Raw genomic sequence first — 115,343 nt, 5'->3', positions numbered from 1 at the left:
GGCGAGGGAGAGGGTGGCGAAGGATGAGGTGCGTCCGGAGCTCCTGGTCGGCGACGTGACGCACCTGGACATGCTGACCGGACCGTTCGACGTGTCCTACGACGTGGGCTGCTTTCACTGCCTCGACGGCGCCGGGCAGCGCGCCTACGTGGCGGAGGTGGCGCGGCTCCTCCGGCCGGGCGGTACGCACCTGATCTGGGCGCTGGACCGCTCGCCGAGCGGCCTCGCGCTGTCGCCCGCGGCGGTGGAGCGCGTGTTCGCGCCTCAGCTCCGGCTGAAAGACGCGCGGACGAGCCGGCGGCGCCTGCTCTCCTCTCACTGGTACTGGCTCGTTCGCTCGGAAGGCTGAGCTCGCGCGCACCGGCGCGCTGAAATGGAGCTGCAGAGCGCTGGCGCGGGGCGCCGTCAGGGCGATGCCCGGCGCTGCGCGCGCGCAGCGCGGCGGGCCGGACGCGGGGCGAGGGCGTGGGCGATGCCGCTCTGCAGGGTGCTGTGGGTGGTGATGCTCTCGAGGTCGACGTCGAGATCCACGAGCGTCTGGGCCGTGTCCGGGCCGATGCCGGTGAGCACGAGCTTGGCGCCGAGCAGGCGCGCGGCGCGCGCGATGCGCAGCAGGGCGTCGGCGGACTCCGCGTCGACGTCCTTGACGCCGGTGACGTCGAGGATGGCCGTGTGGAACTGGTGCTGGACGATGCCGTCCAGGAGCTTCTCCATGGCCTGCTGGGCGCGGGCGCTGTCGAGGGCGCCGATGAGGGGCATGGCGACGACGCCCTCGGCCAGCGGGACGAGGGGCGTGGACAGCTCGCGCAGCGTGGCCTGCTGCGCCTGGATGACCTGCTCCTGGAGGGCGAGCCGCTCGAGCTCGGCCTCGCGCAGCGGGGTCAGGTCGCGCGCGATGGTGGCGAGCGCCGGGGGCCGCCCGGCCTCGCCGGCGAGCGCGACCATGGAGACCTGGCACGGGAGGGTGCCTCCGTCGCGCTGGGCGAGGCCGAGGGTGCCTTGCCACGACCCGCGCTCGAAGCACCGCTGCACGATGCCCACGATGCCGGAGAGCGGGTCCTGCTCCTCCACGTACAGGTCGGAGAGGCGCATGCCGAGCGTGCCGTCGCCGTGGCCCGTCATGGCCCCGAAGGCCTGGTTGGCATAGAAGATCGCGCCCTCCTCCGAGGCCATGCACACGCCGTCCGGCGCGCTGTCGACGAGCGCCTGGAAGTCGCGCAGCTCCGCCTGGGCGGACGCGAGGTGTCGTTGCGCCGTGACGTCGCGCCCGACCCAGAGGACGCTGTCCTCGGTGAACGGCTTGCAGGCGGCCTGGATCCACAGCTGGCGATCGCGAAGCGTGATGGGATATTCGATGCTCAGGACCGTTTGCTTCGCGAGCGACTCCCGGATGACCTCGGCGCAGCGCTCGATGTAGTCGTCTCGCACCACGCTGGTGAGGTGTCTACCTCGCGCGTGCCTGGCCATCTCGGCAGGGATGACGAGCGTCGGAAACATCTCCAGAACCACGCCGTTCCGATCGAAGAAGGCGATGAACGCCGTGCTCACCGAGCAGAGCGCTTCCAGCTTCGCCTGAGCTCCCTCCAGCTCGGCCACACGCCGGCGCAGCGCCGCGTTCTCGCGTTCGATCTCCGTGAGGTTCTGATTGTTATCTATCATACAAAAGTCCCGCCCCCATCGTATTCGCGCAGCTCGGGACGGGCGAGCGAAATCCAGCGAGGGATCGTGCTCGTTCATGCATTGCGCGAGCCGTGCGCGGCGCGAGAGCGATCTCGCGCCAGGCGAGGCTGTCCCGGCGCTGCTCGCGCGCCCGGGAGCGCGCGCATGTCGCGGACTGCGGTGAGATGAGATTTGTTTGATGTCGCGGTAGGAAGGAGGCGGCGCAGCCCGGCGGACGGTCCGGTGTCGAGTCGCGCGCGTCAGAAATCCCGTCTCGGTTTCCGGGATGATGAGGCAGGGCCGGGAGAAACCTGGATCGCCTCTACTTCACAGCGGCTCTCTCGCACCCTCGCTGAACGAGGGCTCAGCGCGGGCGGCGCTTCGCGCGACCGAGCAGCAATCCCAGCGCGGCGAGGAGGAGCCCCGCCTGGGTGCCAGAGCCTCGCGCGTCGTCGCCCACGGCGCAGCTGCAGCCGGAGCTCGAGCTCTCTTCTCCCGTCGAGTCGCCCGATCCAGCGCTGGCGTCTTGTCCGCCTGCTCCCCCGGACCCGGTGCCGATCGCGCCGCCGCTGCCCACGCTGCCGCCAGCGCCAGTTTCCATGGCCCCGCCCGCGCCTCCGGTGCCGGCCGCGCCTCCAGCGCCGGCCGCGCCCCCGGCGCCGGCCGCGCCGCCAGCGCCTCCGGTGCCGCCCGCGCCACCCGCGCCTCCGGTGTCGTCGCCACCGGGAACAGCACCGGGGCAAGCCGCCGTCTCTGGATCCTGACCACCGGCCCTGTCGAGGCCGAAATAGGCGGCGACGGCGGGTCCGTCGAACGGCACGGAGTGCCCGACGCCGGCCATCGAAAAGGCCTCGTAGACCGTGTAGCCGCAATCGCTCTTCCAGAACTGGCGCGTGGTTCCAGTCCTCGGCGTGTCGGTCCCATCCGGGGTCTCGCTCAGACCCAAGACGTTCGTCCACTCTTTGACGTCTTCAGCCATGTTCTTGTAGCTGAGGATCGTGTCGTCGGTGCCATGCCAGTGCTGCAGGCGCGGGCGATGGCCGGTGTAGCCGGGATAGTACGAACGAACGAGGTCTCCCCACGCCTGCCCGGTCTTCGTGACGCTGCCGCTCCCGCAGGGCCCGCTCCACTGGGCAGTGCTCCCCGTTCCGGTGACGTCGTTGTAGCCCTCGGCCCAGCAGCCGCACGGGACGCCCATGAGCGACACGCCGGCCATGAACACGTCGGGGTACACGCCGAGCAGCGCCTCGGTCATGATGCCGCCCGACGACCCGCCGACCGCGTACACGCGGCCCGGATCGGCGCTGTACTTCGCGAGGGTGTATTTCACCATCTGGACGATGGCGCCCGTGTCGCCGCCGCCGTCGTGCTTGAGCGATCTCGTCGAGCCCGCGTCCCAGCAGTTCTGCCCCGTGGCCTCCGGGAAGATCATGATGAAGCCGCTGGTGTTCGCGATGGAAACCAGGCTCGACATCTCGCTGAACGTCCCCCGGCCATTTCCCTGGCAATGATGGGGAGCGACGACGATGGGAGGCTTGGTCGCCAGCTCGTCAGGTACGTAAATGTACATGTTGACGTAGCTGGGGAGGCCGTCCACCCCCCATTCGCCCTGGTCGACCTTTTGTAGCGATGCCCCGCGCGCAGGCGGCGCGGCGAGCAGCGCCAACGAGAGCGATGCGAGCCCGAGGACATGAATCTTGAATCGGTTCATCGGGCGGAAATGCTACACAACGCCAACCTGGTACGCAAGCCGATACCGCCATGCCTCGGGCGTGGACTCGGCCCGTACCAGATTCGGTTGAAGACCGCTTTAGAACTGACTCAAGAAGTTCCAGACTTCCTGGGGCATCCACGACGTGTTCTGCCCGGCGTCGTTCGGCGACGGAGTATGACCGCCGTCGTAATCGCACCAGCGGGTGGGATGGCCCGCGGAGCAGCCCTCGTAGTCAGAGCAGGCGTGCCCGCCTCTCGGCGCCTTGGCCAAGCTCTCCACCGTGCATCCATTCTGCTTGGCGAAGAAATCGCTGTTGGAGGTTTGTCCGGCGCCGCCGCTCTCCTGCTGACCGAGCGAAGACATGAAGGCGATCGGCTGACAGCTAGCGGGACGGGCGAGGCCGCCGCCGGAGTGGACAACGGCGGCGCGGAAGACGTTCGGGCGCGCGCAGGCCAGCGTCCACGCCATGGCGCCGCCCTGGCTGAAGCCCTCGAGCTCGATGCGCGAGGTGTCGATGCAGAGATCGTCGGTGACCTGCTTGAGGATGTCGTCGACGAAGGTCACATCGTCGTCGGCTGACCAGAACCCGCCGACAGCGTCGGGCGCGATGAAGATGGTGCTCCCTTCGGAGAGCGACCAGAGCCCGAAGTACGAGGGCGCAACCTGGCCGCTGTTGCCCGTGGCCCCGTGGAAGGAGAGAATCAGCCGGTAGGGGTGGTCGCTGTCGTAATCGTCGGGGGCGTGCAGGGTGTACTTGCGGCTCTTCCCGCCGCTCTGCACGGTGCCAGCGCCGTTCTGGAGCGTGCGCGTCTTGCCGCACCCTGCGGACCTCATCACGTCGCCCCCATCCGTACCTCCGGCGCCGCCGGCCCCGGCAGCGCCGGCGCCGCCCGCGCCGCCCGTTCCAACCGAGCTCGCTCCACCCGTGCCCCCGGTCGCCCCGCCGCTGCCAGCGGCATCGCCGCTGCTCGTGCTACCGGAAGCCGCGCCGCCGCCGGAGCCGCTCGAGGAGGTTTCTCCGGCGGCCGGTCCGTCAGCGTGGCCGTTGTCGCTACAGCCGAGGCTGAGAGCGGCGCAGAGGCCCAGGCCGCCCCAGACCGGTGGCCGCCAACGCGAGCGATGGTGAACGCGATCGGAGCTCACAGAGCCAACGCTGGACGACATGGGCGCTCTCCTCGTTGATATCCAAGCCACGGGATACGAACCAGGCGTGGCGCGGACGGGGGACTTCATGACGCCCTATCCACGGCAAGGCGAAAGAAGCTCCGAAGCGGCGAATGTGAACGCTAACATGGCCGGCGTCAATCCTAAATTTGGCGCGCGGCGACCGCCGCCGAGCGCGAGGTCCGCGTTCGGCGGGGGTTCGCACACGGTCGCCGCGACGCTCGACACGAGCGCCGCGAACGCCGGCGCGCGCGGCGGGGAGCGCCGCGCGCGCCGGCGGGGCGCTCAGCAGATGTGGTAGAGCTCGGAGAAGTACGCCTGCGAGAACCGCGCGTCCACGAGGAGCCCGCTCGCGTTGAAGCACCGGACGCCGACGCGGATCGCGTCCGGATCCGCGGAGGGGTGCTCCCAGCCGACCACGTTGCAGTAGTCCGAGCCCGCCCCGACCGCGGTGGCGAGGGCCGCGCCGCGGGCGACCCCCGCGAGGCCACCCATCTCCGGATACGTGATCTGGTAGCGCCCGGGCGAGATCCGGTGCACGGCGACGGTCTCGCTCCTGTCGTTGCACTCGGACGTGATGAGGTGGTACTGGTTCGCGGGCGCGTAGTCCGCCGTCGTCGGCTCGTTCGCCACCACGTAGCCGCCGCTCTCGTACGGGGCCTCGCGCGGCTCGCGGAGGTACCGGAGCGAGAAGCTCGTGTCCGCCGGCGCGCCGCCCTGGCCGAAGCAGAGCACATCGATGTTCGTGCTCCCGAACGGGCTCACCCAGGTGAGCGGCTTGCAGTACTCGGGGCCGCTGCCGACCGCCGTCACGAGCACGGAGCTCTTGGCCGCTCCGTTGCCGGCGAGCGTGATGGTGTAGCGGCCCGCGCTCGTCCGCGTGACGGACGCCGGCGCGCCCCACTGGTGCTCGCTGGAGAGCGCGCCGCCCGTCGGCCGGTTCATCAAGAGATAAGCGCCCGCGCTCGAGACCGCGGTGCCGCCCGCGAGGCGGGCATAGGAGACGACGAACGGAGAGCTCGTCGGCGCGCCGGCCGCCGTGTGGCAGCGGATGTGGACCTTGAGCGCCGTGTCGACGGTCTGCCACGAGGCCACCTTGCACCGCTGACCCTCTCCGCCCGTCGAGTTCACCTGGACGTTGCCGCCGCTGCCGCCCAGGTCGTCGAACGTGACCGTATACACCCCGACCGCCGAGAGCGCGACGTGGTTCGCGCCGCCCGCCGAGTTGAACGACCTCGCCGAGAGCAGCCGAGTCCCGTCGAAGAAGGCCCAGCCGGAGGCGTCGCCCGACCGCAGCGCATCGTCGCTCGCATCGATGCTCTCGGCCATGGGCTCCTCCACGGGCGCCGCGGCGCACGCGGGCGCCGCCGCCGCGAGGAGCAACGCCAGAAGAGAACGGAACCCACGACGGAGCGACCCATTGTTCAGATTCGTGATCATCTCTCTCTCCCATCCTGCCATTGCGGCCGTCCGCGGTCGCACGACCTGACGACGGAGCTGCCCTGTCACCCAGGAGCACCCCCGTCCGCCTTGCACGGGGGGTCGCAAGAGCAACGGGCATACCAGCGCGATGCAGCCGGCTTTTCGCGGCGCCGCGCCGCCCCGAGCGGCGCCGTTGCGCGAGGCGCCGCTCAACTGCGCGGGGGCTCGCTCAAGCGAGGTGCAAATCGCTGCCGCGGAGCAAGCGCAGCCGCGCGCGGCAAGGCAAGGAGCGGAGCGCCGGCCCGTCATCGCACGTGAGGCGGTGCGGGCCATTACCACGCCTTCCTACGGTGTGGGCCATCACCACGTCGTGACGCAGTGCGGGAATCCCCGACTCGGCAACGTGACGTCCCGACAGCGTGACGCTGCGATGTAGAAAGGTTCACCGCTGTTGCATATCGGCCCCTCCGGAAATTGATCTTTCAAGGTGCGACGGGAATGTGCTAATAGACTGCTCATGCTTCGTTTCCCGCGCCCGGGGGTCGTCTCCGGGGCAGCGGGCGTTATCAACGTTACTTAGCCAGGAACCGATCGCGCGTCGGCGTCTCACGCTCCGACCCCGCGACGCTCGTCACCTCTCTTCGCGCTGCGCCGGCTCGCGCCTGGACCCAGGCTGTCGGCCCCCTTGCGCCGCGGCGAGATCGGGAGAGCGGCTCGCGAGGTGATCTCTTGCTCCGGCGCGCCGCGTGCCCCTGGCTCTCCGGGAGGACGGGATGATGAAGAGCGCGCTTTGGGGGATGCTGACGGGCTCGGGCCTCCGGCTCGGGCTGTGCTTCGCGGCGGTGCAAGCGGCCGCGCTCGCGGGCTGCGTGGCGCCGTCGGACACGGGCGAAGGAGAGGCGATCGAGGGCGAGCTCACGGACGAGCAGTCGTATGCGGCCTCCACGAGGCCGGTGGACGTGCACGGCAGGCTCCAGATCGTGGGCAAGGAGCTCCGGAACCAGAACAACGCGCCGGTCCAGCTGCGGGGCATGAGCCTGTTCTGGAGCCAGTGGGGCGGCTCGTTCTACAACGCGAGCGTCGTCAACTCGATCGCCGACAGTTGGGGGGCGACCGTGGTTCGCGCCGCGATGGGCGTCGAGTCGGGCGGGTACCTCACGAACCCGACGGCCGAGAAGAACCGGGTGAAGACCGTCGTCGACGCGGCGATCGCCCGGGGCATCTACGTGATCATCGACTGGCACGATCACAGCGCCCAGGACCACAAGGAGCAGGCCAAGGCCTTCTTCCGGGAGATGGCGCAGACCTACGGGAACCAGCCCAACGTCCTGTTCGAGATCTACAACGAGCCGGACAACGAGCCCTGGAGCACGATCAAGCCCTACGCGATCGAGGTGATCAACACGATCCGCAGCGCGGGCTCGAACAACGTGATCATCGTCGGCACGCCGACCTGGTCGCAGGACGTGGACATCGCCGCGAACGACCCGATCACCGGGTTCTCCAACATCGCTTACACGCTGCACTTCTACGCCGACACGCACAAGGAGAGCCTGCGCGCCAAGGCGAGGACGGCCATGGACAGGGGCCTCGCCCTGTTCGTGACCGAGTTCGGCACCTGCGACGCCTCCGGGAACACCGGGCTCAACCTCAACGAGTCCCAGACCTGGATCAACTTCCTGAACGCCAACAAGATCAGCTGGGCCAACTGGTCGCTGTTCGACAAGAACGAGACGGCCTCGGCGCTCACCCCCGGCGCCAGGACCACCGGCAACTGGCCGGACTCGGAGCTCACCCAGTCGGGCAAGTGGGTCAAGGCGAGGATGCTGGAAGGCACCGGCGGATCGGGCAGCGGAAGCAGCAGCAGCACGAGCAGCAGCAGCAGCAGCGGGACCGGCGGCTCGGGCGGCAGCGGCGGCTCAGGCGGCGGGGGCGGCTCCGGCGGCGGCACCACGACCTCGGGGTTCCAGTTCACCGTGTCCCCGAACGTCAACCGGTGGTGGATCCAGGTGAAGGTCGTCGAGCCGGGGTACCGCATCACCGGCGTCACGGCGCGCGTGAACAGCACCACGCACAGGCTCGAGCCCCAGTCCTGGGGCGAGGGCGAGTACGCCATCAGCAAGGAGGTCCCCGCGGGCACGCGGGTCGTCTTCACGGCCACGGACAGCCGGGGCGTCTCCGCGAGCTTCACGTCGAACCCCTGGCCGTGACGCGCCGCGCGGCGGCGGTGCGCGCGGCCCTCTGAACAGGAAGGCCGGGGCCCTGGGCTCAGCGCCGGGCCGCCGGCGCGCGCCCGTCGAGAGGGCCGCCGACGACGACGCGCAGCTCGGCGAGCGCCGTCCGGTACTCGCGCACGAGCTTCAGGAGCTTGACCTGCGCGGCGGCGCGCCGCTCCTCCAGGCTGAGCGCGCGCACCGCGTCGATCTGGCGGCTCTCGAGGGCGCGCGCGACCTCGATCCCGGCGCGCTCGACGGCCGGGAGCGCGCGCGCCCGGAACTCCTCGACGAGCGCCCCGGCCGCGCGCGCCTCCCGGAGCCGATCGCGCACCTCGCGCGCGACCCGCTGGACCTCGGCGGCGAGCGTGCGCTGCGCCGCGATCGCGCCGGCGTCCGCGGCGGCGATCTCGCTCGAGCGCGTGTCGAAGAGCGGCAGCTCGAGCCCGGCCTCGAGGGTCCAGCCCAGCGGGTCGCGCGTGGCCGGCGAGAACTCGTAGCCGAACTCGATGAACGAGAGCCACGGCCAGCGCGTCGCGCGCGCCAGCGCGCCCTCCGCGCCGGCGCCGTCGATCTCGGCGGCCGCGAGCGCGATCTCCGGGCGGTTCCTCAGCGCGGCCTCGATCAGCGCCTCCTCGGACGCGAGGGCGACGAGCGGCGCGGACGCGACCGGCTCGCCCACGAGGCGCACCGGCGCGGCGGGGTCGACCCCGACGCGCTCGAGCAGCGCCGCGCGCGCGACCTCGCGGCGCGCGCGCGGCGCGGCGCCGTCCTCCTCGGCCACCGCGGCCGACAGCGCCGCCATCGCCTCGTCGACCGCGGTCCCCTGCGCCGCGCCGACCCGGGCCCGCTCCTGGTCCGCGAGGCGGCGGCGCGTCGCGGCGACCGCCTCGAGCGCCTCGATCTCGGCGTCGAGCAGCAGCACGTCGTCGAACAGCCAGCGGACCTCGGCCTCGAGCTCGAGCTCGGAGACGCGGGTCTCCGCGCGCGCGACGTCCACCTCCGCGCGCGCGACGTCCGCGGCCGCCCCGGCCTCGCCGGGCCGGGGCGGGCGGATGCGGAGCCCGGCCGCGAGGCGCGGCTCGTGATCGAGCACCTGATCGAGCCGGAGCTGCGAGACGCGGATCTCCGGGTTCCGGTACGTGCCCGCCGCCTCGGCGTCGACGCTCGCCCGGGCCTTGTCCTCGCGCGCGCGCATCATCGCGAGCATCGCGCTCCGCTCCTTGGCCATGGCCACCGCCTCGTCCGCGGTGAGCTCGCGCGGCGCGGCGCGGCGCCCCGCCCCGAGGCCCGCGCCCCCGCGCGGCTCTGCCTGCGCCTCTGCGGCGCGCGCCTCGCGGTAGAGCGCGATCGCGCGCTCCGACCCCTCGAGCTGCGCGGGCGCCGCGCACGCCGCGAGCGAGAGGCACGCGATCGACGGCCAGACCGGCGACCTCGCGCGCGGGAAGGCGGAGGCGGCGGAGGAGGAGCGGCGGCGACGAACGGAGAAAACCTCAGCGATCTTCATGCCTGACGGATTCCGTGGAGAGCCCTCGGGGCGACGGCGGCGCCGCGGCGCGGGCTCAGCCCTGCCACGGCAGCTCGAGGAAGGAGGGCGCCTCGGCGCCGGCGTCGAACACGACGATCAGCTTGCCGGGGGACAGCGCGAGCGAGATGCCCTCCGGCTTCTGGCCGGGAAAGCGCCGCACGAGGCTCGGCGAGAGGACGCCGCCCTCGGGGCGCAGCACGTGGAAGAGCGACCCCGCGGCGCCGTCGGCGGTGGACGGGGTCGAGGCGATCGCCAGCGAGCCGTCCGGGAGGAAGCACAGATCGGAGATCCCCCCCGGCGTGGGCGCGCCGTTGAGCTCGACGTCGACGCGCGCGCGCGCCCACAGCGAGAGGCCGGCGCCCTCGAGCCGCCGCCCCTCGAGGAGCGCGCGGGGCGCGCCGAGCCTCCAGATGAGCGCGTTGCCCTCGGCGTCGAGCGGCGACTTCAGCCCGAAGTAGAGCGCGCCGTCCCGGTAGGCCATGCCCTCGATCTCGAGCGGGCGCGTGCCGCCCGGGAGCCCGAGCTCCGCGAGGGCCGCGGGGCCCGCCGCGTCGAGCAGCTCCGCGAGGTAGGCCTCGGCGTCGACGCGGAAGCCGCGGCCATCCTGCTTCAGCCGGAGCAGCGCGGTGCGCGCCTTCTTGCGCTTGCCCTTCGCGCTGTAGCCCTGCGACGAGAGCAGGTACACGTCGCCCCCGTCGCCGGCGGTGATCGACTCGATGTCCGCGAGCTCCTTGACGCCGAGCACCGGCACCGGCTCCGGATCGACGGCGCCGGCCGCCGACATCGCGAACAGCCAGGGCACGCCCTCGTCCTCCGCGTCCTTGTGGCCCGTGTCGTCGCTGACGAGGAGGTACCGCCCCTCCGCGGGCCGGGGCAGGATGCCGGACGGCTCGAAGCGCGACCGCTGCCGCAGCGCCGCCGGCACCGTCATGCGGATCGCGTCGGCGGCCCCGGCCGGCGGCGCCGCCGCGGGCGCGCCCTGCGCCGCGGCGACGACCGGCGCGCCGGGGGCCGGCGGCGCGGGGGGCGGGGACGCCCCGCGCGTGAAGGCGACGTCGAACGCCTGGCCGGCGAGCAGCTCGACCGGGTGATCCAGCGCGATCGTGACCTCGCGGCCCCACACCGGCACGTTCAGGTCCGTCCAGCAGCGGAGCGGCAGCTGGCCCACCACCGGCCCGACCGTGACGGCCCGGCCGGTGAGCGGCGCGCCGTCCTGGCCGCGCGCCCAGATCGTCGCGGCGTCGCCCGCCTCGACGTGGAGCGCCGCGCGCTCCGGGACGCAGGCGATGACCCGCCCGGGCGCGCTGGCGATCTCGACGATCGGGTCGCCCGCCACGGCGACGTCGCCCGGCCGCTTGCGCACCGCGGACACGCGCCCGCCGTGCGCCGCGCGCAGCGTGTGCTGGGCGCGCTGCGCCTCGAGCTGCTCGATCTCCCGCCGCGTCACCGCGAGGTCCGCCTCGATCTTCGCCGTCTCCGGGCCCGCCTGCTGGAGGAGCCTCTTCCGGCGCTCCTCGGCCGCCGCGATCTGCGCCCGCAGGAGCTGGATGGTGCGGGGCTTCTCGGTCGCGATCGCCTCGATGCCCGCGCGCTGCACGTCGAGCGAGCCCAGGGCGTCGTGGCTCGCCTGCTTGTCCTCGATGAGCTGCTTCACCCGGGAGACCTCGCTGGCGAGCACCTCGCCCTCGGCGCGCGCGCGGCGCTGCTCCTCGAGCTCGCGCGCGAGCTCGAGCTTCAGCTGCTCGACGCTCGCCTCGAGCTCCTGATCGATCCGCGCGTGCTCCGCGGGGATCATCGCCCGGAGGCGCGCCTCCTCGGCGCGCGCCACCGCGAGCTCCGCGTCGATCGCGCCGCTGTCGAGCGCGACGAGCACCTGACCCGGCGCCACCACGTCGCCGACGTCGACCTCGATCGAGGCCACCCGCCCGACCTCGACCGTGGCCACCATCTCGGTGTCGGCTTGCGCGAAGGCGAGGATGCCGTCGCTCGGGCTCGAGGAGCGGCTCAGCCACGCCGCGAGGCCGAGCGTGCCCAGCATCGTGAGCGCGGGGGTCGCGGAGGAGAGCGCGGATCGGATTCGCCAGAGATGCATGGCTAGAGGTCCAGCGTCGGCTCCTGGAGCATCAGACTCACGTCCTCCACTCCGGGGAGCGCTTGAAGGCTCGTCACGAGGCGCGCCCGGAGCTCCGGGTGGCGCACGCTGATCTGGTAAGCGTGCTCCATGACGGTGCCCTGCGCCGCCTCGCGCAGGGTGACGAGCGAGAAGGAGCCGCAGTGCTCGCGGAGGATGCCCGCGATCGCGCCGGCGAGCTCCGCGCCGGGCTGTCCGGCCGGCGCGACGAACCGGAGCAGCCCGTCGGGCTGCCGGCGCGACCCGTAGCCGGTGACGTGGAGCATGAGCGTCGCGCCCGCGAACATCGCCGCCCCCGCGATCGCCGCGCCGTAGGCCTGCGCGCCGCTCGCCATGCCGATGGCGAGCGAGGCGAAGACGAACACGACGTCGCGCGGATCGCGCATCGTGGTGCGGAACCGGATGGCGGTGACGCCGCCCGCGATCCCGATGCCGGCGGCGATGTTGTTGCCGACGGCGAGCATCAGCGTGCACGTGATGATGCTGCCGAGCGCCATGCTCTGGACGACGGTCCGCGAGTACGAGAGGCCGCGGAACGTGAGCATGTAGACGCCGGCGATGCCCTGCGTGAGCCCGAAGGCGACGAGGAGGGAGATGAGCGCCCTGCGCCACTCGACGGCCTCGCCGTGCGAGAGCATCGACAGCCACTCCGTCATAGTCGCGGCCCTCCCTCGATCCGGGCCGAGCGCGCGTCGGGCAGCATCAGCTGTGCGTTGACGCTGTAGCAGTACTTGGAGAACGAGCGCCGGACGAGCTCGAGGCGCCGCACGAGCGCCACCATCCACGCGGGCGGCCTGCGCTCGAACTTGAGCTCGAGGACGCAGACGGGCTCGTGCGTGTTCGTCTGGACCGGGTGGTCGACGGGGCGCCACCCCCGATCGGACGCCTCGAGATCCAGCGCCTCCTTGCGCTGGCAGACGACCCTCCGGTCGAACGTGACGCGCGCGTACCTGTCGAGCGTGCTCTCGTACGCCTCGCGCTCGTAGTCGACGAGCATCGTGGGCCGGAGATCGTGGCGGTGGACCGCGCCGATGAACTTCTCGGCGCCCTTGCGCACGCCCGGCGGGAGCCGCTCGAGCGCGGCGGGGTTGCCGCGCTCGACGAGCTCCCGCCACTCGTCCGCGGGCACGCAGGCGCGCGACTTGACGATGACATCCTGGACGCGGCGCTTCACCTCGAGGAACACGGGGCTCTTCTTGCCGGGGTAGGTGCGCGCCCGCACCTTGAAGCGGTCCCGCTGCTCCCGGGCGTTGGCCCAGTAGAGATCGTGCCCGCGCGTGTCAAAGTAGAGCGAGCGGATGCGGTACGAGCCGTCCTCGTTCGCGTACTTGTCCGCCCGGCCGACGGACCGCGCCGTGGCCCGGATCGCCGGGACGAGCCGCTCCGGCACCAGGTACTTGAACTCGTAGCGTTCGATGACGTCCAGGATGACGGTCTCCTCGATCGTCAGGGGTCAGGGGCTAGGCGCCCGGGTGGGTTGCGTCGCGCCGCTGCGTGCGTCGCGGATTTGTTACGGTATCCCCGCGATAATGACACAACCGCCGCCGAATGCCGCAAGCGGAATCCTGCGCAAGCTCTCGATATCTCCCCGGTATCCCCGCGCGTTGCATTCGAGTCGCAAAGCTACAGCGCGGTGGCTTTCGCGGCTCGGGCTCGCGGCGGCGCTGCTCGCCGCGGGCTGCCGGGGCTCGGGGCCGGGGCCGGCGAGGGCGGCGGCGGCGGCGGCGGTGCGGACCTCGGGCTGCCCCCGCTGCGGCGGGGCCGCGCGGATCGGCGCGCTGCCGCGCGGCGATGCCGACGAGTGCTCCGGTGTGGTCGCCGGTGCGGTGCACCCGGGGACGCTGTACCTCCACAACGATTCCGGCGACCGCCCACGTTTCTTTGCGATCGGGCTTGACGGCGCGCCGCGGGGCGAGATCGAGGTGGCGGGCGCGCGCGCGGTCGACTGGGAGGGCGCGGCGCGGGGCCCGTGCGGCGGGGGCGGGGGGAGCTGCCTCTTGTTCGGGGACATCGGCGACAACGACCGGGAGCGCGACCGCTACGCGCTCTACGAGGTGAGGGAGCCGGCGGCGCTCGGCGGCGCTCGGCGCGCGGTGGCGGCGGAGGTGATCTCGCTCGCGTACCCCGACGGGAGCCACAACGCGGAGACGCTGCTGGTTCACCCGGTCACCGGGGCGATCACCGTGGTGACGAAGGTGAAGAAGAAGAAGGACAGCGCCGGGATCTACGAGCTCTCGACGCGGCCCGCCGCCGGCCAGACGGCGACGCTCGTCGGCGCGGGCTCGATCGCCGCGCCGGTCGGGAGCCGGTCGTTCACGGGCGGCGACGTGCGCGCCGACGGCGCCGGCGTGCTGCTCCGCACCTACTCGCACGTCTTCTTCTATCCGATGGCGCCCGACCAGACGGTCGCGCAGGCGCTGACCGGCCCGCCGTGCGACATGCCGGCCGCCGACGAGGATCAGGGGGAGGCGATCGCGTGGCTGCCCGGCGGGTGGGACTACGTGACGATCGGCGAAGAAGACGAGGCGCCGATCCACCGCGTCTCCTGCCAGGCGCCCTGAGCGCCGCCCGCGCGGGGCGCGCCCCTCAGTCGCCGCGCGCCGCGCCGCCGAGGAGGGCCTCCATGCGGCCCCGCATCAGCGACAGGTCGCCCTTGAGGATCGCGACGTCCGAGCGCCACGTCTCCGGGGCGGGCCCGAACGGGTCTTCCGCGACGGCGGAGCGGATGAGCCCCGCGTAGCGGTCCACCTGCTCCTCCAGCCGGCCCTCGCGGAAGGGGCCCTCGAGCAGCTCCCGGACGGCGCTCCGGTAGCCGGCGAGATCCTGGCTCAGGGCGCTGAACAGCACGTCGCAGCCGGGCGCGCGCACCTGTTCTTTGCCCTGGTACACGTCGAAATCCGCGGGGCACATCGCCGGCGTCTCCGTCCAGTGCGGCACCTCGCCGAAGTACTGGAAGCTGCCCCAGCTCAGGGTGTTGTCGAGGTCCCACGGGACGAGGCGGAACGTGCCCGAGGTGGGCTCTTCGTAGAAGAAGAAGTTGTGGTTCTCGGCCGAGCCCGCGTCGTCGACGTAGAAGGTCGTGATCCCGTCGAAGTTCAGGATCGCGTCGTCGACGGCCATGTAGCGCTGCAGCGCCGCGACGTCGGTCCACGTCGACAGCGCGGCGAGGCGGTCCGCGCCCTCGGCGGACGCGAGGTCGCCCGCGAACGCGATGAACCGCGCGTGCGAGGCGCCCTCCTCGTTGGTCTCGATCCGCTCGTCGTAGTAGCCGGGCTCCTTCGTGATCGGCCAGGCTGCCTTGTAGAGCGCGCCGTCCGGCTCCTCGGGGAACCGGTTCTCCGTGAAGCGGCCGTCGATCTCCTCCACCATCGCGAAGAGCCCAAGCGGCTCGCCGTTCACGTGCAGCGTGGCCCACGCGCTCCTCGGGGCGACCACGCCCATGTCCCGGTAGAGGTCATAGGTGATCCGCTCGTGGAGCTTGGTGGGGTCGCGCATCATGGCATGAAAGTTCAGGCGCTTTTGCCGGTAGAAGCGCTGTCCGTCGACGTATTCGTCGAGCTTCATCTTCATGCTGAGCTTCGGGCAGGGGAGCTCTTCCCGCTCCTCGAAGCACATCTCGAGGGTGCCGTAGCCTCCCTTGAAGCGCAGGCCCACGAGGCCCAGGCTGCTGCCCCGGTAGCACGCCTCGGCCTCGACGTACTCTTCATCGCGGGCGTTCGCTTGGAGCGCCGCCCAGACCTCATCGCGGAGCCGGAAGTCGAAGCGCGGGATGTCGCTGGCCGCGTACAGCGCGTCCGGGTCGCCGTCGGCCACCGCGCGATCCGGCGGATAGCACGGCATCGTCACGGGCTCCGCGCCGTTCCCGCCGGTCCCGTCGCCGCAGCCCGCGCCCAGGGCGGAGACCTGAAGCGCGAGCAAGATACGATATGTCCTTCTCATGAGCCGCTCCTCGCGGGCGGCGACGATAGTCGTGGCGTTCGCGCGCGTCGACGATCGACGTCGGCGCGCCGCGCGCGCAGGGCGTCAGTTCTTCTTGTCGCCTCTCGCCGCTCGCGTACCCTCGCGGGATGCGGAGCTCTTTTCCCCTGGGCATCGCGCTCGCGACCCTCTTCCTCGGATGCGCCGATCTCCTCGGGATCGAGGACGTGACCCGAGACCCCGGTCCGGGCGGCGGCGCGAGCGCGACCAGCGCCGGCGGCGGCGGCAGCGCCGGGAGCGCCGGCGGGGGCGACGGCGGGGGCGACGGAGGGCGGCTCGCGCCGTCGACGCCGGTCCCGCGGCTGCCGGTCCAGGATGGCCCGGTCGGCTCGATGCTCGTGCCCGACACCCGGAGGCCCACGTTCGTCTGGGAGCCGTCGGTGTCGCCCGCGGGGGAGAGCGTCGAATACACCATCGAGCTCGGCGAAGATCCCTCGTTCTCCGCCCTCCTCGCGGGCGAGACGACGGCGGCGACACGCTGGCGGCCGGCCGTCGATCTGGAGGGCTCGGCGGAGCCTCCGGTGGGCAGCCGGGTCTACTGGCGGGTCCGCGCGTGCGCGGCCGGCGCCTGCTCCGAGCCGTCCGCGGTCCGATGGATCGACGTGGGACGGGGCCATCACGATCTCAACGGCGACGCCTTCGACGACATCCTCGTGGGCGCGCTCCACTACGCGATCCCGGAGTACATCCCTTGCGGGGCCGCCTACGTCTTCCTCGGCGGCGCGGGCGACAGCGTCGATCCGGCGCAGGATGGAGTCCTGGCCGGGGTGAACCCGAGGACCGGCGGCGCCATCGAGGCGGCGGGCTTCGGCGGCGCCGTGGCGACCGCGGACGTGAACGGCGATGGCTTCGCCGACGCCGTGGTCGCAGCCACGACGTACGCAGACAGCAAGGGGATGGTCCGCGTGATCCTCGGGAGCTCATCCGAGCCGGCGACGTGGACCCTGGAGCCGGACATGTCGGGGAGCTTGCCGGGCGATGACCGCAGGTTCGGCCACGCGCTGGCCTCCGGGGACATCAATGGAGACGGCTACGCGGATCTCGTGATCGGCGCGCCGGGAGGCGGCCCCGATCACATCGAGCCCGGCAGCGCGTATGTGTACCTGGGCGGCCCCGAGGCCCTCGACACGGTCGCTGACGCGATGTTCACGGGGGTGCAGAACGCGAGCGAGTTCGGCGCCTCGGTCGCCTCGGCGGACTTCAACGGAGATGGCTTTTCGGACATCGCCGTCGGGGCGCCTGGCAGCCAGCGCGTCTATGTCTATCTCGCCTCGGCCGGCGCGCTCGACACGGTGCCAGACGGCCTCCTCGTGGGCGAGGGCGAGCTCGGGCGCGCGGTGGGCGCGGGCGACGTCGACGGGGACGGCTTCGCCGATCTCCTCGTGGGAGACCCGATGAACAGCGCGGCCTTCCTGTTCCTCGGCGGGCCAGGGGAGGCGTTCGACACGACCGCCGACCTGGAGCTCCACGGCGAAGCGGCGTCCGATCGGTTCGGTCAGACGGTGTCGAGCGGCGACCTCGACGGGGACGGCTTCGCGGAGATGCTGGTGGGCGCGCCGGAGGTCGGCCTCGGCGGCAAGGCGTACGTGTTCCGTGGCGGCGAGCGCCCCGACACGGAGCCCGACGCCGCGATGAACCCGCGGTTCGGGGGCACGGCGGAGACGAAGATCTCGCGCGCCGGCGACTTCAACCGCGATGGGCTCGGGGACGTTGTCGTGGCCTTCGGCGGCGGCAGGGAGGTGCTCGTCTATCTCGGCGGCAGCCTCGGCGACGCGGCGCAGGCCTCCCTGAAGGGCGCGGGCGGGATGAGCGAGGAGCGCTTCGGCGAGGCCGTGTCGCCGTAGCCCGGCGCGGACGGACGCGCCGCCGCGCGGCGAGGCGCGGCTGACGCGGCTACCCGGCGCCCGCGGTGGGGGGCGCCTCGAACGGGCGCGGCGGCGCGGCGCTCTCGTCAGCGTCGCGCGCCGCGCGCCGCGCGCGCCGCTGCTCCTGGACGAGGTGCACCGCCTGGTCGAAGACGACCGCGACCAGGATGACGGCGCCGATGATGATGAACGTCCAGTTCGGGTCGAGGCGCCAGATGCGCCGGACGCCGTCGTCGCTGTAGCGGATCTGGAACATGTTGATGCCGTTGTCGATGACCCGCATGATGGCCGAGCCGATGAGGATCCCGAGCGCGCTGCCCTCGCCGCCGCGCAGCGAGCAGCCGCCGAGCACCACCGCGGCGATCGCGTAGAGCTCGTAGCCCATGCCGACCTGCTGGGACATCTGGCCGATGTAGGACGCGTAGCAGACGCCGGCGATGCCGCCCGTCGCCGACGAGATCACGTAGGTGAGGACCTCGACCCGGCTCACGTCGATGCCGGAGTACTCGGCGGCCTCGCGGTTGCCGCCGATCGCGACCATGTAGCGGCCGAGCACGGTGAAGTGCAGGACGTAGGCGCCGGCCGCGAGGACGGCGAGGAAGATGACGAGCGGGTAGGGGATCAGCGCGTCGCCGCCGACGCGCAGGAGCCCGCCGTTCGCGAGGCGGAGGAACGGCGAGTCGCCGAAGCTCAGCGTGCCGCCCTCGGCCACGGACTGCGACACGCCGCGGACGAGGAGCATGCCGCCGAGCGTGACGACGAACGGCTGCAGCTTGAGCCGCGTGATGAGGAGCCCCTGCGCGAGCCCCACCAGCACGGCGGCGGAGAGCGCGACCGGCACGCCGACCCAGAGCGGGTAGCCCAGGCACCCCATCCCGGACGACGAGAGCTTGGCGAGCAGGACGCCCGTGAGGCCGATGACCGAGCCGATCGACAGGTCGATGCCGCCGGTGATGATGACGAGCCCCATGCCCATGGCGAAGATGCCGAGCATCGAGATCTGCCGGGTGGTGTTGACGACGTTGGACTGCCCGAGGAAATCGGGGTTCGAGATCCAGAGCCCCGCGCACATCAGGACGAGCACGAGGCCCATGCCCAGCTCACGCTTCATTCGGTCTCCTCGCCTCCCGCGCCGCCCGCGCTCCCCGTCATCAGCGCGGCGATGCGCTCCTGGGTCAGCCCCTCGCGCGGGAGCACGCCCGTGATCCGCCGCTCGTGCATGACGACGACGCGATCGCTCATGCCGAGGATCTCCTCCATGTCGGAGCTGACCATCAAGAGGGTCAGCCCCTCGTCGACCAGCGCGGCCATGTGCCGGTAGATCTCGGCCTTGGTGCCCACGTCGATGCCGCGCGTCGGCTCGTCCAGGATGAGCACGCGGGGGCGCATCGACAGCCATTTTCCGAGGACGACCTTCTGCTGGTTGCCGCCGGAGAGGTTCACCGCCCGCTGATCGAGCCCCTTCGTCTTGATGCGGAGCCGGCCCACCTCGTCGCGCGCGGCGCGGCGCTCGGCGTCGCGGCGGAGCCACCCGAAGCGGCTGAAGCGGGCGAGGCTCGGCAGCGACGTGTTCTCGACGAGGGTCATCGGGAGCACGAGCCCGCGCCGCTTGCGGTCCTCGGGCGCGAGGCACACGCCGCGGTCGATGGCGTCGCGCGTGGAGCGCGGCAGGTAGGGCGCTCCCGCGAGCGTCATCGCGCCGCCGAGCGCCCGGGTCGCCCCGAAGATCGCCTGCATCAGCTCGGTGCGCCCCGAGCCGACCAGCCCGGCGAACCCGAGGATCTCCCCGCGGAGCGCGGTGAAGCTCACGCCCGCGGGGGCGCCGGGCACGAGCAGGTCGCGCACCTCGAGCGCGGGCTCGCGCGGCGGGCGCTCGCGCCTCTCCGGGAAGTAGCGGCCGCTGAGCTCCCGCCCGACCATCATCGCGACGATCCTGTCGTGCGTCGCCTCGGCCCGCGGGAGGTCGCCGACGTGCCTGCCGTCGCGCAGCACGGCGATGCGGTCGGCGAGGCGCAGCACGTCGTCCATGCGGTGGGAGATGTAGAGGATGCCGATCCCCTCGCCGCGGAGCTTCTCGACGATCGCGAAGAGCTCCCGCGACTCGGCCGCGGTGAGCGATGACGTCGGCTCGTCCATGAGGATGATGCGCGCGTTCACCGAGAGCGCCTTGGCGATCTCGACCATCTGCATCTGCCCCGCGGTGAGCGCCGAGACGGGCGTCGCCTCTGGCAGCGAGAGGCCGACGCGCCTCATCAGCGCCGCCGCCCCCGCGCAGAGCGCCTCGCGCCGGAGCGGGGCCAAAAGGCCGCTCGACCCCTCGTTGCCGAGGAAGATGTTCGCGGCGATGTCGAGGTTCGGCGCGAGCATCAGCTCCTGATGGATCAGCGCGACGCCGAGGCGCCTCCCGTCGCGCACCCCGCGCAGCGCGACGGGCGCGCCGTCGATGGCGATCTGCCCCTCGTCGGGGGCGAACGCCCCGCCGAGGATCTTCATGAGCGTGCTCTTGCCCGCGCCGTTCTCCCCGACGACCGCGAGCACCTCGCCGGCGCGCAGGGTGAGGGAGACGCCGGCGAGCGCGGTGACGCCCGGGAAGCGCTTGACGATCCCGCGCATCGCGAGCAGCGGGGGAGGGTCGGGGAGGGGGAGCGGAGCGGTGGCGAACATCATGTGCGGGAGGGGGCTCGAGGGCGGCGGGGCCGCCGCTCGCGCCGCCGGGTCGCGCTACCTCTTCAGCTCGACGAGCCTGGCCTTGAACTCCGCGACGTTCTGCTTGTCGATCACGTCGACGCCGGTGTCGACCCTCGTGTTCGGGGGGATGGCGGCCATGGCCGCGTCGCCCTTGGTCGCGAGCTCGTGCATCCACTTGCGTTCGACTTCGCTGCATCGGAGTCGGACGTGATCGGCTTCGTCTTCCCGGCGAGCCATCGACAGCACGGCGAGCGCCGAACACGAGAGCTCCCAGAGACCCTGTTCATGTTTCACGTCAGCTCTCCTCGGTTCGTCCGCGACGAGCGCGCGTCGAGACGATGCCGCCGATCCGCGACATGGGTGATATCCCGCAGCGATGTTAGCGATTCACCGCGACGATGTCGCGCCTCGTCTGGACGACCCAGGCGGAAACTTCGGGCTCACGTTCGGGTCGGCGCGCCGCAGGGACGAGCCCTGCACGAGGCCGCCTGCCTTGCAGGACAAGCGTTGATACTGCCCTCGATGTGCGGCGCATTACGGCGATTTCGAGGTGCACGTCACCCGCCTGTGCGGTCGTCGCTGGCGATGTGTTCGCGCGGCGGCGACGTGGTGCGCGCGAGGCGCACCGGGGGCCGTGTCGGGATGACGCGGACACACCTGGCTGATGGGTGAGGGGGATGGTGAGGGCACACGGGAGCCGCGCGATAATGCGCGCCGCCGCGGAAGTCATGGTTGGATTCGCCTGGGAGAACCTCTAGAATCACCCTCCGTGTCATCTCCCAAGCAGGCGCAGAGCGCTTCTTTGTTCCTCTGCGTGACGTTCTTTCCGAACGAGCGGCTGGCCACGGCGGTCTTGCGGCTGGTGTCCAGCTTCTGCGGCCAGGTGCTGGACGACGCGAATGTGAGCTCGCGGTTCTACATGGCCGCGCACGAGCTCGCGGAGAACATCACGAAGTACTCCACCGGGCCTCGCGTCAGCCTCGAGCTCGCGCTGGAGGAGGACGAGCGCTCGCATGTCATGAGGATCCGCGCGCGGAACGAGGCCTCCCCCGAGAGCCTGCGCGAGGTAGAGCGGCGGCTCATGGCGCTGAAGACCGCGAGCGACCCGGTGAAGCATTACGACGATCTCATCACCGAGACGGCGATGATCGACGGGATCTCGGGCCTCGGCCTCGCGCGCGTCCGGGCCGAGGGCGGGCTCGACATGGACTATACGATCGAGGGGAACGAGCTGACGATCACCGCGCACGCGCCGATCGAGCGATGGGGGGCGAGCGGGCAGGTCGGCGGGTGAGCCCGTCGCGCGGGCCGCTTGGTGCCCGACGGCGGCGGCTCCGGGCCGCGCTCGGCAGCGGCAAGATTGGCGAGCCGCCGGGCAGGCGAGCCGACGCGCGCCGCGTGCTCGATCAATGACAGGCTCTCTTGAGCCCGGCGTACATGACGTCTTGCTGGCAGAGGAAGTTGCAGCTGCCGACCGGGCCTGGGTCGCCGCACTCGACATCCTCCACCAGGTACACGTTGGATTCGTCCCGGCAGGGCCCGGGGCTCTCGCAGCTGATCGCGGGGATCTGCGGCTCCTCCCGGCCGCTGCAGTCATAGTCGAAGCCGCCGCCGGGACGGATGGGGGTGTCATAGAACGTGTTGGGCTGGTCGGGGTGGACCTGCTCGTGCTTGTCGTTGCAGTCGGTGCCGCCCTCGCACGCGATCGACGGATAACCGTCGCCGTCCGCGTCGCAGTCGATCATCCCGCCGCCGCTCCCGCCCGAGCCCGACGTCGCCTCGCCGCGCCCGCCGGAGCCCGAGGCCGCCTCTCCCCCACCGCCGCCGCCGGAGGCCGCCGCGCCCCCGCCGCCGCCCGCCGCGCCCCCGCCGCCGCCCGCCGCGCCCCCGCCGCCGCCCGCCGCGTCCGACGACGGGGTAGCGCCCGCGCCGCCGGAGCTCGAGCTCGTCGGCTCGGTGAAGACGACGTCGGGAAAGCTGCACCCCCCGCTCAGCGCTGCAGTCGCGGCGGGCAGGGCGACGAGCGCGAGAGCTCGATGAAGCAAGGCCATCCCTGCATTGGAAGGCATGGCTCCCTCCCGCGTCAACGGTCCGCCGAGATGCGCCGTGCGACCGTCCGATCACTGCACTTGGGTATCGTGTGGAAGTGTCGTAGGCGCGCTGCTCGGGGCGATCGAGGGTGTGTCTCGACGCCCACCATGGCCGCGTCCCGATGGCCACCGTTCCGGCGCGCGGATCCTGGAGGGGACGTCATCGATGGGCTGCGGCGTACGGCATGCGCGTTGCCGAGGCGCGTCGCCGCATGAAATGCGGCGAGCGTCTGCGGGGGGGCACGGCTCCACGCCTGTCCGGATCGGGTCTGGCGGGGAGCCTGGTCGCTGCCGGGCTCACCGTGTGTGCGTGCGGGCCGGCGGCGAACGCGCCCTCGCCGATCGCACGAAAGGCAGGAGCGCTCGGGGCGGCGGGAGCCGTCGTTCCGAGCGCGGCGGCGCCTCTGGCGGGGAGGGCGCCGTCTCTCGATGCGATCGGGGCGGCCATGCCGCCTCGCAGCGCGGCTCCGGTCCCCACGCTCGCGTGGCGGCTCGGAGAGTACGCCGTGCGACCCGAGCCGCTCACGCCCGCGCGCACGGAAGCCGAGCTCGGCTGCGACGTCATGGCGGCGGACGCCGCGAATCCGCCGCTCTGGATGATCGAGGTGCCGCGGCCCCTGCGGCTGTGGGCCAGCACGGGGCCGTCTCCGTCGCCTGAGCTCACGACCACGCGCGCGCTGCTCAGCGTGCAGACGATGTCCGATACCGGCCCAGGGGACGTGCTGGGCTGCGGCCCGACGCTGTCGGTGGAGCTCGCGCCGGGCAGGTATGCCTTGCGGGGCCGGGTCCGCTCGGCGCAGTACACCGAGTCGGGCGTGCCTCCAGGCATCGAGGGGTTCGCGTACAGGATGAGCGAGCTCGCCGATCGCTCCTGTCCGACGGACCTCGCGACCCGCGGCATCCACGATTGGGACGGTCAGTTCCCGTTCACGGTCGACACCGATCTGGACCTGAACGCCGACGGCGAGCGGGACGTCCGTGTCGAGTGCCAGATGGCCTTCACGAACCCCGGTACGCGGCTGCTCGTGAACGAAGCGTACCCGCGCTGCCTGAGGGTCGTGGCCGACTTGCCCGCGCTGGTGCGGCCGCTCCCGACGAGGACCCACGGCTTCTCGGATCTACGTCTCGGCTTCTGGCGGCTCCATCCCGTGGACGGCTTCGGCGGGCGCATGGTAATCGAGTACGACGGCAAGTACGACGCTTCCAGGTCGGCCTACGGCGTGAGCCGATTCGTCCGCTGCCGCGACGGCTATCCAGGTGAATCGCCCGCGGCGGACCGCGAGCGCGAGCGGCTGTGCGAGCGGTGGTTGAGGAGCACCGACGACAGCGCCGTGCCCTACGAGCTCGTCGAGCGATGGCTCGGCGTGCCGGCCTCCAGGGACAGGCTGGAGAGCCCGACGGAGCTCGCGGCGACGCAGGCGACGGCGCTGCTGCGGGCGCTCGACGCCGAGGGGGTCCGCTTTCGGTTCGGCGACGTCCGAGCGTGCGAGCCCCGCGCCGGGCAGCGCGCATGGGTCTTCGGCCTCGAGCTCCACGCGCCGCGGGATCCTCCGGGGGCGTGGAGCAGAGAGGCGTTCGTCGTCGTCCGGCAGCTCCGCGGGCAACCCGCCCGCGTGAGCGCGGTGCTCGACGCCTCACCGTGCCCGGTGGCAGATGCGCCGAGCGACCTCGAGTCGTTTGTTGAGGGATGGCTGGAGAAGCCCTGGAGCGAAGCCAGAACCGTGGCGAATGGCTCGCCCGAGCTGAGGGCGACGCACCTGCGCCTGAATCGCGCCCGCGCCGCAGCGCGCGTCGAGCTCACGGAGGTGTCCGGTTGCGCCGCGCCTCCCCACGCTCCTGCGTGGCTGTGGACCGCGCGCATCGCTCCGCCGCCGCCGCTCGCAGAGTTCATGACCAGCGCGCCGACCTACCTCATCATCAAGCGATCTGCCACCGGCCTCGTGGTGGATAGCGGCGCAGAGGTCCGGCCGCCGCACTGCTCGCCGTAGCTGGCGCTCACCGCCCGCGGGAAGGGTCGCTCGCCAGGCAGCCTCGCCGCCGGCCGCGGCGCCTCTCCCCTCGTTCACCCCGGGCCGGGCCGCGTCGACGTGAGGCGCGCAAATCTTGCGAGCTCAACAATTTCTCGAAGGGCGGAAAGCCATGGCGGCATCCACGCTCTGTCGGCTGATGAGGCCGACGCATCGAGCCTTCGTCTCGATTGTTTTCAGGAGGTTTCATGGTTCCCGGCCCATCTTGCTCCAGCCTGGTGTTGCGCTCTCGAAGCGCGTCTTCCGCCGCCACGACGTGGCGGTGGGCGCGCCGCGCCGCGCTCTTTGCGCTCGCGCTCCCCACGGTCTCCTGCGCGGCGGGTGATCCGATGGAAGGCGAGCCGGACGGCGTCGCCGAGGCCGTCGGCGCCGACGCTCAGGCGCTCACGTTCCCGATCGATCCCCGCAAGTCCCTCGTCGTCACGGACACCGACATCGTGTCTGCGTTCACGTTGGAGGACGTGCTGCAGCAGCTCGTCGACCAGGCCGGCGTCCCGGGCCTCACGCCGCTGCAGGTGTTTCGTCAGATGTTCGACACGTACCGGAAGGCCGGCGAGGGGCTCGCCCTCGGCCCGCACTGCGACGATGTCGTGCTCTCCAACCCTCCTCCGCCGACGCAGGGCATCTTCACCGAGGGCTTCGACGGGTCGATCAACGGCTTCCCGGTGATCTGCAGCCGGGCCGTCGGTCAAGAGGCGAACACCGACCCGTTCGCGGGGCTGCCGGAAGCGTCGCTCTACATGGCCACGACGCTCGTGAACCGCTTCGATCTCGCGGACCCGCTGGGGTCCGATTGCGGCGAGCACCGCATCGTGTTCGCGCGGCGGGGAGGGCACGCCCAGACGAACGGCGGAATGCGCAACTTCATCATCTTCGAGTCCAGGCTGCCCAACCCGACCCCCAGCCTCGGCCGCGAGGGCTGCCGCCCCGTCGTCGAGTTCTGGCACGGCCTGTCGGATCCCGCGAAGAGCGTGGAGGCCCGGACGGCCGCGCTGCTGGACTTCTATTTCGATGGCCTCCCCGGGTTCTCGCCCGTCATCCACATCGGCCGGTTCAGCGCGGGCGGCGGGCAGATCCGCGTCAACGACTTCCTGCGGCCTCCCCCCTTCGCGCAGGACGACTGGGCGCTCCGGGAGTTCAAGCTCTCGCGCGACTGCACCGGCAGCGCCTGCCAGCTGCTCGTGGTGCCGCAGCACGTCGACGACAACCCGTCCGCGCTGCTCTTCGACCCCGCCTCGACCGACCCTCGCGCGGCGAGCTTCCAGTCGTGGTTCGTCGACAACGCGGTGGCGGCGCTCGCCTCCGCGGGCGACATCAACCGGTTCGACTATCCGACGCTCGTGCCGGCCTCCTTCGGCGCCGGGGAAGCCCTCCTGATCACCGAGCAGAACAACTACCGGAACGCCGTCGGCAGCGGCCCCTCGGCCTTCAGGACCGCCATCCAGCAGAAGCTCACCGCCGTGGGCAGCCCGCTCTCGCCCGACCAGCTCCTCGCGCGCGCCCAGTCCATCTCGTGCTCGGGGTGCCACCTGGTCAAGAGCCAGGGCAGCGGCGCGAACAGCGACGTCGGCCTCTCCTCGCCGATCCCCGACAACACCTTTCTCTTCACCCACACCTCGGAGCAGACGGAGGAGATCCCCGGCGAGCCCGACAGGACGCGCTTCCAGATCTCGAACCTGCTCGCCGAGGAGTTCATCCCGTTCCGTCAGCAGGTGATGAACGACTTCCTCTTCGGCAATCCGGTCCTCGGGTTCGAGCGGTCCGGCCTGTGGACGTCATCGCAGGCGCCGCTCTCGTTCGCCACGGGCTGGGTGACCGAGGGGATCCGGTCGCTCCGGGTCGGGACGCCGAACGCGTGGAGCCAGATCAAGGGCGCGCCGTTCAGCACGGCGGGGATGGCGCCGGTGGGCAACAAGCTGCGCCTCGACTTCTTCACGTCGGCCATCCAGCCCAATCCGTCCTGGGTCGGGACCCTTGTCGCGCTGATCTCGATCCCGTCCAAGGGCATCCACAACCAGTTCGTCGGGTCGGCCGGCCTCACCCCCCTCCCCAGGAACGCGTTCTCGCCCCTCACGTTCACGCTCGCCGCGCCCACCGTGGCCGCGCTGAACGCGTCGCCGAGCGACGTGTCGATCACCCTCGAGCTCTCCGTGAACCCCGGCTCGGGGCCCTACTTCCTGGACAACCTCCGCTTCGCGAATTGACCGCGGCCGTCGCGGCGCGCCGCCTCCGGCAGCGGCGCGGCGCGGGCGTGGCGCTTCTCGCGAGCGGCTCGCCCTGGTAGGGTGGCCGCTCACGAGGGAGCGCGCGCGGAACGGCGCCTCTCGCGCGAGAGGAGGAGCGGATGGCGGACTCACCGAGCGAGGCTCGGGTCACCGAGGTGGCCGATGGCATTTACCAGCTCCACACCCCGGTGGGGGAGGGCAGAGCTGCGTTCTCGTTCAACCAGTATCTCCTGGTCGACGACGCGCCGCTGCTCTTCCACACGGGCCCGCGCCGCCTCTTCCCGGCGGTGCGCGCGGCGATCGCGCGGGTGATGCCGGTCGAGCGGCTGCGCTATGTGGCGTTCTCTCACTGCGAGTCGGACGAGTGCGGCGCCATGAACGAGCTGCTCGACGCCGCCCCGCAGGCGGCGCCGGTGTGCGGGCGGATCGCCGCGATGGTCGACGGGGACATGTTCGACCGCGCGCCGCGGGCGCTCAAGGACGGCGAGGTCCTCGAGCTCGGCCGGCGCCGCGTGCGCTGGCTCGACGCGCCCCACCTGCCGCACGGCTGGGAGTGCGGCTACCTGTTCGAGGAGTCCACCGCCACGCTGCTCTGCGGCGATCTCTTCACGCAGCCCGGCGCCGACCACCCGGCGCTCACGCGCGACGACATCCTCGAGCCGAGCGAGGCCATGCGCCGGGCGATGGATTATTACGCGCACGGCCCCGACGCGCCCCGGCTCCTCGAGAAGCTCGCGGCCACGTCGCCCCGCGTGCTCGCCTGCATGCACGGCCGGGCGTACGAGGGGGACGGGGCCGCGCTGCTGCGCGCGCTCTCGCGGTCGCTCGACGCGGCGACCTGAGCGGCGCGCCGAGGCGCTGACGCCGGGGCGTCACTCCTCGATCGGGAGATCGCCCACGGGATCGAGCCCTGCGCGCCACAGCACGTTCAACGGGCTGTACGAGCCTGCGGCGCCGAGCACGGCCTCCGGGGCCAGCGCTCTCGCCGCGCGCGCCGCGAGGAGCAGCGCGTCGGGTGTACCTGCCCAGAGGAGCGTGCGTGTGGGCGCTCGCTCGATCCGCGGATAGGCGCACCGCTCCACGACCAGCAGCGGTCGCGCCGGATCGTCGAGCCCGGAGACGGCGAAGAGCTCGGACACCGCATCGCTCGCCTCGGCCACGCGCGTGGCCCCGAGCTGGCCGCTCAGCGCGACGGCGATGTCGGCGTCCACGACCACCGGGCTCTCGCAGCGCATCGCGAGCTCGTCGTACACCGCGAGCTTCTCGAGGAGCGAGGTCGGCGCGCATGCCCACGGTCTTTCGTCCCCGGTTTCCTGGTGCACCGAGTACATGTGGCCTCGGCGGTCCACGAAGAGGGGATTGTACCGATCGAGCCAGCCGCACAAGAAGCCCTCGATCTCCGTGTCCGCGAGGCGCTGCACGGGATGTTCCAGCGCGAGAGGGGCGGGCAGATCGCCTCGCCGGAGCCGGCTGGCCTCGAGCAGCGCCCGCGGCGCGACGAACAAGCCTTCGACGCCGCCCCACGGTCCGGCGCCCACGACGCCGCCGAGAGCGGCCTCGACGCCTGCGGCGACCGCGCGCCAGTCGGCGAGGCCACGCGCGTCGAGCTCGGCCTCGAGCTCGGCTGGCCGTGCGAGGCTCTTGACGCGCGAGATCCGCCGGCGCGCCAGATAGGCCTGCACGCGCGGGCCTCCGAGCTGGCGATCGACCGAGGTCGACCAGCCGACCTCTCCCCGGCTTGCGACCCTCACGTCCACGACCTCTCCGAACGCCAGCCTCGCTTCGACGACGGCATCTCCCCGCAGCTCGAGCCGGAGCAGCGCCTCACCGTCCCAGGAGCCGCGAGGACGCAGCCGCGCGAACGTGTCCCGCGGGTCGAGCGCGACGGCGCGCGGCGCCGTCCCAGACGGCTCGTCGCACGGCGGGGCGGCGACGTCCTCGCGCAGCGTGAGCGGGAGCTGCCGTTGCTCGGCTGCGTCGAGCAGGCGCGTCACGGCTTCGGCGCACAAGCAGTCGACGTCGGTATGGCGGAGCACCTCATCGACGATGGCCAGCGCTCCTTCGTGATATCCATGCCAGTCCGCCGCAGCGTCGCACCCGAGCAGCGCGGCGAGGTCGGCTCCGACCGCGGCGTGGACGCGGAATCGATACGCGGTGCGGGCCGCGCGGTCTCGCCGTACGAGGCGCTCCAGCGCAGAGCCCAAGGAAGGCGCGAAGCGCGCTGTCTTCGCGGCGTGGGTCGCGTCGACGCCGTGATTCGTCGGCCGGAGGCGGACTCCGCCGGTCGCCGCGGCGACGCACGGGTCAGGGGTCTCCTCGAAGCCTGAGATGCTGCATGAGCCGAGCCGGTAGCCGGCGAGCACGGGGAGCTCGGCCCCCCCCATCACCTCGAGGAGCGCCCGCACGAACCCCGTCGAATCGCGGTTCGCCTCACCCTCGGGATCGGCCACGGGGCGTCGCTGCGCCTCTCGCTGTAGATAGGATGCGATGGTGGGATCGATCATGGCATAGCCCTGTGCTCCTAGGATTGCCTCGGCGGGGCGTTCGGGCTCTGGTCCTGCCGCTGCCATCGGCCCTGGTCGTCGTGACCAAATACCCCTGCGTTCGGGACCGACGCGTTGGGATCGGCGCCTGCCCACCTCCGCCTGCGGGCAGCCTGGTCCTGTGCGCTCGGCCCGCTGCCCCGCGGCGCCTGCTGCGCCGCTTGGACGGCTGCTCGATACCGAGCCTGGTTGGCCTGCGCGCCCGCCGGGCCGGCAGCTGCGAGAGGCGAGTTCGCGTCCATACCCTCGTAGGCGCCCACGGTGCCATCGCGGCGCGCTCCGGGTACCATGTTCGCCGGGTTGCCGTGATTCCGCGGCGTCTCGGGCAGTCCTCGGCCGTTCTGCACCTGCGCGCGCGGTGGACCCATGCCCGCGAGGGCGTGTAGCCGGGAGATCGTCTGAGAGCAGTTCGGGCAGGGGGAGCGCCTCTCGTCGGACTGTGTCGCCCCATAGGAGCTCATTTCCCGGAGAGCGCCGCGGAGGTTGCGGGAACCTTCTGGCGTCGCCGGATCGCAGGTCTGACCAGTCCGGTTCTCGTATTCCCAGAGGTGCTCGCTGTACGCCCATGGATCGGCGCATTGAGCCACTTCGAGCGGCTCCTCGCGCGCCCGGATCGGCAGGGCGGCCGCGACGGCCGGGTGCATCGGGCGACGCGGTCGTGCGGGACCATCATTCACGGAGACCGAGCCGTTGGCGCCGGACGTGGTAACAATGGATCCTCCCTGGCTTGATGTCGCTCGCGAGCGCATCCTCGCCAGGCCATCGGGATCGTACGCCCAGGGCGCCTCATTGTCAGCGTACGCGTAGGGCTGCAAGCTCGCTTCGAGCCCGAGCGGCTCGGGAGACAGGAACAATCCGGTCGATGGATCGTAGATACGGAAGCCGTTGTCTGCTAGTCCGAGCTCTGGATCGTAGATCTGTCCGGGCAGCCGCAGCTCCGTTTCGGCTCCGGCGGCAGGGGATAGCGCGCCGAGCTGGTTCGCGCGGAATCGGCCGAGGAGCTGGCCGGCAGCGGAGGCGACCCCGAGCGGAACGAGCCCGAACGCGTCAGGGATGAAGTACTCCCAGCTCCCCTCTTTTTCGAGCGACGACACTCGTTGAGCGATGGGCTCGTTTGCATCCGCCATGTAGAGATACTCGCGGATCATGGTGCCCTGCTCCGACTCCTCGAGCGACCCGAGCAGGCGCCGCTCGTCCCAGATATAGCGTGTGCGCGTGACGAGCGCGCCGTTGCGAAAGACACGTTTGTCAACGCGCCGGGCGAAGGCGTCGTGCGTCAGCACGACGCGAAGGTCGCCGCTGCTGGCGCGCTGCAGCAGGCCAGCGGCGCTCCACGCGTAGGTCCATGTCGCCGCAGGATCGGACCCGCCCGTGGTGCGCCGGGTCAGGCGGCCACAATGATCGTACGTGTAAACGGCGTCGCCGTCCCGAACCAGCCGCCCACCCGGGGCGTACTCGCGCCGGGGATCGGGACGGCCGAAATCATAGCGCTCTCCTGCGACGCCGAAGCCATAGCTCTCAAGCGTGCCTTGTTGATCGCGGATTCGAGCGAGACGACCTCGTGTGTCATAATCATACTCCGCGGTGCCGAGCTCGGCATCGAATCGCACGACGAGGGAGCCCCCGAGCGACCACTGGAAGCTCTGACGCAGCGCGTGGCGGCTCCCGAGATCGCCATCGACCAGGGGCGGCTCTGCGGGTGAGCGCGCGGCGCGCGGGACGCCGCGCACCGCGAGCGATTGTACAGTCCCCGCTCCGTCGTAGGTCCATTCAATGGCCCCGCCGTTCGGCAGCACCCTAGCAGCCTCGCGCCCGGCAGCATCGAACACGAAATCCACGGCATGCGCGTGGTCGACGAGGACCTTCGACACGAAGCCGCGCTGGTCGCGGGCCACCTCGATGCGTCGGGTCGTCGAGCCCGGTAGCCCCTCCACGGCGGTGCCAGTACGGCGCCCGCGGCTGTCGTACTCGGCCTTGACCGTGAAGGTGCGTCCATCGAACCGGGTCGCCTGCTCAATGAGATTCCCTCGAACATCGTAACGAAACTCAGAGATGACGCCGCCAGCGGTGGCCCGGACGATGCGACCCGGCTCGTCGTATTCGTAGGCCTCGTGCTCGTCGCTCGAGTGATGTCGCTCGATCATCCGCCCAAGCGCATCGTAGACGAAGTCCGTCCTGTCGTTCAACCCGCGATCGATCCGGACTATTCGCCCCATTGGATCGTGGCGGTACGCGATCGATCTGCCGTCGAACGTGTGCTCCGCCACGATCCGGCCTTCGCCCTGTCGCACGATCCGGTGCTCGTGCCCAGCCTCGTTGATCACGAGCACGAGATCTTGTTCCCGGTCGTATGCATATCGGACGGTCGCGCCGTCGGGGCGGACGACGCGGATCACCCGATGATACCCACCATAGACGAGCTCTGTGGCCCTGCCGTCCGCGTCGACGATGCGGGTGAGGTTGCCGTCCGCATCGTAGTCGTATCGAACGACGCCGCCCCCCGGGTGCCGTACGGAGCGAAGCCGGCCGCACTCATCATGAAAGTAGCGCACCTCTGAGCCCGTGGTATCGACGTAGCCGAGCGGGCGTCCGAGATCATCATAGTAGATCCGGCGCGCGGTGCCGTCCGGCTCGTGGACCTCCGTGCGGTTGCCGTGCTGATCGTAGCGCATGTGGGTGAGGGCACCGTCTGGTAGAGAGGCTTCGACGGGGAGACCTCGAGCGTCGCGTAGAACGGCGCTCACGATGCCCGCATCGTCGCTGACGACGGTGAGATTTCCGGCGTCGTCGCGCTCGTAGGCGATCGTCCTCCCGTCGGAGTACGTCGTCTCGGCGAGCAAGCCGCCGTCGTCGTAGCGGTGTTCAGTGACTCTTCCCAGCGGATCTGTCACGCGGAGGAGCCGGCCTTCAGCGTCGAAGCTTTGTGCGTAGGTCGCGAGTGTCGAGTCGGTATAGGACAGTATTCGTCCTGCCTCGTCACAGCGTTGCGTGTGGACCCAGGACCCCCACGTCATCCGTTCAACGCGCGATTGGGCGTTGCCTTCGACGCGCCGTATCGATCGCGACGTGATGACCTCGCTGAAGTCATCGTAGTAATTGAGCCGAACGTGCAGGAAGCCTTTGGCTGCTGTCTGCCGATCGGCGAGCGTCGCCGGGACGTCATCCGCGAGCCCCGAGTCGCCTGCCGCACGTAGCGCGAACGACTCCACGCAGCGACCGAATTCGTCGTATTTGTAGTGGACGGTGAGCCCGGTCGCCGAAAGTTGCGTGACGAGCAGGTGATCTGCTCCGTAGACGTATGTTTCAGCTTGACCGCTGGCGTCGGTCGCTCGGACGAGATCTCCGGCGTCGTTGTATTCGTACGCGCGGAACCTGGTCCAGCCTCCGTGCGATGCGCGCATGACCTCGAAGCACAGGATGCGACCGCCGGAGCTGCGCCGCGCCCGAACGAGCCTTCCCACGGAGTCGGTGATCGTGTCTAGCGCGTCCTGACGATATGTGAGCCGAATGGCGTTCCCGTTCGTATCGGAGACGCGCAGGAGATTGAACCTCGAGGGGCTGGATGACGCCGGGCCGAAGAAATAGGCGCGTCGGTCGGGAGCCTGAAGGATGAACCCATCGCGGAGTCGAATGAGCCGACCGGTGGGGAGGTCCAGAGATGTGCCGACCTCCGGGAGCACCGCCTCGACCGGACCCGCGTCGGGGGTCACCAGCCGGAACTTTCTCCGCCGACACTCGATGAAATGGCCGTACGAGTGGAGCCAGCCGTGACCCAGGCCGATGTCGTCTTCGCGACATGCGCTGGTGTATGAGCGACTGATGACAAGCGGAAGCGGGCCCCCAAGCGCCAGGTCGACGACTGGTAGTGTGTAGACGCGACCCGTGATGGGGTCGACGGGATCGCCGGCGTGGGTTCCTCCGCCCCCTCCGTGCGCGGGATTCGGGCAGCCGCCGCCGCTTCCGGGTCCGCAAGCGCCCGCATTCTTGCCCCCGCCGTTCGCGCCGTTCCCTCCGTTCGAGCCCTGGGCCCCGCCGCTGTTCCTCCCGGCGCCGCCGCCCTTCCCATTGCCCCCGCCGCTGCCGCCGCCCCCGCCCATCACGAAAACGCCGGGGTTCATCCCAGGAATCGCGGGTATGTTCGGTACGGGGGCGGTGCGTGCCATTCGGTGATCCTAGCATGGTGGCAACGATCAACGGATCGCGTGCCGTTCTGCTCGACGCGGGTTCTTGGATGCGCGTCCGGCTTCGCTTGGCAACTGAAGACGGGAACTCGGTCGGCCCTTGCGGACCCTGGCGACGCGAAACCGCTCGGTGTATTCCGCTCTGAACAAACCCGGGGCGCAGCCGCGCTGCTGCGGGGGCTCGCGCGCTCGCTCGGCGCGGCGACCTGAGCGGCGCTCGGAGGCGCGCGCCAGGGCGGCCCGCACCCTCGTCGGAAGTCTGGGTCCGGGCTGTGCAACCAGAGCCGGACGCGATGGGGCTTCAAGCTGGCGCCCTCGAGAATCCTCCAGACCTCGGTCCGGCTCATCCGCACGCCGGTCGACCCGGCGAGCGCCTCGGCCAGCGTTTTGAGGGTCCAGACCTGCTCGAACGGCGACTTGTCGTCGGTGGGTCGCTGGCAGGCGAGCTTGATGAGCTCGTGATGCACCTCGAGGGAGATGCGCGCCGGCCGGCCCTTGCGGTAGTCGTCTCCCAGTTCGAGTGGCTTTTCCTGGAGGCTGGGCGGATCGCGTAAGGCTTTATATGTCGCTCATGGCTGTAAGATGGGGCGGCCACCACGAGGAGCTTGAAGTCCGGATCGCGTTTTGATTTATTACCATGGTCGGTTTTCTCTAGCCCAGCGAGAGCGTGCCATGCCGGTCGCAGAGCTTATCGGTGTCCTTCGTTCATTCAAGGGCCGTTCGCTTCGCCTTGCGGCGCCGCTCGCGGTCGTCGTGGCCAGCGGGTGCACGGGCGTCTTGGGTGGTAGCCCCCTGGACTCGACGGATCCGGCGACGGATTCGGCGGCCGAGTGCGGCGCAACCCCTGCGCTGGCCAAGCCGCGCATCTGGCGGTTGACCAAGAGCCAGCTCGCCAACACCTTGCGCGACGAGTTCGGCATCGAGCCCGCGGCGCTTTCGAACTTGCCGAGCGAGGCCCGGCTCGACGGCTTCGCCAACCAGGCCTCACAGCTGCGAATCGCGCCGCTCCTCGCGGAGGTGTACTTCGCGCTCGGCGAAGAGCTCGGGGCGCACGCGCTGCAGAACCCCGACAAGTTCGGCATCGCGTGCGACGCCGCCACCTTGGCGCCTGGCAGTTGCCTGGAAGGTTTCATCGCCACAACGGGGCGAAAGCTCTGGCGCCGCCCGCTCTCGGCGACGGAGGTCGCCGACTTCAGCGCGCTCTTCGCCAAGACGGCCGCGCAGGGCGCAGGTCCTGCCGGAGGCGTCACGAGCGTCGTGCAGGCGCTGTTCATGTCGCCGAGCAGCCTGCACCGCACCGAGCTCGGCACGGTGAAGGACACCGGAGCGGTGACACCGCTGGCGGATCACGAGATCGCTTCGGCGCTCTCGTACATGCTCTGGGATAGCGCGCCGGACGCCGAGCTCGCCGCGCTCGCAGATCAAGGAAAGCTGCGCGACCGTACGGTGCTCTTGGACCAGGCCAAGCGCCTGTTCGAGGCGCGCGACAAGGCGTCGCCGGCCATGAGCCACTTCTTCGAGCAGTGGCTGGAGCTCGAGAATCTCCCGAACGCGGTGAAAGACGCCGACCTCTTTCCGATGGCGACGCCCGAGCTCAACGCCGATTTGAAAGAAGAGCTGCGCCTGTTCACGGACAGCGTGCTGTTCGACGCGGGGGCGGATCGTCGCTTCGACTCGCTGTTCACGAGCACGTACGCGTTCGTGAACGAGCGCACCGCCCCGCTCTACGGTTTGAGCGGGGTGACCGGCGACGCCATGGTGCGTCGCGAGCTCAATCCGGCGGAACGCCGAGGCATCTTGACGTCGCTGCCGTTTCTCTGGGGCCACGCGCACGCCCAAGATACGGCCCTCGTTGGGCGTGGCGCCTACGTCCGCGCAGAGATCCTGTGCCACCGCGTGCCGCTGCCGCCCGGCGGTGTTCCGAATCCTGGCAAGTTTGCCGAGCCGAACGCCACGGGTCGGCAAAGACTCGGCATTCATGCGAGCCCGGCCTGCGCCGTCTGTCACAAGCTGTTCGATGGCATCGGGTTCGCGCTCGAAAGCTACGATCCCATCGGTCGCTTCAGAACGACGGAGCACGGGCAGGAGATCGATGCGAGCGGCAGTCTGCCGCTGCCGAGCGAGGGGAATAAGGAACCCGGAATCGTATTTTCCAACTTCGTGGAGCTGGTGGACGAGCTGGCGCAAAAGCCGGATGTCTACGGCTGCTTCGCCCAGCAGTTCGCCGCCTACGCTTCAGGTTACGATTTGCCGGAGCTCGACGCCTGTGAGAAGGAGCGCGTCGTGGACGATTTTGCGCGCTCACAGAACGCGATCGATCAGCTGGTGCTGAGCGTGATCGCATCGCCAAGCTTCATCGACCGGAAGAACTAGGAGCTCGCCATGCGCAACGTAAAGTTTTCCCGGCGTACGATGCTCCGTGGCCTCGGCTACGGAACCGTTTTCTGTTCTGGGCTGTTCGACAACGTCTACGCCCAGACCGCTCCCCGAATCACGCGCGTCGCCATGTTCGGCTACGCGAATGGCTCTCAGTATCAATCGGAGCCGACCGGAGGCGAAAAGGACTTCGTCCTCAAGCCGCACATGGCGCCGCTCGAAGCGGTGCGCAACGACATCCTGGTGTTCAAGAACCTGACGCTCGCGCGCGACCCCGGTAACGCGCACCGCTCGGCGTCGTTTTCGGTGTTCGGCCTCGGCGCGCCGACCAGCATCGATCAGGAGTTCGCCAAGTTCCTCAAGGACACGACCCCGCTGGCATCGCTGGAGATCGCGGTCGGACAGACGTCCGGCGACGGCGGCGTCATCCCCGGACTGTCTCAGGTCGATGGCAGGTTCATCCCCAGCGTGAAAAACCCGCTGGCTGCGTATCAGCGCGTCGCCGACCGCATCAGCGGGGGTGCTCCCGCGCCGGGCAACGGCACGCCCATGAACACGCCGAGCGCCGCCGAGCAGGCGCTGCTCCGCCGCCAGAGCGTGCTCGACTTCATCAAGGAGGACGTCCAGTCCTTCCGCGGGCGTCTCGGGCCGGAGGAAGCCACCAAGATGGACTTCTACCTCGAGTCGCTGCGCACGCTCGAACGCGATGTCGGCGGCAGCATCCCCACAGACATGCCTTCGAACTCGTGCTCGAAGCTCGCGGCGCCGCTGCTGAGCAAGGACACCATGATGAACGATATGCCGGAGCACAGCCGGCTGTATCTCGATATCATGGCGATGGCTTTCGCCTGCAACGTCACTCGCGTGGCATCCATGATGTGGGGCGGTGGCGAAAACAACGAAGCCATCAAGTTCGGTGACATCGATATCTCGGCCTGGCACTCCGTCTCGCACGGCGATCCGGACCGCGCTCCGGGACAGCAGATCATTCGGCTCCAGGCATATTTCGCGCAAGAGTTTCGCTATTTCGTCGAGAAGCTGAAGAGCTTCTCCGACGGCCAGTTCTCGCTGCTCGACAACACCGCAGCGGTCCTTTCGACCCAGAACGGCAGCAGCCAGCTGGGCTCCGCCCAGAACTTCGCCGAGACCGACCACCCTCCCCAGCACGCACCTTTCGTGGTCGCCGGCAGCTGTGGAGGCGCCTGGAAGACCGGGCGCCTGCTCGACGCCGGCGGGCGCAATCACAACGACGTTTATCTCAGCATTGCCCGGGCGATCGGCATGAATGTGACGTCGGTCGGCCGCGCTTCGTGGTGTAGAGGTCCGCTCATTACGTAGCTGGCGACGTAGCGGGCGGGTGCCGGGCGGCGCCGCAGCGCTCGCTCGGCGGGCGGCCGGCACGTACCCGATGCCATCGCACGCGAGCCCGCCGGAACGCCGGCCTCGTCGACGCTTTTCACACGGTCTCTGCGCGCGGCACGCATCGTCAGGTCGAGAACCCCCAGGGCCTCACCGCGCGGCGCACCGTCCTCGTCGTCTCGGCGCCCGAGTAGACGTGCGCGTGGACATGCCCCTGGTGGCGCGCGCACCACAGGCTCGCTCCGCCGGTCCGGTTGCGCTCCGCGAGGCAGTCGGGGCAGGGCGGCTCGATCTCCGGAATGCGCCACGAGTCGTCGTGGTGCTTGTCCCGGACCACGCACACGGGACACCCCGCGGTCCGCACCACGCGCTCGGCGACCGAGCCGAGCAGCACGCGCTTCACGCCGGTGCGCCCGTGCGTCCCCATCACGATGAGATCCGCGTCGACGTGCGCCGCGAGCCAGACGATCTCCCGGGCCGGATCGCCCGTGAGCAGGTGCGTGACCACGCGCTCGACGTGCGGGGGGCGCGGCGGCACGGCGAACTCGTTGGCGACGCTCGTCGCGAGCTCCTGGAGCCGGGCCGCGGCGTCCGCCGCGCTCGAGGTCTTGGCGAGGCCCTGCAAGCCCAGCATCTCCCGGCCGCTGTCCGCCACCGCCACGACGTGCACCTCGCCGCCGGTCTCCTCGGCGTTCGCCAGCCACAGCGCCCGGAGGAGCACGCCCCGGCTCGCCGGCGAGAGATCCACCGCCGCCAGAACGTTGAACGGCCTGGTTGTGGCCGATGTGCTCGAAGGATTCGATTCCATGGCTTCCTCCCGTGACATGTCCTTGTTGGCTCGCGACCGAGTCGCAACGAGCGTGCCTCTCGCCGCGCCGCGCGCGGTCGCGCTCGGCGCGGCGCCGGAAGAGCCCGGGACGCAGGCGATGCGCTTCGCCGCGCACGTGATGCGTGGACGAAAGGAGTGTCGAAGGGAGCGGCCGAGCCCGCGCCGGCGGCCGGGAGCGCTCAGCCAGCGGCCGAGCCCGCGCGCCGGCGGCCCAGAGCGCTCAGCCGGCGGCCGAGCCCGCGCGCCGGCGACCCAGAGCGCTCCGCCAGCGGCCGAGCCCCGCGCCGCCGGCCGGGAGCGTCAGCCGGCGGCCGAGCCGGCCTTCCGCTGCGCGCTGTCGCAGACCCAGCGGACCACGCCCGGGATCACCCCCTGCGCGATCGCGCTCACGCGCGAGCCGACGTCGGGGTAGATCTCGAACCGCCCGCGCGCCATGCCGTCGGCCATGCTGCGCGCCACCGCGTCCGGCTCCAGCGTCTTCACGTTGCCCGCGATGGCCTTGGTCTCCGCGGGCTTGTACCGGTTCTCGAACGCGAGCTGCGGCGTGTCGGTGTCGGGCGGCATGCACACGCTCACCCGGACGCCGTGCGGCCACATCTCCGCGCGCAGCGCCTGCGAGAAGCCGATCAGCGCGAACTTGCTCGCGGCGTACGGCGTGTAGCCGTAGATGCCGATCACGCCCGCCAGCGACGAGACGTTGAGCACATGGCCACTCCCGCGCGCCACCATCGCCGGCAGCACCGCCTTGCACAGGTGGACGGCGCCGAAGAAGTTCACGTCCATCATGCCGCGGAACTCCTCGACCGGCAGCTCGAGGAACCGCCCCGGCATCACGGCGCCCGCGTTGTTCACGAGGTGATCGATCGGGCGCTCGGCGAGCAGCGACTCCACGGCCCGCGCGACGTCCTCCGACCGGCTGACGTCGAGCTCCAGGACGTCGACCCGCGCCGACGGGTGCTCCCGCCGGATGCCCACCGCCGCCTCGTCGAGGAGGGCCCGGCGGCGCGCGACGAGCGTCACCGCCGCGCCGTAGCCCGCCACGAGCCGCGCGAACGACAGGCCGATGCCGCTCGATCCGCCGGTCACGAGGACGCTCTTGCCCTGAAAGTAAGTTCGGGTGTCCATCGGCGGCGGAACCTACCCCAGGAGAGCGCCAGGCGCGAGACGCTCGTGCACGCCCGCGCCAGGACGCCTCAGCGGGCGCGCCGCCGCCCCTTCAGCGCGTCCTTCAGCAGGCTCCCCGCGGCGGCGCCGATCGTCTCGACGACGATGGCCGCCGCCGCCGCAGACACCGCCTTCACCGCCCTCCGCAGGGCTCGTCGCGTCTTCTTCTTCATGACGACTGCGCGAGCTCAACCTCCGGATGAGCCCTCTCCGCAACGCCATTGGCCAGCCGGGGGACACCCAGCGAGCTCGCCCAGCCCTTCACCCTGCGGGTCACGGTCGTGCCCGCGCTGGTCAGGTAGCCTTTGGCCCTGCCGCCATAGAGCCCGGCCGCGAACGCCGCCGCGAGGCTCGTCACCGCAGCGACCGGCTTGAGGACCTTCCGACCGAGCTTGTTGAGCTTCCTCTTTTGCTTCTTGGACAGCTTCGCCTTCATGCGCTTCAGCCCAGCACGCTGCATGCCATGCATTCGAGTCCAGGCCGCCATCACGAAAGCGATGCTCCGCCCTGACGCCCGCCGCGCCGATAGGACGTTTTGCCCCGCTGTGGTGAAAATGCCCGGTCAACCCCCCGGCGCGCCGCCCCGCCAGGGCGATGACTGGGCCGCGCGCGCGCCGGACGAGCCCGCGGGAGCGAGGGCGTCTCCCGGGGAGCGCCCGCCTCCCGGGACCCGCGCGCGGGCGCACCACCCCGCTCGGCACGGCGCGCGCCGCCCGTGCCCGGGTAGGTTGCGTTTGCTACATTACAGTGACTGCGGTCGATGCCGCCGACGTGTCGCCGTGCCCGGCCGCTCCGGGCGGACTCGCTGGCGATCGGCGCCGAGTTCGTCTACTCACGTTGTAAGCAAGCTCATGCGAGATCTCAGGTAACACGGGGAGCCGAGATGCGCGTGGGAGACGTCATCGACCGTCGCTTCCGGCTCGAGGGCCTCGCCAGCTCCGGCGGGATGGGCGACGTCTACCGCGCCATCGATCTGGCCGCGAACGAGCCGGTGGCGCTCAAGGTCCTGCAGCGCCGCGGGCTCCAGGAGGCGATCCGGTTCGCGCGCGAGGCCGAGGCGCTCGAGGCGCTCACCGCGCTGCGGCACGCGGGCATCGTGCGCTACGTCGCGCACGGCGCGACCGACACGGGGCAGCCCTACCTCGCCATGGAGTGGCTCGCCGGCGAGACGCTGACCGAGCGCCTCGCCAGGCGGTCGCTCTCCGTCCGCGAGACCCTCGCGCTCGCCTCCAGGGTCGCCTCGACGCTCGGCGTCGTCCACCGCGCCGGCATCGTCCACCGCGACCTCAAGCCGAGCAACCTGCTCCTCGTGGGCGGCGTCGTCGAGGGGGTCACCCTCATCGACTTCGGCGTGGTGCGCCTCGGCGCCATCGACCGGCACCTCACCATGCCGGGCACGATGCTCGGCACCCCGGGCTACATGGCGCCCGAGCAGGCCCGCAGCGAGCCGAACATCGACGCCCGCGCCGACGTCTTCTCGCTCGGCTGCGTGCTCTTCAAGTGCCTCACCGGGCGCTCGGCGTTCCAGGGCGCCGACGGGCTCTCGGTGCTCATCAAGGTCATCCTCGAGGACCCGCCGCGGCTCCGCGAGCTCCGCGGCGACATCCCCGAGGCGCTCGACGACCTCGTCGCGCGCATGCTCGCGAAGCCGCCGAACGAGCGGCCCAGGGACGGCGACGCGGTCGCGGCCGAGCTCCTCGAGCTCGACGACCTCGGCGCGGGCGCCGTGAGCAGCCGCCCGTCGAACACCCTGCGCGGCAGCGAGATCACCACGAACGAGCGCAAGATGATGTGCCTCGTGCTCGCCCGCGACGTGACCGGCGACGCCGAGGCGACGCGCTCCCAGGAGGAGGACCTGGAGCGCAGCAAGGCGCTCATCGCCGTGGCCGAGCGCTACCAGGGCGAGCTCGAGATCCTGGAGTCGCGCTCCCCGCTCATCGTGCTCTCCGCCAGCGGGGCGCCGACCGACCTCGCGGCCCAGGCCGCGCGCTGCGCGCTCGCCCTCAACGCGCTGCTCGGCTGCGTGCCCGTCGCGCTCGTGACCGGCCGCGCCGAGATCTCCTCGCGGCTGCCGGTCGGCGAGCTCATCGACCGCGCCGTCCACCTCCTGCCGCCGGCCCACGCCCCGGCCGGCGCGGACGCCGTCCGCATGGACGAGGTGACCGCGGGGCTGCTCGGCTCCCGGTTCGACATCACCCGCGACAAGGGCGGCCTCCGCCTGCACGGCGAGCGCGAGGCGCTCGCCACGACGCCGCCGCTGCTCGGCAGGCCGACGCCGTGCGTCGGGCGCGACCGCGAGCTCGCCCTGCTCGAGGCCGCGTTCGCGCACTGCGTCGACGAGTCGACGCCGAGCGCCGTGCTCGTGACCGCGCCCGCGGGCGCCGGCAAATCCCGCCTCCGCACCGAGCTGCTCCGCCGCCTCCGCGACCGCGGCGAGGAGATGGAAGTGTGGATCGGGCGCGGCGACCCCATGGGCGCCGGCTCGGCCTTCGCCCTGCTCGCGTCGGCGCTCCGGCGCACGATCGGCCTGTTCGACGGCGAGCCCATCGAGGCGCGGCAGCACAAGATCCGCGCGCGCGTCGCGCGGCACGGCCGGGGCGAGTCCCCGCGCACCGCGGCGTTCCTCGGGGAGCTCATGGGCGTGCCGTTCCCCGACGGCGACAGCGTGCAGCTCATGGCGGCGCGGCGGAACCCCGTGCTGATGAGCGACCAGATCCGCCTCGCCTGGGAGGACCTCCTGCGCGCCGAGTGCTCGGCGCGGCCGGTGCTGCTCGTGCTCGAGGACCTGCACTGGGGCGACCTGCCGAGCGTGATGCTGGTCGACTCGGCGCTGCGCAACCTCGGCGACCAGCGGCTGATGGTGCTCGCGCTCGGCCGGCCCGAGGTGCGCGAGCTCTTCCCGAAGCTCTGGGCGGGGCGCGGCGTGCACGAGGTGCAGCTCTCGGGGCTGCCGCGCCGCGCGAGCGAGCGGCTCGTGCGCCAGGTGCTCGGCGAGGACGTCGCGCCGGAGCTGCTCACGATGATCGTCGACCGCGCCGACGGCAACGCGTTCTACCTGGAGGAGCAGCTCCGCGCGGTCGCCGACGGCAAGGGCGCCGACCTGCCCGAGACGGTGCTGGCGATGGTGCAGGCGCGCATCGAGGCGCTCGACATCGAGGCGCGGCGCGTGCTGCGGGCGGCGAGCATCTTCGGGCAGACGTTCTGGCAGGGCGGCGTCTCGGCGCTCGTGGGCGGGGCGCAGGTGGCGCCGAAGCTCGTCGAGCTGGAGCAGCGCGAGGTCATCGCGCGGCGCGGCGAGGGGAGCCTCCCCGGCGAGGTCGAGTACAGCTTCCAGCACGCGATCGTCCGGGAGGCGGCCTACGGGATGCTGACCGAGGGCGATCGGCGGCTCGGGCACCGGCTGGCGGGCGAGTGGCTCTCGCGCGCGGGCGCGGCGGACGCGATGGCGCTCGGCGAGCACTTCGAGCGCGGCGGCGAGCTGTCGCGGGCGGCGGCGGCCTACTGCCGCGCGGCCGAGCAGGCGCTCCGGGCGCAGGACCTCGCCGCCGCCGTCGAGCGCGCCGAGCGCGGGGTCGCGTGCGGCCCGACGGCGCAGACGCTGGGCGCGCTGCGCCTCGTGGAGGCCGAGGCGCACGTCTGGCGCGGGGAGCTCGCGCTCGCGGAGCAGCGCGGCGTCGAGGCGGTGGAGCGGCTGCCGGCCGGCTCGGCGCCGTGGTTCTCGGCGATCAAGCAGGTGGCGGTCGCCGCGGGCAAGCTCGGCGGCTTCGAGCGGGTGGAGCGCTGGATGGGCGTGGCGCAGGCCGCCGAGGCGGAGGCGGAGGGCGCGCTCGTGGAGAAGCACATGTGCCTCGTCGAGGGCGCGCTCCTGCTCGTGTTCGGGGGGCGCTACGCGTTCGCGGACGCGCTGATCGAGGCGGTCGAGGGCGACGGGACCGACCTCGCGGAGCGGGAGGTCGAAGTGGAGGCGCGGCTGCACGAGGTGCGGTCGATCCGGGCGCTCGTGAACGGCGACCCCGGCGCCTGCCTGAGGGGCCTGTCGTCGGCGCTCGCGGCGTTCGAGCGGGCGGGCGATCGCGGCAACGCCTGCGCGGTCCGCATGAACGTGGGCTACATGCACGCGGAGCTCGGCGATTTCGCGGGCGCGGAGGAGGTGCTGCGCAGCGCCCTCGCGGCCGCGGAGCGGATGGGGCTGCACGAGCTGGCCGCGGCGACGCTGAGCAACCTGGGGCACGTGCTCGGCTACCGGGGGCGCATCGAGGAGGCGCAGCGGACCGCGCGGGAGGCGATCGCGCTGTCGCAGCGGCTCGGGGATCCGCGCCAGGAGGGGAGCGCGCGGACGTACCTCGCGCGGATCGCGCTGCTCGCCCGGGATTATGAGGCCGCGGAGCGGGAGGCGAGGACGGCGGCGGAGATCTTGCAAAGCGCTCCGCCGCTGCGCGCGGCGGCGGTGGCGGCGCGGGCGCGGGCGCTCCTCGGCCTCGGGAGGTACGACGAGGGGCTCTCGGCGGCGGGGGAGGCGTTCTCGATGCTGGAGGGGATCGGGGCGATCGAGGAGGGGGAGTCCGCGGTGCGCCTCGTCTACGCCGAGGCGCTGGAGGCGAACGGGATGGAGGCCGACTGCGCGGCGGTGATCGCGGCGGCGCGGGAGAGGCTCCTGGAGAGGGCGGGGAAGATCAGCGATCCGGTGTGGCGGGAGCGGTTCCTCACCGTGCCGGACAACCAGAAGACGCTCGCGATGGCGGAGCGGTGGGTGGGGTAGGCAAAGGTTCGCGTGCTCCTCGTGGAGCACCGCGAGGGAGGTGAGACTCGATATGACGAATGCGCTCGCCAAGTCGACGCGTCCTCGCCACCTGGTGGCGAAGCTCCTCGAGCAGCCGGATCTCGTGCGGCTCGTGCAGGGGCTCGAGGCGCCGGTCCTCACCCGGCTGATCCACCACATCGGCCTGGAGGACGCGGGGGAGATCGTCGCGCTCGCGACGACCGAGCAGCTCAAGGGGATCTTCGACGAGGACCTGTGGCGCAGCGAGCGCCCGGGCAAGGACGAGGCGTTCGACGCGGATCGGTTCGCCCTCTGGCTCGAGGTGATGCTCGAGGCCGGCGAGGCGTTCGCGGCGCGGAAGATCGCCGAGCTCGACGAGGATCTCGTCACGCTGGCGCTGTGCAAGCACGTCCTCGTGATCGACATCGACGGGCTCAGCGTGCAGATGTCGAGCTCGGAGCGCTCGGACGACGACGATCTCGTGGACAAGGCGCTCGAGAGCTGCCTGTATCAAGAGTTCGAGGAGTTCCGCATCATCGCCAAGGACCACCGGAGCTGGGATCCCATCCTCCAGGTCCTTGTCGAGCTCGACAGGGAGCACCACGCGCTCCTGCGGGCGCTGCTCGAGCGGTGCTGCGCCATCTCCACCGAGATCATCGAGGAGTCCGGCGGGCTCTACGACGTCCTCACCTCCGAGGAGATGCTGGAGTCCGACGTCGCCGCGGACCGGGAGGACCGGCGCGAGCAAGAGGGGTTCGTCGCGCCGTCCGCGGCCGTGAGCTTCCTCAACCTGGCGCGGGTCACGCCGCTCGACGAGATCCTCGGGGCCCGGACGTACGATGCCGTCACGCGCGCGCATTTCCGGGCGGCGGCGGCGAAGGCGCGGCCCCCGGCCGCGGCGGCCCGGCGGCCGGTTTCCGGCGCGGAGAAGGGCGCGCCGGCCGCGGAGGACCTCCAGAGCTTCCTCGAGGTGCTGCGCGAGGCGGACATCGTGCCGCCCGCGGCGGAGGCGCGGCTCCTCACGGCCGGCGCGCCGCGCGAGGGGGAAGACCTCCTGTTCACGTCGGCGATGCGCGAGGCGATGGCGCGCGACGCGGAGCTCTACGGGAAGCGGCTCCTGGAGCTGAGCTACCTCGTGAACGTCCTCATCTCCGGGTGCAGCCACGACGGCCGCGCGTTCCGGCCGTTCGAGGCGGCCGAGGCCGTGCTCTGCACCTGCAGCCTCGGGCTCGAGCGCCTCCTCGGAGAGCGCGCGGGGCGCAAGAAGCCGGGCGCGGACGAGCTCGCGTCGGCGATGACCGAGCACGACGCGGTGAAGATGTTCATGGCCGGGTGGCACCTCCTGCACCACGAGGTGGTGCTCTTCGCCGCCGGCGCGCTCCGGAAGGCGCTGGCCAGGCTGGTCGCCGACCAGCCCGACGGGCAGGCGGCCCGGGAGATCGAGCGCGTGGCCGCCGGGCTCGCGGCGGACGCCGACGCGGGCAAGCCGTGGCGCTCGCGCGGCAAGCTCGATCGGATCGAGCGCGCGCTCGGGGCCGAGGCGACGGCGACCTACCGCGCGCTCCTGGACGAGCTCCCGACGCTGCCCGACGGCGCGGTCGAGGGGGCGCAGGCGGGGGGCGCGCAGCGCTCGCGGTTCGTCTCGAGCGGCGCGCAGATCCGGGCCATCCAGGCGATGCTGGCGCGGCCGGAGGGGAGCGGGGCGAAGGCCGCCCCGCGCGCGGCCGGCGCCGCTGGGCGCGAGGCGAAGGCCGCCCCGCGCGCGGCCGGCGCCGCTGGGCGCGAGGCGAAGGCCGCCCCGCGCGCGGCCGGCGCCGCTGCGCCCGCCAAGGCGCGCAAGCGCGCGCAGCCCGGCGCGGGCCGCCGGAAGTAGGGGCTCGGCCACCGCCGCGGGTCGTGCTCAAATTTGCCCGGAGAGAGTTCACATGAAGGCGGGAAGGCGGGAAGAACATTGATCTTTCTTCCCGCCTTCCCGCCTTCATGTTCAATTTTGAGCACTGCCCCGCAGCGCCGCCTCCAGGGCGGGGCGGCGGCGCGCGATCAGCCCTCGCGCGGGGGCGCCTCGGGCAGGCCGGCGTTCTTGCGGAGCGTGGCGATGAGGCGGTCCAGCGCCTCGCGGTAGCCCTTCTGGGCCGCGGCGATGCGCTCCTCCATCGTCGCGTCGATCTCCTTCACCTGGGTCGCGGACGAGTCGAGCATCGCCTTGCTGCGCCCGAGCTCCTCGATGCGCTCGTCCGACGCCTTCTTCTCCTCGTCGGTGCGCCGGCCCGAGGCCTGGAACGCGCGCTCCGCGGCCACGGCCTCGTCGATCGACGCCTTGATCGCCTCGATCTCCTCGAGCATCCGGCGGAGCCGGAGCTTGTGCTCGACCATGTCGACGTGGACGGTGTAGCTCGCGAAGCTCACGGCGTCGGCCTGCCGCTCGAGCGCCGCGGCGTTCTCCTTGCCGAGCGAGGCGCGGTGGCGCTCGATGGTGCGGTGCGCCTCGTTGCGATCGCGGACGTACTTCTCGAGCTGGCGCGCGACGCCCTCCTCGAGCGCGTGCGCGGTGGCGCCGGTGACGTCGGCGTCGCACCCCTTCTGCTTGACGACGTACTGCGCGGCGCCGCTCACCTTGCGGGTGAGCTCCTCCTGGTTCTCGTTGAAGAACTCCATGGCGCCGTTCACGACGCGCAGGCGCTCGACGTAGTCGTAGCTCTTGCCCGCCGCGTCCGCCTGCTCGACGACCTCGACGGCCACCTTCCAGTCCGGCTTCTTGAGCTCGCCCGGGTAGCCCTGGAACTGGCCCGTGGCGCGCTTCGCGAGGTCCTCGCGCTCGCTGAACGACGTGGCCGTGGCCTGGAGCTCGGCCGGGTAACGCTCGGCGTAGCCGCTCTGGTGGGCCGAGGAGGCGATCTCGGGCTCCGGCTTGGGGGCGCTGCAACCGAGCGCGAAGAGGTGGCCGGCCAGGAAGAGCGCGCCGGCGACGAGGCGAGGTCGGTTCATGGGCGCAGGCCTATAGCCCAACTCCGCCCCCGCCGGGCGCGCTCCGCGCAGCCCGCGCAGCGGCTCGGCGCGCGCGAGGTGCGACGCGTCATGTGGTGTGGGTCACGCACGGTCAGGTGTGTGTCCGCCAGGGCTCGCAGGGCGGATCGGGCGATTGCGCCCGCTCGATGGGGCGCAACGCACCTGGAGCGACGGACGGAGGGAACGTCGCATCACCGAAGGAGCGCGAGCCGCCGAGACGCCAGGAGCGCCCAGGCGACGGTGCCGCCTGAGCCGACTGCGCCCTCCGGCCCATCGCCGCACGTGATGCCATCACCGTTGTTGTCCAGGCCGTCGCCGCACACCTCCTCTGCTCCCGGATGCACCGACGGAAGGTCGTCGCGGTAGTCCAGCGCTTGGTCACCCATCCAGATCGCAGTCCGATCGCGATTTGTTGTGGACCAGCAGGCCCTCAGCAAAGTAATTCCGCTCCGGGCCATCGATCGTCAGGTTGAAGACATCCACCTTGCCGGCCGACGGCGCGGGGCGGTGCGCCGTCACGGAGAGCTCGCGGACGTCCGCCGAGCCGAGCCACGCCAGGAGCCGAGTCCCTTCGCGCAGCGCGCCCGCGTCGACCCACGCGCCGCGCGCGGCGTCGTAGAAGGGGTGCTCGGCCGTCACGCCGGCGACGACCAGCTCCCCCGCGGCGACGTGGAGGACCTCGGTGGCCCGCGCGCGGAGCACCCGCGCCACCCTGCGCACCACCGGCGCGCGCCGCTCGAGGCTCAGGCTGAAGACCTCGTCCCCCACGTCGAGATCCTCGATGCGCCGGAAGCCCCGCGGCGTCACGATCCGCGTGCCGCGCACGAAGCAGCTGTCCGATCCGCGCGCCGCCCCCGCCATCAACAGCCCGAGCCCCGCGATAGGCCGCCACATCGCTCTCATCATCGTCCCTCCTTCAGGACGGCCGGACCCTACCCGTCGTCCGCCGGGGAGACGAGCCCCAAAGCAGAGGGTTGCGCGCCCCACATCCGCGCGCGCGCCGCGCGTCGCGCACCGCTGGACATCGCGCAGGACGCTGGAACTGCTTCCCTTTTCGCCGCGTCCTTGGCATCGTCGCGGCCCGCTCTGCGCGCACGGCGGCGCCCGAGGCGCGCGAGGGCGGTTGTTCTTCTTTTATCTCGGCATGGCGAGCGCCGGAGCCGATCACGGCGGCGTCGATCACCTTCGCGAGAGGATGTGCGGCATGGGAGCTTTGAAAGACAAGGTCGTCATCGTCACGGGCGCGAGCGCGGGCATCGGCAGGGAGACGGCCGCCGCGCTCGCGGCCGAGGGCGCGAAGGTCGTCGCGAGCGCGCGGCGCGAGGGGCAGGGGCGCGAGCTGGTGGCCGCCGTCAAGGACCGCGGCGGGGAGATCACCTGGGTCACCGCCGACATGCGCGTCGAGCGCGACGTCGAGGCGCTCGTGGACGCCGCGGTCTCCACGTATGGCCGCCTCGACGGCAGCTTCAACAACGCCGGGGTCGGCTTTCTGGCGCCGTTCGTCGAGATGAGCAACGAGGACTACGACCAGTTCCTGGACACGAACCTCCGCGGCGTCTTCTGGTGCATGAAGTACCAGATCAAGGCCATGCTCGCGGGGGGTGGGGGCTCCATCGTCAACTGCGCCTCGGTGGCCGCGTCGCGCTCCTTTCCCGGGCTCTCGGCCTACGCCGCGTCCAAGGCCGGCCTCGTCGCGCTCTCGCGCGGCGCCGCGGTCGAGGTCGCGCAGAAGGGCATCCGTATCAACACGGTGAGCCCCGGTATCATCGAGTCGGAGATGGCCACGGCGGGCTGGCGCCTCGACGATCCCCAGGGGCGCGCCTTCGCCTCGTCGCTCCACGCCATGAACCGCGTCGGCAAGCCGGCAGAGGTGGCCGCGGCGGTCGCGTTCCTCCTCAGCGACAAGGCCTCGTTCGTCACGGGCCAGGACATCATCGTCGACGGCGGCCTCGTGCCGGCCGCGTGGCCCGCGGGCTACGCGGGCGGGGGCTGAGCCGCGCTCCTGCGCGGCCGCCCCGCCCGATCGCCGGTCTATGCGATGATGCTCATGGGGATGGCCCCGCTCGGCGCGGCCGGCGTGAGCGGCCGATCGCCGGCGCGCGCCGGCACCTCGCGTGCACGCAGCGGGTCGGAGCGCGCGTGTGCGGGGGATGCACGGCGCGCGGCGATGGAGGGGAACCATGGGGCGCGATGACGAGGAGCGGCCCGAGCCGCAGGCGCAGGGCAAGGGGCGCGTCGACGAGGTCGATCAGTCGAAGGGGATCTTCCGGCTCGACGGGCCGCATCCCAAGGATGCCGAGCTCCGCGCGCCGGGCACGCTCGGCGGCGGTCCTTACGAGGAGTCCGGGCGCGGCGGCCCTGCGGGCTCGCTCGAGCCGCGGGATCCCAGCCCCGCGCCCGCGGGCGAGGCGGCCCCGCCGGAGGAGCCGCCGGCGCAGGACGGCGACGCGGCCGACGAGGCGCGGCCGGTGGCGGGCGCGCTGCCGCAGCACGAGGAGCGGAGCGCCGAGGAGCGCAGGGCCGCCGGGCAGGGGTAACACGGGGCCGGCGCGACCGCGGGGCTCGAGTCCTTCGCCCGGCCGGACCAGGGGCGAGCGCGCCGGCGCCTCGCGCGCTCAGCGCGGGGCCGCGGCGCTCGCGACGCCCAGGGCGACGTATTTGCTGAGGGTGCCGAGCACACCCATCTTGTCGCGGAAGTTCTTCATGAGCCGATCGGGCAGGATCAGCTCGTCGAACAGGAAGCCGCCGAGCGCCGACAGCGCGCCCGTGAGCGGGCCGCTGCGCTTCCCGGTCGCGTCGAGCGCCTTCTCGTAGCCGATGCCCCAGGCGAGCAGGCCCCCGGCCAGCACCGCGACGCCGGCGGGCGTGACGACCGGATCGAACCGGTCGCTCGCGCGGCGCCCCCCGAGCCCGACGGCCGTGGCCATGGCGTTCATGGAGGCCCAGGGCGACCCGCGCTTGAGGGTCGACGCTGCCATCATCGTGCACATCGTCGCCGCCGTCAGCGCGGCGCCGGTCCGCAGCCCGCGCGTGACGATCTCGCTCATGCGGGCCCCCTGCTGAGGGCGCTGCGCCGCCGCGCGGGGCGCCTCGGGGGGCAGGGCCGTCGCCTCGGGGGGCAGGGCCGTCGCCTCGGGAGGCAGGGCCGTCGCCTCGGGCGGCAGGGCGCTCGCCCGAGCGGGCGGAGACGCCGCCTCGGCCGGCACAGCCGTCTCGGGCGGCAGGGCGCTCGCCTCCGGCGGAAGTGCGGTTGTCTCGATACGGGGAGACATCCCCTCGGAGGGGGGGACCAGCGCCGCGGGCTGGTCGGCCTCCGTGCCCCCTTGTCGGCCTACATGGAGATAGTCCTCGCGACCATCATGGTAGGTGTAAGGGACCGGCTTGGGACCCTGGTGCTCCGGCTCCGGCGTTCCTGCGGCGCGTTCCGGGTTCATTCGATTCTCCATCTGACACCTTTCGACGATTTCTTCGAAACCTAGGATCCGCGGCGGGTGCCAACTCCGTGCCAGCGCCGCGTCAGCCAGTCCACGGGGCCAGGACACCGCCCCGAGCGCGATCGACCCGGGCTCCCCGCGGCCGCGCGGACGCGCCCGTACCGTCCCGCTGGCCCGGCCGACCCGACCTCGTCCGCGCGCGCCCGTGGTTTGGCCCTCGCATGGTGCTGCGCCCAGGAGGACCCCATGAGCACGGCGCGCCCGCTCGATCTCGACGCTCCCACGAGGACATTGCGCGCCGTGAAGACGGCCGGTGTGCTCTTCGGGTTGGGGGCGGGCGGGCTGATCGATGGAATCCTGTTCCATCAGCTCCTGCAGTGGCACCACCTGATCTGCTTCAGCTGCCATCCGGGCGCGACCATCGACGACGTGCGGAGGAACATCTTCGCAGATGGCCTGTTCAGCGCTGTCGCATTCGGTCTCACCGTGGCAGGAGTCCGCAAGCTCTGGGGCGCGCTGCGCAGCGGCGGCGCCCTGCTGCCGGGGCGGATCCTCCCCGGCGCCGCCGCCGTGGGCTGGGGACTGTTCAACCTGGTCGAGGGCGTGATCGATCATCACCTCCTCCAGATTCACCACGTCCGTCCAGGCCCAGGTCAGCTGGGTTGTGATCTCGCCTTCCTCGCGTCCGGGGGCTTGCTCGTGCTCGGCGGCCTGCGCCTGATGCGCGCGGCGCCGCGCGGCGCGCGCGCCGGGCTGTCAGCGGGATGAGGGGGCGCGGCGGGGCGAGGGCCGGCGCCGGGTAGGGGTCGACCTTGCCCAGGGAGAGTCCACACGAAGGCGGGAAGGCGGGAAGAACATTAGTGTTTTCTTCCCGCCTTCCCGCCTTCATGTTCAAATTTGACCACCACCGCCGTGAGCGGCAGCGGTACGGCGAGCGTGGTCATCGGATCGCCCTCCGCGACGGCCGCGCCCGCGTCGCCCTCCGCGGCAGAGGTCATGTCGAGCGACGCCGTGGTCTCGCCCCCCGGGGCCGGCGCGGCCGCCTCGACCGAGCTGCCGAGCTGCTCGCCGCCCGGCCACGCCAGCGCGAGGGACGGAGCGCTCGACGCGGGCTCGCTCGCGCGGCGCTCGGCCTTCATCATCGACGGGTCGAGCGCGGTGCCGCCCGTGAGCAGCGGGCGCATCGCCGCCAGCATGGCCGCGGCGCTCGGGTAGCGCGCCGAAGGATCCAGCGCGAGCGCGCCGTGGAGGACCGCCGCGACCTCGACCGGGACCCACGGGGCGATCTCGTGGAGCGGCAGCGGCGGCGTGCTGCAGATCGTGTAGACGAGCTTCCCGAGCGTGCCGACCTGCTGGTACGGGGCGTGGCCGGCGAGGGCGCAGTAGAGGGCGCTGGCGAGCGACCAGAGGTCGGTGCGGTGATCGACGTCGCGGCCGCTCTGCACCTGCTCGGGCGACATGTACAGCGGCGAGCCGAGCACGCTGCCGGTGTGCGTCAGCCCCGTCGTATGCGCCACGGCCAGCGGATCGGCCAGGATCTTGGCGATGCCGAAATCGAGGATCTTGACCGTGAGCGACCCGTCCGGGCGCCTCGCCAGGAAGAGGTTCGCCGGCTTGATGTCGCGGTGGACGATGCGCGCCTCGTGCGCCTTGTGCAGGCCCGCGAGCGCCTGGGCGCCGATGCGCAGCACCACGTCGGGCGGGAGGGGCCCGACCGCGTCGATGCGCTGCTGGAGATCCTTCCCGTGGAGGCGCTCCATCGCGATGTACGAGGTGTCCGTCTCCGCGTCGGTGCCCGCGTCGAGCACCTGCACGATGTGCTCGCTGTCGATCGCGCTCGCGGCCCGCGCCTCGCGGCGAAGGCGCTTCACCCCCTCGCTGCCGGGCAGGAGGTGGCGCGTGCTCAGGACCTTGATCGCGACGCGCAGCTGCGTGGTCGTGTGCTCCGCCTCGTACACGGAGCCCATCCCCCCCTCGCCGAGGAGGCGCACGAGCTTGTATTTGCGGTCAATCGTCTGGCCGATCAATCGCAGTGCAGCCTAGCGAAGCGACCCTGGTGCGGCAACGACGTCTCCCGTGGACGGGCGCGCCGCCGGCGCGCTGGCGAGACACGCGCGAGACACGTGCGAGACACGTCAACAGCGCTCGCCCTCTCGAGCCGCGCGGCGCTCCAGAGGTCGGTCGCCGAGCCGGGGAGATGGGTCGCGGCGCGGCGCCGCGCTCCGCGCCATCACCGCTCCGCCCGCGCGGGGCCGCCCTCGCCCCACGCCATCTCCGCGAGGCGGTGCAGCAGGGACAGCGAGGGCGGCTGCGCGCCCGCCTCGCGCGGCGGGAACGCGCACGTCAGCTGGACCACGGCGAACGGCGCCCTCCTGGCGATGAGCAGCTCGCAGTGGCCGCTGAACGCCGCGGGGCTCCGGGGCCAGGCGAGGGGGGCGAGCGAGAGCCCGTCGGGGAGCTCGGCGAGCGCGCGCCCGAGGTCGTCGAGCTCCTCGGGCGCGAGGCGCCGCTCGCGCGGCTCGGCCGCGCCGCCGCCGCCCGGGTGGAGCAGCGCGTGCCCGCTGGCCTGCGAGCGGAACGGGCCGTCGGAGGACGGCGAGAGCGAGAGCTCGACCTTGACCCAGCGGCGCCCGCCGCCGGCCGGCGCGATGCCTTCGAGGACGAGGAGCCAGTCCGGCGCCGGCCGGCGCGCCATCGCGCGCCTCGCCCAGCGCCGCTGCGCGTGGCGCTGCGCCCAGGGGAAGAGCCCCGCGTGCCACGCGCGGAACGCGAGCTCCTCGCGGTACGCCGCGCCGGGGAGCCACGATTGGGCCGCCCCGAGCGACTCCCACACCGCGAGCCCCGCCGCGAACGCCGGGCCCACGCTGATGCACTGGACCAGCCCGGGGATGCAGGCGGCCGCCGCGGCGAGCACGGCGCCCCCCGCCGCGGCCGACGCGACCAGCTGGACCGCCCCGAGCCCGAGCTCCCACGGATGGCTGCCCTGGCACAGCTGCCGCAGCTCGGCGGTCGTCAGCTCGCTCGGGTCGCGCACGTCGCAGGCCGCTCTGGTCATATCCCTCGTCGCCGCCCCGGGCTCGGCCCGCAGCCGAGCGCTCCCAGCATACCGCGATCCGGCGGCGCGCGCCGTCAATCTGCGTCGCCGCCGGGGGCGTCAATCTGCGTCGCCGCCGGGGGCGGCGACGATGGGGCCGACCGCGGCCTTCGTCGCGCGCAGGTAGTCGCCGGGGGCGATGAGGATCTGGGTGCCCCGCACGCCGGCCGAGATGGAGACGACATCGAAGAGCTCGATCGTCTCGTCCGCGTAGACCGGATAGGCCTTCTTCGCGCCGAGCGCGGTGACCCCGCCGCGGACGTAGCCCGTGAGCGGCTGGACCTCCTTGAGGGGCACGGTGTCGACCTTCCGGTCTCCGGTGAGCCGCGCGATCGCCTTGAGGTCGAGCTGGGCGTTGCCCGGCACCACCGCGAAGCAGACGCCGTGGCGGTCGCCGCGCGCCACCAGCGTCTTCCACACCTGCTCCGGCGGCAGGCCGATCTTCCTGGCCACGGTGCTCGCGGTCAGGTCGCTCGGATCGACCTCGTAGGTGCGCAGCTCGTACGGGACGCCGAGGCTGTCGAGGATGCGCGCCGCGTTGGTCTTCATGCGGGGCATGCTATACGCGCCGGCCGGGCCGATGACGACCGAGAAGAAGCTCCCCGAAGGCCGGCTGAACCGCTTCGTCCGCCTCGCGGGCCTCGGCGCCCGCGCGGGGGCGGCGCACCTCCTCGCGCGGCGGGGCGACGCCGCCGCGGACGCCGCGGCGCACGTCGCCGAGGTGCTGGGCACGATGCGCGGGCTCGCCGCGAAGGTCGGCCAGATGGCGAGCTACGTCGACGGCTTCATCCCCGAGCCGCAGCGCGAGGCGTACGAGGCCGCGCTGCGCTCCCTCCGCGCCGCCGCGCCGGCGTCCTCGCCCGCGGCCGTCCGCGCGGTGGTCGAGGAGGACCTCGGGGCCCGGGTCGACGAGCTCTTCGCGGCGTGGGACGACGCGCCGTTCGCGAGCGCTTCCATCGGCCAGGTGCACCGCGCGGCGCTCGCGGACGGGCGCGAGGTCGCCGTGAAGGTCCAGCACCCGGGGATCGACCGGGCGCTCGCGAGCGACCTGGAGAACGCCGGCATGATCCGGGCGATGGTGGGCGCGGTGGCGCCCAAGGCGCTCGACTCGAGGCGCGTGCTCGAGGAGGTCCGGGCGCGGTTCCTCGAGGAGCTCGACTACACCCTCGAGGCGGAGCGACAGCGGTATTTCGCGGGCGTTCACCGGGGCGATCCGACGATTCACATCCCCGAGGTCATCGCGTCTCGCTCGTCGCGCCGCGTGCTCACGGCCGAGCTCGCGCGCGGCGCGACCCTGGAGGAGGCCGCGGCGCGCGACGAGCGCACCCGGCGCGCCCATGCCGAGGCGCTCTGGCGCTTCGTCTTCAAGGGCAACCTCGTCGGCGGGATGTTCAACGCGGATCCCCACCCGGGCAACTACCTCTTTCACGCGGACGGGCGGGTCACGTTCCTCGATTTCGGCTGCGTGGAGCCGCTCGACGGCGCGCGGCTCGAGCACGGGCGCGGGATGCACCTCGCGGCGCTGCGGAAGGACGAGGCGGCGTTCGCGCGGCACGCGGCGCTGATCCTGGGGACGCGCGGCGGGCGGTTCGAGGAGATGTCGCTCGCGTACACGCGGCGGTGCTTCGAGCCGCTGTTCCGCGCGCCGTTCCGCGTCACGCGGGCTTACGTGACGAGCCTGGTGGAGGGCGTGAAGGCGATCAAGGAGCAGATCCTGGTGAAGGACAGCGGGTTCGTGCAGCTGCCGCCGGGCATGGTGTTCTTGAACCGGCTCCAGTTCGGGTTCTACTCGGTGCTCGCGCGGCTCGACGTGGAGGTCGACTACGCCGCGGTCGAGCGGGCGTTCCTGCGGGAGGCGGGGCTGCTCGAGTAAGGCTGCGCGCGCGTGCGCGACCCGGCGCATGCGCGACCCGCTGGCGGGGGCGCGTCGGAGAGCGGCTCGACGGCTTCTGCCGGGAGCGGTCGGCGCTATAACGGGCGGTCGCGGCCCTTGATCGGGGCAGGCCTTGGAGGGTCACATGAACAGACTCGCTCATCGAAGGACAATCGCCGCGCTCGCCCTGCTCGCCGCCGCTTGTGGCGGGTCGTCGGACGACGCGCCCGACGACGGGAGCGGCGGGACGACGGCGTCAGGCGCGGGCGGCGGCACGACAACGTCAGGCGCGGGCGGCGGCACGACCGCCTCCAGCGGGACGACCGCGCCGGAGGGCGAGATCCTGGCGCTCGAGATCGTCGAATGGCACCAGGACGAATCGGCGCTGCGGGTCTCGTTGGTCCTCAGGAATCAGGATACGTCGCCGCTCCCGGTGACGCCGGAGAGCTTCTCCGTGACGAGCTCGGATGGGTTCTCGCTCGGCTGGGTGCCCTTCCGATGGATCACGAATCCGTGCCCGGCGGTGAATCTGCCGTCCTCTGGCTCCTTGCGCTGCGAGATGGGCTTCAGCAAGAGCGCCGAGCAGGAGCCGGCGCGGCTGGTGTTCGCCGCGCTCGACGGGCGCCAGATCGAGACCCCATTTCCGGCCGAGTCGCCCATCACGCCGGACAACATCTGCTCCCACTTCAGCTTCGAGGGTCGTTGCTACGAATGCACGACCGAGTGCAGGCTGTACGATTCCGTCTGCACCTCGGAGGAGGACTGGATCAACCTCGACAGGCTTCTCTTCTCTGCGGGGGCCGCTTGCACCGAAGGTGCTCCCCTCCTGAGCGAGGCCTGTTTCGACGGGCTGCTGACGTGCATACGGGACGGGTGCGTCGAGGACTGCGGGTTCCACCCCTGATCCACGAGGCGCCCGACCGCGGGAGCGCGCCTCGGCTCCCCGCCTGCCGGCAGCCGCGCGCGACCATCCTCTCGGCCCGCCCTCAGCCGCGCTGTCGGGCGAGCTGCTCGATGACCGCGATGAGCCGCTCCGGCTCGATCGGCTTGGCGAGGTACGCGGCGAACCCCGCCGAGAGCGCCCGCGCCCGGTCATCGTGGCGGGCGTACGCCGTGAGCAACGCGGCCGGAAGCGGCCGGTCGCCCCGCTCGCCCTCCAGCGCCCTCAGGCGGCGGAGCAGCTCGTAGCCGTCCATCCCCGGCATGCCCAGGTCGCTCAGCAGCACCTGCGGCCTCTCCGCGGGGCTCGCCGCCGGCTCCAGCGCTTCCAGCGCCGCCTGGGGCGACCCGACGGCCGTCACCTCGGCCCCCTGCGCCTCCAGCGTGCAGACCAGCACCTCCCGCGTGTCGCTGTCGTCCTCGACCAGGAGCACCCGGATCCCCGCCAGCGGCCGCGCGGACGCGGCGGCTCCGACCTCGGCCGGCGCGGCGGCCCCCTCCCGCGGAGCCGCCGCGGCAGGCCGCCGTGGAACCGCCGCGGCAGGCCGCCGCGGAGCCGCCGCGGCAGGCCGCCGCGGAGCCGCCGCGGCAGGCCAGGCGGCGCGGGATCCGGCGTCGCGGGGCACGGCGTCGGCCAGGGGGAGCGCCACCGTGAACACCGCGCCGAGCCCCTCCCCGCGGCTGTCCGCGGACAGCGTGCCGCCGTGCAGCTCGACGAGCTGGCGGCAGATGGCCAGCCCGAGCCCGAGCCCCCCCTGCCGGCGCTGCGTCGCCGCGTCGTGCTGCCGGAAGCGCTCGAAGACGTGCGGCAAGAGCTCGGGGCGGATGCCGCGGCCCGTGTCGGCGACCTCGATGCGGACCTCGCCGCCGTCGCGCCGGGCCGAGAGCCGCACCCGCCCGCCCGGCGGGGTGAACTTGACGGCATTGCTCAGCAGGTTCCAGAGCACCTGCTGCATCCGCTCGGGATCGACGCGCGCCCGGCCGAGCCCGGCAGCGAGCGCCGCGTCGAGCTGGATGCGCCTGGCCTCCGCCGCGGGGCGGACCACCTCGACGGCCGCCTCGGCGACCTGCGCCAGATCCACGTCCTGCAAGCTCAGCCGGAGCTTGCCCGAGGCCATCCGCGCCAGGTCGAGCAGGTCCTCGACGAGCCGCGACTGCGCGCGGGCGCTGCGCTCGATCGCGAGGAGCCCGCGCGCCACGTCCTGCGCGCTCGCCGGATTGCTGGTGAGCTGGCGGGTCCACAGCAAGATCGCGTTCAGCGGGGTGCGGAGCTCGTGGGACACGTTCGCGAGGAACTCGTCCTTGACCCGCGACGCGTCCTCCACCTGCTGCCGCGCCGTCTCCGCGGCCTGCCGCGCGGCCCGCTCGCGCTCGACGAGGTCGCGGACCTCGAGCTGCCGCCGGCGCGCGCGGAGCGCCGCCTGGACGGCCGTCACCAGGGTCAGCTCCCGGACCGGCCGCTCCAGGACCGTCACGTTGCCGGCCGAGCGCAGCGCCGCGACGGCCTGCGCGCTGCGGAGCGCGAGCGGCTCCGCGCCGGCCAGCAGCAGGACGGGCAGATCCGACCACGAGGGCTGCGCGGTCAGCGCCGCGAGCAGGGCCGACACGGCCATCGGCGAGAGCGCCTCCTCGGTCAGCAACGCGGCGCCGGCGCCGTCCAGCAGGCCTGTCGCGAGCTCGTCCGCGCGGCCGCACCGGGCGGCCTCGATCCCGGCCCGGCCGAGGACCTGGCAGAGCAGCGGGGTGTCCCGCCCGACCGGCGCCAGCACGAGGACGCGCTCGCTGCAGTCCGCGGCGCCGCCGTCACCCACCGCCGCCGTCCTCCTCGCCGGGCGCCTGGCGCCCGCCGCCGTCGCGGCGCCGAGCCCGGTCGGTAGGCACCGGATTCCCGCTGAGGATGCTGTGCAGGTGCCTCAGCGGCTCCTCCCCGACATGCACGCCCCCGGGGCTGATGCTGAGCTCCCGGATCGTCGTGTCGTGCTCGCCCTGGCGCTTTTTGACGGCCGTTAGGCACCGGCGGATGCGCCCGTCGGACTCGAACATTTGCAGGACGATGATCGAGTCCGACAGATAGCTGACGTCCACCGGCTGTCTGGACCCGATGCCCATCAACCATTCATGGGACGTGACCAGGATCGTGAGCACCCCGCTGCGGTTCAGGAAATTGAGCAGCTCGTACAGCTGCACCGGGAGCATCGACGTGTCCGCCATCGCATTGAAGTAGCCCATGAGGCTGTCGATCACGATGAGCCTGGCCCTGCGGTCTTCCACGGCCGCGCGGAGCTTGTGCGCGAACTCGCCCGGGGTGATATCGGACGTCCTGACGTGCTCGATCGTCATCCGGCCGCTGTCCAGGTAGGACTGGAGGTCGAGCCCCACGTTCGTCGACCGCGCCTTGAACGTCTCCGGGCGCTCCTCGAGGAGGAAGATGGCGCCCCCCACGCCCGCCCGGGCGGCCGCCTCGGCGTAGACCGCGGCGAGCGTGCTCTTGCCGGAGCCGGCCGGACCGATGAAGAGGCAGGTGGTGCCGTGCTCCAGCCCGCCCCCGAGCAGGTCGTCCAGCGGCCCGAGGCCGCTTCGAATCTGCCGGAACTCGTCGTACTCCTCGGAGTGGCGCATCCCGAGGCGCGGATAGACCACGATCCCGCCCGTCTGGATCCGGAAATCGTGGTATCCGCCCTGGAACGGGACGCTGCGCACCTTGAGCACCCGGAGGCGCCGGCGGACCTCGCCGTAGTCCGGCGCCCGCTGCTCCAGGTGAATCACGCCGCCGGTCAGGCTGTAGAACTCGGTGCTGCCGTGGCTGTCCAGCTCCGGCTCCAGCGACCCTTCGCCGACGAACAGCGCCGTGCACCCGTACCCGGCCAGGAACTGCCGGAGCGCCACCATCTCTCGGTGGAACCGCGACCTGCTGCCCGCCAGCAGGCCGAGCACGCCGATCGAGTCGAGCACGACGCGGCGAGGCCGGGCGTCCTCGACTGCCTGGCGCAGCCGCCGGGTGAGCTCGCCCAGCTCGACCTCGGCCGTGTGCAGGACCGTCTGCTCCGGGGCGAGCTGATCGGCGATATCGCCCAGCGACAGGTCGTGCACGGCCACGCCCTCCAGCGACCACCCGTGCGAGCGGGCGATCGCCTCGAGTCCTCTCTTGGTCTGGGCGAGCGTGATGTACAGGCCGCTCTCGCCAGCCCTCTCGCCGGCGAGCAGGAATTGCAGCACGAGCGTGGTCTTGCCGGTCCCGGAGCCGCCCTGGACGAGGTGCACCTCTCCGCGCGGGAAACCACCTCTCAGGATCTCGTCCAGACCGTCGACACCCGAGCTCGCCTGTCCGTCGCGGAGCTCGGTTGGATGGTTCGGTTGACGCTCCATCCAGGCAATATGGGTTGCTCTCTGGTGCGTGTCCCACGGGGGCACGGGGCGTGTGGGGCTCGGGAGGTCGTTTCAGCGCGGGCGGCGGTCGTGGAAGAGGAGCATCTCGATCGTGCCGGCCTCGCGGAGCCACGGCTGGTCGTGCGGGCCCGGCAGGACGCGGAGCGCGTGGGGGATCGAGCGCTTCGCGAGCTGCGCGGCGAGGGCGGCGTTCGCGTCGTGGAACGGGTCGCCCTTGCTGGTGAGCAGGTGGAGATCGCGCGGGCCGGCCGCGGCGACGGCCCTGGCGAGCCGGTCGGCGTAGGCGGGGGCGCGGTGGGCGCTGATGGCCGACTGCACGCCGCCCCAGGCGCCGAAGAGCTCGGGTCTGCGGAGGAAGACCTCGATACCGACGAAGCCGCCGAGGGAGCAGCCGTCGAGCGAGGTGCGGGCCGCGTCGTCGAACACGGGCGCCTCGGCGCGGGCGCGGGGCAGGACCACCTCCGCGAGCCAGCGCGCGTAGCCGTCGAGCGCCGCGGAGGGGTTCGGGGCCTTGTGGACGTTGGGCGTGTACGGGCACGCGATCGCCAGGCCCCGGAACGGCCGCGCCGCGATGGCAGCGTTGACCTCGGCGAGCCGCGCGTCGGTCCAGTCCTTGCGGCGCGACGTGCGCCCGAGCGGCGGGCGGCGGAGCCGCTCGTAGGAGGACCCGAGGCCGTAGCGCTCGAGCCACGCGAAGGCGCCGAGGCGCTCGTCGCCGGTCTCGCCGAGGCCGTGGAGGAGCACGAGCAGCGGCGCGCGCTCACCCGGGGCGAGGTGCCTCGGGACGAGCAGCGTGAACCGCCGGCCGAGGGCGCGATCGCCGGGGACCTGGAGGTCGCGGACGTCGAAGGCCGGCGGGGCGGAGGGCGCCGGAGGCGGCGGCGCAGCGGACGGGAGGCCGGCCGGGTCGGCGAGGGCGGTGCGCGGGGCGAGGGCGGCGGCGCAGAGGGCGAGGAAGGGGCGCCGGGGGAGGAGCATGGGGGGAGTGTCGCAGCTCGGCTGCCCCGGGCCAGCTTGTCGGGCCTCCACAGGGATCTCGAGGGTCTCCGGCGGCTGACAGGAAATGACCGAGGCGCGTCGACGGGGTGGACGCGGCGCGCGCAGAGCGGGTACATCGGGGCGCCCATGGCCACGACGCACGACGCGACCGACGAGACGCACGACGAGGTGGGGCAGGCGCGCCCCGTTCGCCCCGAGGACCAGGACCCGAAGCTGTGGAGGGGCCAGGGGTGGACGGCGCGGGTCATCAAGAACGAGGACGACGACGGGTGGGCCGTCGAGATGACGTGCGACGGCCAGAGCGAGCCCTCGCTGGTGGGGCCATGGACCATGGGGCGCGACAAGAAGAACCCGAAGCCGCTCGACGCGAGCGCGTTCGCCACCCTCGTGAAGACGGCGAACGAGGTGCTGGCGCGGCACGTCCAGCAGCGCCGGGCGCAGCTCCACCGGAACGTGACGGTGGCGGTCGAGGGCGGCGCGCGGGTGCGGGTGGACCTCGACGTGGTGCCCGACGAGGACGACCCCCACGCGATCCTCACCGTGCACGACGCCGCGGGGGAGGTCGTGTCGCGGTCGCGGGTGCCCGCCGACTTCAAGCTCACCACCGAGAGCGCGCGCAGGTGGCTCGAAGGGGGCGTTCCCGAGGCGTGACGGGCGCGCAGCCGGTCATGCGCCCCATCGCCGGTCACGCGCCCTTCCCATCGCCGGTCACGCGCCCTTCGAGGTCGCGGCGCTACGGCCGCGAACGAGCGCGCCGCCGAGCCCCGCGCTCAGCCGGAATGGCCCGGCGTCCAGGCCGGCGGATCGCTCGCCGGGAACGACTCGTCCGACGCCTCGTCCTCGGGCTCGACCGGCGCGTCCGGCGCCTCGCGCGGCGAGAGCGCGCCCCCGCGGTCGACCGGCGTCTCCGGAATCCGCTCCCCGCGCGCCTCCTCCTCCGTCTCCGTCGGCTCGGGGCCGGCCGCGGCGCCCTCGGGCGCTTCCGGCTGTCGCTTCACCGCCGTCTTCTCGCTCGCTTCCATGCGTCCCCCCGCCGCTGCCGTGCCCTCCTCGACAGCTGGAGCCGCCGAGGCGCGCCGCAAGGGGCTCCCCGGCGAGATCGAGGCCGCTCTCTCTCTCTCTCGCCCCCGGCGCTCGCCTCGCCCTCGCTCAGAGCGCCGGCTGAGCCCCCACGAACCGCTCGATCACCGCCTTGCGCAGCAGCTTTGGCGGCAGGATCCCCTGGGCGAGCACGAAATCGTGGAATCGCTGCGCGTCGAAGCGAGGGCCCATCCTGGACTCGACCTCTGCCCGGAGCTCCATCAGCCGGGTGAACCCGTAGAAATACGACGTCGCCTGCCCCGGCGCGCGGAACGTGTAGCGCTCCACCTCGGACTGCGCGAACGGCGCCGACAGCACCACGTCCTTCTCCAGGAAGGCGCGCGCGGCCGCGGGCGTGATCTTCCCGGCCTGGAGCTCCGGGTCCAGGAAGGCGCGCGCGGCCCGCAGCAGGCGGTATTGCAGCGAGACGAGCTGACCCTCGGGCGGCATGAACGGGAGCACGATGGCCTCGGCGTAGAGGCCCCACCCCTCCACGTTGGCGCTGTTGTCCGCGAACATCGCCCGGGCGATCGAGACGCCCCGCTCGACCAGCGAGGCGAACTGGAGCTCGTGCCCGGGGCGCGCCTCGTGGGCGGTGAGCGTCCACGAGGCCGCGGCGTGGGTGAAATCGTCGACCTTCCGCAGCCCGTCCGCGGCGCCGGGCGGCGCCGGGAGGCTCAGCGGCAGCACGAACTCCCCTTGTTCGCCCTGGTTGTCGAGCAGCCGCGGCGGCCGCATGTGCGGCGCGGGCGTCTCGGCGCTCTCCGCGGCGGTGCCGAGCCGGATGCGCGCCGGCCGCTCGGGCAGGGTGACGAGGCGCTCTTTCCGGATAATGGCCTCGATCTGGGCGAGCCGCTCCTTGTAATGCGGCAAGATCGCCTCGCCCACCAGCTGCTCCTGCTTCAGGGCGCGGATCACGTCGCGGTAATCCGCGCTCGGCAGCTTGCGCGCGGCGGCGACCGAGACCGAGAGCTTCTGCATCTGCGCCTTCAGATCGTCGAAGGCGGCGTGGGCCAGGGACGCGAGCTCGGCGGGCGGGAGATCGACGCCATACGACTCGAGCGCGAACGTATAGAGCGGCGGCGGCAGGGCGAAGCCGACCCGCGCCCGGGGGAGCACGTCGGCGCGCAGCGCGGCGTCGTATGCCTCGAGCTGGCGGTTCAGCGCGGCGAGCGGCTCCTCGTGGCCGCTGATCGCGTATTTCCGGAAGAGCTCGCCGATGCCCTCTCGCACGCGGGCGTTCGTGGCGAGGTGTCGCTCGATCTCCATCCTGGACGGGGCGAGCAAGCCGGGTTTCCCGAGGTCCTGGGTGAGCCTGGCCCTGGCCTGCTCGGCGATGGGCGCGTGGCCCCCCTCCAGGCCTGCGTAGCGCCGGAGCCGCGTGAGGGCCATGGCCCGTCGCGCCGGCGGGTTCCGGTCGTCGAGCAGGACCGAGATGCCCGTGAACACGAGCCCCGTCACGTGCACGTACGAGACCCGGTGCTTCTCGTCGAGCTCCGAGCCGCGCACCGCGCGGTCTCCGGCGTCCAGCAGGATCTGCAGATCTTCGGCGACCGCCGGGTCCTTCTCGGCCTCTCGCCGCTTCTGGAGCTCGACGACGGCCGCGCGGTAGGCCGCGCGCTCCCGCGCGTCGACCCCCGGCGAGAGATCGGTGATCTCCCCGTCCGCGCGCTCGATCCCCGCCGCGCCGGCGTGCTCCGGCGAGAACCGCGCCAGCACGTCGAGGAGCACCTGCGCGTGCTCGTTGCTGCGCTGGACCCACGCCGGGGTGCGCGGAGGGGCCGCGGGCGCGGCGGGCGGCGCCGCCTTCGCGCTCGCGGCCGCCGGGGGCGCCGGCGAGGGCAGGGGAGCCGGCGCGGCGGCGGGAGGCGGCGTTTCGCGGGCGCACGCGGCCACGAGCAGGGAAACGAGGGCGAAGGGGCGGAGGGCGCGCAGGGCCATATCGCACCTCTGGCACAGGCGCCGCCGCGAGCCAATCACGACGAAGCCACATGAAGGCGAGAAGGCGGGAAGATCATGAATCTTTCTTCCCGCTTCCCGCCTTCATGTTCAAATCCGGCCACCACCCGCCGATGTGCTCAGCGGCGGCGGCGCCAGCGCAGGAGCCCGAGCGCGATCAGGCCTGCGACGGTGGCGATCGTCGGGTCTTCTGCGGCGCCGACGCGGCAGCCGCAACCCGACGAAGAGGCGTCGGACGCGTCCGCGCCGGCGCTGCCGCCGTCGCCGCTCGCGCCGGCGCCGCCGTCGCCGGCGCTGCCGCCGGAGGACGCGGCGCTGCCGCCGTCGCCGGAGCCGCCGCTGCTCACGCTGCTCGATGCAGCAGCGCCGCCCTCGCCGGACTCGCCGCCTGCGCCGCCGGACCCGGTGGGCTCACCCTCGCGCGGGAGGATCGTGACGGTCGCGCAGTGGTGATAGAAGCAGCCGCCCGGGTTGTTGATCCCGTGGTTCGACATGAACTCGCTGACCTGCAGCGTGCAGTTCTCGCAGGTCAGATCGTCGGGGAGCTTGATCTCGACGGTCTGCTCGCCCGTGAACGCCGACGTGTGGACGAGCAGCCCGTCCGCCACGAGGGGGAGCTGCGGATCGGTCTCGATGACGGTGGAGCCGCACGGCGTGGCGCCGGGGGTCACCTCCGGATCCGGGGGGAGGGACTCCGCGTTCTCTGCGATCGACACGCGGTAATGGCCCGGGTGGAATATCGTCTCGTCGATCCTCAGTTTGATCGTCTGACCCTGGACATACGTGGTCACCTCGCCGGTCAGCTCGATCGGGTTCCCGGGGTCCGCCTGGCCGCAGGGCGCGCTCTTCTGCGGGTCGCCGAGGTCGCTCTGCTCCGAGTAGCAAGCGGGCTCGAGCAGGGCGAAGTGGGCGTGGGCCACGGCCGGGTCGATGGCGGCGAGGGCCGCCGCGGCGAGGGTCGCTGCCGCGGGCGCGCGCCACGGCGCCTTGGGTCTCATTCGTGATGTTCGCATCGCAATTCTCTAGGTCAGGAGGTGGTCTCGCGGCCGCGCCCGTGGAGACTCGTTGGCTCTCCTCCGGGGGCGTCGCGGGCGGCTACTCTCCACCACCGCTTGTCCGCCGCCAAGCCCGAACTCGCCGCGGCGACGACACCCGAGCTCGCGATCGCCGCGGCGACGACAACCAAGCTCGAACTCGCCGCTGTCAGCGGTCGCCGGACCGCGGCGGCGCGCTTCCCGGGTCGACGGGCGCCCCGCGCCGGCCTCGGGGCGGCAGCGCCGGCGCCAGCCGCTCGCCGTCGATCCGGAGGCCGCCGTGGCGCGCCGTCGACCGCGTCGCGGGCGCCGGACGGCTCGATGGGATCGACCGACGGCGCCGCCCTCCTTCGCTCACGGGCTGGCGCGCGCCCCGGGCCGGCCGGGCGCGCTGCTCGGGCTCGGCTCCTCGCCGCCAGACGACGCAGCGATGTCACCGGACTGCCTTCATGTCCTCCGCGGCGCTGTGGTCGATTCTCGTTTCGTGTGGGCGTGAGCGCGAGGTGCGCGCCCGCCATTTCTCGACTGCCGATCTGCAGATCAGGCCACGCGCCGGATTGTCAGTCGTGTGGACCCGGCGTAGCGTGGTGCTCCTTGCAGTTCCTCCAACATCGAGGGTGTCATGAGTAACCCGTCCCTGCCTCAAAACGACTCTCCCGCGGAGCAGCAGCAGCGCAAGAGCGAGCTCGCTCGGGCCCAGCAGACGTACGTCTACAACCACGACACCCGTCTATCGCCCCTCGGGGTGGCCCAGAGCGTTCCGAACGGACAGGGGTTTGCCCCCATCCTGGTGGGATCTGCGGCGCTCGTCATCCTCGATCTCGTCGGCAACGTGGTGGCGAAGGCGTCCAAGCTGGTGGGCTCCGACGGCTCGCTTCGCAGCCCGAAGGGCGCTCCGCTGGACGACGCGACGAGCGCCAGGGTCCAGGGCGTCCTCCACGACCTCAAGCAACGCCATCGGGAGCTCACCCTGACGCTGACGCCGCTCCATGGCGAGCCCGAGCGCGCCCCCGCGCCGCCGCCGCGAGCGCCCGCGGCCGCGCTGGTCGAGGGGTTCGCGCAGAAGTTCGTCACGACGGCCGAGAACCGCGCCCTGGAGAGCGCCCTCGGCGCGACGAACTATTCCACCAAGAAGGTGGGCGATCTCATCAAATCGCTGCTGGATACGCTGCTGAGCGCGGCGGGGAAGCTCCTGCTCGATCTGGTCGGGATGTACGGGCAGGCGACCAGCGTGTACGACTACGTCTCGGAGTTTCAGACGTTCCGCCTGCCCGAGATCGCGAGCGCCTACCAGGACGACTCGATCTTCGCCTGGATGCGGGTGGCGGGGCCGAACCCGCTCGTCCTCAAGCGCGTCGCGTCGCCCGGCGCGAGCTTCCCCGTGACCGACGCACAGTATCGCTCGGTGATGGGCGAGGGCGACTCCCTGGCGAGCGCGGGCAAGGAGGGGCGCCTCTACCTGGCCGACTACGAGGTGCTCTCGCAGCTCGTGCCCGGGACCGCGCCGGATCAGCAGAAGTACGTCGAGGCGCCGCTCGCGCTCTTCGCGGTGCCCGCCGCGGGCGCGCCGAGCCGACTGCTCCGCCCGGTGGCCATCCAGTGCGCGCAGACGCCGGGCGCGGCGAGCCCGATCTTCACCCCTTCGGACGGCGTGGCGTGGGAGGTGGCGAAGCTCCACGTGCAGGTCGCCGACGGGAACTTCCATGAATTGATCTCGCACCTCGGGCAGACCCACCTCGTCTTGGAGGCGTTCGCGATGGCCACCCCGCGGCAGCTCGCCCCCGAGCACCCGGTCAACGTCCTGCTCACGCCGCATTTCCAGGGCACCCTGGCGATCAACAACGCCGCCGAGGCCGATCTCATCGCCCCGGGAGGCCCGGTGGACAACCTGCTCGCCGGGACGATCGCGTCGTCCACCCAGCTCGCGGTCGACGCCGTGCTGAGCTACAGCGTCAACCAGCAGTTCCTCCCCGTGGCGCTCGCGCACCGCGGCGTCGACGACCCGAGCTCCCTGCCGAGCTACCCCTACCGCGACGACGCGATGCTGCTCTGGGGCGCGATCCATACGTGGGTGTCGCGATACCTCGCGATCTATTACACGAGCGACGCAGCCGTGCTGGGCGACTACGAGCTGCAAAACTGGATCGCCGAGCTGTCCTCCCCTTCGGGATGCGGCCTGAAAGACATCGGCGAGGACGGGGCGATCCGCACCGTCGCTTACCTGGCGGACCTTTTGACGCACGTGATCTTCACCGCCAGCGCCCAGCACGCGGCCGTGAACTTCCCGCAAAGCTCCCTCATGAGCTTCACCCCGGCGCTCCCGCTCGCCGCCTACGCCCCGGCGCCGAGCATCACCGCGGGCCTGCCGTCCTCGGAGATCTTCCAGCACCTGCCGCCCCTGCAGCAGGCGCTGCTCCAGCTGAACGTGATGATGCTCCTCGGCGGCGTCTACTACTCGCGGCTCGGCGACTACGACCGGAACATCCCGGGGACGTATTTCACCGACGCGCGGGTCCGCGAGCCCCTCGAGGCGTTCCAGCGCGATCTGATGGAGATCGAGGCGACCATCGGCAAGCGCAACCTCCAGCGCGTCCCGTACGTCGTCCTCCTGCCGTCGCAGATCCCGCAGAGCATCAACATCTGACGCTGTCGCGGCGAGGCGGCGCCGCCGTCCGGGCAGGAAGGCGGGCGGAAGGTCCCGATACGGCGGCTCGGCGGGAGACCGGCTCCGCCGGACACCGCCGCTCGCCGGAATCAGGCGTCATCGGGCGTGATCGCGCGTCACGCGCGTCACGCGCGATCGAGGAACGTCACCTCGCCGGTCTCCAGGGCGTACTCGGCGCCGACGATCCGCATGCCCTCCTCGGCGCACAGCCGCTCGAGCAGGCGGCTGCCGTGCCGGAGGTGATCGCACGAGTTGCGCACGTTGGCGCGGATCGCCTCGCGCATGAGGAGGTCCCTGGGAGCGTGGCGGCCGGCGGCGCTCACCACCGTCTGCACCGGGGCGCGGCAGCGCTCGACGATATCGCGGATGTTGTCGGTGAGGACGCCGCCGCTCTCCTCCTGGAGCAGCTCGCCCAGCGTGGCCTTGATGGCGCCGCAGCGCGAGTGGCCCATCACCACCGCGAGGCGCGTCCCGAAGGCGGCGGCGGCGAACTCCACGCTGCCGACCAGCGAAGGCGCCACCACGTTGCCCGCCACCCGGATGACGAACAGGTCGCCGAGGCCCTGGTCGAAGATGAGCTCGGACGGCACCCGCGAGTCCGAGCAGGAGAGGATGATGGCGAACGGCCGCTGCCCTTCCGCGAGCGCGGCCCGCTCTCGCTGGCCGAGCACCGCGTGCTCGCTGCGGACGTTGTCCACGAAGCGCCGGTTGCCCTCGATCAGCCGCTCCAGCGCCTGACCGGCGGACATGGGGGGCAGGGCGGGCGGGGGGTCGGTGATGCTCATGACGGCCGGACACCGTGGTGGAGCGCGCGGCGGGCGTCAATGGGCTGTCGCCCGCCGTGGTGCGCGCGTGCATGGGAATCGGCCTCCGAGCGACCTCATCACCACCGACGCCGCGCTCGGGCCCAGCGCCGGAGCGCGGCCCGCGCGGGGATCACCGCCCCGCGCCGCGCCGCCGCCGCGCCGCGAGCGCCGCGACGGCGGCCGCCGCCCCGAGCGCGCCCAGCGGAGCGCGCGGCGCTCCCCCCGGGATCGCGCACCCGCACCCCTCCTCCGGCGGCGCCGGCTCCCTCGCCGGATCGACCACCACGCTCACCTGGTCGGCCGCCTCCAGGGTCCCGTCGCTGACCTTCACCTCGAACGCGAGCGTCGTCGCCGCGGCCACCTCGGGCGCCACGAAGGTCGCCCGCGCGCCGTCGCCCAGGAGCTCGACCGCCGGCCCCGCCGTCTGCGTCCAGGAGAACGTCAGCTCGTCCTCTTCGGGATCCGAGCTCCCCGACGCGTCGAGCGTCACCAGCTCTCCGACCGCGACCGCCTGGTCCGCCCCGGCGTCGGCCGCCGGCCCTCGCTGGCAAGAGGCCGTGTCCTCGATGAGCGTCGCGAACGGCTTGTTCTTCACGCCCGCAAACCCGACGTCGTCGAGCTCCCAGCCGGTGTCGCCCGCGGCCTCGTCGGTGCCGACCCGGAACCGCACCCGCACCGTCTTTCCGGCGAACGCGGTCCCCAGATCGACCGACACCCTGTCGAGCTCGGGCCACGACGGGCTCTCGCCGACGAACGCCCTCCGCCTCGCCAGCGGATTGCCCGACTCGCTCGTGATCCTCCCGCCGTAGCCCGGATCCGCGGTCTTCGCGACGTCGACCCACGTCTCGCCGCCGTCGGCGCTGATCTCGATCACCGCGCCGTCCCAGAACGTGCCGTCGCTCGCCTCGAACTGGTGCCGGTGCGCGAACGTCAGCACGAAGCGCTCGGTCTCGCTGACCTCGAGGGGCGGCGACACCAGCGCCGCGTCGGACAGCGTCCCGAGATCGACGCCGCGCCACACGCGGTTCGGCGCGGTCCCCTCGGCGCGCGACCACACGAGCTCGCCGGAGAGCCCCTCGACGGTCCACGTCGTGCTCTGCGTCTCCACGCCGTCGACCGCCGACGACCCGGGGACCTCATCGTAGTTCACGCGGCGCACCAGGGCCTCCACCCGGGTCGGCGTGCACGCCTCGGCGCTCTTCAGCGTCAGGTTGAGCTTCAGGTCCTCGGCGGGCTTCATGTTCCGGTCGAGCTTCACCGGCACGGCCGCGGTCCCGGTCGCGAACGGCGCGATGTCGCCGAACGACACGCGCGCGCCGTCCGGGAAGGTCACCCCGCCGCCCGGCCCCTCGATCGACGCCGTCGCGCCGGAGAGGGGCGCCGCGCCGCGATTGACGATCTCGATCGTGACCGTGCCGGACTCCTCCGCGTCGAGCAGCCCGTCTTGGTCGCAGGAGCCGGCGCTGTCGTCGAGCTCCGCGCGGACCAGCGCGATCTCGGGCTGGACCTTGAAGCTCTCGACCACGCCGGAGAGGCCCTGCGCGTCGACGCGCGGCGACACGGCGCACGTGCCGGCCCCGCGCCGCGCGAACGCCTCCGCCATCGCGCGGAAGTCGCCCTGATCGCTGGCGAGCGCGGCGGCCAGCACCGCGTCGCGCTGCTCGGTGTAGGTCGGGTTGGCGGGGGCGAGCTTCATGCCGGCCACCACGTAATCGCTCATCCGCCGCCGGGTCTGCTCGAAGGCGCGCGGCGGGGTCAGGCCGCCGCCGTGCCGGATCAGCGCGACATAGGCCTCGAACATCATGGCCGCCCAGACCTCTCCGGCGTTGTGCACCTCGGAGTTCTGCGGAGCCGAGACGTTGAGCGGGTGGTCGGGGAGGCGCTCGTCGTCCGAGATGTGGCGGAACGTCAGCCCGTTCTTGGCGAAATCGACGGAGTAGGGCGCGCGGCGGATGCCGAAGTAGCTGTCGCCGAGCGCCGCGCTCCCGTAGCTCGAGAGCGGGTAAGCGCCGTCGAGGTCGTCGCCCTCGCGCAGCGCCATGTGCAGCGCGATGAAATCCCCCCACCCCTCGCTCTGCGCGCCGCACATCTGGGTGCTGCACGCGACCTGACGGAGGTGGATGTAATGGCCCCACTCGTGCGCAACGATGGTGTTGTCGATCGTCCCGTCGCGCTCGACGCTGGGCTCTCGGGTCATCGTGACCCTGAGCGGCGCCTGCGCCCCGGCGAGCGCCGCCTTGAGCGCGCTGCCGTCCTCCAGCGAGACGCTCTGGGCGGGCGTCGTCACCTCGGGGTCGTCGCCGGCGAGCCGCGGGGCCCCGTCGCTCTCGCGGTTGTTGGCGATGATGACGCCGACCGCGCCGGCCTCCTGCGCGTTGCGCGCCTTCTCTGCGAAGGCGCACCCGCCGCGGTCGACGAGGGCGACCTTGCCGGCCACGTCGCTCGTGATCGGCCCGCACGCGTCGCCCCGGGGCGCGACGTCGTCCTCGCCGAGGGCGAGCTCGCCGGTCACCTCGTAGCGCTGGGGGCCGAACATGGCGGTGTTCGACGCGTAATTGGCGTTCTGCGGCGTGACGCTGAGCGACCGCAGGTCCGGCCCGGTCCACAGGTACATCTGCATCCGCGGCGACGCGCCGTCGTACGTCGCGTCCATGTTCGCGTTGTCGCGGCTGCCGCCGGTCGCGTCGTCCTGCGCCTCGGCGAGGAACGGGTCTCCGTCGAGGCCGCCCCTGCCGAGGTTGTCGCGCTGGGCGTTGCCCGCGGCCTCGGTGAAGCCGGAGTCGTAATACCAGTCGTGGAGCCAGTTCGTGACGTAGAAGACCTGGGTGACGGCCGCCATGATCTGCTCGGGCGCGGCGAGCGGCTCGGCGCGCAGATCGTAGGTGTAGTCGAACGCGCCCGGCCTCGAGAGCTCCGCGCGCGTATCGCCGCTGGAGAACCCGTCGGGCGCGTTGTGATCCGCGTAGGCGTCGACGTTGTTGCCGCGGGTCGAGGTCGCGTCGGCCGGCAGCCACGGGTCGGCCCGGCCGTCCGGGTTCGTGTTGAAGCCCTCGATGGAGATGAGGCTCGGCGCGATGAACCGCGGGAGATGGCCGTCGGGCCGCCCGGTCGGGTGCGGCGACATGTCCGCGAGGGGCCCGCCGAGCGGGGTGTGCTTGTCGTCGTCCTCGGCCCAGACCCGGTAATCGAAGGTCGCGGCGTGGGAGAGGTTTTCCCGGTAGAGATACCGCCCGTCGCTGGCCCCGAACACCCACGCTGTCGCGTCGGAGCTCGTGCGCTCGGCGTCGCCCGAGACGAGCTCGACGAAGTAGCCGGGCACGAGCCGGTCGGGCAGCGGAAACAGCACCTTCCTGACCCGCGCCGGCTGCGCGAAGCGCAGGCTCCCGGCGCGCTGGCGCGCGTGCGCGGTGTCCGCGAGGTCGAAGAGCCGATATCCGCCCTTCGCCTCGCCGAGGTCGCGGAGGTCGGCCGTCTTGATGTCGATGCGGTGCGCGTCGCGCACGGCGCGGACGACCGCCTGGGCCGGCGCGCCGGCGAACGCGCGGCTGCGCTTCGAGCCGGGCCGGAGGGAGCCGGCGCCGGGCGGCAGCGCGATGGCCGACGCGTGCAGGTTGCCGCCGAGGGCGACGAGCGTGAGGTCGCGCTTCATGAGCACCTTGAGCTCGCTGCGGAAGACCGGGATCCCGTCGACGTCCTGGCCCAGCGTCACGAGGATGCCGCCGCGCCCGGTGTCGTGGACGTGGCGCACCACGGCCGTGTCGAGCGCGGCTTGCGGCAGGTGGTAGAGGCGCGCGTACCGCTGCACGTACCAGCGGGCGGCGGCCTCGGCCGTGCTGTGGGTGGCGGCCGGCGGGCGGTGCTCCGGCGAGGTCGCCCACACGAACGTCGGCACACCGCGCTGCGGGTCGGTCGACGCGATGACGGCGCCCGGCGCGTCGTCGCTGGCGACGCGCGCCACGCCGGGGGGCAGCGCCGGCGGCTCCCTGAAATAGGCATCGTGATTCGGGCGCTCCCGCGCGTGGGCGAGGGGACCGGCGAGCAGCGCGAACGACAGCGCGGTGTACCGAACTGAAACCTTCATGTTCCTCGATTCTCCGATTCCGAGGGAACGACGCCTGTTGGCCACGCGCGCGACGGCCGCGCGCTGCGTCCCGGGCGCCTCGCGCCCACCCGTCGAATCCGCGACGCGAGGCACCCTAGCCGCAGCATGCGTGCAGGGGAAGCGCGACCGCTCGCGCCCTGTCCGGCGTCGTAAGGCGCCTCTCATGCGATCTCACCGCGGCGCTTGTCAGGGCGTGAGTCCGGCGGCTCCGAACCCGGCATGGAATAAAGAGGATACCGTCGCGCTCCACTCCATGAGTCCATGAATCCATGAATTACGCTGTTGGGATCGCTTCCCGCGCCGCGGGGCGCACCGGCCGCGCGCGTGTCGTGCTCGACCGACCTGGGCAGGAGCGACGGCTGTCGCGCCCGCCGCCTCCGCCGGCGTCGGGCCGGGTGAGGAGCCGGGGAGCGATGGCTCAGGAGGCTCCCGATCATGCGGTGCGTCGTCGCTGCGCGGGCTCATGCGTCGGCCGCGCGACACGGGCTCGTGCGGCGTCGGCCGCGTAGCCACGGGCTCGTGCAGCAAGGACTCGAGCGTGAAGGCGGTTACGCGGTCATGCGCGCCGCGGCGCGCCTCAGCGGCGCGCGCGCGGCGAGCCAGCCCACGTACGCCCCTGCGGTATGACAAAGCGCTGACATGCCGCGCGAGCCGCGGAGACTATTCTCATAAAAGCCAACGTGATCCACGCCTTGCACGTCGAGACCAAGCTCGTCTCCGAAGAGCTCTGCGCTCTTCTGCGTCAGGTCGATCCCGCGGTCTTCGTCTTTCGGGACGAGCCCGAGGTGCGCGCCCGGGTCGATCGGGTGGTGTTGCGGCTCCGGGAGCTCGTCGTCGCCGCCGAGCGCGACGACGCCGGGGGCGCGCTCGATCGACTCCGCGACCGCCTCCGCGCGCTGCTCGCGGCGGTCGAGCGCGCGACCCCGTCCGGGACGCCCTCGCCCAAGGCGGCGTGGATCGCGTTCCAGCGCGAGGTCCAGCCTGCCTACGAGTCGTTGCTGCTGACGCTGCGCGGGGTCGTCGCGGCGCCGCCGAGCGTCCGGCCGACGAACCATGCGCGCAGCCTGTGGCACGTGGGCTCGGGGCTGGCGGTGCTCGGGCTGATCCAGCTCCTGCCCGAGCGCGGCTGGCTCGTGGCCGTGAGCGGCGCGTTCGCGGCGGCGGCGTGGTCGATGGAGATCGCGCGCCGGGTGAGCGAGCGGGTCAACGATCGGCTGATGCGGCTCTTCCGGCTCGTGGCGCACCCGCACGAGCGGTACCGGGTGAACTCGTCGACCTGGTACATGACGGCGCTGCTCTTGCTGGCGCTGTTCGGGACGCGGCTGAGCCAGTCGCTCGCCGTGGTGGTGCTCGCGGTGGCCGACCCCGCGGCGGCGCTCATCGGTCGGCGCTTCGGCCGCACGCGGCTGCGCGACGGCCGCTCGCTCGAGGGGACGCTCGCCTTCTTCGCGGCCGGCGCGCTGAGCTCCCTCGCGGTGATGTGGGCGCTCGGCCCCGCGTCGCTCTCCTCGCGGCTCCTCCTGGCGGCCGTCGCCGGCCTGGCCGGGGCGGCCACCGAGCTGTTCTCGTCGCGGATGGACGACAACTTCACGATCCCGGTCGCCGTGGCGGCCGCGGTGACCGTCGCCGGCGCGGGCTGAGCTCAGGGCGCCTCGCCGCCGATCTCGACCGCGAGGTGGGCGAGGTACTGCCTCATGAACTCCGCCCGTCGCGCCCCCTCGCGACGCCCGGCGGCCGTCCTCAGGCTCTCGGCGGTCTTGAACAGCTTCACATGGAAGTGGTCGATCGCGTTCTCGCGGTCGTTCCACGGCCGCCGCTCGGCGAACGGATCCTGGGGATCGTAGAACCGCACCCCGAGCAGCCCGCCCACGGCGAAGCAGCGGGCGATCCCGATGGCCCCGAGCCCGTCGAGCCGGTCCGCGTCCTGGACGACCCTGGCCTCGAGGGTCCTCGGCTCGATGCCCGCGCTGTAGCTGTGGGCCTCGATGGCGTGGGCGATGTCCGCGAGGAAGGCCTCGGGGTACGCGACGCTCCGGAGGAAGCGCAGCGCCTCCTCGGCGGAGAGCCGCGAGGCCTGGGAGCGCCTGGGATCGTTCTTGGGGACGTTCACGAGGTCGTGCAGCCAGGCCGCGGGGACGACGACCTCCAGCCTGGCCCCTTCGTCCGCTGCGAGGGCCTTGGCCGTGGCGACCACGCGCGTGAAATGCGCCAGATCGTGGGCCGGATCCTTGCCGAGATCGGTCTGCTCGAGCTTCTTCGCGAAGAGCGCTTCCCAGTCCCTCATCCCTCGCCTCTTACTCACCGAGGCGAGCGCGAGCAACATCGACGGGAAGAGCGAGGGCCCTTCGAGGCTCGCACAGCGACTCCGTGTCAGGACGGCATCTTGCTCCGCTGATGAAGGATGAGCTGCGTCCGGTTCATCAGCTTGATCCCCGCCGCGTCGAGCTCCTCGATCTGCCCCTTGGGCTCAAGGCCCGTCGCGCGCGGGCCGCCGCGCGCGACCGGTCGGCGGCGCGTCAGGCCGTCGGGTGCGCCTCGGCGCCCGCGCCGCGGGGAGGCGCGGCCGCGAGCTGGTTGATCTGCACGTGCTGGCTCGGGACAGGCAGCGCCAGCTTGCCGAGCTCCTCGCGGATGGCCTTGTTGGTGGCGAAGAAGACGTCACCGTAAGAGCTGCTGTTGCAGAAGGGCCGGACGGCCAGCACGGGCCCGGCGAGGTTGAACTCCAGGATCTCGACGACCGGCGCGGGCTCCTGGACCACGTTGGGGATGAGCACGAGGCGCGCCTTGAGCCGGGCGATCGCCGCCTCGTGATCGGCGCCGTGCGCGAGCTGCGCCGTGCAATCGACGCGGCGGAACGGGTTCGCGCTGAAGTTCTGGATCGTGTCGCTGAAGATCTTGGCGTTGCCCACGATGGTGCGGACGTTGTCCCCCGTATCCAGGGCGGTCGCGAAGAGCCCGATCGAGTGGACTGCGCCCGTCACGCCCCCGGCCGTCACGACGTCGCCGGTCTTGAAGGGGCGCAGGAGGATCATGAAGATGCCCGCCGCGAGGTTCGAGAGGAGCCCGGACCACGCCATGCCGATGGCGATGCCGACCGCGGCGAGCAGGCTGGCGAAGGTGGTCGTCTCGACGCCGAAGACGCTGAGCACCGCGATGACGAGCAGGATGTTCAGCAGCACGGACACCGCCGACTCCAGATAATGCGCCAGCGTGACGTCGAGCTTCTTCAGCGCGGAGCTGCGCTGCATGACCGAGAGGACCGCCCGGATGATCATCCGGCCGATGACCCAGACCAGGATCGCGCCCACGATCTTCGTGCCGACGCTCACCCCGAGCGCGACCCCCATGTCCATGTATCGCTGAACTCTCTCGTCCATCTCAAGCCTCCTGGCGACGTGCGCGCCGCTCGCGGGGCGCCCTGTGCAAGGCGCGTGCGCGCCTCGCCGTGATAGAGCTTCCCCCGGCGGGCAGCTCTATCACGCCACGAGGCCGGTCCGCGAGAGGGGCGGCAGAGATCTTCGAGCATCAGCCCTGCGGCCTGCACACCTCAGCGGGCCGCAGGGCCGGCGAGCGCCCGCGCCTCGAGGCGCCGGCGCGCCCTCCTCGCGCGCCGGCGCCCGCACGTCCTGCCGGGCCCGCGCACGGTCGCTCGCGTCTGCGGTCAGGATGCCGAGATCGGCGCCACGGACCCGCTGGGCCCTACGTCGCCTGCGACTCCACGTCGGCGCAGCAGCGGAAGCCGACCTCGTAGCCGTAGTCGTCTTCCTTGTGAAAGGTCGTCATCGGGCGGCACTGGCTCCGGATCGGACCCCACCACCCGCCCTTGAGGCCGCTGCGGTAGGGGGCCTTCTGGTCGGTGCGCACCACCCACTCGTTGACGTTGCCGTTCAGATCGAAGACGCCTGCCCACGAGGCGCACTCCGCGCGCGAGCCGGCCGGCTCGCGGCCGTCCAGCCGCGAGAGCTCGGCGGCGCATCGCTCGTTCTGCATGCAGGCCTCGTGGTGGAGCAGCCGCTGCGAGTGGTCCGGAAAGCGGTATTCCCGGTCCTGATTGCACGTCTCGGCGTTCCGCTCGTAGCCGTAGACGTAAGGCAGCGCCTCGGGGCCCTCGCAGGCGAAGTTGAACTCGGCCTCGGTGCACAGCCGCTTGCCCTGCGCCTCGCAGAGATCGGCGGCCTGCTCCCACGAGGTCAGGGTGCGCGGCAGCTCGCCCGGGACGTTCGGGTACTCGTACCGGTCCATGCAGAACGAGAGGCTCTCGTTCTTCTTCGCGACGCACCGCGACGGCTCGCGGAAACGCAGGCACCGGGCGGCCACGCCCGGCTCGCCGTGGCGCTTCGTCCACTCGGGGTGGTATTCGAGGCATTCTTGCACCACCGCGGGGCAATACTCGCCTTCCACCCGCACCATACCGCCGGGGCAGCCCTCGGTCCTTCCGGGCAGGGTGACCGGCGCCTCGATCGCCGGGATCTCGTCCGTCGTGGGCCCGTCGAGCGGCCCGTCGCTCTCCATCTCCGGGGACGCGACCAGCGGGGGTTCGGACTGCGGGGGTTCGGACGGCGGAAGCTCGGGCTGCGGGGGTTCGGACATCCCCCCGGCCCCGGAAAGCTCGCGAATCTCGCCGTTTCGAGCGTCCCTTCCCTCGGTGTCCGGGTGACTGCTGCAGCCAGAGGCCGCAACGCCAAGCAGTGTCAGTAGTACCGTGATGCCCTGGGTTCGCACAATGACCTCTTCCCACGTTTGCCTACATCGGCGCACATGCGTGGGCCAAGACTTGTACCGAGCTCGCCTTGTTCGTCCCGCGAGCCTCGGGAGCCGGGTGGAGAGATTGCAAAATCCCGGCCTACTGCCGTGCCCGGCGTATCGCGGGCCACGCGGCTGCGCGGCCCGTCGTCGACCCGCGGTGTGGCCGCCAGGACGGCCCGGATGGCCGCCCGGATGGCCGCCCGGACGGCCGGGATGGCCGGCCAGCGCGCGGCCATCGCGGCACACCGTCTTGCGCGCGACGTGCGCGCCCTACGTCAGTTTTGCGGGGTTGGGTGGCCGCGGCCGTGTCGCCGCGTCCACGGTCGGTCTGCGGTCCTCGGGCGGCGCGAGCGGCGGCGCCGCGTCGGGACGATCATCGACGCTCGCCGCGCGCCGGGCCGGGGCCCGCCGGGCGGCCGGTGCCCGCGCCGGGGCGGCGGCCGGCGGTCCCCCGGAATGCCCGCGGGCGAGCGCTCAGCGCCGGCGCCGTCGCGAGGCCAGCGCGCCGAGCACGCCGAGGAGCATGACCCCCCCGAGATCGGCCGAGCGGCCGTTCGTCGAGCACGAGCACCCGGAGTCGCCGCCGGACTCCTCGTCATCGCCCGTCGGTGTGTCGTCGGGCGACGAGCCTCCGCCGCCCACGCCGCTGCCCGAGGCGCTGCTCGAGGCGACCGACGAGCTCGCCGTCGCGCTCGTGGTCGATGCGCCGCCGGCCGAGGAGGTCGACGTGCTGCTCGCGCTCGCGCCGCCGTCGCCGCCGCCTTCGCCGCCGCCACCGCCGCCGCCCCCGTCGACGCCGGCGCAGTCGGTGGAGCACTCCGCCGAGCACTCGCCGCAGATGCACTCGATGATACGGACGTAGATGCCGGCGCCCTCCGCATGGTCGTCCACGCAGCGCTGCGCGCACGCGTCGTCCGCGCACTCGGAGTAACAGCCGGCGAACTGCCGGCACGCGATCGACGCGCCGCAGGCGTCGTACCGCGCCCTGCACGCGCCCGCGAGCGAGTCGTTGGAGCAGCTGTTGCACTCGTTGCCGCCGCCGCTCGCGGCCGTGGTCCCGCCGATGGGGTACAGGGCGCACACGCCCTCGATGTCGTCGTCCTCGAGGGAGCGGATCGACGCGCCAGCGACGTAGTACGCGGTCATCGTCGCGCCCCGCGCGTCGGAGTGGCCGAGGCCCAGGAAGTGTCCCTCCTCGTGCGTGGCGATCGACTGCGTGTCGACACATCCGCCGTTGCCGGTGTCGTTCCAGCAGAACCCGACGTTGTTGAAGACCATGTCGGCGTCCACGATGGCGTTGCCGAAACCCCAGGCCGGCGTCGTGACGCCGATGACCGAGTTGACGTCGCCGAGCGATGCCGGCCAGGAGTCGCTGATCCAGTGGAACACGCTCTTGCCGTCTCTGTGGTCGTAACGATCGTTGGTGTCGCCGAGGAGGGTGACCCCCCACTCCGTACACCCCACGCTCGACCACGCCTCGAACCCGGCCTGGATCCGGGAGACCGCGATGCCGGCGATCGGGCCCGGGATCGTCGACTGGTTGATGTAGTAGCCGACGGGCAGCTGGCCCCAGCGGGGGGTGCTGGGGTCGAGCGGCGACCACGCGGCGGCCTCGCCAGCGGCGGCGAGGGACGAGAGGGCGCCGAGGGCGGCGGCGAGGGCGACGCGGCGCCTCACCTCACTTCACTCCCGCGAGGCGGACCACGTCCGTCATGAGGCTCTCGACGGGCTCGACCTCCTCGGCGGGCGCCTGCGTGGGCACCAGCGCGCCGCCGTTCCGCCGGACGAGGTGCAGCCCCTCGAGGCTGCGCCGCGCCAGGCCCTTCATGTCCACGTGATAGACGGACATCGCGAGCGCCGTGAAGTGCCATCGCCCCTTGTCGCCGGGGCGCAGGAAGACCACCGCGTCCTCGCCCTGCGAGAGGCTGGCGTCGCCGAGCACGCGCTGCGTCTTGCCTTTGTAGGTGCCGCCGATCTGCTCCAGCACGATCACCTTCGGACCGCCGTTGTTCGCGCCGCCCTTGAGCGGCTGAATGACCTTGAGCTCGGTGCGGGTCACGATCGATCTCCCGTCGTCGGACTCCGTCGTGTAGGACTTGCCGACGGTCACGCGCGCGACGGTCGCCGACTTGCGCACGAGCTCCTCGCGCGAGAGCAGGACGGCCGTCGTTGCGTCGGCGGGCGCGCCGAGGCAGAGCAGAGCGGCGGCAGCGGACAGGGAGAGCATTGCATTCACGCTTCTCTTCATGTCGATGACTCCTTAAGACCCTCTGTTCTATCCTGAAGCGCGCGCGGCGGCTATACGGGAATCAGGACGGAGCTCGTGCTCTCCGTGCTGCTGTGCAGTACATCTGTCGTGGAGACGGAACATCGCGCGATTGGATGGCGTCATGCCGTCGTTTGCGCCCGTCATCGCGCCCGTCATCGCCCGTCATCGCGCCCGTCATCGTGCCCGTCATCGTGCAGTTGCTCACCGCTCGTTGGGGGTGGGCCGAAATTTGTGCGGTGCCTGTGACGAGCAGCTCGTCCTCGAGGGCGAGCTCGTCATGTCGCTGCGCGACGGGAGGGAGATCGTCATCGCGCCCGGGAGCAGCGCGGGCCGCGCTTCGTCGGGCCCGCGGCCGGGCAGCCCTAGGGCGCGAGCGACAGGCCGCGCACGTAGTCGGCGAGCGCCCGCTCCGCGCTGGCCACCGCCTCCCGCGCGCCCGGGAGCTTCGCCGATACCGCGGCGATCCGGTCTTCCTGCTCGTTCAGCGCCCTCAGGTAGCGCTCCTGGAGCGCGCTCCCCGCGGGCACGACCTTGAGGTTCTCGCGCACGCGCTCCTGCTCGCCGCGCAGCGCCGCGAGCTCGGCCTCCAGCGCCGAGAGCGCGCGCCGCTGGGCTTCGACCGCCGCCCTGAGCTCCGCGATCCGCGCGAACACGGCGCGCAGCGCCTCGGGGATCTCGCGCGAGGACAGGTACACCTCGATCTGCTCGCTGGTGAGGCTCGTGAGCGCGATCGTGTGCGAGACGGGGTGCTCCAGCGCGACCGTGAGCCGCGCCGTCTCGCCCGCGGCCACCTCCCGCCGGATGCGGTAACGGTCGCGCGTCGTCTCGACGCCCTCCTTGGGCTCGGCGAGCTCCCAGCCGGCGAGGCGCGGGTGCTCGATGAGCACGACGCGCGGCTCGCGCGCGGCGCCCACGATCGTGTAGACCGTCACCTTGCGGGCGGTCCGGACGAGCTCCAGCACGCCGCCCTGGATCCTCGCGCGGGAGATCGCCTCCTCGGCCCGCTCCTCGCGGTCGATGCGCACCTTCAGGTCCACGGCGAAGCTCACGAGCCGCGACTCGCCCGGCGGCAGCGCCGCGAGCCGGGCGTCGCCCACGTAGGTGACGACCCCCCCGGCGGAGCGCTCGTAGACCGTCATCGCGCCGGGCGGCAGGCTCGTGTCGCCGTCGTTCCGCAGCCGCACCGAGGCGAGCGGCCGATGCGCGCTCGCCTCCCGCTGGTAGAGCCCCACGCGCTCCGCCGGGATCTCGCGATCGACGATCGGGAGGAGCGCCGTCTGCCCGCTCGCGATCGTGAGGGGCGCCGGGAAGTGGAACACGACCTGCGTCGCCGCCTCCTTGCGCTCCGGCGCGCGATCCTGGGCCTTCTCCTCGACCACGCCCTTCTCGGCGGGCGCGGGGGCCCCGGCGGGGCCCGCGAGGCCTTGATAGCCCGCGTGCCGCGCCGCCCTGGCCGCGAGCGCCGCGGCGCCATCGTCGAGGCGCGGCAACACGCGCTCGGCGACGTCGACGGGCACCTCCGGGCGGGACACATAGTAGATCTCGTAGAGCGCCTGGCGGAACGTCACCGGGTTGCCCGACACCAGGGTGAAATCCACGTTCTCCCAGTCGGCGCCGCTCTGGTTCTCCACGATGGCCCACCCGGAGAGCGCGCCGGTCTTGGCCTGCGCGTCCTCTGGCACGGTGAGCCGATACGAGGTCTTCCAGAGCGGCACCTCGATGACGTAGGCCACCCGGACGACCCGCTCGCCCTCTCCGGCCGTGCGCACGACGAGCTCGCGGCGGTTGCGCTGGCGCCGGCTCGAGAGCCCGAGCAGCGCCGCGTTGACCTGCTGCCGCAGCCGCTCCTCGGCGAGCTCCACGCTCTCGAGCTCCTCCAGGACGACCTGCCTCAGCGCGCCGCGTGACATCAGCGCGAGCCAGTGCCGGTTCTCCGAGCCGCCGCCCGGCAGCGCCACCTGCGCCGCCGTGACCGCGACGATCCGCCCGGCGACGATCCCCTCGGGCCCGCGGGTCCGCACCTCGGCGCCGCGCAGGGCGTTCAGCAGGGCGGCCTCGGACTCCAGCGCTCCCTCGTCGAACGGGAGCTCGCGGAACAGGTCGCGCAGCGGCTCCCTCCCGGGAAGCGTGATGTTCCCGGTCACGCCGCGATCGTCATAGACGACGATGCTCTTCAGGACATCGTCGACCTGATCGAGCCGCACCTCGAGCCGGAGCTCGGCGTCGCCGCGCACGCGCGCCTCGAACTCGAAATAGCCGACGCCGCCGGTCGAGAGCACGACCCGGCGCAGCGAGAGCGCGCCCGCCGCGGTCCCCGGCCGAGCGACACCGGTCGCGTCGGCCGCCAGCGTCGCTGTCGTCCACGAGTGATGATCCATCGTCGCCTCCCCCGGCCGAGGCGTGCGATGGCCCCGCCGTGGAGGTCCATAACGCCCCTCTCCAGGGCGTCAACGACGGACGAAGGGGGGAGTTCGCGCGCCGCCCCCGGCGCCCATCAACCGCGGCCGGAGGCCTCGATCCGCTTCACGACGGCGAGCGCCTCCTCGACGTGCCGCGCCGCGCGGAGCTGGGAAGAAAAGACATGTCGAACGACCCCCTCGCGATCGATGACGAACGTCACGCGGCCCGGGAGGAGCCCCAAGAGCGGCTTGACGCCGTAGCGCGCCGCGATCTGCCCGCCGGGGTCGCTGAGCAGCGTCATGGGCAGGCGGTGCTTCTGCGCGAACTGCTCGTGGGATCCCTCCGAGTCGGCGCTCACCCCGATGACCTCGGCGCCGGCCTCCGCGAACGCGTCGTAACGATCGCGGAAAGCGCACGACTCCGCGGTGCATATCGGGGTGTCGTCCTTGGGGTAGAAAAAGAGGACGACGGCCTTCTTGCCCCGGAAATCCGAGAGCTTCACCGCCTCTCGCTTCTGCGACTGCAGGGTGAAGTCAGGGGCGATCTCACCGACGGACAGGGTGGCGGAGCCGAGCATGGCGGTCCTCTACCCGATGCGCCGCGCCGCGTCCAAGGCCGCGAGGCCGCGCGGAGACCCGCCGGCGGCGCGCGCGGCGGCGGCTCCTCGCTCCGGAGCTTCTTCGTGATCTCCCGGCAGGCGCTCGGTCGGGGGGACTCGGCGTCTCCCCGGGGGCCGTGCCCGCGCCCGCCCGCGCCCCGGAGAGCTCGAGCGGGCGGCGGCCCCGAAGGCGCGCGGCGCGCGCCGGACACCGGCCGCGGGCGGCCGATGGGCTACCCTGGGCGCCCCATGGCCACCACGTTCGCTGCGCTCATCTTTCGACCCGCCGAGATCCCGGACCGCGCGCTGTCCCAGGGCTTTGCCGTGGCGCTCGGCGGCTGGGCCGTCGCTTCGCCGCGCCTGTTCGTCGCGCCGCTCCCGGGCGTGCCCGGCTACGCCGCCGCGTTCTACTCGAGCGGCGAGCCCGCGGGCGGCGGCGACGAGCTCGACCACCTCGCCGAGCTCTTCGAGGACGAGCTCTCCCCGCCCGTCGCCGTGCTCGACGCGGCCGAAGGGCTCGGCCACGCGGGCGCGACGATCTTCGCGCTCGTGTTCTCGGAGGAGGTCGTCCACGACGACGGCTGGCGCTTCGAGGCGAGCGGGTTCGTCCGCCACTTCGTGCGGGAAGGGGAGGACGGCCTCGAGGCCGGCGTGGAGACGCCCGACCGCAGCGACCTCGTCGCCGTCGAGGTCGACCTGCCGGGGACCGCGACCGCGCAGGAGGAGCGCGACGCGACGGAGCGCGCGATCCGGCCGCACCGCGGCTCCACGTTCCTCGCGGCCGAGCTGGGGGCGCCGGTGCTCGGCGCGCTCATGGGCGGCCTCTTCGCGCCCGAGCGCCGGGTCGCCGTGCACCTCGTCGAGCCGGGGCCGGGGTCGATCGCCGCGGAGGTGAAGCGGCTCAACCGGGTGCTCCGGCGCGAGGACGGCCGCGGCGCGAAGGCGGAGCCCCCGCCGCCCGTCCGCGGCGTCGCCCCGCCGGCGACGTACGCTGCGTTCGCGCGCGCCTACGACTGGGCCGATCCGGCGGATCCGGAGGATCTCTACCGGGAGCTCGCGATCGGCGCCGTCGAGGGCACGCTGCGCTTCCTGCGCGAGGACGAGCTCCGCGGCCACGAGCGCGAGGCCGGCTGGGACGCGGCGGCGGCGCGGCAGCTCTACCCGATCGCGCGGCTCTCGGGCTCGGCGCTCGGCGGCGGCGCGGCCCAGCGGGCGATCCTCGCGCTCGGTGCCGACGGCGAGGCGCTCTGGGTCGTCCGCGGCGGCACGAGCGCGGCGCCCGCCGGGCCGACGTTCGGCGAGCTCCTGCGCTACCTCGCGCTGGGCTGGTCGCGCCGGAGCGACGCGGAGGAAGACCTCATCGGGGCGCTGATGCTGCGCGCGCGCCTCAGGTCCCTCGGGGGCTGAGCCGACGCGCGGGCGGCCGGGCGGCCGGCGTTGAACGGTCGAACAGGACGGTGGGAGAACGATGTCGTCGCCGACTCACCACCTCCCGCTGAGGCGCTTCGCGACGCGCGTCTCCATTCAATGGATAGGTCGTGCGTCTGAGCCCGCTGCCCCGGGCGTGGGGCGCTTTGCCACGCGAATTTCTATTGAAACGATGGTGAGGATCGCCGCGCCCCGCGCCTGCGGCGCGGGACGCCTCGGCGCGTGTGCTCGCGCCGATCAGAGATAGGTGTCGTACGCCTGGCGCCCGGTGATGGCGGGGCGGACCGGGTACATGCTGGGGTCGTCAAGGACCATGTGGAGCACGCCCACGTCGCGTTCGCCGTGGGCGAATACGCTCACGAGGATCCCGCCCTGCTTGACGCCCTTTTCGTAGCGTTCCGCCCACTGCTTCGGGACGCCTGCGGAGATGAGGATCTCGCGCAGTCCGCCGGTGATCCCGGCGCCGACCGCGGTCGCCACCACGGCGGCGAGCGGGCCCGCCACCACGAATCCGAGGTCGGGAACCACGGCGCTCATCGCGATGGCGGCGCCGAACGTGTGCGCCGGCGGGGTTCCGTCCGGAACCCTGAAGCACCTGTGGCGCGTGGCGTCGGTCATCAGCAGGCTGACGTCCTGTCGCGTGTAGCCGCAGTCGATGATGCGTTCCGCCGCGGCTTCCGCCTCGTCGCGCGTCTGCACCAGGCCAATTACGAGCTTCGCCATGAGAGACCTCCTTCGCGTGAGCGCGTCCCCGCTCCGGGCCCCCGCGACGGATACCGCACGGACCATGCCAATTCGGAATTCTCACGCAGCCGTGCGATTGCTTCGATATTTGCCGCCCCTGGACCCTGGCCGAGCGAGGCGGGATGTCGCACTGGGCCCGCCGTGCCTCGCCTTCTGATGGCAACTTTCGCCTGCGTTGCGCGGTATTCCAGCTTTGAAAGCGAACGGCGCGAGATGGCCGTGACAGCAGGCCTCGTCCGGCCGGTCCGGCCGCACGCGCCGGCGATCGTGGAACGCCTGGGGCGGCTGGAGCGCGGTAGCGCGGAGGTCGCCTCAGAAGCCGATCGTGTCCTCGAGCGGCGCGGGCGGCGGCTTCGTCGCCGCCGGGCGGCCCGTGGTCGCGGCCCGGCCGCGGCCGTCCGCGGCGCCGCGCGGCGCTGCGGTCGCGCCCGGCTTCCCGGCCGCGCTCGCGCCGGTCCGGGGTCCTGCCGCGCCCGGCTGGGACGACTCGGCGCCCGCCGCGCCCGGCTGGGCCGCCTGAGCGCCCGCCACGGCCGGCTGAGCGCCCGCCGCGGCCGGCTGGGCCGCCTGAGCGCCCGCCGCGGCCTCGGCCGTGTCCGCCTTCGCGGGCTCGACCGCGGCCTCCGCCGCGGGGTCCGCCGGCGCGATCTGCCCCGGCGCCACGGCGCCCCCCTGCGCAGCGGGCCCAGCCGGCTGCGCTGCGCCCGACGCCGCCTGCCGGGGCGCCGGGTCGGCCGAGGGCGAAGGCTCCTCCACGCTGGACGACGGCCTCGCCACCAGGAACACGACCACCGACAGGGCCGCCCCCGCGGCGAGCGCCCCCGCCAGGATGGCCGGCGCCCATTTGCGGGGCCCGTCCATCCCCGAGGTCGCCATGCCGGCGAGCGTCCGCCCCGGCGTGCCCGTGCTCGACAGCCGCGCGCCCGGCGCCGACGACGGCGTGCCGGTCGTCGAGAGCCGCGCGCCCGGCGGAGGCGGCACCGGCGCCGGCGCCCCGAACAGCACCGGCTGCGACCCGCTCCCGGGCGCGCCCCCGTGGCTCGCCCGGTCCCCGCTGGACGACGGCTCGCTCGTGAACGGCGTGCGCGCGAGGCCGAGGACCGCGTGCTCCAGCGCCTCCGCCATCTGCCGCGCCGACGCGAAGCGCGCCGCCGGATCGAGCGCCAGCGCCCGCTTCATCCAGGCGTCGATCGCCGGCGAGAGCTCCGGCCGGATCGCGCTCGGCGGCGTGAAGATCCCGGTGTGGAGCACGACCGACAGCGCGCCCAGCGTCTCGCCCCGGAACGGCACCTGCCCGGTGAGCGCGTGGTAGGCGACCACCGCAAGACCCCAGAGATCCGCGCGGAAATCGACGTGCTTCGCGCTGAGCAGCTGCTCGGGGCTCATGTAGAGCGGCGTGCCGAGCATGCTCCCGGTCGACGTCATGCCGAGATCGCCGTGCGGCGCGCCCTGGACCCGCTTCGCCACCCCGAAATCGACCACCTTCACGAACAGCTCGCCCTCGACGTCGAGCAGGAAGATGTTGTCCGGCTTGACGTCGCGGTGGACGATCCCGAGCTGGTGCGCCCGCCCGAGCGCCTTCGCCGTCTGCGCCACGATCGCCGCGACCTCGACCGGCGGCAGCGCGCCCAGCCGCTGCATGCGGCTCTTCAGGTCCTCCCCCTCGAGCAGCTCCATCACGATGTACGGCACGCCGTCCGGCGTGACCCCGTGATCGAAGACCTGCGCGACGTGCGGGCTCTTGATCTGCGCGGCCGCCATCGCCTCCCGCCGGAAGCGCTCGACGAAGCCGCTCTGGTCCGCGTAGGCCGGCGACATGAACTTCACCGCCACCTGCGTCCCGAGCGCGAGGTGATCGGCCACCCACACGCTCCCCATCGCCCCCTTGCCGAGCTCCCGCGCCAGCCTGAGCGTGCTCGTCACCTGCTGTCCGGGGTTCATCGGGGGGTGCCTCTCCAATCCGCCGAGCCGCCGACCCGAGAAGGCGTCCTGTGCGCGAAGCGCGGTCCTCCGGGCGTCTACGCGCACAGCGTACAACAAACACCCCGAACCGTCACCACCGAGCGCGTAGGCCGCGGACGTGGCAGGTGCTCTCGGATAAGCTCTCGCCATATGCGCGAGGGCACGCTGGTCGCAGGCCGGTTCGAGGTGCACCGCCTTGCCGGCGCCGGCGGGATGGGCACGGTCTACCGGGCGACCGACCAGCTCACCGGCCGGGCCGTGGCGCTCAAGGTCGCGCCCCCGGAGCTCGCGGCCCGCTTCCGGCGCGAGGCGCGCCTGCTCGAGGCCGTGCAGCACCCGCTCATCGTCCAGCACATCGCCCACGGCACGAGCGACGACGGCGCCCTGTGGCTCGCGATGGAGTGGCTCGACGGCATAACGCTCGACGCGCGCCTCGGCGAGGGGCCGCTCCCCGTCGCCGACGCGCTGCTCGTCGCCCACCAGATCGCCGACGCGCTCGCCGCCGTGCACGCGCTCGGGATCACCCACCGCGACCTCAAGCCGAGCAACGTGCTCCTCCGCGACGGCAGGGTCGACGGCGTGGTCCTGCTCGACTTCGGCGTCGCGCGGGCGGCGGCGTCGACCACCCTCGTCACGGAGGCCAGCTCGCTCGTCGGCTCGCTCGGCTACGTCGCGCCCGAGCAGGCGCGCGGCGACGCCGAGGTCGACGCGCGCGCCGACGTCTTCGCGCTCGGGGTGCTGCTCTTCGAGAGCCTCGCCGGGCAGCGCCCCTTCGCGGCCGACGACCCGCTCGCCGAGATGTGCCGCATCCTCCTCGAGGAGGCGCCGCGCCTCGCCGATCGGCGCCCCGACGTGCCGCCGGCCATCGACGAGCTCGTCGCGCGCCTCCTGGCGAAGGACCCGTCCGCCCGCCCCGCGGACGGCCGCGCGGCCGCGGCCGCGCTCGCGGAGACGCGCGCCCTCCTCGCGCACGCGCCCGGCGAGGGCGGGGACGGCGCGCCGGCGTCGGTCACGGGCGACGAGCGGCGGCTCATCAGCGTCGTCCTCGTCGACCTGGGCGCCGCGGACCCCGAGCCGGCGAGCGATCGAGGCGTCGAGCGCGTCGTCGCGGACGTCGCCGAGGCGTTCGGCGGCGATCGGGTGCGGCTCGCGGGCGGCACGCGGATGGTGCTCCTGTCCTCGCAGACCGACGAGGCGTTCACCGGCCGCGGCGGCTCGGGCACGATGGTCGCCTTCGACCTCGCGGCGCGCGCCGCGCAGTGCGCCCTCGCGATGAAGGCGCGCCTGCCCGGGCGCCCGGTCGCGCTCGCCACCGGCCGGGCGCAGGTGGGCGAGCGCCTGCCCGCGGGCGACGTGATCGATCGCGCGGTCGCCCGGCTGCGCGAGGCCGGGGCCGACGTGCGCATCGACGAGGTCACGGCGGGGCTCGCGGCCCCGCGCTTCGAGGTGATCGGCGATGGCCCCTCGTTCCTGCTGAAGGGCGAGCGCGACGGCACGGAGCCGGAGCGCACGCTCCTCGGGCGCGTCACCGCGTTCGTCGGGCGCGACCGCGAGCTCGCGATGCTGCGCGGCCTGTACGAGCAGAGCGCCGACGAGCCCGTGGCGCGCGCCGCGCTGGTGCTCGGCGAGGCGGGCATCGGCAAGACGCGCCTGCGCTGCGAGCTCGTCCGCGCGGTGCGCGAGGCCGACGCGCGCGCCTCGGTCTACGTGGCCCGCGGCGACCCGATCTGCGCGGGGGCGCCGTTCGGCATGCTGGGCGAGATCGTCCTCGCCGCCGCGGGGTGCCTCCCCGGCGAGGCGATCGACGCGCGGCGCGGCAAGATCCGCGAGCACGTGGCGCGCGCCGTGCCGGCCGCGGAGGCGCGGCGCATCGCGTTCTTCCTCGGCGAGATCGCGGGCACGCCGTTCGACGATCCGGATCCCGAGCTCGACGGCGCGCGGGGGGACGCGGTCTTCCTGGGCGAGCAGGCGCGCCGCGCCGTGCTCGACTGGCTCGCCGCGCGGTGCGCCGAGGGGCCGGTGGTGGCGGTGCTCGAGGACATGCACTGGAGCGATCACGCCTCGGTGTCGGTGCTGGACGAGGCGCTCCTCTCGCTCGCGGATCGCCCGCTGCTCGTGCTCGGCTTCGCGCGCCACAGCGTGATGGAGACGTTCCCCGGGCTGTGGGCGGCGCGCGGCGTGCAGCACATCAAGCTCGGCGCGCTGAGCCCGCGCGCGGCCGAGCGGCTCGTCCGCAGCGTGTTCGGCGACGAGCTCGCGCCGTCCGAGGTGGCGCGGCTGGTCGAGCACGCGGACGGCCACCCGTTCTTCCTCGAGGAGCTGATGCGCGCGCGGGCCGAGGGCCGGAGCGACCTGCCGCCCACGGTGGTGGCGCTGATGCACACGCGGATCGAGGCGCTGCCGGCCGAGGCGAGGCGCACGCTGCGCGCGGCGAGCCTGTTCGGCGGGAGCTTCTGGCCCGACGGGGTGCGGCAGCTGCTCGGCGCCGGCACGTCGGCCGAGGCGCTCGATCGCTGGTTGAAGGGCCTGCTCTCGGAGGAGCTCGTCGCCCGGCGGGGCGTGTCGCGCTACCCGGGGCACGAGGAGCTCACGTTCCGCCACGCCCTCGTGCGCGACGCCGCCTACGGGATGCTCACCGACGGCGATCGCGCCGCCGGCCACCGCGCGGCCGCGCGGTGGCTGCGCTCGGTGGGCGAGACCGACGAGCGGGTCCTTGCCGAGCACGTCGAGCTGGGCGGCGAGCCCGAGCGCGAAGCCGGCGAGGCGCTCGCCCGCGGCCCGGCGTGAGGGCGGCAGGGAAGCAGGGAACCAGAGACGCAGAGAAGCAGAGAAAAACGCGCAACGCGCGACAAGGCATCACGCGACGGCGGCGCGTAACGTAAAATGGCCGGGTTGATGGATTTCCATTGACGTGATACCTGGCCGTCCAGAGTATCGAGCATGGAGTCGTCTGGTCTGGGCACTGTCGGTCCCTACGAGCTGCTGCTGCAGCTGGCCGTGGGCGGCATGGCCGAGGTCTTCATCGCCCGTCGCGCCCGCGCGGCGGGCCCGGGCGGCGAGGGACCGGGCGGCGCGGCTGCCCCGCGCGAGCCGCTCGTCGCGGTGAAGCGAATCCGCGCCGATCTGCGGTCCGAATCGGGGTACGCGGCGATGCTCTTCGACGAGGCGGGCATCGCGTCGCGCATCGCGAGCCCGAATTTCGTGCCGATCCTCGATTGCGGTCTCGACGAGGGGGGCGCGCCCTACATCGTGATGGAGCTCGTGGTGGGGGTGACCCTGAAGCACCTCACGCGGCCGCCGGAGATGATCGAGATCGGCGACGCGCTCGAGCTCATCGCGCAGGCGGCCGAAGGGCTGCACGCGGCGCACGAGGCGCGCGACAGCTCGGGGGAGCTGCTCCAGGTGATCCACCGGGACATCTCGCCGTCGAACGTCCTCGTCGGCGTGGACGGGCGGGCGTCCATCTGCGATCTCGGGCTCGCGTACGCCCTGCGCCGCACGACGCGGACGAAGACCGGGACGGTGAAGGGGAAGCTGAGCTACCTCTCGCCCGAGCAGGCGCACGCGCGGCCGCTGGATCGGCGCTCGGACGTGTTCTCCCTCGGGGTCGTGGCGTGGGAGGTGCTGGCGGGCAGGCGGCTGTTCATCGGCAGCAGCATGCTGTCGATCCTGCACGCCGTGCTGGAGCGCGAGGTGCCGCCGCTCTCGAGCGAGCGCGAGGGCGTGGGGCCGGCGGTCACGGCCGCCGTGGCGCGGGCGGTCGAGCGCGATCGCGACGCGCGCTGGCCGACCGCGGCGGATTTCGCGCGGGCGCTGCGCGAGGCGGCCGAGCGCGAGGGGCACGCGGCGTCGCGCGCGGCGATCGGCGCGCAGGTCGCCGAGATCCTCCCGGAGCCGCTGCGGCCGCTGCCGCCGTACTACGGGCCGGGCGGGCCGGTCGTCCCGCCGGAGATCGTCGCCACGCTGCGCTCGATGCACGAGGCGGGGGTGGTCGGCGAGGGGGACCCCAGCGGCCTCCTGATGCCGCGGGGGCGCTCGCGCGGCTGAGCGACGCGCACGCAGGGGGCGCGCGCCCGCCCGGGAGGATAGGATGTCCGGGGATGGAGCCCGTCTTCTTCCTGATGATCATCTCGGGAATCGCGGGGCTCGCGAGGTGCTTCGCGGGGGCGCGAGGGGAGGCGAGGCGGGCAGCCGAGGTCCGCTGGCGGCTCGCCCGGCCCATCTGGCAGCGCGCCGCGGCCCTCGTCGGGGGGCAGTTCAGGTCGGGCCCGAGCCAGTCGGGCGACCCGCGGATGCAGATCTCCGTCGTGCTCGAGAACGTCGCGCTGCTCGTCGACCACGACGTCGATCACGACGACGTGCTCGCCGTGCGGTACCGCACGCGCATCACGAGCACCGCGCGGAACCCGTCGGGCCTCAGGCTCCGCGTCAACGAGCAGCGGCTCGGCGGCGCAAGCGGCGGGGCCTTCCGGGCGAGGCGCGTGGACGTGGGCGATCGGGCAGAGGACGGCGCCTTCGTCGTGAAGGCGAGCAGCGCGACGCTCGCGCGCTGGTGGCTCACCCCGGAGCTGCGCGCGGCGCTCCGCGCGGCCACGGACTACCAGGTCACGCTCGAGTCGCACCGGCTCACCGCCGTCCGCGCCGGGCTGGAGGACGACGCCGAGAAGCTCGCGAGCGCCATCCGCGCCGCCGCGCTCCTCGCCGGCCGCGGGCGGGCGCTGACGAAGGAGCTGCGAGCGCTGGCGCACGAGCTCGGCGGGCGCCTCTCGCCCGGCGCCGGCTCCATCTCGTCCGAGGGCGAGGTGACCATCGAGCTCGAGCACCGCGGCCGGCGCGTGACCGTCGAGTTCGGGCGGGACGGGAAGAAGGGCCCGTTCGGCACCCAGGTGCGCGCCGCCCGCGCCGCGTCCCCCTCGGAGCTGTTCGCCGCGAGGCGCCGGGCCAGGCGCGCCGCGGCGAAGGGGGCGCCACGCCCGCGCGGCGACGAGCCCTTTTCCATCGCTTACGAGGTGCAGGCCGAGGCGCCGGACCGGCTGGCGCGGCGCCTCGGCGACGAGCTGCAGCGCGAGATCGTCGCGCTGCGCCCGGCGGCGATCCTGGGCGACGAGGCCGCCGTCGCGGTGGTGTTCGGCGAGCTCGAGACGGGGCGCGACCGGATCGAGCGCGCCATCGCCATCGTCGCCGCGCTCGCGGCGCCCGGCCCGCACGGGCCCTACCGATGATCGCGCCGAGCCGCCGTGTCGCTGCGAGGCCGGCATGACGGCGCGCGGCGGCGGCGATCACGTCGTCGGCCGCCGCCGGCCGGGGCGTGGTAGATCGTGGGCCTGCAGCATGCAGGCTCACGTCGAACTCCCGGCGCCTCCTCCGGCCGCGCCCTCCCCGGGGCAGGCCGCATGAGCGCGGCGCGCGACGAGCCGACCACGCTGGTCCGCACCCAGCGGCGCGCCGGCTCGGGCGCCGAGCCGCGGCCGTTCCTGTTCCTCGTCTTGCAGTGCCAGCGGCCGCTGGACGCGCCCGCGCGGCTCCCGCTCGACGGGGTCGACGAGGTGCGGTTCGGGCGGGGCCCGGTGCGCTCGATCGACCGGCGGACCGAGGGGGAGCGGGCGCTGCTCGACGTGCGCCTCGAGGACGGCTGGGTGTCGTCGCGGCACGCGCGGATCACGCGCGAGGGCGGCCGGCTGCGCCTGGAGGATCTCGGCTCGACGAACGGCACCTTCGTGAACGGCGTGCCGCAGCGGAGCGCGCTCCTCTCCGAAGGGGACCTGATCGAGCTCGGGCATACGTTCTTTCTGTTCCGCGAGGTCGCCGCGCCTGGCGAGGCGCTCTGCGAGGCGGCGTCGGCGCCGGATCAGCCGTTCGGGCTCGCGACCTTCGCGCCCGCGCTGGCCGAGCGCTTCGCCGCGCTCCGGGCCGTCGCGCCGGCGAACATCCCGGTCGTCCTGCAGGGCGAGAGCGGCACCGGCAAGGAGGTCGTCTCGCGCGCCATCCACGCGCTCTCGGGCCGGCCCGGCCCGTTCGTCGCCATCAACTGCGGCGCGCTGCCCGCGAGCCTCATCGAGTCCGAGCTGTTCGGCCACAAGAAGGGCGCCTTCTCGGGCGCGGCCGAGGACCGGCCGGGCCTCATCCGCGCCGCGGACAGGGGCACGCTCTTCCTCGACGAGATCGGCGACCTGCCCGCGGCGTCGCAGACCGCGTTCCTGCGCGTGCTCCAGGAGTCGGAGGTCGTCGCCGTCGGCGCGACGCGCCCGGTGAAGGTCGACCTGCGCGTGGTCGTGGCCACGCACCGCGACCTCCCGGCGATGGTGGAGCGCGGCGATTTCCGCGGCGATCTCTTCGCGCGCCTGTCGGGCTTCGTGCTCGAGCTGCCGCCCCTGCGAAAGCGCCGGGAGGACCTCGGCCTGCTGATCGCCGCCCTGCTCCGCCGCGCCGCCCCGGACCGGGCCGGGGAGATCTCCCTGAGCTGCGAGGCGGCGCGCGTGCTCCTCCTGCGCGAGTGGCGGCTCAACGTCCGGGAGCTGGAGAAGTGCCTGGCGACCGCGATCGTGCTCGCGGGCAGCGGCAGGGTGGAGCTCGGTCACCTGCCGCCGCCCGTCGTCGTCTCGCGCAGCAGCCTCCCGCCCGAGGTCTCGAGGCCCGAGGCCCCGCCGAGCGAGCGGCCGCGGCCCGCCCCGGAGGACGGGGCGCGGCGCGAGGCGCTGATCCGCCTCCTCCGCGAGCACCGGGGCAACATCAGCGCGGTGGCGAGGGCGATGGGCAAGGGGCGGACGCAGATCCACCGCTGGATCGCGCGCTACGGCATCGAGCCCGCGGACTACCGGGACGGCTGAGCGCTTTACGGGGCGTCCTCCGGGCCAGGACAGAGCGGCGCGTCGACGTACAGCGCGCCGGAGACCATCCGCGCAAACGGGGATGCGCGGATGACGTCCGACGGGTGGTTGAGATAGACCGTGATCGGATGGCGCCAGATGGCCCCGAGGACGCCCTTGCACTGCTGGAAATCGCCGTCGCCCTCCACGCGCCCCCCGTCGGCGACGGAGCACTGGTCGAGCGGCGGACAGTCGGTGAAGGAATGCGCATCGCCGCAGGCGCCGACCGAGGTCGCGACGCAGTCCTTGTCCTCCCCGGCGCCGGCGCAGAGGCGGGCCTCCACGTAGGCAGCTTGCTCGGTCCAGTATTCGCCCGTGCAGGCGAAGGCGTGTCGAAAGATGGACTCCCCGGAGCCAGGAGCGCCATGGAACTCGCCGTCTTCCGTCACCTCGTTCATGCCTTCCTCGAGCCGGTGATGGAGCGGTTTGTTCCCCCAGAAGCTCCCGTAGAACGCGCCCTCGCGCCAGCGGAAGACGCGCGCCTCCGGCGCGGGGTACTCCGCGGGCTTGAACGACGCCTCGATGATGGAGATGGCGCCGGGCGGCGGCGGTGGCATCGGCTGCACGTGGCTCGTGACGCTGAAGCGCTTGTGCTTCTGGAGCGCCGGGCCCAGGACCTTCCCCAGCCCCGGGGCGCCGCCGCCGCCGCTCGTCCGCGGGCCGTTCATGACGCTGAAATGGCCGCTGACAGGGCAGCGGAAATGGAGCGCCGGCTCGCCGCGGCCGCTGCAGCGCACCTCGCTCGGCTCGATATGATCGGGTGAGCCGCTGTCGCAGCCGCGGATGCCGCTGCAGACGCGGACCACCGTGTCGCCCTGGGGCAGCCCCGCGGCGCTCGACGGGTCGGCCTCGCAGTCGCCCAGGGGCTCGCCGCCGACGCCGATGTACACGTACGAGCCCGGGGTGCAGGTCCCGATGTGCCCGGGCGTCCAGCCGCAATCGCGCGACGCGCCGGAGGTCTCTGTCGTGCACCGCGCGAAGCTCGGGATGGGGTCGCCATCCTCCGTGACGGTCACCACGCGCACGGACGGCGCCGGCGTGAGGAGCTCCGGCCGATCCTCCTGAAACGCCTGGCCTCGCATCGAGAGGGTCACATGGCGGCCCAGGGCGTTCACCCGCGACAGCATGCACGCCGTGAGGAGCTGCCGGCACTTCGCCCCGATCCCGCCCTCGGCCCACTGGGGGCATATCCCGATCTCGCCGGGAAACGTGTATTCCTCGCCGGTCGACGTGTCGGTGTACGAGACGCTCTGTCCCTCCTCCAGGGCGCAGGAGACGAGATAGCGCATCACCTCGCGCGTGGGCTCGTGGCGCAGCTGGAAGCGGAGCTCGGGCTCGCCGCCCTCGTCGGCGTAGCTCTCGGTCGCGAGCGGGACGCTCACCATGACCGGGTTGGCCCGGATGTTCGTGATCAGCGCGTTGCGGGTGAGCGCCGCGGCGGAGAGGCCGTTGCCGTACACGCCCTGCACCGCGTCCACCCACGTCGCCACCAGGCCGCCGGCCGGCCCGGTGGTGGCCGGCCCGGTGGTGGCCGGCCCGGTGTTGGACGACCCGGTGCCGGCCGCCCGCACCGAGACCGGCGGCGCGTCGAAGGAGGCTGCGCCGTCGCCGACGACGCAGCCCGCGCCGGCGCCGGCGATCGAGAGCCCGAGACAGAACACGAACAACCCAGGAGTCCGGTAGATCTTCACGCGGTCAGGTTCCTTTCTGCGCTCGGGCAAGCCGGCCGACCGGTTCACGCGCCGACGTCCGCCCTCAGCGCGAGGAGCGCGCGCTCGAGCTCGTCGAACCGCCGCTCCCAGAACCCCGCCGAGATCGACCGCGCCTCCTCCAGGAACACGCGCGCCTCGCCGGCGGCGCCCGCCCGGAGGGCCGAGAGGACCGCGCCGTGCAACGCCTCGGCGTGCTCATGAAGGATCGCGGTGCGCCGCGCCTCCTCCACGAGCGCGCGCCACGCCGCTGCATCGAACCGACCGGCTGCCCGGTCGTCCAGGGTCTGTTGCACCAGGCATGCCAGCGTTCGGGCACAGGGGGTGAGCTCGGCTTCGGGGAGGCTCGCGCGGGCCTCGGCCAGGTGCCGGGCCGCCTCCTCGTGCTCGCCGCGGGCGAGCTGGATGCGGGCGAGGAGCAGGGCGTCGTCCGGCGAAGGGCGCTGGTTGACGTAGCGCCGCTGGAGGTCGAGGCACCGGCGCGCGAGGGGGAGGGCCTCGTCGAGCGCGCCCATCCAGTAGCGCAGCTCGGACAGGTTCAGCGTGGCCATGCGCTCGAGCTGGGCGTGGCCGAGCTCGCGCGCGAGGCGGACCGCCTCCCGCTGGTCCTCGAGCGCGCGGCCTTCGTCGCGCTGCTTCACCGACATGAAGAGCCGGTTGATGTACGCGGTGCAGAGGTGGAAGACGTCGCCGGCGCGCAGGCAGGCCCGGGTGACGGCCTCGCCGTGGCGCTCGGCCTCGTCGAGGCGGCCGGCCACCGAGAGCGCGCCGACGAGCAAGAGCCGCGCGATGACGTGCGCCTCGTGGTCGCCGAGGGCGAGCGCGCCGCGGGCGGCCCGCTCCAGCTTGGGGATCCCGTCGTCGACGCGCTGGCCGCGGCAGTCCGAGCGGCCGCTCGCGAGCAGGCAGCGCGCGTCGAGGCGCGCGTCCCCGAGGCCCGCGCAGAGCTCCGCCGCGCGCGCCGCCGCCGCCGCCGAGGCGGGGAAGTCCTCGAGCCAGTCGAGCGCGGTCGCCTCCTCGAGCAGGAGCTCGGCCGCGCGGCCGCGGTCGCCGGCGGCCTCGGCGAGCGCCCGGGCGGCGCGCAGATCGGCGAGCGACTCGCCGAAGCGCTGCAGGCGGTAGCGCGCCCGGCCGCGGCCCGCGAGCGCCCGGCCGCGGGTCGCGGCGTCGCCGCCGTCGAAGAGGCGCAGCGCCGCGGTGAAGCGCTGCTCGGCCTCGACGACGTCGTGCCGGGCGAGCGCCTCCTCCGCGAGCGCGGCGTGCGCCGCCGCGGCCGCGGCCGCCTCGCCCGCGGCCGCGGCGTGGCGGGCGATCCGGGCGCGCGACCCCGCGGCGGGCGGCGCGCCGGCGAGGCGCCGGAGGACGGCGGCGTGCAGCGCGCGGCGGCGGGCGGGCGGGATGCGCGCCTCGACGGCCTCGCGCAGGAGCGGGTGCCGGAAGGCGTACCGCGGCGGCGACGCCGGCAGCGCGACGAGCACGCCGGCCCGCGCGAGGCGCGCGAGGCCGACGCCCGGGTCCAGCGCGCCGGCCGGCGGGGGCGCGCCCGGGGCGTCGAGGGCGGCCTCGAGCTCGGCCGGGGAGAGGTCGTCGCCGAGGACCGCCGCGCGCTCGAGCAGGTCCACGAGCGGCGGCGGCAGCGCCGCGATCGCGCGCGCGGCCAGGAGCTCGCCGAGCGGCGCGGCGGAGAGCGAGAGCAGCTCGTCCGGCGCGAGGGTCCAGCCCTCGCCGCCCCGGGCGCGCCGGATCGCGCCGCCGACGCGCAGGGCGCAGGCGACCTCCACGAGATCGCGCGGGACGCCGCGCGAGAGCGCGCGCAGGTGATCGAGCACGGCGCGCGGGACGAACTCCACCGGCCGCAGGCGGTCCTGGAGCACCGCGCCCGCGGCCTCGGCGTCGAGGGGCCCGAGGTCGAGCGCGAGGCGGCGGGCGGCGCGCTCGCCCAGCCCCGGGCGGAGCGACGCGATCGTGGGCCGGGCCGCGAGCACGATCGCGAGGCGCGCCGGGCTGCCCTCCGCGGTGGCCAGCTCGAGCGCGTCGAGCGCGGCCGCGTCCGCGCGGTCGGCGTCGTCGAGCAGCAGCGCGAGCGGCGCGGCGGCGGCGAGGGTGGCCGCGAGCGCCCGGGCCTCGGCGTGGCGGCGCGCGCCCGCCGCCTCCAGCAGGGGCGCGGCCGCGGGATCCCGGCCGTCGAGCCGCCCGAAGGCGAGCCCAACGGCCGGCCACGCGCGGGCGGCCTCCGGCGCGCCCAGGCGGCGGGCGAGCGCCGCGCCGACGGTCGCGTCGAGCGCGCCGCCCTCCGGGAGGCCGAGCGCCGCCCGGAGGAGCGCGGCGAGGGTCGCGCCGCGCTCGGCCGCTTCCGGCCCCGGCGCGGCGGCGGCGTGCACGATCGCGCCGCCCTGGCGGAGCGCGGCCGCGAGCGCGCCGAGGAAGCGGGTCTTGCCGTGCCCCTCCGCGCCGAGCACGGTGACGAGCGCCGGCCCGCCGCCGGCGAGCGCCTCGGTCGCGGCGGCGAGGGCCGCGGCGAGCGCGGCGTCGCGGCCGCGCAGGGCGGTCTCGGCGGGCTCGCCGGGGGGCGCGTCGCTCGGGCCTGCGGGTGGGTCGTGACCGTCGGCGGGCGCGTCGCGCGGGCCCTCCGCGAGCGCGCCCTGCGCTTCGGCCGTGAGCAGCGCCGGCGCCGCGGCGCCCGCGCCCTCCGGGCGGGCCCGATGCGCCTCGGCGCTCCACGCCTCGGCGGCCTCCAGCGCGGCGCCCGCGAGCGTGGTGCCGTGCGTGCCTTCGCGCACCCGGAGCGGCGCCAGGTGGACAACGAGGGGCGGCGTCGCCAGGCCGGCGGCGGCGAGGCGCGCGGCCGCGCGCACCGCCGCGCGCACCCCCTCGCCGGGGTCCGCGGCGGCGGGGAAGGCGAGCACCGTGTGCTCCCCGCGAAAGCGCGCCAGGAGGCCGCCTTCCGCGCGCGCGACGTCGGCGGCGAGCGCGCCGGCGCGCTCGCGCGTGCGCAGGGCGAGCAGCGCCACGGGCCGGCGCTGGCCGGGGGCGGGCGCTTGCGCGCCGGCGCTCTCGTCCGGCGCGCCGGCGCTCTCGGCCAGCGCGCCGGACGGAGCCGCGCGCGCCTCCAGCGCCGCCGCGAGCGCGCGGGCCACGTCGCCCGCGCGGGCCGGGCGGGCCTCGGGGTCTTTTGCCAGGCAGCGGAGGACGGCCTCGTCGGCGGCCGGCGGGAGCCGCGCGAAGGACGAGGGCGGAGCCGGCCGGCGCGCCACGTGGGCCTGCCGCACCTCCGCCGGCTCGCCCACGAACGGCGGCCGGCCGGTGAGCAGCTCGAAGATCACCGCGCCGAGGGCATAGACGTCCGCCCGCGGGCCCACGCCGCCCGCGCCGAGGCACTGCTCCGGCGCCATGTACGTCGCCGTCCCGAGGATCGCGCCGGTGCGCGTCAGGTCCGGGCCGAGCGCGCCCTCCGCGCCCTCGGCGTCGTCCGCGCCGCGCGCCGGCGCCGCGAGGCCGAAGTCGATCAGCGCGACCTCGCCCCCGGGCCGCAGCCACACGTTCTCGGGCTTGAGATCGCGGTGCACGAGGCCCGCGTCGTGCACCGCGTCGAGCGCCGCCGCGATCGCGCGCGCGAGCCGGGCCGCCTCGTCGGGCGGCATCGCGCCCGCGCCCGGCAGGTCCGCGAGGCGCGACGCGAGCGAGCTGCCCGCGAGCCGCTCCAGCGCGAGGAACGGGCGCAGGTCGGCGGCGCGGCCGCGGCCGAGCAGCGCGGGCGCCGCCGGCGGCGCGAGGCGGGCGAGCGCCGCGGCCTCGCGCGCGATCCGGCCGTCGTCCTGCAGCCGCGCCACCTTGAGCGCCACCGCGCGGCCGTCGCCCTCGCGCGTCGCCGCGTAGACGCGCGCGAACCCGCCCTGCCCGAGCATCTGTTCGACGCGGAACCCGGGGACCTGCGGGGGCGGCTCCGGATCGACCGCCTCGGCGGCGGCGCGCGTCGGCGGCCTCGCCAGCGGATGCCCCGGGCACGCGGCGCCGGCCCGCGCGGGGAGGCGGCGATGGCACTCGGGGCAGCGCATGGGGCGCGAGTATACTGGGGTAGGTTGCCGTGCTGACGCCTGCCGAGCTCGCCCTTGAACCCGAAGCGACCGCCGTCATCTCCGGCCGTCCGGAGGAGCTGCAGACGACCGTCGCCGGCGGCGCGCTCCCCGCGGGCGCGGTGGTCGGGGGCTACCTGCTCGACGAGGTGCGCCTCGCGGGCGGCTTCGGCGTCGTGCACCGCGCCTGGCCGATCGGGGGCGGCGCGGCGGTCGCGCTGAAGGTGCTCCATCGGGAGCTGTCGCTCTTGCCGGCGATGCTCCGGCGCTTCCAGCAGGAGGCCGAGGTGCTCGCGCGGCTCAGGCACCCGTCGATCGTCGAGGTCCGCGGCGTCGGCGCGCTCGACGACGGCCGGCCGTACATCGCGATGGAGTGGGTCGACGGCCGGACCCTCGCGGCCGAGCTGCGCGCGCGGGGCGCCCTCTCCCCGGCCGAGGCGGTCGCGCTGCTCGAGGAGGTCTGCGGCGCGCTCGTGGCCGCGCACGCGATCGGCGTCGTGCACCGCGACGTGAAGGCCCAGAACGTCATGCTCCGCCCTGCCGTCGGCGGGGGCGGCGCGCGCGGCGTCAAGCTCGTCGATTTCGGCATCGCCAAGCTCCTCCACCCGGCGCCCGGCGCGCGGGGCGAGCGGAGCAGCAGCGTGATCCTCGGCACGCCGCTCACGATGGCGCCGGAGCAGATCCTCGGCGGCGCGGTGGACGCGCGCACGGACATCTACGCCGTCGGCCTGCTCGCGTACCAGCTCGTGACGGCCGAGCTGCCGTTCCAGGGCGCCGATGCGGTCGAGACCGAGGAGATGCACCTGCGCGCGCCGCCGCCCCGCCCGAGCGAGCGCGCGCCGGTGTCGGCCGCGTTCGACGCCGTGGTGCGCCGCTGCCTCGCGAAGGAGCCGGCGGACCGGTACGCGAGCGTCTCCGAGCTGCTCGCGGCCCTGCGCGGGGCGGTCGCCGCGCCGGGCCTCGGTGGCTCCGCGGCCGCGTCCGGCGGCGTCGACGGGCCGAGCGCCGCGCTGCTCGTCGAGGCCCGGCTGGCCGCGCCGGACGACGCCGGCGACGACGCGCTCGCCGACGTGGAGCGCCTGCTCCAGGCCGCGCGGGCGGCGCTCTTGCGGATCGGGGCGACGCTCGTGGTCGAGAGCGCGGATGCGCTGCTCGCGACGCTGCCCGCGCCGTACGAGCGCGCGCCGGATCGGGCGCTCGGTTGGGTCCTCGAGCTCTGGGCGGCGCTCGGCGCGCGGGCCGGCGCGAGCCCCGAGGTCCTCCCGCGCCTCCTGCTGCACGCGGCCGCGCCGGAGGCGCTGCGCCGCTGGGCGCCGGGGCCGACCGGGGCGGGCGTGTTCGTGACCGACGCGTTCGCCGGGGGGCTCGCCGAGGCGCGCGAGCGCCCGCCCCTTCCGGCCGCGGGCGGCGGGCTGCGCCGGGTATCGCCCTGAGCGGCGTCGCCGTCGCCGTGTGAGCGGCGGCGCGCAGCGCGGCCTCGTCCAGAGCGCCGCGGCCACGCGCGGGAGCCCGCTGTCACATCGTCCCTGCCACAGGGGGTGTGACAGGGGACGGTGTGACAGCGTCGATGTGACAGGGGGACGGCCGGTGTGCGGCGGGCGGGGCGCGTGCGCGGCGCTGTCGCGCCGCAGCACGGCGAGGGGTGCGCGGGGGTCTCGTGCGCGCGTCGCCTCGCAGATCTTCGGCGTCCAGGGCCATCCACGGGGCTCGCGGCGGCTGCCTGACGGCCTTCCGCGGAGACCGCGGCGTCGCGTCCCCGCGCGCTGGCAAGGCGCTTGCGATGGCGCCCCGCCGCGAGGCGCCGCCGCGACCGGGCCATCCTGGCCCGCCGGGCGGCCGGCCGCCTCTGCCTCGACAACACGAACCCTGAGGAGACATCGCCATGCGCATGGTCCGCTTTGCATTCGCGCTTTTTGCCCTGTCCGCTGCCGGCTGCGCCGTCGACGCGGCAGGCCCTGAGCTCGCGCTCGACGCCCCGCCGCTCTCCGAGAGCTGGACCGTCAGCACCTCCGCGTCGGTCGCGGTCTGGGATTCGGGCCTGAACGGCTATCTCTCGAGCTGGATGAACGTTCACTGTAACCTCGATTATGGTGACGGGTACATGCTGACGGGCATCAACGTGAACCAGGAGGACCTCGGCGCGTCCGACAACTTCATCGCCAGGATGGCCGGCGAGTGCTGGGAGTTCGATCTTACGGACTCCACGCTTCCGAAGACCAACGCGTTCGAAGGGAAAGTCATCTTCGAAGCGGATCTCTTCCGCACCGGGGTGTTCCAGCTCGAGGTCCCGGACTACACCTATCCCATCGGTCTGGATCTCCAGGTGAGCGGCAACGGCAACTTCGTGAAGGACGTGCGTATCGCGTACGCTCCCCTGAACGGGAACGATACGGCCCTCGACCTCAACTCGGAGTCGTGGACGAACTGGGCGCTCGGGTACGGCGGGGACAAGCACAGCCTGCGCTGCCCGGAGCAGAGCGTCATGACCGGGCTGGCGCTCCGGTACGACATCGACGCGGGGAAGATCCGGACGCTGAAGATCCACTGCAGAGAGCTGCAGCCCTGAGCGGGCCGGCGGCCGGCGCGTCCGCCGGGGCCTCGGCGTCCGGCGGCGCCGGCTCGGAGCGGGATTCTCTTTTTACGGCCGGATGATGCATCCTCCAGAGAGGCTGCCCGGGGGTGCGCCGAGATCCCGCGGCGGCCTCGGCTGGATGACATCGCTGGAAGACAGGACGACATGACGACCCTCCTGCGCCCCGACGACGCGCTCGAGCGCCTGCGCCGCGCCGGGCTCGCGACCCGGATCGACGCCGCGACCTTCGCGGCCGCCTGCGACGCGGAGCGCGCCGGCGCGCCGCTCGACGCCGAGATCGCGCTCTCGGCCCTTGCGTCGATCTACGGCGCGCGCGGCCCCTCGGAGGCGAGCGCCCCCGACGGCGCGTTCGTGGTGGACGAGCGCGCCGCGTCCGACCCGAAGGTCCTCGCGGCCGTGTGGCTCGCCTTCGAGCGGTGGCTCGAGCGCGCGATCCCCGTCTCGGTCGCGACCAACCTCGACGAGCTCGTCTCGTACGCGGGCGACCTGTGCTTTCTCCGCCGGCACGCGGGCGCCGCGGGGGAGGCGCCCTCTCTCTTCTCCATCGACGGGTGGCGGCCGCGCGACGACACGCCCTTCACGCTCTATGCGCTGCGGCGGGACGGCGAGCCGCTCTATGCGCTCGGCGTGCCGGTCGAGTTCCATGTTCATCCGGACACCGAGGCTGCGGCCGCCGGCATCTTCCGCGTGGACGGCCTCACGGACAGCTACCGCGAGCACGCCCCGGCGTGCGAGGTGTGCCGCGACGCGCTCCGGAGCGCCGCCGCGCGGGGCGTCCTGCCGGACGAGTTCCGGCCGCTCCTCGGCTGAGCCGGCGATCGGCGGCGTGCCGTCAGGGCGGCGCGCCGTCAGGGATCTGCGCCCCGCCGTTCCAGGAGGCGCGCCGTCGCGGCCTGCGCCGCGTGGACCGCCCGCCCGGCGGCGCGGAGGGCCTCCTCCACGCTGCCGCGCGCGCCGGCGGCCCCCGTCGCTTCCCACAGGAGCGCCCCGGCGAGCGCCGCCCCGAGCGCCGCCGCCGCGCCGGCCGCCGCGAGGCGCAGGCGCCGCGGCCGCGCCCGCGACGGCGCCCGCGACGCAGCGCGCGACGTCGCAGGCGCGCCGGCCGCGGCCGCGAAGGCGGCGATCATCGCCTCGACGCTGGGGAACCGCTCCGACGGGGCGATCGCGAACGCCCGCGCGAACCACGCCTCCAGCGCGGGCGGCGCCTCCGGGCACAGCGTGGTCACCGGGGGGCGCGCGCCGACGAGGATGGCGGCGAGCACGGCGGCCAGGTTGCGGCCCGGGAACGGCTGCTGGCCGGTCAGCGCCTCGTGCGCGACGACCGCGAGCGACCACAGGTCGAGCTGCGGGCCCGCCTGCCCGTCGCACGTGTGCTCCGGGCTCAGGTACGCGGGCGTGCCGAGCACCACCCCGTCCGCGGTCCGGCGGCGGAAGTCGGTCGGCCGATCCTGGCCGACCCACTTGGCGATCCCGAAATCGGTGATCTTGGTGCGGAGGTGCCCGTCGCTCCCCTCGACGAGCAGGATGTTCGACGGCTTGATGTCCCGGTGCACGATGCCGAGCCCGTGCGCCACCGACAGCGCCTCTCCGAGCTGCCGCAAGAGCGCCGCGAGCTCGACGGCCGGCACCTTTCCCCGCTCGTCCAGCAGCTGCCGCAGCGACCTGCCGCGCACGTAGTCCATGACGAGGTACGGGCCTGCCGCCGGGTCTTCCCCGGCGTCGTGCACGGCGACGACGCCGCCGGTCTTCTGGCCGAGCCGCGCCGCGACCCGCGCCTCCAGGCGGAACCGCTCGATCGCGTCGAGGTTCCGGCCGCTCCGCGCGACCACGAGGAACTTCAGCGCGACATCGGCGCGCCGGACGCTGTCGTGCGCGCGCCAGACCTCGCCCATGGCGCCGCGCCCGAGCGGGTGCTCGAGCCGGTAACGCCCGCCGACGAGGCGGCCTCGCAGCCGCCCGGCGCGGCGCGAGGAGGCAGGGCGGGAGTCTGCGGGTCGATCAGCGAGCGCTGCCGCGGCGCGCGCGCCGTCTCTTCTCTGGGAATCGGGCTGGGGATCGAACGAGGATGGCTGGAACACGATCGAGCACCTCCGTGCCGCCTCTGTGTCCCAGACACGTCGGTGCTCCTCTCGGGCGACGCGCTGGGGCCAGGGACCGGGGCATGCCCGGAGCGTACCGCGAAGTTGGGACTCAGGGAATGCCGGACAGCGCGCCTCCCGCGGAGCGCCGACTGCCGACTTGCGCTCACAGGGACCTACGATGGCGCTCGACGTCGGTGTCTGCGCTCCGACGAGCGGCCCGGCCCCTGGGAGCCTGCCGTTCATCGAACGGATCCACAGAAGGTGTGAAGTCACGAAGCGGGGTTGACCCGCCTCCCCGTCTTCGCACGTTCCTGCTCGGGCCGGGCGCGGGAGGCTCCCCCCTTGTGCGAGCGCCCGGCCTGGGTGCGCGGGCGCGCGTAGGGAGGCGTGGCTTCGCGCAAGGCGGAGATGACGAGCTCTCGGAAGCAGCGCGCGCCCGCGTCCTCGTGGGTCCTCTCGTGCCAGACGAGCTGGAGCCTCAACGAGAACCCCCGCATCGGCGGCTCGATGATCGCGAGCGGGGCGAGGCGGGCGAGCGCCTCGGCCAGGCGGCGAGGCATCCCGGCGATGAGATCGGTATTCGCGGCGGCGACCGCGGCGGCGGAGAAGCTCGGGACCGTCATGGCGATCTCGCGGCGCAGCCCGTGCGCCGCGAGCTGCTCTCGGGCGGCCCGGTTGCCGATGCCGCCTCGCCCGAGCGCGACGTGGATGTCGATGTGGCGCATCGCATTGAACACCTCGCGCGTCATCGGGCCGCGGGCGCACGGGTGGCCGCGGCGGACCACGAAGACGCTGTCCTGCTCGTAGAGGTCCGCGGCGTGGTGGCCGGGCGGGAGCGGGTGAGCTGGCGCGATCGCCGCGTCGATGTCGCCGCCGGCGAGCCCCCCGGCCGCCTCGAGGTGGTCGACGCTCGCGACGCGGAGGACCGCGCGCGGCATCTCCGCCGCGAACGCCCGCGCGATGGCCGGCAGGCTGCATATCTGATCCAGGTCGGAGCACGCGATCGCGAACGCGCGCGAGGTCGTCTTCGGGTCGAACGCGCGCTCGCCCTCGATCGCGCCGGCGAGCTCGCCGAACGCCGCCCGGAGCCGCGGAATCATCTGCTGCGCGCGGGGCGTCGCGACCAGACCGCGGCCGCTCCGAACGACGAGCGGGTCGCCGAGCTGCGCGCGCAGCCGCGCGAGCGAGTTGCTCACGGCCGACGGTGTGACGTGGAGCCGCCGCGCCGCGCGCGCCGCGCTCCGCTCCTCGAGCACCGCGTGGAGGACGAGCAGCAGGTTGAGATCGAGCGCCGGTAAGTTCACGAATCGTGACGATTAGCATCACGAACCATCACTGGCAATGAATGTCTGTCACACGCATGCTGGCCCGGACATCGAGCCCGCGCGGCGCGACCGGCGGGCAGGTGGAGGTGGCGAGATGACGGAGATGACCAAGCGAGGCGTGCGGCGGGCGATCGTGATCGGCGGAGGCATCGCGGGCCCGGTGCTCGGGATGTTCCTGCGGCGCATCGGCGTGGAGGTGACGATCTTCGAGGCGCGCGAGGCGCCTGCGGAGCAGGAGGGCGCCTTCCTGGGCATCGCTCCGAACGGGATGAACGTGCTCTCGGAGCTCGGCCTCGCGGGCGCGGTGGAGGCGCTCGGCGCGCCGTGCGCGGGCCTCCGGTTCGAGAACGCGCGCGGCCGGCGCGTCGGGGTGATCGATCAGCGGGAGGCGCCGCGCCGCTTCGGCGCGGCGCTCGTCATGATCCGGCGCGGGGCGCTGCACGGCGCGCTCGCGGAGGAGGCGGCCAGGCGCGGCGTCGCGATCCGGTACGGCGCGCGGCTCGAGGACGTGGACGCCTCGGATCCGCGCGAGGTCGTCGCGCGCTTCAGCGGCGGCGGCGAGGCGCGCGGCGACGTGCTCATCGGGTGCGACGGGTTCCGCTCGCGCACGCGGGCGCGGGCGCTGCCCGGCGCGCCCGAGCCGCGCTACACCGGGCTCATCGATTTCGGCGGCTTCGCGCGTTGCCCCGGCGCGCCGATCGAGCCTGGATGGAATGTGATGGTGTTCGGCCGGCGCGCGTTCTTCGGCGCGTTCGCGGCGCCCGGCGGCGAGGTGTGGTGGTTCCACAACAGCGGGGAGCCCGCTCCGGCGCATGGCGACGCCGCTCCGCCGGAGTCGCTCCGCGAGCGCATCCTCGCGCTGCACCAGGGCGATCCGGGCTGGATCGCGGACGTGGTGCGCGCGACCCCGGAGGTCCTCGGGCCGTGGTCGCTGCACGACATCCTGACGATGCCGCGCTGGCACGCCGGCCGGGTTTGCCTGATCGGGGACGCGGCGCACGCGGCGACCCCGCACGCCGGCCAGGGCGCCTCGCTCGCCATGGAGGACGGGATGCTCCTCGCGAGGTGTCTCCGGGACGAGCCCGACCCGGAGCAGGCGTTCGCGGCGTTCGAGCGCCTCCGGCGGCCGCGCGTCGAGGCGATCGTCCGGCAGGCGCGCCGGAACGGCAGCCGCAAGGCCGTCTCCGGGCCGGTGGCGGAGTGGCTCCGCGACCGGGCGCTGCCGCTGTTCCTGCGGATCGGAGCGGCCGCTCAGCAGCGCGCGTACGCGTACCGGATCGACTGGGAGGAGCGGGTCTAGCTCGCTCCGCCACGCAGGCGGTGGTGGCCCAATTGGCTCCGGAGCGATTCACATGAAGGCGGGAAGATCATTGATCTGTTCTTCCTGCCTTCCCGCCTTCATGTTCAAATCCGGCCACCGCCGCTCAGGCAGGCGCCGAGGGCGTCGGCGAGGACATCTGTGCACGGGCAGCGCGGCGAGGCCCTCGACCTTCGTGCCGTGTCAGAGCGGCAGTGGCGCGACCGCGGGCGCGCGTCGGATCAACGCGCCACGCAGATGCCGGCGCAGTCGGCGCTGCCGGTGGCCGTATCGCAGTCGTCGCTCGGGTCGTCGACGCACTCGAGCCCGTCGGGGCAGGGGAAGCCCGCGATGCCGCCGCACATGATGGGCTTCGGCTCGACGCAGACGCCGGCGCAATCCGCGCCGCCGCGCTCGGGGTCGCAGTCGTCGGTCGGGTCGTCGACGCACTCGAGCCCGTCGGGGCAGGGGAGGCCCGCGAAGCCGCCGCACATGGCGGGCTTCGGCTCGACGCAGACGCCGGCGCAGTCGGCGCCGCCGTGCTCGGGGTCGCAGTCGTCGCTCGGGTCGTCGACGCACTCGAGCCCGTCGGGGCAGGGCAGGCCCGCGAAGCCGCCGCACATGGCGGGCTTCGGCTCGACGCAGACGCCGGCGCAGTCGGCGCCGCCGCGCTCGGGGTCGCAGTCGTCGGTCGGGTCGTCGACGCACTCGAGCCCGTCGGGGCAGGGGAAGCCCGCGAAGCCGCCGCACATCACGGGCTTCGGCTCGACGCAGACACCGATGCAGTCAGCGCCGCCGTGCTCCGGGTCGCAGTCGTCGGTCGGGTCGTCGACGCACTCGAGCCCGTCGGGACAGCTGGTCCCGAGGAAGCCGCCGCACTCCTGCTTCGTTTGCGGATCCTGCGACTCCCCGACGTCGCCGTCGCCCTCCGCCTTGCAGCCGACGAGTCCAATCACCATGAGCAAGAAAGCCAATCCTGTGTGGCGCATCAGAACCTCCGCGTCGTGCTTGTTCGATCCCTCATGCGACCGCCGGATCGGCGATCGCGCGGCAGCCTGGCGCGCAGGCGCCGCCAGGGGAGGACACCCCTGACGCCGCCGCCCAGACCACCTTCAGGGCTTCTGTCTCTGCTCCCCGAGGCGCGTCCTTCGGGGAGCGGCGCTCCATCGTCGCGCCTGTCTCCGCCTGTCTCCGCCTAGAGCAGCCTCCGTGCCAGCGAGATTTGGCACAGCGAGCGCGCAAATCGCGGCCTACCGCCGGGGGGACATCGCGGCCGTTCTGTCTCACGGGTGTCTCGAAGTGTCTCACGTGTGCCAACGGTGAGACAGTCGGCTCGCGCGCCGCGCACGGAGGCGACGGCGCCACGGCCGGAGGACGCCTCCGCTTGCGCGCGAGCGTCCGGGCTGCAACGCTGCGCGCCTCTTGCAAGGAGGTCTCCGGTGGTGAGCTTGTTCGAGCCCTTTCGCTTGAAGGACGTCACGCTGCGCAACCGCGTCGTCGTCTCCCCCATGTGCCAGTATTCCTCCGTGAACGGCCATGCGACCGACTGGCACCTTGTGCATCTGGGCTCGATGGCGAGAGGTGGAGTCGGCCTCGCCATCGCCGAAGCCACGGCGGTGTCCCCGGAGGGCCGTATCAGCCCGCGAGACGCCGGGCTGTGGGAAGACGGTCAGATCGAGCCGCTCAGGCGGATCGTCGCGTTCGTCAAGGAGCAGGGCGCGGTGCCGGGCATCCAGCTCGCGCACGCGGGGAGGAAGGCGAGCGCCAACCGGCCGTGGGAGGGCGACGACCACCTCACGAAAGAAGAAGGCGCCTGGGAGACGCTGGCGCCTTCGGCGAAGCCGTTCGGCGCGTACCTCCCCCAGGTGCCCAGGGAGATGTCGAAGGCAGACATCGACCGCGTGAAGGGCGCCTTCGTCGCCGCCGCGCGTCGGGCCCTCGAGGCAGGCTACGAGTGGCTCGAGCTGCACTTCGCGCACGGCTACCTGGCGCACAGCTTCTACTCGCCGCTCTCGAACGCGCGCACCGACGAGTACGGCGGGACGTTCGAGAACCGGATCCGCTTCCTGACCGAGACGTTCGAGGCGGTGCGGAGCGCCTGGCCGGAGCGCCTGCCGCTCACCGTCCGGCTCTCGATCACCGACTGGGTGGACGGCGGGGTCACGATCGAGGAGTCGATCGAGCTGACGAAGCGGCTCAAGGCGTCCGGCCTCGATCTGCTCGACGCGAGCCACGGGTTCGTGGTCCCCGATGTCTCCAAGATCCCCTGGGGCCCCGGCTTCCTGCTCCCGTACGCCGGACGCCTCCGCAAGGAGGCGGGCCTGCCGGTCGCGGCGGGGTGGTTCATCAACGAGCCGGAGCAGGCCGAGGCGGCCCTGAAGGAGGGCCAGGCGGACCTCATCGTGCTGGCCCACGCCCTGCTCGACGACCCGCACTGGACCTACCACGCAGCGAAGAAGCTGGGCGTGGAGCAGCCGAGCCGCGTCCTCCCGCCGCCGTACGGCCACTGGCTCAAGCGCTGAGGGCGCCGGCGCGCCATAACCCCTTGAACCGGGCCCGCGCACCCATCACGTTGCGCGGCCCGACCATGCCAGGCGACCCCCAGCCCGTCACCCCCGGAGCGCCGGAGGCGCCGTTCGCGACGCGGGCGGCGCTCCTGTCCTGGCTCGCGCGCCACGCCATCGCGCACGTCGCCCGGCTGAACCTCGAGGCGGCGGCCCCGCGCGTCGATCCCGCCCTCTGGCCCGAGCTGCGGATCCTCGGCGCGCGGCGGCGCCTCATCGACCTCGCGAGCGACGACGAGCTCGCGCGCTCGCTCGAGTGGCTGCCGCCCTCGCGCCTCCGCGACGCGCTGCCGCCCGCCGTCCTCGGCTTCCTCGAGGACGAGCGCGCCGCCGCCGCTGCCGCGCGCGCCGCCGTCCCCGCGCTGCTCCAGGCGCCCGACGAGCCGCGGGCCCAGCCGGCGCACGCCCTCCTCTGCGCCCTGCGCGCCCGCGTCCCCGACGCCGTCGCCCCGCGCCCCGCGCGGGCGCTCCGGGCCGCCGCGCTGCGCTTCGACGCGGCGCTGCCCGGCTTCCGGCTCGACGACCCGCTGCCTTACGAATCGCAGCGCGTGGGCGCCGGCTTCGTCCGCCCCGAGGCGCGGCTGACCCTCGCCCCCGGCGCGCCCCGCGCCGAGTGCGGCTGCGGCGCGGCCGACTGCGTGCACGTGCTCGCGGCCATCGACGCGGCGCTGCTCTGGCTCCGCCAGCCCCCGGGCGAGGCATTCTTCCAGGCGCTCGACGAGCTCGGGCGCCCCCCCTGGGAGCGCACCCTGCTGGCGCTCGACCGCGCGTTCGACGAGGGCCCCGGCGCGCGCGCCGGCGTCGAGCTCATCTTTCGGCTCGACGTCGTCGAGGGCGCCGGCGTCGCGGTCGCCCCCTGGATCCACCGCGTGGGCAAGAAGGGCCAGCGCGGCGCCGGCGCCCGGATCGGCAAGAAGCGCCTCCTCCTCGAGCACGGCGCCAAGCTCTCCGCCGACGACGCCCGCATCGCGGCGCTCCTGTCCGACGGCGACGCGTTTGCCTCGCGGGCGCTCCTCGACGCGCTCATCGGCCACCCGCGCCTCGTCCTCGGCGAGGCGCCCGACGTCGCGGTGCGCATCGAGCGCACGCCGGTGGGCCTCGTGGCCGAGGAGCGCCACGGCGCCGTGCGGGTGAGCGCCGGCGTCGAGGGCACCGCGCTGCCCCCTCCGCTGCTCGATCGCGTCCGCCGCGCCCGGCCCGAGGAGGTGCTGTTCCTCTGGGACTGGGACCAGGGCGCGCGCCGGCTCACGCTGCTCGACGTCAAGGCCGAGGTCCGGTCGCTCCTCGACGTGCTCCTGCGCGAGGGCAACGTCTTCCCGCCCGAGAGCCACGCCGCCCTGCTCGCCGCGCTCGCGCGGTGGGCGCAGCGCGTGCCCGTCGCCATGCCGCGCAGCGTGATGGGCGAGTCGGTCCCGCCCGCGCTGTTCCCGGTGCTGCGCCTCACGGCCCAGCCCCGCGGCGCGGTCGAGGTGGAGCTGCGCATCCGGCCGCTCGCCGATGGCCCGGCCCTCGCGCCGGGCGCGGGCGCCCGCGACGTGCACGTGCGGCGCGGGGAGAAGGCGCTGCACGCGGTGCGCGACCTCGCCCAGGAAGAGGGCTTCGCCGCCGCGCTCGCGGCCGAGCTCCCGCTCGCCGGGGCCGAGCCGATCGAGGATCGCCGCTTCCACTACCGCTTCGCCAGCGCGCACGGCGCGCTCGACCTGCTCGCGGCCTGCGCGGCGCGCGAGCCGCCGCCGGAGCTCGAGTGGGTGGGCGCGCCGCTCCGCGCCGTGGCGAGCCGCGGCCCCCAGGCGCTCAAGATCGTCCTCGAGCGGCGGCGCGAGTGGTTCGGCGTCCTCGGCGGCCTGAGCGTCGGGGGCGAGCGCGTGGAGCTCGCGCGGCTGCTCGATGCGGCGCGGCGCGGCGAGCGTTACGTGCAGGTCGAGGCGCAGACCTACGTGGAGCTGGGCGAGGCGCTGCGCGCCCACCTCGAGCGCCTGTCGGACCACGTCCACGAGACCCGGTACGGCCTCGCGGTGGGCCCCTCGGCCGCCGGGGTGCTGTGGGAGCTCGAGCGGGCCGGCGCCGCGCTCGACGGGGACGGCGCCTACCGGCGGCTCGCCGAGCGCGTCGCGGCCGCAGGCGAGCTTTGCCCGGCCGTCCCACCGGCGCTCGGGACCGAGCTCCGCCCGTACCAGGTCGACGGTTACCGCTGGCTCGTGCGGCTCGCGGCCTGGGGGGCCGGGGGCGTGCTCGCCGACGACATGGGCCTCGGCAAGACCGTGCAGGCGCTGGCCGTCCTGCTCGAGCGCGCCGAGCGCGGGCCGGCGCTCGTCCTCGCCCCCACGTCGGTGGCCTTCAACTGGCGGGACGAGGCGCAGCGCTTCGCGCCCTCGCTGCGCCTCACGCTCTACGCGGACGAGGCCGATCGCGACGGCGCGCTCGCGCGGCTCGGCCCGGGCGACGTGCTGGTGCTCAGCTACGGCCTGCTCGTGCGCGACGCCGCGCGCCTCTCGGCCCGGCGCTTCGCCACGGTCGTCTTCGACGAGGCCCAGAGCCTGAAGAACGCGACCACCCTGCGCGCGCGCGCCGCGCGGGCGCTCCAGGCGGACTTCACGATCGCGCTCTCCGGCACGCCGCTCGAGAACCACCTCGGCGAGCTCTGGAGCCTGTTCACGATCGTCTTTCCCGGCCTCCTGGGCAGCTGGGACTCGTTCCGCGATCGTTACGCCGCGCCGATCGAGCGGCACGGCGATCCTGCCGCGGCGCCCGCGCTCGCGCGCGTGCTCGCCCCCTTCCTCCTGCGGCGGACCAAGGCGCAGGTGGAGGCCGAGCTCCCGGCGCGCACCGAGGTGCGCGTGCCGGTCGTCCTCTCGGGCGCCGAGTGGCAGCTGTACGAGGACGCGCGGCTCGCGGCGCTGTCCGATCTCGAGACGCGCCGGTCGGTCCGTCGGGAGCAGCAGCGGCGCGTCGAGGTGCTCGCGGCGCTCACGCGGCTGCGGCTGCTCGCCTCGCACCCGCGGCTCTACGACGAGCGCTCGGCGCTCGCCTCGTCCAAGCTCGCGCGCTTCCTCGAGCTCGTCGAGGAGCTGCGGGCGGAGGGGCAGCGCGCGCTCGTCTTCAGCCAGTTCACCTCGCACCTCGCGCTGGTGCGCGAGGCGCTCGACGCGCGCGGCGTCGCGTACGTCTACCTCGACGGCGAGACGCCGCGGCGGGCGCGGGGCGAGCGGGTGCGCGAGTTCCAGGAGGGGGCGGCGCCGCTCTTCCTGATCTCGCTCAAGGCGGGCGGGTTCGGCATCAACCTCACGGCGGCCACCAACGTGATCCACCTCGACCCCTGGTGGAACCCCGCGGTCGAGGATCAGGCCTCGGATCGCGCGCACCGGCTGGGCCAGCGCCGGCCGGTCACCATCTACCGCCTGGTGGCGCTCGGGACGATCGAGGAGCAGATGCTGTCGCTGCACGAGCAGAAGCGCTCGCTCGCGGCCCAGGTCCTCGGCGGCAAGGACGCCGCGGGCAAGCTCTCGACGCAGGAGCTCCTGGGGCTGCTCTCGGCGCGGCTCCCGGGGCTGGACGGCGGCGAGGGCGGCGAGGGGGAGGGCGCCGTCGCGCTCGACGGGGATCCCCGCGCCGGGGCGCCGGCGTCCGTCTGAGGGGCGCTACGTCGCCCAGAGCACGGCGAGCTCCAGCTCGATCGCCTCGAACGGCGCGGCGCGGACGCGCGCGGCGTCGCGGTGGGTGGCGATCGGGACCCAGCCTCCGCCCGGGCCGAGCGAGAAGACCTCCAGGGTCCGCTGGATGGGATCGACAAGCCACGCGTGCAGCACGCCTTCGCGCGCGTAGAGGGGCATCTTCTCCTTGCGATCGTGCTGCTCTGTCGAGGGGCTCAGGACCTCGCAGATCCAGTCCGGAGCGAGCGAGAAGTAGGGGGTGATGGGGAGCTCGGGCATGCGCTCGCGGCGCCAGCCGGCGATGTCCGGCACGACCGCCTCCACGTCGCCCGGCGATTCCGGATCGGGGAAGTGCAGCTCGGGCTCATCGAGGATCCACCAGCCACCTGGTCCGCCGCGGCCGCGCTGGAACGCGCCCACGAGCTCTCCACCCAGGACCGAGCTCGCGTTCGCATGCCGCGGCGCCGGCCGCGGGAAGACGTGCAGCACGCCGCGGATGAGCTCTGCCACCTTGTTCGGCGGCGTGGTTTCGAGGTCGGCGTACGTGGCGCGGCGGGGCTTCTCGGCGGGCTGGCCCATGGCCCCAGCCTGCCTGCGGGCGCGCGGTCAGGCAAGCCGTGCCCGACGGGGCACCGCCTCGCCGGAGCGCCGGCCCTTGCGAACGGACGCGGAGGGCGCGCGTCCCCCCGCGCCTCGTCACCTCACCGGAGCGAGATCTGGTGCGCGAACTGCGACTCTTCGAACGAGTAGCCCCAGAGGGACGCGTCGCGCTCGTCGTAGAGCCACGCGTGCACGCGCGGCCCGTCGCCCCGCGACAGGGGCGGATAGGTGAGCAGGTGATCCAGCTGCGTCAGCACGTTCTCCTGCGCCATCACCTCGCGGAGCGACTCCCTGTCGAGCCCGCCGTAGTTGTGCCGCACGAGGTCCATCGTCGCCCGCGCCGCGGGCACCTGCGCCATGAGCCCGAAGGCCCCTCGGTCGCGCTCCTCGTCGAGGAGCACCTCGAGCGCCGCGCACTGGACGTGGCCGCAGATCACGACGTCGTGCGTCTCCCGCATGGAGAGCGAGAGCAGGAGCGGCGCGTTCTCGCTCGCGACCTTGTCGCTCCAGGGCGCCACGAGGTGCGCCGGCGACCGCACCTGCGCGCACGACACTCCGCGAGCCGAGAGCCCCATCCGCTCGAGGGGGAGCGCCGCGTCGAAGCACGAGACCAGCAGCGTGCGGCCGGGATCCAGCGTGGCGGGGATGCGCCGTCGCCGTCGCGAGGCCGGGCCCTCGAGGGAAGTGTCGTACGAGCGCTGCATCGGTTCTCCTCGCGGACCGGAGCGGTCCTCCGGCATGGGTCGGAACGAGCGCGCCTCCGGTTCCCGATCACCGCGCGCCGCCGGCCTGCGCCGGCGGCGGGCCCAGCGCGTCACCGGGCGAACGGGCTGCGCAGCCGGCGGCTCACGCCTCGCCGGCCTCGTTCGCGAACGCCTTCGCGGGGTCGGCTTGCCTCGCCGCGTCCGCCGGGGGGGCGGGGTGGACGACGACCCGCTTCCAGCGCCCCGAGGCGTAGTAGGCCAGGCTCGCGGCGAGCGACACGACGAAGCTCACCGCGATGGCGTACCAGACCCCCTTCACGCTGCGCATCTCGCGGGAGAGGAAGTACGCGAGCGGGGCGCGGACCACCCAGAGGCCGAGCAGCGAGATCGCGGTCGTGACCAGGGTGGCGCCGGCGCCGTTGATGATGCCGTTGCTCACGAAGGAGAGGCCGAAGAGCACGTACGACGCGCCCACGATGTGCAGGTACGAGACGCCGAGATCGATGACGACCGGATCGGCGATGAACACCCGGAGGAGCGCCTCGGGGAAGACGATGGCCGCCGCCGAGCACGCGAGCGTGATCGCGGCGCTGAAGGCGCAGCCCCACAGGAAGATCTCGCGCACGCGCCCGTGGTGCCCCGCGCCGAGGTTCTGCCCGGCGAGCGTCGATATCGCCATTCCCATGTTGATCGCGGGCAGGAACGCGATCTGGTCGATGCGCGAGGCCGCGCCGAACGCCGCGGTCGCGACCTCTCCGAACCCGTTCACGATCCCCGTCACCACCACCATGCCGAGCGACACCACCGACTGCTGCACGGCCGCCGGCACGCCGATGCGGAGCGTCCGCCGGATCGTCGGGCCGAGCTGGCCGAAGCGGGGCCACCTCGGCGAGATCGGGGACCTCTTCACGTGCAGATATGCGTTGAGCGCGACGAGCGCGAGGACCTGAGAGACGATCGTGGCCCAGGCCGTCCCGTTCAGGCCGAGCGCCGGCAGCCCCAGCTTCCCGAAGATGAGGAGAGGATCGAGCACCGTCGTGAGCAGGACGGAGCCGAGCTGAAAATAGAGGGGAGTCTTCGAGTCCCCCGTCCCCTGCAGCATGCTCCGCAGCGCGAACATGCCGAAGCTGAACGGCAGCGAGAGCAGGTAGACGCGGAGGTAGTGCGCGGCCGGCTCGAGCACCTCGGCCGGCGTGTCCATCGCGCGGAGGATCGCGGGCGTGAAGATCTCGCCGATGACGGTCAAGAGGACGCCGAGGCCGTAGATGAGCACGGTGGAGCCGTCCACCACGCGCTTCAGCTCGTCGAACCGCCTGGCGCCGAAGCTCTGCGACACGAGGATGTTCGTGGCCAGGGTCATCCCCATCCCGACGCCGAAGATCGTGAAGACGACGGGGAAGCTCACGGTGACGGCCGCGAGGGCGACGGTGCCCAGGTACTG

Annotated in this window: 83 protein-coding genes (2 of these 83 only partly in view); 31 read left to right on the top strand and 52 right to left on the bottom strand. The window is 73.2% G+C overall.

The window, feature by feature from the left end:
- A protein-coding gene (locus tag WMF26_RS28000; RefSeq protein WP_437995164.1) for a class I SAM-dependent methyltransferase crosses the window boundary here: on the top strand, window positions 1-349 show its 3' portion. It extends 224 nt beyond the left edge of the window; the window shows 349 of its 573 coding nt (coding positions 225-573); the start codon falls outside the window, past its left edge; the stop codon is at window positions 347-349.
- A gap of 56 nt (window positions 350-405) precedes the next feature.
- On the opposite strand, the gene WMF26_RS27995 is transcribed toward WMF26_RS28000, so the two are convergent.
- The 4 genes from WMF26_RS27995 to WMF26_RS27980 all read right to left on the bottom strand — a co-directional run bounded on the left by WMF26_RS27995 (window position 406) and on the right by WMF26_RS27980 (window position 5,977).
- Window positions 406-1,659 carry a PAS domain S-box protein gene (locus WMF26_RS27995; RefSeq protein ID WP_437995163.1) on the bottom strand — a complete coding sequence of 418 codons (1,254 nt, stop codon included), beginning with the start codon at window positions 1,657-1,659 and terminating at the stop codon, window positions 406-408.
- 364 nt (window positions 1,660-2,023) lie between these two features.
- Complete coding sequence (locus WMF26_RS27990) at window positions 2,024-3,370, bottom strand: extracellular catalytic domain type 1 short-chain-length polyhydroxyalkanoate depolymerase (protein ID WP_437995162.1); 1,347 nt, start codon at window positions 3,368-3,370, stop codon at window positions 2,024-2,026.
- Window positions 3,371-3,469: 99 nt separating this feature from the next.
- On the bottom strand, window positions 3,470-4,210 hold the full coding sequence (locus tag WMF26_RS27985) for an alpha/beta hydrolase family esterase (RefSeq protein WP_437995161.1): 741 nt from the start codon (window positions 4,208-4,210) through the stop codon (window positions 3,470-3,472).
- A gap of 612 nt (window positions 4,211-4,822) precedes the next feature.
- A complete protein-coding gene (locus tag WMF26_RS27980; RefSeq protein ID WP_437995160.1) occupies window positions 4,823-5,977 on the bottom strand; it encodes a hypothetical protein in 1,155 nt (384 codons plus the stop codon).
- Between the two features lie 758 nt (window positions 5,978-6,735).
- On the opposite strand from WMF26_RS27980, the gene WMF26_RS27975 reads away from it, so the two are divergent.
- On the top strand, window positions 6,736-8,169 hold the full coding sequence (locus WMF26_RS27975; RefSeq protein ID WP_437995159.1) for a glycoside hydrolase family 5 protein: 1,434 nt from the start codon (window positions 6,736-6,738) through the stop codon (window positions 8,167-8,169).
- Window positions 8,170-8,227: 58 nt separating this feature from the next.
- On the opposite strand, the gene WMF26_RS27970 is transcribed toward WMF26_RS27975, so the two are convergent.
- Genes WMF26_RS27970 through WMF26_RS27955 form a run of 4 tightly spaced genes read right to left on the bottom strand, consistent with a single transcriptional unit; the run spans window position 8,228 to window position 13,248 of the window.
- A complete protein-coding gene (locus WMF26_RS27970; RefSeq protein ID WP_437995158.1) occupies window positions 8,228-9,679 on the bottom strand; it encodes a TolC family protein in 1,452 nt (483 codons plus the stop codon).
- A gap of 55 nt (window positions 9,680-9,734) precedes the next feature.
- Window positions 9,735-11,792, bottom strand: a complete 2,058-nt coding sequence (locus tag WMF26_RS27965) for an HlyD family secretion protein (protein ID WP_437995157.1) — start codon at window positions 11,790-11,792, stop codon at window positions 9,735-9,737.
- A gap of 2 nt (window positions 11,793-11,794) precedes the next feature.
- Window positions 11,795-12,487, bottom strand: a complete 693-nt coding sequence (locus WMF26_RS27960; protein WP_437949206.1) for a DUF4956 domain-containing protein — start codon at window positions 12,485-12,487, stop codon at window positions 11,795-11,797.
- Complete coding sequence (locus WMF26_RS27955) at window positions 12,484-13,248, bottom strand: VTC domain-containing protein (RefSeq protein WP_438002455.1); 765 nt, start codon at window positions 13,246-13,248, stop codon at window positions 12,484-12,486. The genes WMF26_RS27960 and WMF26_RS27955 overlap by 4 nt, the downstream gene beginning before the upstream one ends.
- Before the next feature lie 187 nt (window positions 13,249-13,435).
- Between WMF26_RS27955 and WMF26_RS27950 the strand changes: the two genes are divergently transcribed.
- Window positions 13,436-14,392, top strand: a complete 957-nt coding sequence (locus tag WMF26_RS27950) for a hypothetical protein (RefSeq protein WP_437995156.1) — start codon at window positions 13,436-13,438, stop codon at window positions 14,390-14,392.
- Between the two features lie 25 nt (window positions 14,393-14,417).
- Here WMF26_RS27950 and WMF26_RS27945 read toward each other — a convergent pair whose 3' ends face one another.
- The gene (locus WMF26_RS27945) at window positions 14,418-15,770 is read right to left on the bottom strand and encodes a CotH kinase family protein (protein WP_437995155.1); all 1,353 of its coding nucleotides are present in this window, start codon (window positions 15,768-15,770) and stop codon (window positions 14,418-14,420) included.
- Window positions 15,771-15,898: 128 nt separating this feature from the next.
- On the opposite strand from WMF26_RS27945, the gene WMF26_RS27940 reads away from it, so the two are divergent.
- On the top strand, window positions 15,899-17,653 hold the full coding sequence (locus WMF26_RS27940) for an FG-GAP-like repeat-containing protein (protein ID WP_437995154.1): 1,755 nt from the start codon (window positions 15,899-15,901) through the stop codon (window positions 17,651-17,653).
- A gap of 49 nt (window positions 17,654-17,702) precedes the next feature.
- Here the strand turns inward: WMF26_RS27940 and WMF26_RS27935 are convergent, their stop codons facing one another.
- From WMF26_RS27935 to WMF26_RS27925, 3 genes are read right to left on the bottom strand one after another with little or no spacing between them, the layout of a single operon-like run.
- Window positions 17,703-18,785: an ABC transporter permease gene (locus WMF26_RS27935; RefSeq protein ID WP_437995153.1), complete on the bottom strand. Its 1,083-nt coding sequence runs from the start codon at window positions 18,783-18,785 to the stop codon at window positions 17,703-17,705.
- Complete coding sequence (locus WMF26_RS27930) at window positions 18,782-20,341, bottom strand: sugar ABC transporter ATP-binding protein (RefSeq protein WP_437995152.1); 1,560 nt, start codon at window positions 20,339-20,341, stop codon at window positions 18,782-18,784. The genes WMF26_RS27935 and WMF26_RS27930 overlap by 4 nt, the downstream gene beginning before the upstream one ends.
- A gap of 54 nt (window positions 20,342-20,395) precedes the next feature.
- Window positions 20,396-20,656 (bottom strand): hypothetical protein, encoded by a 261-nt coding sequence (locus WMF26_RS27925; protein WP_437995151.1) that lies wholly within the window; start codon window positions 20,654-20,656, stop codon window positions 20,396-20,398.
- A gap of 475 nt (window positions 20,657-21,131) precedes the next feature.
- On the opposite strand from WMF26_RS27925, the gene WMF26_RS27920 reads away from it, so the two are divergent.
- Complete coding sequence (locus WMF26_RS27920; RefSeq protein WP_437995150.1) at window positions 21,132-21,656, top strand: hypothetical protein; 525 nt, start codon at window positions 21,132-21,134, stop codon at window positions 21,654-21,656.
- 112 nt (window positions 21,657-21,768) lie between these two features.
- Here the strand turns inward: WMF26_RS27920 and WMF26_RS27915 are convergent, their stop codons facing one another.
- Window positions 21,769-22,407: a hypothetical protein gene (locus WMF26_RS27915; protein ID WP_437995149.1), complete on the bottom strand. Its 639-nt coding sequence runs from the start codon at window positions 22,405-22,407 to the stop codon at window positions 21,769-21,771.
- A gap of 491 nt (window positions 22,408-22,898) precedes the next feature.
- Between WMF26_RS27915 and WMF26_RS27910 the strand changes: the two genes are divergently transcribed.
- The 3 genes from WMF26_RS27910 (at window position 22,899) to WMF26_RS27900 (ending at window position 27,546) form a co-directional block, all read left to right on the top strand.
- The gene (locus tag WMF26_RS27910) at window positions 22,899-24,440 is read left to right on the top strand and encodes a hypothetical protein (RefSeq protein WP_437995148.1); all 1,542 of its coding nucleotides are present in this window, start codon (window positions 22,899-22,901) and stop codon (window positions 24,438-24,440) included.
- A 368-nt stretch (window positions 24,441-24,808) separates the two neighbouring features.
- The gene (locus tag WMF26_RS27905) at window positions 24,809-26,683 is read left to right on the top strand and encodes a hypothetical protein (RefSeq protein WP_437995147.1); all 1,875 of its coding nucleotides are present in this window, start codon (window positions 24,809-24,811) and stop codon (window positions 26,681-26,683) included.
- Between the two features lie 140 nt (window positions 26,684-26,823).
- Window positions 26,824-27,546, top strand: a complete 723-nt coding sequence (locus WMF26_RS27900) for an MBL fold metallo-hydrolase (RefSeq protein WP_437995146.1) — start codon at window positions 26,824-26,826, stop codon at window positions 27,544-27,546.
- A gap of 30 nt (window positions 27,547-27,576) precedes the next feature.
- Here WMF26_RS27900 and WMF26_RS27895 read toward each other — a convergent pair whose 3' ends face one another.
- Genes WMF26_RS27895 through WMF26_RS27885 form a run of 3 tightly spaced genes read right to left on the bottom strand, consistent with a single transcriptional unit; the run spans window position 27,577 to window position 33,943 of the window.
- Window positions 27,577-29,208, bottom strand: a complete 1,632-nt coding sequence (locus WMF26_RS27895; RefSeq protein ID WP_437995145.1) for a hypothetical protein — start codon at window positions 29,206-29,208, stop codon at window positions 27,577-27,579.
- A 17-nt stretch (window positions 29,209-29,225) separates the two neighbouring features.
- Window positions 29,226-33,365: a DUF6531 domain-containing protein gene (locus WMF26_RS27890; protein WP_438002454.1), complete on the bottom strand. Its 4,140-nt coding sequence runs from the start codon at window positions 33,363-33,365 to the stop codon at window positions 29,226-29,228.
- Window positions 33,362-33,943, bottom strand: coding sequence for a helix-turn-helix domain-containing protein (locus WMF26_RS27885; RefSeq protein ID WP_438002453.1), 582 nt, complete (start codon window positions 33,941-33,943; stop codon window positions 33,362-33,364). The genes WMF26_RS27890 and WMF26_RS27885 overlap by 4 nt, the downstream gene beginning before the upstream one ends.
- Before the next feature lie 157 nt (window positions 33,944-34,100).
- Between WMF26_RS27885 and WMF26_RS27880 the strand changes: the two genes are divergently transcribed.
- The gene (locus WMF26_RS27880) at window positions 34,101-35,801 is read left to right on the top strand and encodes a DUF1592 domain-containing protein (RefSeq protein WP_063752029.1); all 1,701 of its coding nucleotides are present in this window, start codon (window positions 34,101-34,103) and stop codon (window positions 35,799-35,801) included.
- Between the two features lie 9 nt (window positions 35,802-35,810).
- Entirely contained in the window at window positions 35,811-37,142 is a 1,332-nt protein-coding gene (locus WMF26_RS27875; protein ID WP_437995144.1) for a DUF1552 domain-containing protein, read from the top strand.
- A gap of 148 nt (window positions 37,143-37,290) precedes the next feature.
- Here the strand turns inward: WMF26_RS27875 and WMF26_RS27870 are convergent, their stop codons facing one another.
- The 4 genes from WMF26_RS27870 to WMF26_RS27855 form a co-directional block, all read right to left on the bottom strand.
- Entirely contained in the window at window positions 37,291-37,971 is a 681-nt protein-coding gene (locus tag WMF26_RS27870; RefSeq protein ID WP_437331458.1) for a universal stress protein, read from the bottom strand.
- Between the two features lie 321 nt (window positions 37,972-38,292).
- Window positions 38,293-39,117 carry an SDR family oxidoreductase gene (locus WMF26_RS27865; protein ID WP_437995143.1) on the bottom strand — a complete coding sequence of 275 codons (825 nt, stop codon included), beginning with the start codon at window positions 39,115-39,117 and terminating at the stop codon, window positions 38,293-38,295.
- A gap of 68 nt (window positions 39,118-39,185) precedes the next feature.
- Complete coding sequence (locus WMF26_RS27860) at window positions 39,186-39,329, bottom strand: hypothetical protein (protein WP_437949184.1); 144 nt, start codon at window positions 39,327-39,329, stop codon at window positions 39,186-39,188.
- On the bottom strand, window positions 39,326-39,592 hold the full coding sequence (locus WMF26_RS27855; RefSeq protein WP_061628220.1) for a hypothetical protein: 267 nt from the start codon (window positions 39,590-39,592) through the stop codon (window positions 39,326-39,328). The genes WMF26_RS27860 and WMF26_RS27855 overlap by 4 nt, the downstream gene beginning before the upstream one ends.
- A gap of 447 nt (window positions 39,593-40,039) precedes the next feature.
- On the opposite strand from WMF26_RS27855, the gene WMF26_RS27850 reads away from it, so the two are divergent.
- Window positions 40,040-43,915 (top strand): serine/threonine-protein kinase, encoded by a 3,876-nt coding sequence (locus WMF26_RS27850; protein WP_437995142.1) that lies wholly within the window; start codon window positions 40,040-40,042, stop codon window positions 43,913-43,915.
- Window positions 43,916-43,967: 52 nt separating this feature from the next.
- Entirely contained in the window at window positions 43,968-45,788 is a 1,821-nt protein-coding gene (locus WMF26_RS27845) for a DUF6178 family protein (RefSeq protein ID WP_437995141.1), read from the top strand.
- A 167-nt stretch (window positions 45,789-45,955) separates the two neighbouring features.
- Here the strand turns inward: WMF26_RS27845 and WMF26_RS27840 are convergent, their stop codons facing one another.
- The 3 genes from WMF26_RS27840 to WMF26_RS27830 all read right to left on the bottom strand — a co-directional run bounded on the left by WMF26_RS27840 (window position 45,956) and on the right by WMF26_RS27830 (window position 47,815).
- Window positions 45,956-46,900 carry a hypothetical protein gene (locus tag WMF26_RS27840; RefSeq protein WP_437995140.1) on the bottom strand — a complete coding sequence of 315 codons (945 nt, stop codon included), beginning with the start codon at window positions 46,898-46,900 and terminating at the stop codon, window positions 45,956-45,958.
- Between the two features lie 212 nt (window positions 46,901-47,112).
- Window positions 47,113-47,307 (bottom strand): MopE-related protein, encoded by a 195-nt coding sequence (locus tag WMF26_RS27835; protein WP_437995139.1) that lies wholly within the window; start codon window positions 47,305-47,307, stop codon window positions 47,113-47,115.
- Window positions 47,300-47,815 (bottom strand): polymorphic toxin-type HINT domain-containing protein, encoded by a 516-nt coding sequence (locus tag WMF26_RS27830; protein WP_437995138.1) that lies wholly within the window; start codon window positions 47,813-47,815, stop codon window positions 47,300-47,302. The genes WMF26_RS27835 and WMF26_RS27830 overlap by 8 nt, the downstream gene beginning before the upstream one ends.
- A 310-nt stretch (window positions 47,816-48,125) precedes the next feature.
- Here WMF26_RS27830 and WMF26_RS27825 point away from each other — a divergent pair, with 310 nt between their 5' ends.
- Both WMF26_RS27825 and WMF26_RS27820 read left to right on the top strand, forming a co-directional pair.
- The gene (locus tag WMF26_RS27825) at window positions 48,126-48,914 is read left to right on the top strand and encodes an SDR family NAD(P)-dependent oxidoreductase (RefSeq protein ID WP_437995137.1); all 789 of its coding nucleotides are present in this window, start codon (window positions 48,126-48,128) and stop codon (window positions 48,912-48,914) included.
- A gap of 187 nt (window positions 48,915-49,101) precedes the next feature.
- Window positions 49,102-49,458 (top strand): hypothetical protein, encoded by a 357-nt coding sequence (locus tag WMF26_RS27820; protein ID WP_437995136.1) that lies wholly within the window; start codon window positions 49,102-49,104, stop codon window positions 49,456-49,458.
- A 78-nt stretch (window positions 49,459-49,536) separates the two neighbouring features.
- Here the strand turns inward: WMF26_RS27820 and WMF26_RS27815 are convergent, their stop codons facing one another.
- Window positions 49,537-50,355 carry a hypothetical protein gene (locus WMF26_RS27815; protein WP_437995135.1) on the bottom strand — a complete coding sequence of 273 codons (819 nt, stop codon included), beginning with the start codon at window positions 50,353-50,355 and terminating at the stop codon, window positions 49,537-49,539.
- 246 nt (window positions 50,356-50,601) lie between these two features.
- Here WMF26_RS27815 and WMF26_RS27810 point away from each other — a divergent pair, with 246 nt between their 5' ends.
- Window positions 50,602-51,123 carry a DUF2243 domain-containing protein gene (locus WMF26_RS27810; protein ID WP_437995134.1) on the top strand — a complete coding sequence of 174 codons (522 nt, stop codon included), beginning with the start codon at window positions 50,602-50,604 and terminating at the stop codon, window positions 51,121-51,123.
- An 89-nt stretch (window positions 51,124-51,212) separates the two neighbouring features.
- On the opposite strand, the gene WMF26_RS27805 is transcribed toward WMF26_RS27810, so the two are convergent.
- The 3 genes from WMF26_RS27805 to ybaK all read right to left on the bottom strand — a co-directional run bounded on the left by WMF26_RS27805 (window position 51,213) and on the right by ybaK (window position 53,998).
- A complete protein-coding gene (locus WMF26_RS27805; RefSeq protein WP_437995133.1) occupies window positions 51,213-52,382 on the bottom strand; it encodes a serine/threonine-protein kinase in 1,170 nt (389 codons plus the stop codon).
- 203 nt (window positions 52,383-52,585) lie between these two features.
- A complete protein-coding gene (locus WMF26_RS27800) occupies window positions 52,586-53,410 on the bottom strand; it encodes a hypothetical protein (protein WP_437995132.1) in 825 nt (274 codons plus the stop codon).
- 99 nt (window positions 53,411-53,509) lie between these two features.
- Complete coding sequence (gene ybaK / locus WMF26_RS27795) at window positions 53,510-53,998, bottom strand: Cys-tRNA(Pro) deacylase (RefSeq protein WP_437949172.1); 489 nt, start codon at window positions 53,996-53,998, stop codon at window positions 53,510-53,512.
- Between ybaK and WMF26_RS27790 the strand changes: the two genes are divergently transcribed.
- Both WMF26_RS27790 and WMF26_RS27785 read left to right on the top strand, forming a co-directional pair.
- Window positions 53,976-55,322, top strand: a complete 1,347-nt coding sequence (locus WMF26_RS27790; RefSeq protein WP_437995131.1) for an ABC1 kinase family protein — start codon at window positions 53,976-53,978, stop codon at window positions 55,320-55,322. The two genes, ybaK and WMF26_RS27790, sit on opposite strands and share 23 nt — an antisense overlap.
- Window positions 55,323-55,467: 145 nt before the next feature.
- The gene (locus WMF26_RS27785) at window positions 55,468-56,226 is read left to right on the top strand and encodes a hypothetical protein (protein WP_437995130.1); all 759 of its coding nucleotides are present in this window, start codon (window positions 55,468-55,470) and stop codon (window positions 56,224-56,226) included.
- An 82-nt stretch (window positions 56,227-56,308) separates the two neighbouring features.
- Here the strand turns inward: WMF26_RS27785 and WMF26_RS27780 are convergent, their stop codons facing one another.
- The 3 genes from WMF26_RS27780 to WMF26_RS27770 form a co-directional block, all read right to left on the bottom strand.
- Window positions 56,309-58,072 carry an ATP-binding protein gene (locus WMF26_RS27780; RefSeq protein ID WP_437995129.1) on the bottom strand — a complete coding sequence of 588 codons (1,764 nt, stop codon included), beginning with the start codon at window positions 58,070-58,072 and terminating at the stop codon, window positions 56,309-56,311.
- Entirely contained in the window at window positions 58,065-59,627 is a 1,563-nt protein-coding gene (locus WMF26_RS27775) for an ATPase domain-containing protein (protein ID WP_437995128.1), read from the bottom strand. The genes WMF26_RS27780 and WMF26_RS27775 overlap by 8 nt, the downstream gene beginning before the upstream one ends.
- A 72-nt stretch (window positions 59,628-59,699) precedes the next feature.
- Window positions 59,700-60,626, bottom strand: coding sequence for a hypothetical protein (locus WMF26_RS27770; RefSeq protein ID WP_437995127.1), 927 nt, complete (start codon window positions 60,624-60,626; stop codon window positions 59,700-59,702).
- 147 nt (window positions 60,627-60,773) lie between these two features.
- Here WMF26_RS27770 and WMF26_RS27765 point away from each other — a divergent pair, with 147 nt between their 5' ends.
- Window positions 60,774-61,298: a hypothetical protein gene (locus tag WMF26_RS27765; protein ID WP_020737493.1), complete on the top strand. Its 525-nt coding sequence runs from the start codon at window positions 60,774-60,776 to the stop codon at window positions 61,296-61,298.
- A gap of 119 nt (window positions 61,299-61,417) precedes the next feature.
- Here WMF26_RS27765 and WMF26_RS27760 read toward each other — a convergent pair whose 3' ends face one another.
- The 3 genes from WMF26_RS27760 to WMF26_RS27750 form a co-directional block, all read right to left on the bottom strand.
- On the bottom strand, window positions 61,418-61,669 hold the full coding sequence (locus WMF26_RS27760; protein ID WP_437995126.1) for a hypothetical protein: 252 nt from the start codon (window positions 61,667-61,669) through the stop codon (window positions 61,418-61,420).
- Window positions 61,670-61,796: 127 nt separating this feature from the next.
- Window positions 61,797-63,668, bottom strand: coding sequence for a DUF885 domain-containing protein (locus WMF26_RS27755; RefSeq protein WP_437995125.1), 1,872 nt, complete (start codon window positions 63,666-63,668; stop codon window positions 61,797-61,799).
- Window positions 63,669-63,805: 137 nt separating this feature from the next.
- Entirely contained in the window at window positions 63,806-64,684 is an 879-nt protein-coding gene (locus tag WMF26_RS27750) for an SCE4755 family polysaccharide monooxygenase-like protein (RefSeq protein ID WP_437995124.1), read from the bottom strand.
- 658 nt (window positions 64,685-65,342) lie between these two features.
- On the opposite strand from WMF26_RS27750, the gene WMF26_RS27745 reads away from it, so the two are divergent.
- A complete protein-coding gene (locus WMF26_RS27745) occupies window positions 65,343-67,364 on the top strand; it encodes a lipoxygenase family protein (RefSeq protein WP_437995123.1) in 2,022 nt (673 codons plus the stop codon).
- 146 nt (window positions 67,365-67,510) lie between these two features.
- Here WMF26_RS27745 and WMF26_RS27740 read toward each other — a convergent pair whose 3' ends face one another.
- On the bottom strand, window positions 67,511-68,170 hold the full coding sequence (locus tag WMF26_RS27740) for a carbonic anhydrase (RefSeq protein ID WP_437995122.1): 660 nt from the start codon (window positions 68,168-68,170) through the stop codon (window positions 67,511-67,513).
- Between the two features lie 151 nt (window positions 68,171-68,321).
- Complete coding sequence (locus WMF26_RS27735) at window positions 68,322-72,272, bottom strand: M36 family metallopeptidase (RefSeq protein ID WP_437995121.1); 3,951 nt, start codon at window positions 72,270-72,272, stop codon at window positions 68,322-68,324.
- 701 nt (window positions 72,273-72,973) lie between these two features.
- On the opposite strand from WMF26_RS27735, the gene WMF26_RS27730 reads away from it, so the two are divergent.
- Window positions 72,974-73,933: a diacylglycerol/polyprenol kinase family protein gene (locus tag WMF26_RS27730; protein ID WP_437995120.1), complete on the top strand. Its 960-nt coding sequence runs from the start codon at window positions 72,974-72,976 to the stop codon at window positions 73,931-73,933.
- Between the two features lie 2 nt (window positions 73,934-73,935).
- Here WMF26_RS27730 and WMF26_RS27725 read toward each other — a convergent pair whose 3' ends face one another.
- The 7 genes from WMF26_RS27725 to WMF26_RS27695 all read right to left on the bottom strand — a co-directional run bounded on the left by WMF26_RS27725 (window position 73,936) and on the right by WMF26_RS27695 (window position 82,285).
- Window positions 73,936-74,577: an HD domain-containing protein gene (locus WMF26_RS27725; RefSeq protein ID WP_061622278.1), complete on the bottom strand. Its 642-nt coding sequence runs from the start codon at window positions 74,575-74,577 to the stop codon at window positions 73,936-73,938.
- A gap of 232 nt (window positions 74,578-74,809) precedes the next feature.
- Window positions 74,810-75,670 (bottom strand): mechanosensitive ion channel family protein, encoded by an 861-nt coding sequence (locus tag WMF26_RS27720; RefSeq protein ID WP_437995119.1) that lies wholly within the window; start codon window positions 75,668-75,670, stop codon window positions 74,810-74,812.
- 322 nt (window positions 75,671-75,992) lie between these two features.
- Entirely contained in the window at window positions 75,993-76,883 is an 891-nt protein-coding gene (locus WMF26_RS27715; RefSeq protein ID WP_437995118.1) for an SUMF1/EgtB/PvdO family nonheme iron enzyme, read from the bottom strand.
- 630 nt (window positions 76,884-77,513) lie between these two features.
- The gene (locus tag WMF26_RS27710; RefSeq protein WP_437995117.1) at window positions 77,514-78,716 is read right to left on the bottom strand and encodes a matrixin family metalloprotease; all 1,203 of its coding nucleotides are present in this window, start codon (window positions 78,714-78,716) and stop codon (window positions 77,514-77,516) included.
- 1 nt (window position 78,717) lies between these two features.
- Window positions 78,718-79,287, bottom strand: coding sequence for a hypothetical protein (locus WMF26_RS27705; protein ID WP_437995116.1), 570 nt, complete (start codon window positions 79,285-79,287; stop codon window positions 78,718-78,720).
- Between the two features lie 383 nt (window positions 79,288-79,670).
- Window positions 79,671-81,686 carry a DUF4139 domain-containing protein gene (locus WMF26_RS27700; protein ID WP_437995115.1) on the bottom strand — a complete coding sequence of 672 codons (2,016 nt, stop codon included), beginning with the start codon at window positions 81,684-81,686 and terminating at the stop codon, window positions 79,671-79,673.
- 116 nt (window positions 81,687-81,802) lie between these two features.
- Entirely contained in the window at window positions 81,803-82,285 is a 483-nt protein-coding gene (locus tag WMF26_RS27695) for a peroxiredoxin (RefSeq protein ID WP_437331428.1), read from the bottom strand.
- A 270-nt stretch (window positions 82,286-82,555) separates the two neighbouring features.
- On the opposite strand from WMF26_RS27695, the gene WMF26_RS27690 reads away from it, so the two are divergent.
- A complete protein-coding gene (locus WMF26_RS27690) occupies window positions 82,556-83,713 on the top strand; it encodes a hypothetical protein (protein WP_437995114.1) in 1,158 nt (385 codons plus the stop codon).
- 258 nt (window positions 83,714-83,971) lie between these two features.
- Here the strand turns inward: WMF26_RS27690 and WMF26_RS27685 are convergent, their stop codons facing one another.
- Both WMF26_RS27685 and WMF26_RS27680 read right to left on the bottom strand, forming a co-directional pair.
- Window positions 83,972-84,457 (bottom strand): hypothetical protein, encoded by a 486-nt coding sequence (locus WMF26_RS27685; RefSeq protein ID WP_437949151.1) that lies wholly within the window; start codon window positions 84,455-84,457, stop codon window positions 83,972-83,974.
- Window positions 84,458-84,790: 333 nt separating this feature from the next.
- Window positions 84,791-86,419 carry a serine/threonine-protein kinase gene (locus WMF26_RS27680; protein WP_437995113.1) on the bottom strand — a complete coding sequence of 543 codons (1,629 nt, stop codon included), beginning with the start codon at window positions 86,417-86,419 and terminating at the stop codon, window positions 84,791-84,793.
- 171 nt (window positions 86,420-86,590) lie between these two features.
- Here WMF26_RS27680 and WMF26_RS27675 point away from each other — a divergent pair, with 171 nt between their 5' ends.
- From WMF26_RS27675 to WMF26_RS27660, 4 genes are all read left to right on the top strand, one after another.
- Entirely contained in the window at window positions 86,591-89,227 is a 2,637-nt protein-coding gene (locus WMF26_RS27675) for a protein kinase domain-containing protein (RefSeq protein ID WP_437995112.1), read from the top strand.
- 153 nt (window positions 89,228-89,380) lie between these two features.
- Window positions 89,381-90,487 (top strand): serine/threonine-protein kinase, encoded by a 1,107-nt coding sequence (locus WMF26_RS27670; RefSeq protein ID WP_437995111.1) that lies wholly within the window; start codon window positions 89,381-89,383, stop codon window positions 90,485-90,487.
- Between the two features lie 53 nt (window positions 90,488-90,540).
- Window positions 90,541-91,662, top strand: coding sequence for a hypothetical protein (locus WMF26_RS27665; protein WP_437995110.1), 1,122 nt, complete (start codon window positions 90,541-90,543; stop codon window positions 91,660-91,662).
- A 171-nt stretch (window positions 91,663-91,833) separates the two neighbouring features.
- Window positions 91,834-93,267, top strand: coding sequence for a sigma 54-interacting transcriptional regulator (locus WMF26_RS27660; protein WP_437995109.1), 1,434 nt, complete (start codon window positions 91,834-91,836; stop codon window positions 93,265-93,267).
- A gap of 5 nt (window positions 93,268-93,272) precedes the next feature.
- Here the strand turns inward: WMF26_RS27660 and WMF26_RS27655 are convergent, their stop codons facing one another.
- Entirely contained in the window at window positions 93,273-94,997 is a 1,725-nt protein-coding gene (locus tag WMF26_RS27655) for a hypothetical protein (RefSeq protein ID WP_437995108.1), read from the bottom strand.
- 44 nt (window positions 94,998-95,041) lie between these two features.
- Window positions 95,042-99,070: a protein kinase domain-containing protein gene (locus WMF26_RS27650; protein WP_437995107.1), complete on the bottom strand. Its 4,029-nt coding sequence runs from the start codon at window positions 99,068-99,070 to the stop codon at window positions 95,042-95,044.
- Window positions 99,071-99,099: 29 nt separating this feature from the next.
- On the opposite strand from WMF26_RS27650, the gene WMF26_RS27645 reads away from it, so the two are divergent.
- The 3 genes from WMF26_RS27645 to WMF26_RS27635 all read left to right on the top strand — a co-directional run bounded on the left by WMF26_RS27645 (window position 99,100) and on the right by WMF26_RS27635 (window position 102,491).
- Complete coding sequence (locus WMF26_RS27645) at window positions 99,100-100,521, top strand: serine/threonine-protein kinase (protein ID WP_437995106.1); 1,422 nt, start codon at window positions 99,100-99,102, stop codon at window positions 100,519-100,521.
- Between the two features lie 455 nt (window positions 100,522-100,976).
- On the top strand, window positions 100,977-101,654 hold the full coding sequence (locus WMF26_RS27640) for a hypothetical protein (RefSeq protein ID WP_437995105.1): 678 nt from the start codon (window positions 100,977-100,979) through the stop codon (window positions 101,652-101,654).
- Window positions 101,655-101,825: 171 nt separating this feature from the next.
- Window positions 101,826-102,491 (top strand): hypothetical protein, encoded by a 666-nt coding sequence (locus tag WMF26_RS27635; RefSeq protein ID WP_437995104.1) that lies wholly within the window; start codon window positions 101,826-101,828, stop codon window positions 102,489-102,491.
- Window positions 102,492-102,529: 38 nt separating this feature from the next.
- Here the strand turns inward: WMF26_RS27635 and WMF26_RS27630 are convergent, their stop codons facing one another.
- Window positions 102,530-103,573 (bottom strand): serine/threonine-protein kinase, encoded by a 1,044-nt coding sequence (locus tag WMF26_RS27630; RefSeq protein ID WP_437995103.1) that lies wholly within the window; start codon window positions 103,571-103,573, stop codon window positions 102,530-102,532.
- Window positions 103,574-104,031: 458 nt separating this feature from the next.
- Complete coding sequence (locus tag WMF26_RS27625; RefSeq protein ID WP_437995102.1) at window positions 104,032-105,066, bottom strand: LysR substrate-binding domain-containing protein; 1,035 nt, start codon at window positions 105,064-105,066, stop codon at window positions 104,032-104,034.
- A 124-nt stretch (window positions 105,067-105,190) separates the two neighbouring features.
- Between WMF26_RS27625 and WMF26_RS27620 the strand changes: the two genes are divergently transcribed.
- The gene (locus WMF26_RS27620) at window positions 105,191-106,387 is read left to right on the top strand and encodes an FAD-dependent oxidoreductase (protein WP_437995101.1); all 1,197 of its coding nucleotides are present in this window, start codon (window positions 105,191-105,193) and stop codon (window positions 106,385-106,387) included.
- 239 nt (window positions 106,388-106,626) lie between these two features.
- Here WMF26_RS27620 and WMF26_RS27615 read toward each other — a convergent pair whose 3' ends face one another.
- Window positions 106,627-107,343 carry a hypothetical protein gene (locus WMF26_RS27615; protein ID WP_437995100.1) on the bottom strand — a complete coding sequence of 239 codons (717 nt, stop codon included), beginning with the start codon at window positions 107,341-107,343 and terminating at the stop codon, window positions 106,627-106,629.
- Between the two features lie 480 nt (window positions 107,344-107,823).
- On the opposite strand from WMF26_RS27615, the gene WMF26_RS27610 reads away from it, so the two are divergent.
- Window positions 107,824-108,906: an NADH:flavin oxidoreductase/NADH oxidase gene (locus WMF26_RS27610; protein WP_437995099.1), complete on the top strand. Its 1,083-nt coding sequence runs from the start codon at window positions 107,824-107,826 to the stop codon at window positions 108,904-108,906.
- A 65-nt stretch (window positions 108,907-108,971) separates the two neighbouring features.
- Window positions 108,972-112,580 carry a DEAD/DEAH box helicase gene (locus WMF26_RS27605; protein ID WP_437995098.1) on the top strand — a complete coding sequence of 1,203 codons (3,609 nt, stop codon included), beginning with the start codon at window positions 108,972-108,974 and terminating at the stop codon, window positions 112,578-112,580.
- A 6-nt stretch (window positions 112,581-112,586) separates the two neighbouring features.
- Here WMF26_RS27605 and WMF26_RS27600 read toward each other — a convergent pair whose 3' ends face one another.
- From WMF26_RS27600 to WMF26_RS27590, 3 genes are all read right to left on the bottom strand, one after another.
- Complete coding sequence (locus tag WMF26_RS27600; protein ID WP_437995097.1) at window positions 112,587-113,177, bottom strand: Uma2 family endonuclease; 591 nt, start codon at window positions 113,175-113,177, stop codon at window positions 112,587-112,589.
- Window positions 113,178-113,299: 122 nt separating this feature from the next.
- Complete coding sequence (locus WMF26_RS27595; RefSeq protein ID WP_061629225.1) at window positions 113,300-113,902, bottom strand: carbonic anhydrase; 603 nt, start codon at window positions 113,900-113,902, stop codon at window positions 113,300-113,302.
- Window positions 113,903-114,044: 142 nt separating this feature from the next.
- Window positions 114,045-115,343, bottom strand: partial view of an MATE family efflux transporter gene (locus WMF26_RS27590; RefSeq protein ID WP_437949134.1) — the 3' portion only. Its footprint extends 132 nt past the window's final position; only the last 1,299 of its 1,431 coding nucleotides appear in the window; its start codon lies off the right edge, out of view; its stop codon occupies window positions 114,045-114,047.

The sequence above is a fragment of the Sorangium sp. So ce185 genome (assembly GCF_051526825.1).
In the GTDB taxonomy this organism is placed as follows: domain Bacteria; phylum Myxococcota_A; class Polyangia; order Polyangiales; family Polyangiaceae; genus Sorangium; species Sorangium cellulosum_D.
The sequence above is the reverse complement of the archived record's forward strand: the minus strand, read 5'-3'. Positions and strand labels throughout refer to the sequence as shown.

Excerpts from the sequence above, each read along its gene's own strand:
- WMF26_RS27995 (WP_437995163.1), bottom strand. The coding sequence starts at position 1,659 with ATGATAGATAACAATCAGAACCTCACGGAGATCGAACGCGAGAACGCG.
- WMF26_RS27990 (WP_437995162.1), bottom strand. The coding sequence starts at position 3,370 with ATGAACCGATTCAAGATTCATGTCCTCGGGCTCGCATCGCTCTCGTTG.
- WMF26_RS27980 (WP_437995160.1), bottom strand. The coding sequence starts at position 5,977 with ATGATCACGAATCTGAACAATGGGTCGCTCCGTCGTGGGTTCCGTTCT.
- WMF26_RS27975 (WP_437995159.1), top strand. The coding sequence starts at position 6,736 with ATGAAGAGCGCGCTTTGGGGGATGCTGACGGGCTCGGGCCTCCGGCTC.
- WMF26_RS27970 (WP_437995158.1), bottom strand. The coding sequence starts at position 9,679 with ATGAAGATCGCTGAGGTTTTCTCCGTTCGTCGCCGCCGCTCCTCCTCC.
- WMF26_RS27965 (WP_437995157.1), bottom strand. The coding sequence starts at position 11,792 with ATGCATCTCTGGCGAATCCGATCCGCGCTCTCCTCCGCGACCCCCGCG.
- WMF26_RS27960 (WP_437949206.1), bottom strand. The coding sequence starts at position 12,487 with ATGACGGAGTGGCTGTCGATGCTCTCGCACGGCGAGGCCGTCGAGTGG.
- WMF26_RS27945 (WP_437995155.1), bottom strand. The coding sequence starts at position 15,770 with ATGAGAAGGACATATCGTATCTTGCTCGCGCTTCAGGTCTCCGCCCTG.
- WMF26_RS27940 (WP_437995154.1), top strand. The coding sequence starts at position 15,899 with ATGCGGAGCTCTTTTCCCCTGGGCATCGCGCTCGCGACCCTCTTCCTC.
- WMF26_RS27935 (WP_437995153.1), bottom strand. The coding sequence starts at position 18,785 with ATGAAGCGTGAGCTGGGCATGGGCCTCGTGCTCGTCCTGATGTGCGCG.
- WMF26_RS27930 (WP_437995152.1), bottom strand. The coding sequence starts at position 20,341 with ATGATGTTCGCCACCGCTCCGCTCCCCCTCCCCGACCCTCCCCCGCTG.
- WMF26_RS27910 (WP_437995148.1), top strand. The coding sequence starts at position 22,899 with ATGCCGCCTCGCAGCGCGGCTCCGGTCCCCACGCTCGCGTGGCGGCTC.
- WMF26_RS27905 (WP_437995147.1), top strand. The coding sequence starts at position 24,809 with ATGGAAGGCGAGCCGGACGGCGTCGCCGAGGCCGTCGGCGCCGACGCT.
- WMF26_RS27900 (WP_437995146.1), top strand. The coding sequence starts at position 26,824 with ATGGCGGACTCACCGAGCGAGGCTCGGGTCACCGAGGTGGCCGATGGC.
- WMF26_RS27895 (WP_437995145.1), bottom strand. The coding sequence starts at position 29,208 with ATGATCGATCCCACCATCGCATCCTATCTACAGCGAGAGGCGCAGCGA.
- WMF26_RS27890 (WP_438002454.1), bottom strand. The coding sequence starts at position 33,365 with ATGAACCCCGGCGTTTTCGTGATGGGCGGGGGCGGCGGCAGCGGCGGG.
- WMF26_RS27880 (WP_063752029.1), top strand. The coding sequence starts at position 34,101 with ATGCCGGTCGCAGAGCTTATCGGTGTCCTTCGTTCATTCAAGGGCCGT.
- WMF26_RS27875 (WP_437995144.1), top strand. The coding sequence starts at position 35,811 with ATGCGCAACGTAAAGTTTTCCCGGCGTACGATGCTCCGTGGCCTCGGC.
- WMF26_RS27870 (WP_437331458.1), bottom strand. The coding sequence starts at position 37,971 with ATGGAATCGAATCCTTCGAGCACATCGGCCACAACCAGGCCGTTCAAC.
- WMF26_RS27865 (WP_437995143.1), bottom strand. The coding sequence starts at position 39,117 with ATGGACACCCGAACTTACTTTCAGGGCAAGAGCGTCCTCGTGACCGGC.
- WMF26_RS27860 (WP_437949184.1), bottom strand. The coding sequence starts at position 39,329 with ATGAAGAAGAAGACGCGACGAGCCCTGCGGAGGGCGGTGAAGGCGGTG.
- WMF26_RS27855 (WP_061628220.1), bottom strand. The coding sequence starts at position 39,592 with ATGAAGGCGAAGCTGTCCAAGAAGCAAAAGAGGAAGCTCAACAAGCTC.
- WMF26_RS27850 (WP_437995142.1), top strand. The coding sequence starts at position 40,040 with ATGCGCGTGGGAGACGTCATCGACCGTCGCTTCCGGCTCGAGGGCCTC.
- WMF26_RS27845 (WP_437995141.1), top strand. The coding sequence starts at position 43,968 with ATGACGAATGCGCTCGCCAAGTCGACGCGTCCTCGCCACCTGGTGGCG.
- WMF26_RS27840 (WP_437995140.1), bottom strand. The coding sequence starts at position 46,900 with ATGAACCGACCTCGCCTCGTCGCCGGCGCGCTCTTCCTGGCCGGCCAC.
- WMF26_RS27835 (WP_437995139.1), bottom strand. The coding sequence starts at position 47,307 with ATGGGTGACCAAGCGCTGGACTACCGCGACGACCTTCCGTCGGTGCAT.
- WMF26_RS27830 (WP_437995138.1), bottom strand. The coding sequence starts at position 47,815 with ATGTGGCGGCCTATCGCGGGGCTCGGGCTGTTGATGGCGGGGGCGGCG.
- WMF26_RS27825 (WP_437995137.1), top strand. The coding sequence starts at position 48,126 with ATGGGAGCTTTGAAAGACAAGGTCGTCATCGTCACGGGCGCGAGCGCG.
- WMF26_RS27820 (WP_437995136.1), top strand. The coding sequence starts at position 49,102 with ATGGGGCGCGATGACGAGGAGCGGCCCGAGCCGCAGGCGCAGGGCAAG.
- WMF26_RS27815 (WP_437995135.1), bottom strand. The coding sequence starts at position 50,355 with ATGAACCCGGAACGCGCCGCAGGAACGCCGGAGCCGGAGCACCAGGGT.
- WMF26_RS27810 (WP_437995134.1), top strand. The coding sequence starts at position 50,602 with ATGAGCACGGCGCGCCCGCTCGATCTCGACGCTCCCACGAGGACATTG.
- WMF26_RS27800 (WP_437995132.1), bottom strand. The coding sequence starts at position 53,410 with ATGACCAGAGCGGCCTGCGACGTGCGCGACCCGAGCGAGCTGACGACC.
- WMF26_RS27790 (WP_437995131.1), top strand. The coding sequence starts at position 53,976 with ATGCGCGCCGCGTTGGTCTTCATGCGGGGCATGCTATACGCGCCGGCC.
- ybaK (WP_437949172.1), bottom strand. The coding sequence starts at position 53,998 with ATGAAGACCAACGCGGCGCGCATCCTCGACAGCCTCGGCGTCCCGTAC.
- WMF26_RS27785 (WP_437995130.1), top strand. The coding sequence starts at position 55,468 with ATGAACAGACTCGCTCATCGAAGGACAATCGCCGCGCTCGCCCTGCTC.
- WMF26_RS27775 (WP_437995128.1), bottom strand. The coding sequence starts at position 59,627 with ATGGAGCGTCAACCGAACCATCCAACCGAGCTCCGCGACGGACAGGCG.
- WMF26_RS27770 (WP_437995127.1), bottom strand. The coding sequence starts at position 60,626 with ATGCTCCTCCCCCGGCGCCCCTTCCTCGCCCTCTGCGCCGCCGCCCTC.
- WMF26_RS27765 (WP_020737493.1), top strand. The coding sequence starts at position 60,774 with ATGGCCACGACGCACGACGCGACCGACGAGACGCACGACGAGGTGGGG.
- WMF26_RS27760 (WP_437995126.1), bottom strand. The coding sequence starts at position 61,669 with ATGGAAGCGAGCGAGAAGACGGCGGTGAAGCGACAGCCGGAAGCGCCC.
- WMF26_RS27755 (WP_437995125.1), bottom strand. The coding sequence starts at position 63,668 with ATGGCCCTGCGCGCCCTCCGCCCCTTCGCCCTCGTTTCCCTGCTCGTG.
- WMF26_RS27750 (WP_437995124.1), bottom strand. The coding sequence starts at position 64,684 with ATGAGACCCAAGGCGCCGTGGCGCGCGCCCGCGGCAGCGACCCTCGCC.
- WMF26_RS27745 (WP_437995123.1), top strand. The coding sequence starts at position 65,343 with ATGAGTAACCCGTCCCTGCCTCAAAACGACTCTCCCGCGGAGCAGCAG.
- WMF26_RS27740 (WP_437995122.1), bottom strand. The coding sequence starts at position 68,170 with ATGAGCATCACCGACCCCCCGCCCGCCCTGCCCCCCATGTCCGCCGGT.
- WMF26_RS27735 (WP_437995121.1), bottom strand. The coding sequence starts at position 72,272 with ATGAAGGTTTCAGTTCGGTACACCGCGCTGTCGTTCGCGCTGCTCGCC.
- WMF26_RS27725 (WP_061622278.1), bottom strand. The coding sequence starts at position 74,577 with ATGAGGGACTGGGAAGCGCTCTTCGCGAAGAAGCTCGAGCAGACCGAT.
- WMF26_RS27720 (WP_437995119.1), bottom strand. The coding sequence starts at position 75,670 with ATGGACGAGAGAGTTCAGCGATACATGGACATGGGGGTCGCGCTCGGG.
- WMF26_RS27715 (WP_437995118.1), bottom strand. The coding sequence starts at position 76,883 with ATGTCCGAACCCCCGCAGCCCGAGCTTCCGCCGTCCGAACCCCCGCAG.
- WMF26_RS27705 (WP_437995116.1), bottom strand. The coding sequence starts at position 79,287 with ATGAAGAGAAGCGTGAATGCAATGCTCTCCCTGTCCGCTGCCGCCGCT.
- WMF26_RS27700 (WP_437995115.1), bottom strand. The coding sequence starts at position 81,686 with ATGGATCATCACTCGTGGACGACAGCGACGCTGGCGGCCGACGCGACC.
- WMF26_RS27695 (WP_437331428.1), bottom strand. The coding sequence starts at position 82,285 with ATGCTCGGCTCCGCCACCCTGTCCGTCGGTGAGATCGCCCCTGACTTC.
- WMF26_RS27690 (WP_437995114.1), top strand. The coding sequence starts at position 82,556 with ATGGCCACCACGTTCGCTGCGCTCATCTTTCGACCCGCCGAGATCCCG.
- WMF26_RS27685 (WP_437949151.1), bottom strand. The coding sequence starts at position 84,457 with ATGGCGAAGCTCGTAATTGGCCTGGTGCAGACGCGCGACGAGGCGGAA.
- WMF26_RS27680 (WP_437995113.1), bottom strand. The coding sequence starts at position 86,419 with ATGAACCCCGGACAGCAGGTGACGAGCACGCTCAGGCTGGCGCGGGAG.
- WMF26_RS27675 (WP_437995112.1), top strand. The coding sequence starts at position 86,591 with ATGCGCGAGGGCACGCTGGTCGCAGGCCGGTTCGAGGTGCACCGCCTT.
- WMF26_RS27670 (WP_437995111.1), top strand. The coding sequence starts at position 89,381 with ATGGAGTCGTCTGGTCTGGGCACTGTCGGTCCCTACGAGCTGCTGCTG.
- WMF26_RS27665 (WP_437995110.1), top strand. The coding sequence starts at position 90,541 with ATGGAGCCCGTCTTCTTCCTGATGATCATCTCGGGAATCGCGGGGCTC.
- WMF26_RS27660 (WP_437995109.1), top strand. The coding sequence starts at position 91,834 with ATGAGCGCGGCGCGCGACGAGCCGACCACGCTGGTCCGCACCCAGCGG.
- WMF26_RS27650 (WP_437995107.1), bottom strand. The coding sequence starts at position 99,070 with ATGCGCTGCCCCGAGTGCCATCGCCGCCTCCCCGCGCGGGCCGGCGCC.
- WMF26_RS27640 (WP_437995105.1), top strand. The coding sequence starts at position 100,977 with ATGGTCCGCTTTGCATTCGCGCTTTTTGCCCTGTCCGCTGCCGGCTGC.
- WMF26_RS27635 (WP_437995104.1), top strand. The coding sequence starts at position 101,826 with ATGACGACCCTCCTGCGCCCCGACGACGCGCTCGAGCGCCTGCGCCGC.
- WMF26_RS27630 (WP_437995103.1), bottom strand. The coding sequence starts at position 103,573 with ATGGGCGAGGTCTGGCGCGCGCACGACAGCGTCCGGCGCGCCGATGTC.
- WMF26_RS27620 (WP_437995101.1), top strand. The coding sequence starts at position 105,191 with ATGACCAAGCGAGGCGTGCGGCGGGCGATCGTGATCGGCGGAGGCATC.
- WMF26_RS27615 (WP_437995100.1), bottom strand. The coding sequence starts at position 107,343 with ATGGTGATTGGACTCGTCGGCTGCAAGGCGGAGGGCGACGGCGACGTC.
- WMF26_RS27605 (WP_437995098.1), top strand. The coding sequence starts at position 108,972 with ATGCCAGGCGACCCCCAGCCCGTCACCCCCGGAGCGCCGGAGGCGCCG.
- WMF26_RS27600 (WP_437995097.1), bottom strand. The coding sequence starts at position 113,177 with ATGGGCCAGCCCGCCGAGAAGCCCCGCCGCGCCACGTACGCCGACCTC.
- WMF26_RS27595 (WP_061629225.1), bottom strand. The coding sequence starts at position 113,902 with ATGCAGCGCTCGTACGACACTTCCCTCGAGGGCCCGGCCTCGCGACGG.